The organism is Rhizobium sp. SG2393 (assembly GCF_042610495.1).
In the GTDB taxonomy this organism is placed as follows: Bacteria; Pseudomonadota; Alphaproteobacteria; order Rhizobiales; family Rhizobiaceae; genus RU20A.
In genome coordinates, this window is sequence record NZ_JBHGAP010000011.1 from 57250 (window position 1) to 170146 (window position 112897).

A 112897-nucleotide genomic window follows, 5' to 3' on the forward strand; every position below is an offset into this window, starting at 1 on the left:
GCAAGCGACATGCTCGTCGCCGCCGAGCAGCCCAACGTTTCCGGCGGCGGCATCGCACTGTCCATCGATCTCGAAGGGCGCGGCAGCGACGGGCTGATCGGCTATCGCGGTAAGCACCATACGGCGGTCGTCGATGTCGACAAGAAGGCCGGGCACGGCATCCATGATTTCTGGGAGCCGCTTTACGATCGCGGCCGGCGCGAGCTGATCCTCGACCCCGACGAGTTCTACATCCTCGTCTCGCGCGAGGCCGTCCACGTTCCCCCGCTCTATGCGGCGGAGATGACGCCCTTCGATCCGCTGGTCGGCGAGTTCCGCGTGCACTATGCCGGCTTCTTCGACCCCGGCTTCGGCCATGTCGCCGCCGGCGGCAGCGGCAGCCGCGCCGTGCTGGAAGTGCGCAGCCACGAGGTGCCCTTCATCCTCGAGCACGGCCAGATCGTCGGCCGCCTTGTCTACGAACACATGCTGGAACGGCCCCAGGGCCTCTACGGTCTGGGCCTCGGGTCGAACTATCAGGCGCAGGGCCTCAAGCTCTCCAAGCATTTCCGGGCCGAGGACAAGTAGAACAGGCGCGTGCTCCATGCGCCCGTCTTGACACCGCTCTCGCCCTGAGGGATTGTCCGCCCGCTGATGGCCATCCGGCCGCGTCGGCGGGTATGATGTAATGGTAGCCTGTCAGCTTCCCAAGCTGAACGCGCGGGTTCGATTCCCGCTACCCGCTCCAGCGTCCTTTCCGTGCTACTCCCCGGCTGCGGGCTTGTACCTAGTGACGCTCGGCAGATGCGGTGTCTTGTTCCAGACGAACGGACGTCGATACAGTTCCCCGACCGCCCGCCAGGCACAGAGCGAAATCATCAGCCAGTAAACGGGAAGCCGGAGCCAGCCGTGCCCGACCTTTCGCCGCTCGGCCGGTCCCATGGCGCTGAAGCCGAGGGAGAGCAGGGCGGCATAGCTTCCCGCCATGTTGACGAGATCGAGGACGGCCAGCAGGCGGGACATCGGCGTGCCGAGATAGGCCGGGTCGAGCCCGTAGCGAACAAGAACGAGGACGGCGAAGGCGAGCATCAGGGGATGGACCAGCGCGGAAAACAGGAGCCCCCCGATCATCAGCTGCGACGCCAGGAAGGCGCGGGCCCCCATCTCCCGCCACCAGCGGCGAGGCGCGCGTATCATCACCAGCCATGTCTGGAGCCAGCCCTTGAACCAGCGCACGCGCTGCGGCATCCAGATCGCCGGGCTCGTCGGCGCATCCTCGAAGGTCGGTCTCGTGATGACGCGGGTGCGAAAGCCGAGGCGATGCAGCCGAAGCCCGAGATCGGCGTCCTCCGTCATGTTGAACGGATCCCATCCACCGGCTGCGCGCAGGGCCTCGGTCCGGAAATGGTTCGACGTCCCGCCAAGCGGCAAGGGTAGGCCCCTCCTTGCCAGCATCGGCAGCAACTTGCGGAAAAGCCCGGCATATTCAATGGCGAAGTTGGCACTCAACCAGCTAGCATCGGCATTGGCGATGACCAGTGGAGCCTGAAGACAGGCGACATGATCGGGCGCGGCCCGGAACGTGGCGGCAGCCTCGCGCAATTGAAGAGGGTGCGGCCTGTCCTCGGCATCGTAAACGGTCAGGAATTCACCGCGCGCACCCGCCAGCGCATAGGCGAGCGCCTTCGGCTTGGTGCGCGGCAGAGCCGGCGGAACCTCGACGATCTCGTAATGCGGCTTCAGCGCCATGGCGCGCAGGGCGGACAGGGTCTCGGCATCATCGGCCTCGCACACGAGCTTGATGTCGAGACGCGAGACCGGCCAGTCGAGTTGGTCGAGCGCCGCCACCAGTTGGTTACAAACCGCAGCCTCGCGGTAAAGCGCGACCATGACGGTGTAGACCGGCAAGGCATTCCCGCAGAGCGCGGCGGGCGCGGATGGGCAGGGATCTGCCGGCAGGGACGCCGGCAAGCTGCTTTCACGGCGCCAGCCCGGAAGCGCCGAAAAACGCAACAGCAGATGGCTCAGGTAGAAGACTGACAGAACGAGATGCAGGATGATCTGGAGGTCACCCGGGACAAGCGCCAGACAGAGGATGAGGGCGGATACCAGAATGCCGAGCGCGAATCCCTGCGGCCCCGCCAGCACGATCCGGGCGCTGGAATCCCGGTCCCGATCAAAAAGCCTGCCCGTCGTCTCGCGCAGTCGCCGCTCCGCGCCTGCCTGCCAGACCGCACGACGCAGCGCCGCGGGTGTCGTGATGCCAAGGCTCGCCCGCAGGCCCGGCAAATGCTGCATCCGCGCCGCCAGCTCCCGCGCCTTTTCGAGTGTCGGCACGATGAGCGTGCGGGGCGGACGAACCGGATGGTGGCAACGCAGGATTTCCGGCCGCACGAGCTGCGTGTCGATCCATGGCGCATCATGAACGCTGCAGGCGTCGATCTCGGCGGCGAATGGCAGGTCCAGCTGCTCCGCCAGCGCCTCGTAGTACACGTTCGCGCAAATCGCGCCGCTGGCCAGAAGCTCCTGTTCGACGCTCGTGCCGTTGCGGACCGCAAGCGCCAGCATGCGCCCCAGAAGCGGCTTCCCGATGCCGAAGGTCAGGAGCACCCTGACCTCCTCCATCAGAACGGCAGGAACGGCCTCGATGGCCGGCGTCTCGTCACCGCTTCTCGCACGGCCTGTTGTCTGCGCGTCCGGACCCGTAGCCAGAGACGCGTCAACCGGGTAGTCTTCGCCCCGCATGCGTTGCCGTCACCCCCAGGGGTGCGCCCCATCTCATGTGCCCGAAATGAAGATGAGTGAAACAACCCTTGCGCGCATCCCTGAGAATTGAGTGGATTTCGAAGTTTCTTATACTCTGCATTGTGCTGGGTTGTACGGCAGCCCGTGCGGAAGCGCAAAAGCCTGTCTTTCCGCTGCTTTTCGACGCGCGCGAGCGCATCGCCAGCCCCGATCTCACCGGCCTGAAACGCCTGCGTTTTTTGACGACGGTGGATTTTCCGCCCTTCAATTTCATCGATGGTGCGGGCCGCATCTCCGGTTTCCACGTCGATCTCGCCCGCGAGATCTGCCGGGTGCTGTCGATCGAGGATCGCTGCCAGATCCAGGCCGTCCCGTTCGATGAATTGCAGTCCGCACTCGACAAGAGCGAGGGCGAGGCCGTGATCGCCGGCCTCTCGGTGCAGCCTGAGCTGCGCCAGAAATATGCCTTCTCCCGGCCCTTTATGCGCTTGCCGGCCCGTTTTGCTGTGGCGAATGGGATCACCACCTTTGCCGATCTGCGCGGCCAACCGGTTGGCGTCGTCGCCAGCACGGTGCATGAGGCGATGGCGAAGGTATTTTTTCCCGATCTCTGGATCACGCCCTTTCCCGATCGCGCAGCCCTCTTGAAGGCGCTGTCGGACGGCAGCCTGAAGGCGGCTTTCGGCGACGGCGTCCAGCTGTCATTCTGGGTGAACGGGGCACAGACAAAGGCTTGCTGCCGCCTGCTCGACGGCGCCTATTTCTCGCAGCGCTTTCTGGGCGAGGGGCTGACCGTGATGACGCGCAAGGCTGATCCGCTGCTCAACCAGGCGATCGACCATGCGCTCCTCGATCTCTCCCGCTCCGGACGCCTCGAAGAACTCTACCTGCGTTATTTCCCGAACGGGATCTACTGAGACGTTCTGCCCGTCAGCGACGGAAGCGCGCCATGGCGCTCCGCTCGATGGCCGCGCATGTCAACTTGTCGAGGCCGAGCCTGTCGCGCAGGAGCTGCAGGAAGCGGATTTCCTCGCCGCGGATGGCAAGGTCGGCAGACGCAACTTCCACGCAAACCGCATAGGCCGTATCGGCAAGCCGGGCCGGCAGCCCCTCGCGGATCAGTTCCAGCACGATGTCGAGACCTTCGGGACCGGACAGAACAAGCGTGCAATCCTGCGAAATCGCCACCAGCCGCCCGGCATCGAAGCCATCGAACACCGGCAGCGACTGGGCAAGCTGCCCGATCCGCGCCAGTTCCGCATCGCTGATTTTTGCATCGACGGCCGACATGGTCACCATCGCGTAGATCAGGGCTTCATGCGTGTCGAGATGGGCGGGCATGGCTTCAAGGTCCGTTTCAGGCCGGTGGCCGGGGTTCGCGGCGCCGGCAGTTTGAGGGGGCGAGCCCGTCGCGCCGGGGTGGCTCAGGCGGGCTGGCGCGGCATCGCGCGGCCGTTATCTGGGGAAGCGGCGGGCCTGTTGCAAGAGAGGCCGGCTGCTGCGAGCCGTGAGCCTTGCCTCGATACTGTCCTATGGCCTTGCCGTCGCGGAATCCTGCGCATCGACCGGGACGTCTGGTGTGTCGGCGAGACTGGATGTTGCAGTCATGGCTGTCGGATCGGTCAGGTCAGGTGTCGCCGTCACATCGGGAACCGGCTCGGGCAGATCGGCGGGCACCTCAGCCGGCGGCGTGCGGGCAAAGAGACCGCGACCCTCCTTGCGGGCGGCCTGCGTCAGCGCGGCGAGCGGCGAGCCGGCCGGTGCCTCGGCCCAGCCCTGTTCCGCCAGCCAGCGGGCCGGATCGTCTCCGCCGACCGTGCAGGCGGCGTCGATGGCGCCGGACCAGTCTGCGCGCGGCACGGTGCACACCAGCGCACGGGCGCGCAGATGATTGCGGAAGGCAAGCTTGGCGGCCTTGCCGCAATCCCAGCGGCGGCCCTCGGCTTCGCAGGTTCGGTCTTCCGGGACCTCGGCTATCCCGGAGAGCGTGACCTCGCGTTCGCCGAAGCGAACCCGTCCTGCAGTCAGCACGAGCGGACGCCGCAGGACGAGGCTGCGTGGCTTGGTCTTTGTCGGTTCGGTCGCCGGCTGGGCGGCGGGCAGGCGTTCCAGCGGCTGGCCCTGCACGTCAGAAGGCAGCGCGAAAATGGCGGGGTCGACGGTCCGCACCGCGGCCTGGCGCGGCTCAGTCTGCGGAAGCTCCGCCGGCTGCGCATTCGCCGGTGTCTTTTCGACCGGTGCGATGGCCGCGCCGTCGCCCGGGGCCACGACGCCGTTTCCGGCAGGTGCCGTGCCCTGCGCGGGCGTCTCCGGGAAGGCAGGGACGAGCTCGTCCTCGGGCGCAGCACCCTCTTCGCCCGGGGCATCGACACTGATATCCGGCGTCTCGAGTTGGAAATCGGCGGCCGGCTGGCTGTCGCGGCCGCGTATGGCGGCGGCACCGCCGGAAAGCACGGCAAGCCAGACGCTAAGCGCGATCAACGCGCCCAGAAAGGAAAAAAGCCGGCCCTGCATGCGCGCGCCTCCTACTGGCTTGCCCAGATGATGCGGGCAATCCAGTCGATCTCGCCCGATTCGAAGGTTCTGTTGGGGTGGTCCGGGTTCAGCGACAGCAGTTCGATGCCGCGAAGCGTCTGGCGCGCCAGCACCTTGGCCATGACCTCGCCATCGCGGGTCTTGACCACGACGCGGTCGCCACGTCGCACCTGCGCGCCGGGATCGACGATCAGAACATCTCCGTCGCGATAGAGCGGCATCATGCTGTCCCCCTGGATTTCCAGCGCGTAAACGCCAACGGTCCGGCCGGGGCCTGCGGGAAACTCCACCATGTCCCAGCCCTGACCGGCCGGAAAACCGCCATCGTCGAAGAAGCCGCCGGCGCCCGCCTGCGCAAAGCCAAGCAGGGGAATGGACCCCGGCTGCGGCGGAAAATTGCCCTCCGGCAGGCCGCCCGGCGGCCGCCCGGGGCGCAGAAGCTCCAGAAACTGCTCGATGCTGGAGCCGGTCGCATCCAGCACCTTGGCAATCGATTCCGTCGAGGGCCAGCGCTCGCGTCCGTCCGCCGATTGCCGCTTGGATTTGTTGAAGGTCGTGGGGTCGAGACCCGCGCGCCGGGCAAGGCCCGACGGCGACAGACGATGCCGCTCGGCAAGCGCGTCGAGGGCGCGCCAGATCGCATCATGTGAGAACATCATCGTTTTCCGGTCCGGGCCGGCGCGGGATGTGCGGGCGGTCGATGGTGGCGGAGGTTAAACCAGCTTGCCGTCAGAGTAAAGAGAAGGAGGAAAATAATCCTCCTTCTTGCCCCTGTTCCTTGGACCCTTCTAGGAGGAAAATCCGGAAGCCAGTGCGGAGCCGGCCAGTGTGGCCGAGAAGACGAGGAGGGCCACCGCCGCCACGCGGCGGATGACGGCCTGTCCCTGCCCGGCAAGGGCAGAGCGCTGCAGCGTATGGCCGGCCACCACCCAGAGGCCGCCAATGGCAAGCACAAGCCCGGCAAAGAGGGCCAGTCGCAGGAGTGTGGCATCGACCGCACCTGCCGGCACCAGCACAAGCCCGAAGATCAGGGCCTTGGGATTGAGCAGGGTCGTCACAAACACCATCCGCGCGGTGACACCGGTGAGCGTGTCGATCTGCTTGCCGGCAAACCAGAGGCGCGTGCCGAGAACCAGCAGCCAGACGGCCGCCACTGTCTTCATCACCAGCGCCGCGGACGGGTGGTGCCCGGCAATCAGCGGCGCCAGCAGGGCAAGCGGCGTGACGACGACAAGGTAGCCGGCAAGTTCGAAGGGCAGTAGCCCTGAAGCCTTGCGCAATGGCTGCTCCGCACCGGCCAGCGCCAGCATCGTATTGGTCGGGCCGGGCGTGGCGAGAAGCACGACCACGGAAAGAATGAAAGCAGCAAGGCTCATGGCGAATTCCATCGGGCGGCACGCGACACGGGCGATCGATCGTGCGCGATGATGTCGCTTAGCGCGAAGGAGGATGCCGCCGCCTTGCGCGAAGTCAAGCGCAGAGCCGAAAACACAAAACCGCCCGAAGGCACGTGGCCGGCGGACGGTTTCGTTTCACGTCTTCGGCCAGATGGCCGGCGCGGCAGTTCTACTCGACGAGGTCGATGGTTTCCGTCTCGCCGCCGGTGCAGGTGTAGCAGCAGTCTTCGCAGTGCTCGCCATTGTTGGGGCCGGTGCCCCAATAGGTTCCCTTGTCGCCGGAGACCCAGGCGCCGTAGCAGATCTTCTCGCCTTCATCGCAGGACAGCGGGATCTGCTTCGTCTCGCCATCGTCGAGATAGTAGACCTCGCCATTGCCCGGCCAGACATGGTTGCGGTCCTGGCTGTAGAGTTCCACTTCGAGCGCATTCGGATGACTGTTGCGCATCATGAAGGTCACTTCCGCCGCCCCCGCGGCGCCACCGGCAAAGCCGGCAAGAACGAGACCGAGCGCAATGCGCCGGCCGATTGATGCAAATGTGATTGAAGTCTTGGACATTGTCGCTCCCTCTGCGGCGCACCCCTGCGCCACGCCCGCAGTTTACATCTGTCCTCGACGCCGAAAAGCGGGAAATCGGCCTGTTTGGGCGTCCTGGCGCCCATCCGGCGATCTTCTTTGGTTGAATGCGCAGCCTGCCGTCGTGATCACGCCCGCGGTCAAAACCGCAGGTGCCCGCTCAGGAGAGGTGCTTGTAGAAGAAGGTCGTGTCGCAGGTTCTCCCGTCCGGCATCAGCGCATAATGCGGGATGACGCCCACCCGCTGCCAGCCGAGCCGTTGGTAAATCGCTTCGGCCGGTTCGCCCGTTGCGGTATCGAGCACCAGCACCGTCTTGCCACGCTCGCGCGCCACCGCCTCCGCGGCGGTCATCAGGCCTCTGCTGAGACCGAGACCGCGCGCCCGCCGATGCACCAGAAGCTTCTTGATGTCGGCGCGATGCGGTTGGTTGGGCGGCATTTTCAGGCCCACCTGAACGGTGCCGACAATCTCGCAGGCCCGCCGCGCCACGATCAGCGCCACGGCATCCTCCGCGACCGCGGCTGCGACACCCTCCCAGAAGGGCCGGGCGCCCGAGGGCGGAAAGGGCGCCATGAAGCCGACGGACGCGCCGCCCTCCACGCAATCGGAGAGGACGTCGCAAAGGTCGGGAATGGCCGCGTGCGCGGCCCCGGCGTCGAGATGTTCGATGGTGATGTCGCCGGCGGCATGGATGGCGGATGCGGTCATGAACAGTCCTCTGGCCCTAGCCCGGTTTGCGGTTCAACACGACGATGTAGCGGGCCGGTATGTCGTGCGGATTGTGGAAGACATGCGGCTCTGCCAGCCGCATGAAAAGACAGTCGCCGGGCTCCATGTCGTAGCGTATCCCGTCGGCGGTCATCTCCAGCCGCCCCTCGATCAGCCAGATGTGCTGCGTCACGCCGGCATCCGCCGGCTGCCGGTCGAAGGAGACACGGGCGCCGGGCGGAAAGATCACTTCCACCAGATCGGTGTCCGAGCCGCCGGCCTCGGTGGATACCTGTCGCCGCAGATAGCCGGTCTCGGGATCGCGCCAGACCGGCTGAGCGTCCCGACGCCGGAGCGGCGAGGCCACCGCCTCGTTCTGGAAGGAGAAAAAGCGCGAGAGTGTCGTGCCGAGCGCGCTGCAAAGCCGCGCCAGCAATTGCGCCGTCGGACTCGCCTCGCCCCGTTCGATACGCGAAATCATGGCGCGGCTGACGCCGGAGCGGGTGGCCAGCGCATCCAGCGTCATGGCGCGTGCCATGCGCATCGCTTTCAGTCGCGCGCCAATGGCGCTGTCGAGAGGGTCATCGATAAATTCCATTATCGTAGAAGATAGATCTCTTATAATGGAGTCAAGCCCCCGAATTTGGACCGGGAAAGGGCAGAGACGGGCGTGAAGGAACAAGCGCACAACCTTTGATATCGATACTGTGCACAATGCAGTGATTCGTCGGGGAGGGCGGAACGCACGCCATGAACCGCCACCTGACCAGCTACCTTCCGGTCGCAAGCATCATTCTCTCGATGGTCTTCGTCGCGCTCGGCAACGGCATGATGTTCGCCTATGTGCCTTTCGTGCTGTCCAAGACCGGTGCCCAGTCCTGGGCGGCGGGTGCCGCCATCACGGCGATTGCCTTCGGCGGGCTGGTCGGCTGCCTGATCGCCGGGCCGGTCATCCGCCGCGTCGGCCATGCCCGCGCCTTCTCCTGCTCCATGGCGCTCGTCATCATCGCCGCCGTGCTCGTGGCGGCGGGCGTCAATCCCCTTCTCTGGGTCGTGGCGCGCGGGCTTTACGGCGCGGCCGGCAACATGAACTTCATCATCACCCAGAGCTGGCTGAACCACGCCTCGGAAAATGCCTGGCGCGGCCGCATCATGTCGTTCTTCTACATGGCCTATATTCTGGGCCTCGGCTTCGGCGCCTGGTGTTTTGCGCTGGTGCCGGCGGAGGGCAATACCGCCCCCATCATCACGGTCTTCTTCACCGCGCTGGCACTCCTGCCGATCGGTCTGACGCGGCTGCCCAATCCGCCGCCGCCGGCCGGCGTTTCCATCGATTTTCCAATGGTCTGGAAGAATGCGCCCGTCGCGCTCGCAGGCGTCATGGCGGCGGGCGGCCTGTCGATGGTCGTGCAGGGCTTCACGCCGATCTATGCGGCGAGTTCCGGCGCCAGCCAGGATCAGGTGGCGCTCCTGATGTTCCTCATGCAGTTTGGCCTGCTCTTCGTGCAGTTCCCCCTCGGCATGCTCTCCGACAGTTTCGACCGGCGCCAGGTGCTGCTCGGCACGCTCGTCCTCATCCTCGTCGCCGGCATGGGCGCCTTCGGGGTATCGCTGTCGAACTTCCTGCTCCTGGCGCTCGTCTTTGCGCTGCTGGCCGGCGCCGTCGAATCGATCTACTCGATCGCCAATGCCCATGCCAACGACCGCACCGAGCCCGGCAAGTTCGTGTCGTTGACCTCGACGCTGCTGATCGCCTGGTCCGTGGCGGCAACGGTGGTGCCGCTCATGGTGACGATGCTGACACCCGTCTTCGGCCCGCAGACCTTCCTTGTTGCCGCCCTCGGCGTCGCCTTCCTCTACGCTGCCTTCATCATCCACCGCCTCCAGAAGCGGCCTGACTGACGAAACCCCTCGAAAGCCTGCATTTCCCGCTTTGCCGCGGGCGGGGGCGCTGCTATATGCGCGGCCATGAGCACCAATCCGAACCGCACGCCCCTCGACCACATCCGAAACTTCTCGATCGTCGCCCATATCGACCACGGGAAGTCGACGCTTGCCGACCGCCTCATCCAATCCACGGGCGGCCTTGCCGACCGCGAGATGAGCGAGCAGGTGCTCGACAACATGGATATCGAGCGTGAGCGCGGCATCACCATCAAGGCCCAGACGGTGCGCCTGCACTACAAGGCCAAGGATGGCGAGACCTATGTCCTGAACCTCATCGACACGCCCGGCCACGTCGACTTCGCCTACGAAGTCTCGCGCTCGCTGTCGGCCTGCGAAGGCTCTCTGCTGGTCGTCGATGCCTCGCAAGGCGTGGAAGCCCAGACGCTCGCCAACGTCTATCAGGCCATCGACAACAACCACGAGATCGTCACCGTCCTCAACAAGATCGACCTGCCGGCCGCCGAACCCGACCGCATCAAGGACCAGATCGAGGAAGTGATCGGCATCGATGCGTCCGAAGCCGTGCTGATCTCCGCCAAGACCGGCCTTGGCATTCCCGATGTGCTGGAAGCGATCGTCACGAAGCTGCCGGCGCCCAAGAGCCCGGCCGGCGAGGACGCGCCGCTGAAGGCGCTTCTCGTCGACAGCTGGTACGACACCTATCTGGGCGTCATGGTTCTCGTGCGCATCATCGATGGTGTGCTCGTCAAGGGCCAGACCATCCGCATGATGGGCACCGGCGCCAAGTACCAGATCGAGCGCGTCGGCGTTCTGACGCCGAAGATGGTCGCGAAGGATGCGCTCGGCCCGGGCGAGATCGGCTTCATCACGGCCTCCATCAAGGAAGTTGCTGACACTCGCGTCGGCGACACCATCACCGACGACCGCAAGCCGACCGCCGAGGCCCTGCCGGGCTTCAAGCCGGCCCAGCCGGTGGTGTTCTGCGGTCTCTTCCCGGTCGATGCCGCCGATTTCGAAGAGCTGCGCTCGGCCATGGGCAAGCTGCGGCTTAACGATGCCTCCTTCTCCTTCGAAATGGAAAGTTCGGCCGCCCTCGGCTTCGGCTTCCGCTGCGGCTTCCTCGGTCTACTGCATCTGGAAATCATCCAGGAGCGCCTCAGCCGCGAATTCGACCTCGACCTCATCGCCACGGCTCCCTCGGTCGTCTACCAGCTGACCATGACGGACGGGACCGAGAAGGAGCTTCACAATCCGGCCGACATGCCGGATGTCGTGAAGATCGAGGAGTTCCGCGAGCCCTGGATCAAGGCCACCATCCTGACGCCGGACGATTATCTCGGTGGCATCCTGAAGCTCTGCCAGGAGCGCCGCGGCATCCAGACCGAGCTGACCTATGTCGGCAGCCGCGCCATGCTGACCTACGAGCTGCCGCTGAACGAAGTCGTCTTCGACTTCTACGACCGCCTGAAGTCGATCTCCAAGGGCTATGCCTCCTTCGATTACAACCTCTCGGACTATCGCGAGAGCGATCTGGTCAAGCTCTCGATCCTCGTCAACAGCGAGCCGGTCGATGCCCTCTCCATGCTCGTGCACCGCTCGGCCGCCGACCGGCGTGGCCGTACCATGTGCGAGAAGCTGAAGGAACTGATCCCGCCGCACATGTTCCAGATCCCGATCCAGGCCGCCATCGGCGGCAAGGTGATCGCGCGCGAAACGGTGCGCGCGCTGCGCAAGGACGTGACCGCCAAGTGCTACGGCGGCGACGCCACCCGCAAGCGCAAGCTTCTGGAAAAGCAGAAGGAAGGCAAGAAGCGCATGCGCCAGTTCGGCAAGGTGGAGATCCCGCAGGAAGCCTTCATCGCCGCGCTCAAGATGGGCGACGAATAGGCTTTTCCGCGAAGGCCCGCTGATCTATCTTGGCTCCGGCAGTCTGTTGGAGCCAAGCCCGGAGCCACGCAAATGTCCCAGGTCTCACGAAAGCCGGCCTCGGCCGAAATCCGCCTCGACGCCAAGCTGGTGGCCGAAGCGCGCGACATGAAGCTCGACGTCGCCAAGGCCGCCGAATACGGCCTCGCGCAGGCCATCAAGGCGGAAAAGGAGCGGCTTTGGCAGATCGAAAACGCCGATGCCATCCGCGCCGCCAATGAGTACGTCGAAAAACACGGTCTGCCGCTCGCCAAATACCGGCAGTTCTGATGCGGCGATTTCAGGCCTATCGTATTGGCGATGGCGACGCCTTGGCGGTCGATCTGCAATCCAACCTGCTGAGCGGCCTCGAGACACGCGTCGTTGCGCCACTCATTCCGTCATCCGACGTGTCGAAAGTCGTGAGCCGCCTCAACCCGCGCTTCACGATCAACGGCAGGAGCTATGTGATGATGACCGAATTCCTGACATCCATTCACATGCGCGACATCGGCGAACTCGTCGCCGATCTCTCCTCCCGTGCCGACGATATCGTCGCCGCCACGGATTTCCTCTTCCAGGGTTTCTGACCTCTGCCGCTCAGTTCACCGGCTTCTCGATCTTCGCGCTGCAGGTACCCATGGCGCTCTCGAAGGGCGCATCCGTGGGCTCCAGCGCGCCGGTGTCGATCTGGATGGGGCGGAAGGGCGGGACTTCCTGGTTGGCGGGCTGCACCTGGGTCAGGCGGTAGCATCCGGTGAAGACGGCCGTCTTGCCGCCCTTCTCGGTTGCCTTGATGGCGACGGGGAGCGAAAGGTGGATGGAGCCTGCGGCACCCTCGCTTTCCACCTCGCCGGTGCGCACCACCACCTCCACCGTGTTGGCGTAGCCGGCCTTGAACTCATCCAGCTTCGGTGCCGTCTGCGGATCATAATAATTCCAGGCCCGCAGATATTCCTGACGGTTCACGGCATTGTAGAGCGATATGATGACGCGCTCGGCCGAAGACCGGTCGTCGATGAACGCGCTTCCTGGCGTTTGGGCAGAGGCAGGGGCGGTGACGAGGAGCAGGGGCAGAAGGGCAGGGATGCGTTTCAGGCAATGGCGCACGACAAGTCTCCGATGTCTGTGGGAGAACGCCAGATAGGGCAGCTGCAAGGACTGGAAAGGGTTCTACCGCGCTGTCTCCGGTCTCCACGCCTCGAACCTGTCGGCTTCGCCGGCCGTGCCTTTGACGACCTGATAGAAGCCATCGGCCCGCACAGGCTGCCATGCCCCCTTGCTCCCGTCGGGCCAGAGAATACGCATCTCGGCCGATGTCGCACCGCCCAGGCCGAAATGATGCCAGCCCGAAATCCCGCTGGCATGGCCGCCACCGACGGTCACTTCATGGCGCTGCACGGCATCGCCGCTGCGAACCTCGATCCAGGATCCCACGGCATCGCGGTTGGCTCCCTCCTGGGAAAGCCGGATCTCGATAAAGTGCCCGGCGCCGTCCGTCGCGTTGCGCCAAAGCTGCACCGGGCCGGACTGGTTGACCACCACGAGGTCGAGCAGGCCATCGAGATTGAGATCCACGAGGGCGGCGCCGCGTCCCGACAGCATGCTGGCGATGCCGGCCCTGTCGCCAGCTTCTTCGAAGGTTCCGTCGGCGCGTTGCAAAAGCAGGTTGTTGGGGTCGTTCTCCGCAAAGTCCGGCATTTTCGATACATTGCCCTTGGCAATGAAGAGATCGACGCGCCCGTCATTGTTGGCGTCGGCAAATTGCGCGTGCCAGGCGGTGCTCGGACGCACGTCGCCGCCGGTATAGGGACGATGGGCGGTCACTCCCTTCGACAGGGCAACGTCCTTGTAGACCGGCTGCTGTACGCCATCCTTTGTCATCGCGCTCAGCGTCTGCAGCTTGTTGTCGGCCATCGATGTCAGGAAATATTCCGGCAGACCGTCGCCGTTGAGGTCATGGCTCGCAATGCCCATGCCCCAGATCTTCAGCGTCTTCCAGCCTTCCTGTGCGGTGTAAAGCTGAGCCGGCTTGCCGGGCTCCACGTGCCACAACTGCTCCTGGCCACCCTTGTAGTACTCGCGGTCGTTGGACACGCGGAGGGAGGGGGTGCCCGACCGGTTCCAGTCGGTAAAGAGCATGGAGAGCGGGCAGAACGACGGCTTCAGCGGCTCTGGCGGCGCGAAACGCCGGGTGCCGTCGGCGGCAGGGCGGTGGAGCCAGTTGTCCGTGCAGGAGCCCCAGGGGTGGATGTCTTCGTAGCGGTCGATGTAGTTGCCGATGGCGATTGTCGGGAAGGTTGCCCCCTTTTCCCAGGTCGCCGCCAGCGCCGTCGACCATCCGTCGCCGCCCGCAAAGCCCCAGGCTTCGTTGGCCCGTTCGAACCGGCAGCCGCCGAGACCACGCATCACCACATTCTCGCCGGAGCGCAGCAGAACGATATCCTGCTTCCCGTCCCCATCGATATCGAGCGGATAGGCGCCCACAACCGCGCGGAGTTCGAGGCCGCTCGCGCCCTTCTGGAAAGACAGCGGACCGCCGGGTGAACTGCGGTTTATGTAGAAGGCCGCCTCGACGTCGCCGCCCGACAGCAGGAGTTCGTCAAGCCCGTCGCCGTTGCAGTCGAAGGCCGCCACGCCGCCGCCGACCATGTATTCCCACTCGCCGGTATAGGTGCTGTCGATTCCTGCCTGCCGGGTCTCATCGATAAAGCGGGGCACAAGCGGGTTGTCTCCGGCATGGGCGGGTGTAGCCAAGCCCATGAGGAGGCCAAGAAGAGGAGGAACAAGCTTGCCGCTCCGCATCCTTATGCCGCCCGCATCTTGAGGGCGGCAGCATGCGCACCGATGCAGCGGCCTTGTTCCAGCCCGCGCTCGATGGCCGAGCGGAAATGGATGCCACCGTAAAGGCGTGAGATACCGGCCTCTTCCGCTGCGGCCTTGAAGGAGACAAAGCGGCGGGGTGGGATCCCGTCGGCGGCGTGAGTCGCATCCTCGAAAACGAAGCTCTCGCCAAAGACGCGCGTCAGCACCGTCTCCGCCGCACCTGATTGCGTCGAGTGGCCGCTCGGATATTCGGGGAAGGGGGGCGTGTTCAGGATCGGCTCGAAGCTCGGGTCCATGACCTTGCGGATGTAGGTGATCGGCCTGATGAGATCATAGCGGTATTTGGCGTCCCAGCATCCGATGAAGGCGTCGGCCAGCGTGATGCCCAGCCGCGTGAGAACCTCGCAGATCGTGATGGCATCGATCCGGTCGCGATCGGCGATCTGCATCGCGATCGAGAGCCAATGCCCCGGCGGAGTGGGCGACAGCATCGGGTCGTCGGACCAGAACCGGGCGATCGCCCGCTGCTCCGGCGTCAGGCGCGCCACCGCATCGCGGACCTCCTCTGCCTCCCGGTAGAAGGCCGAACCCGGTGCCTCGCTATAGGCCGGCGGTGGCGGCAGGCCGCAGGAGGTGCCGGAGGGCATGGCGAAGGTGCGGTTGCTGCCCCAGCCCGGCAGCAGCGGCAGTTGCTGTTGCTGCACCAGATTGGTTGGCACCCAGTGCCCCGGCTCCCGCGACAGCGTGTAGGCGAGCGGGAAGCCCATATTCTCGACGACAGCGCCACCGTCTGTCATTGACCACGCGAGAATGTGGGCGGAAACGGCCTTGCCACGGGTAACGCCAGCAGCGACGCTTCCCGCGTCCGCACCCCGCGCCGCCTGTGCCGTCAGCCGCTCCGTCATCTTGCGGATCGCCCGTTGGCCGGTCGGTCCGGTGTTGGAGAAGAACTGTGCGACGGCGGTGGCAAGGGCTGCATTCAGCATGGCCGTCTCGTCGCAGGCGACGCCGGCATCGGGGACCGGCATGGCCGTCAGGCCGTTCAATTGTCCGGCAAGCGAAACAAGGCCAGGGGTCGTGCCGGCCAGAGCCTCCCAGCCCGTCACGCCGAGATAGGCAAAGGCCCGACTGGCCACGGGCGGAGAATAGGTCGGTGTGTGCCGGACCAATTCAAGAACCAGCCGGTACCAGGTCAAGATCACGTCGCGGGCCGCAAGCCGGTCGTCTGCCTGTGCGCGGACAGCCGCCATGAGATTGTCCGGCTGTCCCGCAACACCCATTCCTGCCGCAGCCGCAAGAAGGCCGCTGGCAAACTGTCGCCGGCTGAGCTTTGCCATGAAATCCTCCCCAAGATCCCGTCCGTCGATAGATCATGATCGCCGGCAGGCTTCAAGGGGTCGGATGCGTTAGCGTGGAGCTACGTTTCCCGATACGAAAAGGCCGGCAAACCGAGTAGGTCCGCCGGCCGCGTTCTGGTCTCTTGCAGCCGCTCAGGCTGCCTTGTCGGCGGCAGGATAGGGGTTGAAGCGCTCGTAGAACGTCTCGCCCTTGGCGGCCATCTCCTTCAGAAGCGGCGTCGGCTGGAAATGCGGGCCGTAGCTGGCGGCGAGCTTTTCGCACAGCGCCACGAAGGCCTTGGCCCCCATGCCGTCGATGTAGGAGAGGGTACCGCCCGTGTAGGGCGCAAAGCCGAAGCCGAGGATGGAACCGACATCGGCCTCGCGCGGATCGGTCACGATGCCCTCTTCCATGGTGCGGGCCGCTTCCAGCGCGATGGTAACGAGAAGGCGCTGCTTGATCGTCTCCACGTCGAAGGCGTCGGCCGGCTTCTGCGCGAACATCTCCTTCAGGCCCGGCCACAGGAACTTCTTGGCGGGCTTGGCGGGATATTCGTAGAAGCCCTTGCCGTTCTTGCGGCCGCGGCGGTCGAGCTCGTCCACCAGCTTGTTGATCAGCGTCAGGTGGCGCGGATCGACGGCCTTTTCGCCGAGATCGGCTACGGTGGCCTTGAGGATCTTCTGCGACAGATCGATGGCGACCTCGTCGTTCAGCGACAGCGGACCGACCGGCATGCCGGCCATCTTGGCGGCATTTTCGATCAGCGCCGGCGGCACGCCTTCGAGCAGCATGTCATAGGCTTCGTGGATGTAGCGGAAGACGCAGCGGTTGACGTAGAAACCGCGCGTGTCGTTGACGACGATCGGCGTCTTCTTGATGGCGGCGACATAGTCCAGCGCAACGGCAATCGCCTTGTCGCCGGTGTCCTTGCCGAGGATGACTTCCGTCAGCATCATCTTCTCGACGGGGGAGAAGAAGTGGATGCCGATGAAATCGACCGGGCGCCTGGAATTGCCGGCAAGGCCGGTGATCGGCAGGGTCGAGGTGTTGGAGGCGAAGATAGCGCCTTCCGGCAGCACCGCTTCCACCTTCTCGATCACGTCCTTCTTCACCTGACGATCCTCGAACACGGCCTCGACCACGAGGTTGGCGTCCTTGAGATCACCGTAGTCGGCGGACGGGGTGATGCGGGCCAGCAGCGCCTCGCCCTCTTCCTTGGTCATGCGACCCTTGCCGACGCTGTCCTTCACGAGACCTTCGGAATGGGCCTTGCCCTTGCCGGCGGCTTCGAGATCGCGGTCGATGAGGGTGACGCGGATGCCGGCGGCGGCCGTGACATAGGCGATGGACGCGCCCATGAAGCCGGCGCCGACGACGCCGACATGCTCGAACGTCGTCTTCGGCACGCCGGCCGGGCGGCGGGCGCCCTTGCCGAGTTCCTGCATGGAGATGAACAGCGAGCGGATCATCGAGAAGGCCTCGGTGGTCTGCAGGATCTGCGTGAAGTAGCGCTGCTCGATCCGGAGACCCGTATCGATCGGCACCTGAAGGCCTTCATAGACGCATTTCAGGATGGCGAGGGCGCCCGGATAGTTGCCCTGCGTCTCACGGCGCAGGATCGCGGTGGCAGCCGGCCACATCTGGGCCGCCGCCGGCGTCCAGATACCGCCGCCCGGCGCCTTGAAGCCCTTCTCGTCCCAGGGGGCGACGGGCTTCAGGCCATTCTTGATCATGGTCTTGGCGGCCTCGATCAGTTGATCGGGCTCGACGACCTCGTGAACGAGGCCCATGGCCTTGGCACGCTGCGGGGTCAGCGTCTGGCCGGTGGTCATCATCTGCAGCGCGTCCTGCGCATTCGTCAGGCGCGGCACGCGCTGGGTGCCGCCGGCACCCGGGAAGATGCCGACCTTGACCTCGGGCAGGGCGATCTTCACGCTCTTGCCGTTGGCGGCGACACGGCCGTGGCAGGCGAGCGACAGTTCGAACGCGCCGCCCATGCAGGTGCCGTTGATGGCCGAGACCCACGGCTTGCCGCAGGTCTCGATCTTGCGGAACAGCCAGGTCATCTGCCCGGCGAGGTCAAAGAGCTTCTTGGCCGCATTGTCGGGGTCGAGCGCCTTCTGTTCCTGCTGGAAGCTGAACATGCCTTTGATCATCGACAGGTCCGCACCGCCGGAAAAGGCCGACTTGCCGGAGGTGAAGACGACACCCTTGACGGCGGCATCGGCAACGATCTGGTCGGTGACGGCGTCGAGTTCGGTCAGAACCTCGGCCGTGAACACGTTCATCGACTTGTCCGGCATGTTCCAGGTCACGAGCGCAATGCCGTCTGCGTCCGTCTCGACCGTGAAATTCGTATAGGTGGTCATGGTGGGATACCTCTTCCCTTGAAATCTTCGTCCTGCGCTTCGCCGCCCGGTTCTCTTCCGTCATCCTCGCGCTTGACCCGAGGATCCATTGCCGCCTGCGGCTGGATGGTCGGGCTTGACCCGACCATGCCCGAGCCTCGGGCGCGGCGCCGTTACACCCGTTCGATGATCGTCGCCGTGCCCATGCCGGCGCCGATGCACAGCGTCACCAGCGCGGTGTTGAGATCGCGCCGTTCCAGCTCGTCCAGCACCGTGCCGAGGATCATCGCGCCGGTGGCACCCAGCGGATGGCCCATGGCGATGGCGCCGCCGGCGACGTTCATCTTGTCGTGCGGAATGTCGAAGGCCTGCATGTGGCGCAGCACGACGGCCGCAAAGGCTTCGTTCAGCTCGAAGAGGTCGATGTCGGAGAGCTTGAAGCCAGAGCGGGCCAAGAGCTTTTCGGTGACATCCACGGGACCCGTCAGCATCAGCGCCGGATCGGAGCCGATATTGGCAAACGCGCGGATACGGGCCCGCGGCTTCACGCCGAGGATGTTGCCGCCTTCCTTCGAGCCGACGAGCACGCCGGCAGCACCGTCCACGATGCCCGAGGAATTGCCGGCATGGTGGACGTAATTGATCCTCTCGATCTCCGGATGCGCCTGGATGGCGACGGCTTCAAAGCCGCCCATCTCGCCCGGCATCTGGAAGGAGGGGTTGAGCGAGGCGAGCGACTGCATGTCCGTACCCGGCCGCATGTGCTCGTCACGGTCGAGAATGGTGATGCCGTTGACGTCCTTCACCGGCACCACGGACTTGGCGAAGTGGCCCTTTTCCCAGGATTCGGCAGCGCGACGCTGGCTTTCCACCGCATAGGCATCCACGTCGTCACGGGAGAAGCCGTACTTCGTCGCGATGAGGTCGGCCGAAACACCCTGCGGCATGAAATAGCCGGGGAAGTTGACGGAGGGATCCATGTACCAGGAGCCGCCCGCCATGCCCATGCCGACGCGCGACATGCTCTCCACGCCACCGGCGATGACGAGATCGTCGGCCCCTTGTGCGATCTTGCCGGCTGCGAGGTTGATGGCGTCGAGGCCGGAGGCGCAGAAGCGCGAGATCTGGATGCCCGGTGCCTTCATCGAATAGCCGGCCTCGAAGGCGGCCGACTTCGGAATGACGGCGCCCGCTTCCATGACGGGATCGACGCAGCCCATGATGATGTCATCGACCTTGCTCGTGTCGATGCCGTTGCGATCCCGCAGTGCCGTCAGCACGCCCGCCGCCAGCCGCGGCGTCGGCACCTCGTGCAGCGCACCGTCCTTCTTGCCGCGCCCGCGGGGCGTGCGCACGTGGTCGTAGATGAAGACTTCAGTCATTGGTTTCTCTCCCTTGCCGGGTTGAATCTCGGGCGCAGCGCAGGCGCACTGAACGCCGTGTATGTCGTCGCTCCTGGGGGCCGTCATCTCCTGGCTCGCACCGCATCACACTGCCATCAGCATGCGCATTTTGCGGCCGCTCGTTCCGCGACATTCCCAGATAGCATCAGCTTCGTGACGAATGGACAAGTCTGCAAACCAAAAGACCGGCGGCGGTTCTTGCAGCGCCGCCGGCCCGTGGCCGGATCAGAAGGCTTCCGCCGCCAGCTCCATCATCGTGTCGCTGCCGGCTTCGATGCGGGCCTTGCGCAGCGTGGTTTCCGGCATCAGGCGTTCCATGAAGAACTTCGCCGTGACGAGCTTGTTGCGGTAGAAGGCTTCGCGGTCACCCGCACCGGCCGCCAGCGCGTCTTCCGCCGCCTTCGCCATCTTCGCCCACATGTAGCCGACGACGACGAGGCCGAAGAGGTGCATGTAGTCGGTGGAGCCGGCGCCGGCATTGTCGGGCTTGGCCATGGCGTTCTGCATGAACCACATGGTGGAGGCCTGCAGGTCGTTGAGACCCTTCTTCAGCGCCTTGGTGAAGCCGGAGAGCTTCTCGTTCTCGCGGTTTTCCTCGCAGAAGCCGCCGATTTCCTGGAAAAGCGCCATGACGGCGCGCCCGCCATTCATGCCGAGCTTGCGTCCCACGAGGTCCAGCGCCTGGATGCCGTTGGCGCCTTCATAGATCATGGCGATGCGCGCATCGCGCACATACTGGCTCATGCCCCATTCCTCGATATAGCCATGGCCGCCATAGACCTGCTGGGCCATCACGGCATGGTCGAAGCCCTTGTCGGTGAGAACACCCTTGAGGATCGGGGTCATCAGGCCGAGAATGTCATCGGCCGCCTGGCGCTCCTTCTCGTCGGTCGCGCGATGCGCGATATCCGACTTCAGCGCCGTCCACAGCGTGAAGGCGCGGCCGCCCTCGTTCCAGGCCTTGATGGTCAGAAGCGCGCGGCGGATATCGGGATGCACGATCAGCGGATCGGCCTTCTTCTCCGGCGCCTTGACGCCCGAGAGAGAGCGGCCCTGGATGCGCTCGCGCGCGTAGTTGGCGGCGTTCTGGTAGGCGATTTCGGAAATGGAGAGACCCTGCAGGCCCACGCCGAGGCGGGCTTCGTTCATCATCACGAACATGGCGTTGAGGCCCTTGTTCTCGGTACCGATGAGATAGCCGGTCGCGCCGTCATAGTTCATGACGCAGGTCGCGTTGCCGTGAATGCCCATCTTGTGCTCGATGGCGCCGCAGGAGACGGCATTGCGCTCGCCCGGCGTGCCGTCGTCCTTCAGCACGAATTTCGGCACGATGAAGAGGGAAATGCCCTTGGTGCCCTCAGGCGCGCCCTCGATGCGGGCCAGCACGAGGTGGATGATGTTTTCCGACATCGTGTGTTCGCCGGCCGAGATGAAGATCTTCTGGCCGGAAATCTTGTAGCTGCCATTGCCATCCGGCACGGCCTTGGTGCGCAGCAGGCCGAGGTCGGTGCCGCAATGGGGCTCGGTGAGATTCATCGTGCCGGTCCAGGTGCCCTCGACCATCTTCGGCAGATAGGCGGCCTTCTGGGCGTCGGAGCCATGCACGAGGATCGCCGCGATCGCGCCCTGCGTCAGGCCCGGATACATGGTCAGCGCCATGTTGGCCGACGACATGTATTCGCCGACGGCGGTGTGCAGCGTGTAGGGCAGGCCCTGTCCGCCAAATTCCTCCGGCACGGCAAGGCCAAGCCAGCCGCCCTGACAATAGGCGTCATAGGCTTCCTTGAAGCCCTTCGGCACGTTCACGGTCGCATCGTCGTTGCGCTTGCAACCTTCCTGGTCGCCGGAAAGATTGACCGGGAAGAGCACTTCCTCGGCAAGCTTGGCGGCTTCGCCGGCAATCGCCTCGATCATGTCGGGCGTCGCCTCGGCAAAGCCGGGAAGGTTGTTGTAGCGCTCGATGCCGAGCACGTCGTTGAGAATGAAAAGCGTATCGTCGACTGGGGCCTTGTAGATCGGCATGGGCTTTCCTCACCTAAAGCATACGGGCGTTCGGCAGGGCCGACGCCTTTTCCTCCGGCCGGCTGCGGACGGCAGTCCGGCAATCTCATCCATGATGCTACAAAACTTTGACGTTTGCGTAAACGTCAAATTTGAAATCCGTGTCAAAAATTCTTGTGAGGCGCGGGCGCTGGTGGCGCTCGAAAAGGGTTCACCCGGCGAGCCTGACACAAGCCTCGGATCAGCATGGCCTGAAATGGTTAAAAAAATTTCGAGAAGGTTAACCGATTGTTTACCACGTCTGACCAAATGTTCCCGGTCAGAGGGTTATGCCGCGCTCTGTTTGTTCTTCGCGTCGATGCGGCATCTCCGAAACCAGCCGGCCAGGGCATCCAGCCCGTTTCAGTGCCGGCAGGCGGCAGACCGTCAGACGAGGCGAAGAGACCATGAGCGGATCGCGACCCCCCTACACCCGAGGCCCCGGGCGCCCGTCCGGCGACCGCGCTTCGCTGGACCAGCTCAACCGGACGATTGACGGGCTTGAAGCCCGCCTCGAGGGCTTGATCGGCACGCCTCGTGGTGGTCGTGCGGCGCCCTCGCGCGAGGAGGTGCGTGACCCCGTCGACGAGATTCGCGAACGCCAGCGCGCGCTCGGTGCACTGCGCGACCGCACCTCGATCCGCGACACGATTGCCGCGCGTGCCGAACGGCTGCGCGAGCAGGACGAGCGCCAGCCGGCGCGCCATCAGCCCGCCGCCTACCAGGCGCAGCCGGCCTATCCGCCCCAGACCCAACCCCGGGCCGACTTTGCCGGTCGCGCCGAGCCGCGCGACCGTGTCGCGCCGGTCCCGCAGCCTGCCGTCCGCGACACGTCTGCCGCCGACATTGCCCGCGCCCTGGTCGATCTGCGCCAGGACCTGAAGCGCGACCTGACCGAAGGCCTGACGCGCGAAATGGATGCCCTGCGCGCCGAAATGCGTGCGATCCGCTCCGCCGCCGAAGGCAGCGACAGCGTCGAGGACATCAGGGGCGAGATGCAGCGTCTGGCCGAAAGCATCGGCCAGCTCGGTCGCCAGGCGAGCCCTGCCCAGGCGGATGCGCTGCGCAAGGAATTCAACGACATGCGCTCGCTGATCGACGGGCTTGCCCGCGAAGACAGCGTTCGGCGCATGGAAACCCGCTGGAGCGGCGTCGAGCAGCGCCTCAACGCCTTCGATGCCAGCCGTGACGATGAGCTGGTTGCGCTCGCCTATCGCCTCGACGAAATCAAGAGCCAGATCGAGAGCGTCGGTAACCCCAAGGTTCTCCACGCCCTCGAAGACAAGCTCGTCACCGTCGCCCACGCAATCGAGACGATCGGCCGGCAGATACAGCCCGACGATCACCACATGGCGTCGCGTTTTGCCGAACTCGACGTCCGTCTTGACGAGATCAGCCGGGCGATCATTTCCAGCGGTCGCACCGCCGGCAATGCCGACCATGCCGGTGTCACACGGCTCGAAAATCGCCTGACCGATCTTGCCCGCCATGTCGAAAGCCTCGCATCGCGCCGGGATGACGGTCTTGCCATGCGTCTCGAGGCGCTTGCCGCCCGCGTCGAGGAGATCGCCGCCGACGATACGGCAAGCCGTCTCGACGAACGCCTGCACCAGCTCTCCGTCATGATGGAGCGCTCCAGCCGCGGCGGCGACGCCGAGCTCGATCGCCACCTGCACGACATTTCCGTCAAGATCGACGCGCTGGAGCGCGGCAATCTGAATGAGCATCTGCTCGATCGCCTGGACGTGATCGCGCGCCGCATCGACGGTCTCAACGCCCCGCAGGCGGTCGATACGCGCCATGCCGACATGCGCTTCGAGCGTCTGGAAGACCAGCTCGCCACCATCGCCACCCATCTGGCCGAAACGCAGGCCGCCCCGCGCGATGATCGCGAGGCACTGCGCGGACTGGAAGCCCAGATCGCCAACCTCTCGTCGCTGATCGCAACCAACGCCGCCACGGCACCGGCAGGCGGCGCTCTGCCGGCCGAGTTCGAAACCCGCATGCATGCGCTGGAAGACTATCTGGCGACCAGCGATGAATACATCATCGAGGCTGCGCGACAGGCTGCCGAGGCGGTGATGGAAGCCTACGGCCGCAACGGAGTCGGCACGGCCCAGCAGGTCAATGCCGGCGACATCTCTGCCATCGCGGCACTTGCTGAAGACCTGCGGGCGCTGGAAGGGCTCAGCCGCTCCAGCGAGGAGCGCACGGCCCGCACCTTTGAAGTGCTGCACGAAACGCTCGTCCACATCGCAGAAAAACTGGAACGCCTGGAAGAGGGCATGGAGCGGCGCAGCCAAGAGCCTGTCGCTGCCCCGCTGTCCGCGCCGATGGCCATGTCAGCTGCCACGCCTGCCGTCGGCAGCCTCAAGCAGGCGGCCGAAGCCCAACGCGCCGAAAGCCAGCGCGGCTCTTCCATCACCCGTCTTGCGCCGGTCGTGGAGGACGACGAAACCGACCCTTTTGGCGAAGCGATCGCGGCAGCTTTGGGTGGCCGCGAGCCGCGCGCGGCTGATGGCGCGTCCGCCTCGCTGGTGGCTGCCCGCGAGGATATGCTGCGCTCGCAAGTGAAGCATCCGGCTCCCGAGGTCGTCGAAGCGGTCTTCGCTTCGGCTGCGGCCGGACGCAGGGATGCACCCGCTGCCGTGTCCGACATGGCTGCAGCACCTGTCCGGGCGGGCCATGATGATGAGATCATGCCGGCCGTTATCGACGACGCAGCTGAAGATGAGGCCGGCGCCCCCGCGCGTGGTGGCCTGCTGTCGTCGCTGACGCGCCGTTTCGCTCCCCAGCGCAAGGACAAGAAGGTGGCGGCGCCCGCGCCCGCCCGCCACGAAGTCGCACCCTCGCCATCAATCGATGCTGCAGACGCGATCGCGCCGGATATGTCGAGCGAGCTTCTCGAGCCAGGTTCCGGCCTGCCGGATGTCAAGCGCATCCTGGAGCGCGTGCGCGCCGGCCAGCGTGACGGCGCCCGGGCTGCCGACGCCGTCGAGGGCGAAAAGGGCGATTACTACATCGCCGCGGCCCGTCGTGCCGCAAAGCTTGCCGCCGAGGAAGCCGGCACAATTCGCACCGAGCAGGGCGAAAGCCGCGCCGATGCCGGCACCAAGCGGTTCAATCGTCGTCCGATCCTGCTCGCTGTCGGTGCCGTGCTGTTGGCCGTGATGGCCTTCCCGCTCGTCAACACGCTGGTGAACGGCGAAACCGCTCCGCCAGCGATCCAGGCAAGCACCGACAATCGCACCGCCGAAACCTCTGCCGCCCCGGCCGACGAGCCGCAGTCAAACGTCCGCGCCGAAGCAGAAGCCGTGGTTGCGGCAACGCCATCCGCCGTAACCCCGACGGACGAAAAGGCCGCCGAACAGCAGGCAGCCGATACGGCCACGGTCCCGGCAGACGAGGCGACCGCCGCCCTTCCGGCCGATTCCGCAGAACCGCAGGCGCAAGGAACGGTGGTCCCGGCAACGACCGTACCCACCACGACGCTGACACGACCGGCCGATTCCGCCGCCGAGCCCTCGCAGGCAGCAGGCGAACAGCCGCCTGTCGAGACACCGGCTGCCGCACCCGCCACGGTCAGCGAAGCTGCACCCGTGACGGTGCCGGACACGATCGGCCCGGCACCGCTGGTCGAAGCCGCCCGCAAGGGTGATCCGCTGGCCTATTTCGAGATCGGCGCGCGCTACACCGACGGTCGTGGCGTGACGGCGGATCTCGCCGAGGCCGCCAAGTGGTATCAGCGCGCCGCCGACGCCGGCGTCGTGCCGGCCGAATACCGCCTTGCCAACCTCTATGAAAAGGGCACCGGCGTTGCCCGCGACCTCGACAAGGCCAAGGCGCTCTACGAGGCCGCAGCCAATCGCGGCAATGCCAGCGCCATGCACAATCTCGCCGTCCTTCTTGCGACCGGCAGCGGCGGCAATCCGGACTTCAAGGCTGCCGGCGAATGGTTCCGCAAGGCGGCAGACCATGGTGTGAAGGACAGTCAGTTCAACCTGGCCATCCTTTATGCCCGCGGCAATGGCGTGCCGCAGGATCTGGAAGAAAGCTACAAGTGGTTCGCCGTCGCTGCCTCAGAGGGCGACACGGATGCCGCCCAGAAGCGGGACGAAGTGGCCACGGCCATGAAGCCCGAGCAGCTTGCCGGCGCCAAGGCGAAGGTTGAAGCCTGGAAGGTTCAGCCGCTCAACGCCGATGCCAACTCCGCCAACATTCCCGACAGCTGGACCGGTGGCGGCGTGAAGACGTCGACGATCGACATGAAGAAGGCGATCCGCAACATTCAGGCGATCCTCAACAACAACGGCTTCAAGGCCGGTACGCCGGATGGCGCGCTCGGTCCGCAGACGGTCAATGCCATCAAGGAATTCCAGAAGTCGATCGGCCAGGCGCCGACCGGCGAACTGACGGACGCACTGGTGCGTGAACTTCTGAAGCGCAACCAGGCCAAGGCTGGCTGATCGGCTGAAACGCCGGATAAGGCAGCAAAGCCAACAGGCTGCGTCACAAAATGGACACGTCGCGCGGGTGAACTTCACCCGCGCGGCTTTCGTTTGGGCGCGGCGGTTGACAGCATCCGGCTGGCGGCGCAAGACGGATCAGGCCGGTCGATCGCGGGAAAGCCCCGAGAACCCGGCCCTGCAATCACATGGACAAGAGCCTGGCGGGCTGCCCGCCACCGACGCCCGCCGGCCTTTGCGGGCTTTTGGCATATCGAGGTCCGCCCGTGACGGTGTATCTGCCCATTGCAGAATTGTCGGTGAATATCCTCGTCATTCTGGGTATGGGTGCGGCCGTCGGTTTCCTCTCCGGCATGTTCGGGGTGGGCGGCGGCTTCCTCATTACGCCGCTCCTGATCTTCTACAACATCCCGCCCGTCGTCGCCGTCGCCACCGGCGCCAATCAGGTCGTGGCCTCTTCGATCTCTGGCGCTATCACCCACTTCAGACGCGGCACCATCGACGTGAAGCTGGGAAGCGTGTTGCTGGTGGGCGGTCTCATGGGCGCTACCATCGGTGTCTGGATCTTCTCGCTGCTGCGCCGCATCGGACAGCTCGACCTCGTCATCTCGCTGCTCTACGTCGTGCTGCTCGGCGTCGTCGGGGCGCTGATGCTCACGGAAAGCCTGCGTGCCATGCGCAAGGCTTCGAAAAACCAGCCGGCGGCCCTCAGGCGGCCGGGCCAGCACAACTGGGTGCACCGGCTGCCCTTCAAGGTGCGTTTCAAGAAGTCGAAGATCTATCTCAGCATCATCCCCGTGATCGGCCTTGGCATGAGCATCGGCGTGCTGACCTCGGTCATGGGCGTGGGTGGCGGCTTCATCATGGTCCCCGCCATGATCTACCTCCTGCGCATCCCCACCAACGTCGTGGTCGGCACCTCGCTCTTCCAGATCATCTTCGTCTCCGCCTATGCCGTGATCGTGCAGGCCTCGACCAACTACACGGTCGATATCGTGCTGGCCTTCATCCTGATGGTCGCCGGTGTCATCGGTGCGCAATACGGCGTGCGGGTCGGCCAGAAGCTGCGCGGCGAGCAGCTACGCGCCCTCCTGGCGCTTCTCGTCCTCGCCGTCGGCATTCGTCTCGCCATCGATCTCGTCATTCCGCCTGCCGACATCTACTCGGTCGTCTCCACGGGGGTCGGCTACTGATGGCTTTCCCTCGCAAGCCGCTGCGCCACCTCCTTGCCGCCGTCGCGCTGCTGGCGGCCATGGCCACGCCGGTGGCGGCGCAAACGGATGGCAGCGGCGGCGCGCAGCCCTCGGGCGATTTCTCGGAGCAGCTGGAGATCGGCATCTCCACCGACGAGATTTCGATCACCTCGGATTTTCGTGGCGCCGACCTGACGATCTTCGGCGCCATCGAGGGCTTCGATGAAAAGCTCCTGGCGCAGGGCAAATACAATCTCGTCACCGTTCTGGAAGGCCCCAAGGACAATGCGACGGTGCGCAAGAAGGAGCGCGTCTTCGGCATCTGGGTCAACCGTCACTCGATGACCTTCGAACTGGTGCCGGAATCCTATTCGCTCGCCACCACGCGCGACATCAGCCAGATCGCCCCGCCGCAGGACATCGCCAACATGGGTATCGGCGTGGACCACATGCGGCTCGTGCCCACCGGCTTCGTCGGCAACGGCTCGAACCTCACCGAATTCCGCGACGCCTTCCGCCGCATCCGCGAGCAGAACGGCGTCTATCAGCGCGATCCCGGCGGCGTGCAGTTCATCTCCTCCAGCCTCTTCAAGGCCTCGATCCGCCTGCCGGCCGACGTGCCGAACGGCATCCACCTCGTGCGCGCCTACCTCTTCCGCGACGGCACCTTCGTGGCAGCAAAGGCCCTGCCGCTCCGGGTGGTGAAGACGGGTCTTGAGGAAGCCATCACCCGCGCGGCCCACGAGCAGCCCTTCTTCTACGGCCTCTTTGCGGTGTTGATCGCCGTCATCACCGGCTGGGGCGCGAGCCTTCTCTTCCGCCGCGATTGACAACGGCCCGTGTATTGACGGGTCGGCTCAAATCGACCACATCAGCGGCAAACGGAGGACATCCCGACCATGAAGCCGATTTTCGTCCAGATCCAGTGCGCCCCCGGCAAGACCTACGAGGTCGCCGACGAGATCTACAGGAAGGAGATCGTCTCGGAGATGTATTCGACCAGCGGCGACTACGACCTGCTGCTCAAGATCTACATCGCTGAAGGCGACGACATCGGCAAGTTCATCAACGACAACATCGCCACCGTCCCCGGTATCACGCGGTCACTGACGACGCTCACTTTCAACGCGTTCTGACGTTCTGACGCCGCGCGAGCGCTCCGGACGACGTCACCGCCAGCCGAGCGCCGGCGCTACATGGGTCAGGATCGCCTCGATGACATGGGCGTTGTAGGCGACGCCGAGCTGGTTGGGCACGGTTAGAAGCAGCGTATCGGCTTCCGCGATCGCCTCGTCCTTCTTCAGTTCCTCGATGAGCGCATCCGGCTCGGCCGCATAGCTGCGGCCGAAGATGGCCCGGGTGTTCTGGTCGATATAGCCGATCTGGTCGCTCTCCTTGCCGCCACGGCCGAAATACATGCGGTCCTGATCGTTGACGAGCGCGAATATGCTGCGGCTCACGGAAACGCGCGGCGTGCGTGTGTGCCCTGCCGCTGCCCAGGCCTCGCGATAGGCGCGGATCTGCCGGGCCTGCTGGATGTGGAAGGGTTCGCCCGTCTCGTCGTCCTTGAGCGTCGAGCTTTGCAGGTTCATGCCTTGCTCGGCGGCCCACACGGCCGTGCGGTTGGAGCCCGCGCCCCACCAGATGCGATCCCTGAGGCCCTCCGAATAGGGCTCCAGCCGCAGCAAGCCCGGCGGGTTCGGAAACATCGGGCGCGGATTGGGCTCGGCGAAGCCTTCGCCCTTCAGCACGTCGAGAAAGATCTCGGCATGACGGCGTCCCATCTCCGCATCGTTCATGCCCTCGGGCGGCACATGGCCGAAATAGCGCCAGCCGTCGATCACCTGCTCCGGCGATCCCCGGCTGATGCCGAGCTGCAGGCGTCCGCCGGCAATGAGATCGGCCGCACCGGCATTTTCCGCCATGTAGAGCGGGTTTTCATAGCGCATGTCGATGACGCCGGTGCCGATTTCGATGCGCTTCGTGCGCGCGCCGACAGCCGCCAGCAGCGGGAAGGGCGAGGCGAGCTGCCGGGCAAAATGGTGGACGCGGAAATAGGCGCCGTCAGCCCCCAGTTCCTCGGCCGCCACGGCAAGGTCGATCGACTGCAGCAGCACATCCGCGGCGGTGCGCGCGCCCGATTGCGGGGAGGGCGTCCAATGCCCGAAGGAGAGAAAACCGATCGACTTCATGTTGCCTCGCTTGCCGTTCGGCCGGGACGGTCTGTCGCGACCTTCCCGCCGGAATTCCGTATTACCGCTTCTTGACGAATTCGGTGCGCAGCACGAGACCCTTGATCGCATCGTGACGGCAGTCGATTTCCTCGGGGTTCTCGGTGAGACGGATCGAGCGGATCACCGTGCCCTGCTTCAGCGTCTGGTTGGCGCCCTTGACCTTGAGGTCTTTGATCAGCGTGACGCTGTCGCCATCGGAAAGCACGTTGCCGGCGCTGTCGCGCACCACCGCCGCCGCGGCGGCAGCCGCTGCCATTTCCGATGCGGGTCGCCATTCGCCCGTCACCTCGTCATAGATGTAGTCGTCGTTGTCGGCCATGAAAGCCCCCTGTTGTCCGGCGGCATCGGCGCCTGCGCCCCCAAAGCGCGCGGCCCGGCCGTCGGGCCGGGCATAAAGCATGCGATCCCGCATCGCAATGACGGGGAAGCTGCGCCTTCAGGTGCCGCCAATGCAAAACGGCCACCCCTGTTGTCCATGGGCGGCCGTCTTCGCGACAACGTGTCTCGTGAAAGGATTATGCGCGGACGTAGACATCCTCCGTCCGCACAACACGGGTGGTCCCGACCGAACCACCGATGAGAGAGGCAATGGCGCCGACAACGAGAGCCACGAAGGCGAGGACGGCACCGGTGGAGACGGCCGTTGCGGCGGTCTGGGCGGCGGCGGTCGCCTGCTGCTTGGCGGCTTCGACGGTCTGGCGATACTGCGTTTCGTACTGGGCAACCTGCTGGCGGGCCTGTTCGACCGGGATGTTCTGGGCACGAGCGAGGGCGTCGGCAGCCTGGTTGCGGGCCTGTTCGGCCTGCGCCGGATCGCCGGTCAGGACGGCCTGCACGGCCTTGACGGCGGTGTCGCGCAGCACGGCCGGGTCATTGCCGCCGCTGGTCTCGCGGATCTGCTGCTCGATGGCGGCCATCGGGTTGGTCGCTTCGGCAAGCGACGGGGCCGCGGCGGTGGCAGCCGTTGCGACCGTCGAGCCGGCGCCGGAAATGATGCCTGAGATACCGTTGAAGAGACCACCGGCCAGAGCGCCGATCGACGTCGTCAGCAGATAGAAGATCACGAGCGTCGTGACGGCCCAGGAGGTCAGGCCGTGCAGCGCGCCGGTGGAGCGCAGCGGACGGCCCGAGAGGCGGCTCGCGACATAGCCGCCGGCAAACGAGGCGACGATGCCGCTGATGACGAACCACGCGATCGTGCCCATGGAAAAGGTCGAGGCGGCCGGATTGTCCGCCGTGCCGGGATCGATCACCGCCGCGCCGATGCCGACGCCGAGCAGGTTCAGAACGAGCTGCACCGTCAGCGCAATCGCCACACCGGCGAAAACGGCGCCCCAGGAGACACGGTTGAAAGCTTCGTTGAGGGTGGGGGAGGTGCCGCGCGTCTGCACGTGCGCGTAGGTGGCGGTATCGGCCATGGGGTTCTCTCTCCTGTCTGCCGGGATGAGTTCGATCCCGGCACGTCTTGAATGCCTCGCAAAACGGGCAACAGGAGCGTTTGTTCCGCCGATTGCTAAAAAACGTCATGTCGCAGGAAGGGTCAGCCCCTGAGATTCCCGTAGCGCACGGAGTAGATCCGGTCGCGGCCGAGCAGGTGGGCGATGAGGGACGGGCGGTTGAAGAGGCCGGTCATGGCGCGGTGGTTGAGGTCGAGGCCGCCCGTCGTCACCCCGAAGGCGGGCATGAGGAGGCGCGCGCCGTCGGTGGCGAAACAGGCGCGGCGCACCGATTTTTCGCGCCGGGTGACGATTGCGGCCGGATGGAGGTGGCCCGCGATCTCGCCGGGCTGCGGGCCGGGGCCCGGCTCGTGGCGGAAGGTGAGGCCGCCATGGCAGAGGCTGTCGGCGGAGATGCCGGGCAGACCGAAGGCGCCGTCGGGATCGTGGTTGCCGGCAATCCAGATCCATTCCCGCCCGCGCGCCATGTCCGCGATCATCTCGCGGAAGGCAGGCGGCATCAGGGCGGCACCGACGCGGTCGTGGAAGGTGTCGCCGAGGCTGACGACGATCTTCGGATCATGCCGGACGATCAGCCGCGCGACGAGCGTCAGGGTCGCCAGCGTGTCGTAGGGCGGAAGCATCATGCCACGCCGGGCAAAGGCGGAGCCCTTCTCCAGATGCAGGTCGGAGACGACGAGCATGTCGAGCGCGGGCAGCAGCAGCCCGCCCATCGGATCGAGGACGGCGCGAATGCCGGCCACCTCGGTTTCCACCAGGGCGCCCGCCAGTTCCGTCTCCGTCCCGCGCGAGAGCGCCACCCTGTTCATCGTCATGCTGTCTCGTTGTCTTGTCTTCAGTCGTGGATGACGCCGAGCGCCTCCTCGATCAGGTCTTCGGCCGCTTCCGCCAGCACCGCATCCTGTGCCTCGCCGGCCACCGGCTCCTTGCCGATTTCCAGCATGATGGGCACGGCAAGCGGTGAAATCCGCTCGAGCGCCCGGTGGGTGATATGGCCCTTGATTCGTGCCAGCATATCGCCGAGACGGCCAATATCCAAAAGCCCCGTTGCCGCATCGTTGCGGGTCGCCTGCATCAGGATGTGGTTCGGCTCGTGGCTGCGCAGCACGTCGTAGATGAGGTCCGCCGAAACCGTCACCTGCCGCCCGGTCTTTTCCTGCCCCGGATGGCGCTGGTCGATCAAGCCGGCAATCACGGCGCAGTTGCGGAAGGTGCGCTTGAGAAGAAAGCTTTCATCGAGCCAGGCTTCCAGGTCGTCGCCGAGCATGTCCTCGTCGAAAAGCTGGCCGAGCGCGGGCTGGCGCAGCTTGAAGGCCCATCCCATGTCCTCCAGCGCCCAGATCGCCAGCGCATAATCGGTCGCGACGAAGCCGAGCGGCTTCAGCCCCATCCGCTCCAGCCGCCGCGTCAGCAGCATGCCGAGCGTCTGGTGCGCCAGCCGGCCCTCGAAGGCATAGGCGACCATGTAGTGGCGCTGTCCGCGCGGGAAGGTCTCGATCAGAAGCTCGTCGGCCCGCGGCAGCTGCGAAACGGCGTGCTGCAGCGACAGCCAGTCGCGCACCTGTTCCGGCAGGTGGCTGCGCCGTTCGGGATCGGCCAGCATGTCGCGCACCTGGGCCGCAAGATAGGTGGAGAGCGGAAACTTGCCGCCCGCATAGGCCGGCACCTTGGGGTCCAGCTTGAAGCCTTGCGTGACGAGGCACTCGTTTTCCCGGATGCCTTCGAAGCGCAGCACCTTGCCGGAGAAGAGGAACGTATCCCCGGGCGACAGCATCTCAGTGAAATATTCCTCGACCTTGCCGAGCGACATGCCGCCCCGCCCCACGGCGCCACGCGCATTGCGCTTCACCATGCGCACGTTCAGCATCGGGCTTTCCACGATCGTGCCGACATTCAGCCGGTATTGCTGCGCGACCTGCGGATTGGAAACCCGCCAGAGCCCGTCCTTCGTCTGGCGGATGCGCGCATAGCGCTCATAGGTCTTCAGCGCATAGCCGCCGGTCGCCACGAATTCCACCACGCGCTCGAAGGTCTCGGGCGCAAGATCGGCATAGGGCAGGGCGCTCGTCACCTCCGCAAAGAGGGCTTCCGTCGCAAACGGCGCGGCACAGGCGGAGCCGAGAACATGCTGGGCGAGTACGTCGAGCGCGCCCGCGCCGATCGGCGGCGTATCCTGCGCACCGATATAGTTGGCGTCGAGCGCCGCCTGGCATTCCATCACCTCGAAGCGGTTGGCGGGAACGAGGATGGCGCGGCTTGGCTCGTCCATGCGGTGGTTGGAGCGTCCGATGCGCTGCGCCAGCCGTGAGGCGCCCTTGGGCGCGCCGACATGGATGACGAGATCGACATCGCCCCAGTCGATGCCGAGATCGAGGGTGGAGGTGGCAACGACGGCGCGCAGGCGGTTCTCGCTCATCGCCGCCTCCACCTTGCGGCGCTGCCCGACATCCAGCGAGCCGTGATGCAGCGCGATCGGCAGATTGTCGTCGTTGATGGTCCAGAGTTCCTGGAACAATAGCTCCGCCTGGCTTCGGGTGTTGACGAAGAGCAGCGTCGTGCGGTGCTCCTTGATCGCCGCGTAGACATCCGCCATTGCATAGCGGGCTGAATGGCCGGACCAGGGCACGCGCTCCTCGGTGCCGAGAATGGTGATCACGGGCTTGGCGCCGCCGGCAACGGTAATCAGTCCGGCGTGCCTTGCCGCACCTGCCACCTGCGGCACCAGCCAGCGCTGCAGCTCCATGGGATCGGCGACCGTCGCGGAAAGCCCGATGGCGCGCATCTCCGGCGCAAGGGTCCTCAGCCGGGCAAGCCCGAGCGACAGCAGGTGCCCGCGCTTGGAGGTGACGAGCGAATGCAACTCGTCCAGCACCACATAGCGCAGATCCTTGAAGAACCGCTCCGCCTCGCCATTGGCGATCAGCAGTGCCAGCTGCTCCGGCGTCGTCAGCAGGATGTCGGGCGGGTTGAGTTTCTGGCGCTGGCGCTTGCCCTGCGGCGTATCGCCCGTGCGCCCCTCGATGGTGATCGGCAGGCCGATCTCGCTGACCGGCTTCATCAGGTTGCGCTCGATATCGACGGCCAGCGCCTTCAGCGGCGAGATGTAGAGCGTGTGGATGCCGGTAAAGGCCGTGCCCGGCTTCTTGCGGCCGCGGTGGGTAAGCGAGACGAGCGACGGAAGGAAACCCGCCAGCGTCTTGCCGGCGCCTGTGGGCGCGATCAGCAGCATGTCCTCGCCGCCGGAGACGCGCGCCAGGAGATCGAGTTGATGCGCACGCGGCTGCCAGCCCTTTTCGGCGAACCAGCCGGTGAAAGGCGCGGGAAGCAACGGCAGTCCGTCGCGGGGCGGGGGCGAATCGATGGCGTTCACGGCAAGAAGGTAGTGATGCGCGGCCAAAAAAGAAGCCGCGCCTTTCGCCGTGCCTGCCGGGCGACCGTCAGGCGAAGCGCGTTGCGGCGTAGGGCGTGGGATCCACGAACGGCGTTTCGCCCGTCATCATCTCAGCCAGCAGTCGTCCGCTGGCCGGGCCAAGCGTCAGGCCATGATGCGCATGGCCGAAATGGAACCAGAGCCCCGTGTGCCGGGCGGCTGGTCCGATCACCGGCCGCATGTCCGGCAGGCAGGGGCGCAGCCCGAGCCAGGGCGTTTGCTCCACCGGCGTGCCGAGCGGCAGAAGCTTGCGCGCTGCCGCCTCGTCGCGGCGGATCTGGATATCCTTGGCGGGGGCTGCGGGATCGGCGAATTCGATGCCCGTGGTGATGCGCAGACCCTGCCGCATCGGCGCCAGCACATAGCCGCTTTCCTCGTCCACCACCGAAAGGCGCGGCATGGCGCCATCCGTCTGCGTGTAATGGCGGTGATAGCCGCGCTTGATGCCGAGCGGGATGCGATAGCCCGCCTTGCGAAACACGAGCCCGGATTGCGGCCCCAGCGCCACCACGACCTCGCGCGCCGTGATCGTCTCACCGTCCGCGCCCGTCACCTGCCAGCCGCCGGCAATCTCGGTCAGCGTCGCGGCATCGCCCCGCGCCATCGTGCCACCGCCGGCCACGAAGAGCTCGGCATAGGCCTTCACCAGGCCTTGCGGATCGGTGACCGTTTTCGGATCCTGCCAGTGAATGGCACCGGCAATGCTGGCGATGCCGGGCCGGTAGGCGGGCTCCAGCGCGATGAAGTCCTGCGGCGTCAGGATACGGTGGGCGAGGCCATAGGGGGAAAGCCGTCCCGCCTCGGCAACGGCAGCATCAAAACGCGCCGTCGTCTTGTAGAGCGCCACCCAGCCATCGGCACGGATCAGGTGTCCGGCGCCGGCACGCGCCACCAGCCGGTCATGCTCGGGAAGACAGGCCTCCACCAGCGGCAGCATGGCGCGCGTCGCGACCTCAAGCGGGCCGGGCGCGGAGTTGCGCCAGTACTTCCAGAGGAACGAGGCCGCCTTCGGCAGAAAGAACGGATCGTAGCGCACATCCGACTGGCCGTTCAGCACATAGCGCAACAGCGCCAGGGGATCGCGCGGGAAGGAATAGGGAATGACCGACGAGCGCTCGATGAGGCCGGCATTGCCGTAGCTCGTGCCGCTGCCCGGATCGGCGCGATCGACAAGCACCACGGAGCGGCCACGGTCGAGAAGATGGAGGGCGCTCGAAACGCCGACGATGCCGGCACCGAGAACGAGAACGTCGGTTTTCATCACACTGCAGGCTTTCGTCAACGTCCTGCCCGCGGAGCATGCGGGCAGGACGCCGATCTCTCACGGATCAGTAGATATCGAAGGGGAAGTACTTCTGCGTGATCTTGGCGTAGGTGCCGTTGGCGACGATCGCGTCGATCGCCTTGTTGAAGCGTTCCTTCAGCTCGGTCTCGCCCTGGCGGATGCCGATGCCGGCTTCCGTTTCGGTGCCGGCCACATCGCCGACCATCTTGCAGCAGTCCTTGCCGTCCTTGTTCAGCCAGTCGGTCAGCACGAACTTGTCGGAGATCAGCGCATCGAGACGGCCGGCCACGAGATCGGCGACAGCCTCGTCATTGGTCGGATACTGCTTCACGTCCGCGCCGCCCTTGGCATAGACGTCGTCGGCATAGGTCGCCTGCGTCGTGCCGGCCTGAGCGCCGATCGCCTTGCCCTTCAGGTCGTCCGCCGTGGTGCCGGCCAGCGTGCTGTCCTTCGGCGCGACGACGGCGAGCGGCGTCACATAATATTTGTTGGTGAAGTCGATCTGCTTCTTGCGCTCTTCGGTGATCGACATGGAGGCGATGATCGCGTCGTATTTCTTGGCGATCAGGCCGGGGATCATCCCGTCCCACTCCTGCGCGACGATCTCGCACTTGGCCTTCATTTCGGCGCAGAGCGCGTTGGCGATATCGACGTCGAGGCCCTTCAGGCTGCCATCCGTATCGACATAGTTGAAGGGCGGGTAGGCGCCCTCGGTGGCGATCTTGATCGTGGTCTCTTGAGCCGAGGCCGTGCCGGCGGCGAGCATCGCCAGCGCAGCAAGGAGAATGGTCTTCTTCATGGTGCTGTTCCCGTTTCCGCGCCATCAGGAGGGGCGCGGCACCGACACTATCGAAGACACAGGCCAAAACAAGGCGCTTCGTCGTCACACGGGTTCGCCGTACCGGTGCCGCCGTCAGAGCGCCACGTAGCGGTCCGAGCGGTGGTTGATGGCGATGAAAAGGTTGAGCACCACGGCGCCCAGCACCGAATAGATGACGGTCGTCGGCGGCGTGATGAGGAAGGCGGCGGCCAGCACGCCCATGTCGATGGTGAGTTGCACGAGGCCGGCGCGGATGCCGAAGCGCTCCTGCATCCAGACGCCCAGAATGCCGACGCCGCCGAGGCTGGCGCGATGGCGATAGAGCGCCAGAAGGCCGTAGCCGAGCAGAAGGCCACCCGAGAGCGCGCCCCAGGCCGGGTTCATGCCGGAAATAGTGAAGAACTGCGTCTGGACATTGGAGATCACCGCTGTGAGGCCGATGGCGACGAAGGTCTTGATGGTGAAGGCGGGGCCGAGCTGGCGCCAGGAGAGGTAGAAGAACGGAACGTTCAGCAGAAAGAAGGCGAGACCGAAATTGATGCCGAGCGCATAATGCAGAAGAAAGGCGATGCCGGCCGTGCTCCCGGTCAGAAGGCCCGCGCTGGCCAGAAGGTAGAGCCCGAGCGCCGCCACAAGGCTGCCCGTGAAGATGCCCTGCACGTCTTCCACCGGCGTATGGCGCGTCGCGCTGCTGTTCCAGAAACCGAGGTTGCTCATCAATTGCGTCATGGCTGCAAATCTCCCACGGGACAGGGGCCGCGCGGGGACACCCGGCGGACGACGAGGATCTGGAAAAGGGCTGCATAAACGGTGGAAACGGTACGGGAGGAAGCCTCCCGTCATCCGCTTTCTGCAAGAAGTATCAGCGATTTATCGCTTTCCCGCAAGTAAAATACGTAAGCAATGCTGACCTAATTGAAAATCGCAAGAATGGGTCCGGCCGGCCTATTGCTGCGCAATAAACAGAATGCCGGGCACCGTCTCGGCGCCATCTTTGCGAAGGGTGGTTTTCTCCGCAGCGAGAAGGGTCAGCCCTGCCTTTTCGACAAGGCCGCTGACATAGGTCTGCGAATGCGCAAACCGGAGCGACGGCCGCAGCACGACATCGCCATCCGCACCGGCATCCTCGACCGAAAAGGCAAAAAGACCGCCAGGCCCGATGAGCCGGGTAACGATCGTAAAGACCGGATCGAGCGCCCCAAGATACATCAGCACATCGGCCGCCGCCGCGAGATCCGCGCGCCCCTCGCCGCAGCCGGCGGCAAACACGCCGCACGCCTCCGGCGCCAGCGACAGGTCCGCCTCGCCCAGCCGGTCGTAGAGCCCCTTGCCCTCAGCCTTCGCCAGCATGCCGGCCGAAAGGTCGTAGCCTTCGAGGTGATCGACATGGGCGCGCAGTTCTGCGCCGAGAAGGCCGGTGCCGCAGCCGAGATCGACGGCGCGGGCAAAGTGCCGGTTGCCGGTCGTGGCAAGCAGCAGGGATGTGAGGCTCTGCGGCACGCTGTAGCCGAGCTTCTCCACCAGCGCCGTATCGAAGCGCTCGGCATAATCGTCGAAAAGCCGGCCGACATAGGCGCTCGGCGCCTGCCGCCTGTCTGCCTCGCCGGAGAGCAGTGCGATCTTCAGTGAAGCTCCGAAAATGTCCTCCGGTACACGATCGAGCGCAGCCCGATAGGCGGCGACAGCCTCAGAAACCAGCCCCGCCTTCTCGCGATATTCGCCGAGCCGGAACCAGCCGGCCGCCCAGCCGGGCACGATCTCCAGCGCCTGCTCCATCAGCTCCGCAGCACCGGCGAAATCCGCACCTTCCGCCATCATCCGCGCATAATCGGCCCGGCGGTCGGCAAGGAGATCACCGGAGGAAAGCTGGTGGGTAGACATGGCAGGACCTGACAAGGGAAACGGATGGCCGGCATCTGACGCGATCGCGGCGGAAACGCAAGCCGGCACCGCCATTCGGGCTCAGCGTTCCCACCCTTCCGAAAACGGGAAGCGCTCCGCCCAGAGCGTCTGCAGCCGTGGCTCGGCATCCGTTCGCCGGATGGCATCCGCGAGCCCGGGCGCGACCTCATAGAACCGTCGCCGCCCCGGCGACCAGCGCGAGGCCGTCGCCACATAGAGATCGAGGATGGAAAGGCTGTCGCCGAGCAGATAGCGTCCCGGCGTGAGCCCCTTGTCCATCACTGCCCAGCAATCGGCGATCCGCTCGTAAAGCCGTGCGTTGATCGCCGCGTGTTGTGCCGTGTCGTCCGTAACGCGGGCCGGATTGTCGGTGATCCAGTACAGCGCATAGATCGCCGAGGAAACGAACGTCATCCAGCGCAGGAATTCCGCCCGGCGCGGATCGCCGGCCGGCGGCGCGAGCCCGCTGTCGGGAAAGGCATCCGAAAGCCAGATCAGGATCGCGGCACTTTCCGTCATCACCTGGCCGGATGGCAGCGCCAGCGCCGGCACCTGCCGCATCGGATTGAGGATCGACAACGCCTCGGCCTCCTCGGCCGAAGTCCACGGCGCGAAATCCTTCACCACGTAGGGAATACCCGCAAGCGCCAGTGCCGCCTCGATCGGCACCGACCCGGATCCCACGGCACCATAGACTATGAAGTGACCTGACATTTCGAACCCCGTGATCTTGTTGTGAGGGTGAGTGAAGGCCGGTATCCGCCGAAAAGCAAGCACGCTTCATAGTTTCGCCGCCTTGCCCGTGTCATCGCTCATGCTTATGTGTGGCCCTGAAGAATCGGGGCTTTGACGCGCGCGTTCCACACGCGGCGCGGACAGGAGATGATCGGCATGGCCGAAGGACTGAACAGATTTCTGGGCGACACACCCGGTCGCGTCATCATCAAGCTGATCGTGGTCTCGGTCATCGTCGGCTTCGTCATGGCCGTCTTCGGCCTGCATCCGGCCGATATCCTCTTCACGATCCGCAATTTCGTGCTGGATCTGTGGCACACCGGCTTCGCGGCGCTCGGCCGCGTCGGGGATTATCTGCTGCTCGGCGGTGCGATCGTCATCCCCGTCTTCATCGTTCTCCGTCTGCTGAGCTGGCGCCGATGAGCCGGGCTGTTGCGGCCCCGGTCCGCCCAACCGGCCTCCGCGCCGACGCGAGCCCTTCGCGCCGCCTGTTGCTCTGCGGGGCTGGCGCGCTGACGCTCGCGACCATCGCCGGCTGTGCGACAAAGCCCAAGGGCCCTCCGGCCAACGGTGCGGACCAGACGGCAACCGTGCTGCCGCTCATCAACGACCTGCGCGCCAAAAGGGGACTTTCGCCGCTCTCTTACGATCCCGCCGCCGCGAGGGCCGCCGAAGGGCAGGCGATCCGTATGGCTGAGGCCCGCAAGATGGCGCATCTCATCGGTCTGACGGACACGTTCCTCGGCCGCATGAAGGGCGCGGGCGTTGCCCTGCCGGCAGCCGAAAACATCGCGGCCGGCCAGCAGAGCCCTGAGGCCGCCTATCAGGCCTGGGTCGATTCGCCCAAGCACCTCGAAAACATGCTCGGACCCTATCGCGGCCTCGGCGTCGCGCTGGCGAGAACGGCCGATGGCCGGCCTTACTGGGCCATGGTGCTCTCGAACGCCGGCTGATCGCCAGCCGGTGTCCCCTGCTTCCCCTTCCTTCGGCTTCCCACGGGCCTGCTGCGTCTGTATGACCTTTCGAAGATGACGAAGCGGAAGGGATTGGTGCGATGGTTGCAGGCGGACAGGCAGAGGGCGCCGGGCCGTTCGAGGTCACCGACCGCCTGATCTTCTCCATCGCCGGGCCGATGACGCTTGCCTTTCTCACGACGCCGCTGCTCGGCCTCGTCGATACCGCCGTCGTCGGCCGGCTCGGCAGTGCGGAGCTGATCGCGGGCCTTGCCGTCGGGGCGGTGCTCTTCGATCTCCTCTTTTCCACCTTCAACTTCCTGCGCGCCTCCACGACCGGCCTTGTCGCCCAGGCGCTCGGCGCCGGTGACCGCCACGCCGAGCAGGCGACCTTCTGGCGCGCCTTCGTCAGCGCACTCGGTCTCGGCACGGTGATGCTTGTGCTCTCCCCGCTGCTTCTCGCCGCCGGCCTCTGGCTGATGGCGCCGGAGCCGGCCGTGGCGGAGGCGACGCGGGTCTATTTCGGCTGGCGCATCCTGTCGGCCCCGGTCGCGCTCGCCAACTACGCCATCCTCGGCTATGTGCTCGGCCGCGGCCAGGCGGGGCTTGGCCTCTTCCTGCAGATCCTCATCAATGGCATCAACATCGTCGGCTCCATCGGGCTCGGCCTTGTGGCCGGCTGGGGTGTCGCCGGTGTCGCTGCCGGCACGGTGGCCGGTGAGGCGATCGGCGCGCTCGCCGGTTTCCTCATCGTCGTCACCCGCTTCGATCGTGCCCATGCGCCCTCGCTCGCCGATCTCCTCGACCGGACGCGCCTGTCGGAGCTCTTCGCGCTCAACCGTGACATCATGATCCGCTCCTTCGTGCTGCTCGCCACCTTCACCCTGATGACGCGGATCGGTGCCGGCATGGGGGCGCTGACGCTCGCGGCCAATGCCGTGCTGATGACGCTCTTCATGGTGGCCGGCTTTGGTCTCGATGGTTTTGCCAATGCCGCCGAGCAGATCGTCGGCCGGGCCGTCGGCGCCCGATTCCGCCCCGCTTTCGATGCGGCGTTGAAGCGCATCGCGCTCTGGTCCTTCGGGCTAGCCCTGGTCATGGGCGCGGCGTTCCTCGCCTTCGGCAGCGCGCTGATCGACCTGCTGACGACGGTCGCCGATGTGCGCGCCGCAGCGCACACCTATCTGCCCTGGGTGGCGCTGACGGCCGTGACGGGCGCGCTCGCCTTCCTGATGGACGGGGTCTTCATCGGCGCCACCTGGTCGCGCGACATGCGCAACATGATGCTGCTTGCCTTCGTGGCTTTCGCCATCGCCGCCGTCGTGCTGGTGCCGCTTCTCGGCAATCACGGCCTGTGGGCCGCGCTGAATCTGTTCCTGCTGATGCGCGGCGTGCTGCTCATCGCCCGCGTGCCGGCCCGCAGTGCCGAGAGCTTCTGACGCTCAAATGGGCTGGGCGGCCCAGTGATCGACGCGGCTGTCCCTGATGTCGCGGATCGAAGAAAGCCCCTCGCGGTCGCAGAGTTCGGACAGGCCTTTCACGATCCGGCCGGGCAGCGACGGCCCCTCATAGACCATCATCGAATAGAGCTGCACCAGATCGGCGCCCGCGCGGATCTTCTCCGCCGCCGTTTCCGCCGAGCCGACCCCGCCGACGCCGATGATGACCGTTTCCGGCCCCAGCAATTGCCGCATACGGGCAAGAACCGCCGTGGAGCGCGCAAACAGCGGCTTGCCGGAAAGGCCACCGGCCTCGCCCGCATGGGTGCGATCCGAAAGACCGTCGCGCGACAGCGTCGTGTTGGAGACGATCACGCCGTCGAGGCGCTGGGCGATCACCTCCGCCGCAATGTCGTCGATCCCCTCTTCGGTAAGGTCCGGCGCGATCTTGAGGAACACCGGCACGCGCCGGCCCGTCTTCGTCGCCTCGTTATTGCGGGCGGCGAGCACGGCCTTGAGCAAGGCGCCCAGGCTCTCCCGCGCCTGCAGGTCGCGCAGACCCGGCGTGTTGGGCGAGGAGATGTTGGCGGTGAAATACCGCGCCACGGGATAGAAGAGCCGAATGCCGGCCACGTAGTCGGCGATGCGATCCGCGCTGTCCTTGTTTGCGCCGATATTGACCCCGATCAGCGCCGAGCGGTCGCAGGCCACCAGCCGCTCGAAGGCCGCCGCATGGCCCTCATTGTTGAAACCGAGACGGTTGATCACCGCCTCGTCGGCCACAAGGCGGAAGATTCGCGGCTTGTCGTTGCCCGCCTGGGCGCGCGGCGTCACGGTGCCGACTTCGGTGAAGCCGAAACCGAGCTTCAGCAGCGCCTCCGGCACCTCGGCATTCTTATCGTATCCCGCAGCCATGCCGAGCGGATTGGGAAAGGTCAGCCCGCAAAGCGTCTGCGACAGGCGCGGATCGGCGGGGGCGCTGCAGGCAGGGACGAGCCCTGTCTTCAAGGCTCGGATCGATGCGCCATGGGCCGCCTCGGGATCGAGGAGGAAGAGGCCGCCACGGGCGATGCGCTCGAAGGTTCGGATCATCACGCAAGCTCCTGGGGAAACACGTGCGCGCCATCCGCGCCGAGCGTCAAAGGCTTGACCCACACGGCGGCTGCGGGGTCGAGGCTCTGATAGAGATGCGGAAACAGTGCGCCACCGCGAGACGGCTCATAGACGAGTGCCGGGCCGAATGCGTCATCGTCGAAGGCTGCCAGCAGAAGGCCTTCCTGCCCCGCGAAATGCCGCGCTGCCGTTTCGCGCGCCTGCTCTGCGGTGGAAAAGTGAATGAACCCGTCGACGAGATCGACAGGCGCTCCGGCAAAAACACCCTTCGCCTCGGCTTCCTGCCACAGCGTTGCCGGAACGATCTTGTAGATCATCTTGCCCATGTCATCCGTCTTTGCGCGCACTATGTGTATCCTTATCGGACGCTTGCCCGATCGTGCCCTGATTGTCCACTGCCGGGCTGCGCATCGAAACCGTTTTCAACCATGAGGAAGGCCGTTGCCATGGGAAATCTCGTTGTTCGCACCGCGATCTCGGCCCTTGTCCTGAGCATCGCGCCGGCTGCCGTCGCGCAGGAAACCGGCCGCTACCAGATGCAGAAGACCGAAACGGGCGTCGCCCGCCTCGACACCCAGACCGGCGAGATGACGCTGTGCCGCGAGCAGGCCGGCGAACTTGTCTGCCGCATGGGCGCAGACGAGCGCCGCGCCTTCGAGGATGAGCTGGATCGCCTTTCGGCCCGTGTCGATGCCTTGGAAAAGAGCGCAGGCAGCGGCCCGACGGCACTGGAGCGGCGCCTGCCCAGCAATGAAGAGATTGACCAGACCATGAGCATCATGGAAAGAATGATGCGACGGTTCATGGCGATCGTGAAGGATCTGAATTCGGACGAGGTGACGCCGCAGGGCGGAAGTCTCCCGGCGCCGGACAAGACCTGATACGCCACCGTTACGCGCCAAGCCGGACCGATTGGAGGATCGTCCGGCCAAGAAGAAGCGCTTCGGGAGGGATTGGATGACGGACGGGCTCACCATCATCATTGCGGATGACCATCCGCTGTTTCGCGGCGCCATGCGCCAGGCAATATCGGGGCTGGACGGTCAGCCATCCGTGATCGAAGCGGGCGATTTCGCTGCGGCACGCCAGGCAGCGGAGGACAACCCCGGAGCGGATCTTCTGCTGCTGGACCTTACCATGCCCGGCGTCAGCGGTCTTTCCGGCCTGATTGCTCTCAGGGCAGAGTTTCCCAGCCTGCCGGTCATGATCGTCTCCGCCCATGACGAGCCCGCCACCATCGGCCGCGCGCTCGACCTCGGGGCCTCGGGCTTCCTGTCGAAATCCTCGGGCATCGATGACATCCGTGCGGGCATCGAAACCGTAATCGCCGGCAATATCTTCACGCCAAAGGGCTTCGTGCGCGGCATGGAACACGAGCCGGAGGTCGCCGATCTCCTGAAACGTCTCCAGACGCTGACGCCACAGCAGTCGCGCGTTCTGAGCATGCTCGGCGAAGGCCTGCTCAACAAGCAGATCGCCTACGAGCTCGGCGTCTCAGAAGCCACCATCAAGGCGCATGTTTCGGCCATCCTGCTGAAGCTCAACGTCGACAGCCGCACCCAGGCCGTGATCCAGCTCGGCAAGATCGGCGCGGTGGCGGCTTGAAGCCGCGCCTGCCCGCTACTCCGCCGCCGCCCTTGCGCTGATCGACAGCTGCGTCAGCCACGCCCGCAGCGCCGCCGGCTTCACCGGCTTGTTCTGCAAGGCGATGCCGTCGCGCTCGGCTGCCGCACGCACCTCCGGCGAGCGGTCCGCGGTGACCAGCAGCGCCGGCAGGCCGGCTCCGAAGGCGCTGCGGGCGGCGAAGACGGCATCGATGCCGGTGCCATCGTCGAGATGGTAATCCACGATGATCGCATCCGGCCCGGCCGGCAGCGAGAGGGTCAGCGTCGAGAGGGCAGCAAGACTTTCGGCCGTGAGAACCTCGCAGCCCCAGCCGCCCAGCAGCACGCGCATGCCGTCGAGGATCTGCGGCTCGTTGTCGATGCACAGCACCTTCAGCCCCTTCAAAGGCTCCGAGACTGGGCGGATCGGCGTTGTCTCGCGGATCGTCTGCGTGGCAGGGGCCGTCTTGACCGCGGGGATGGAGACGCGAAACAGCGTGCCGCGCCCCTGCTGCGAGCGAAGCTCCACCGGATGGTGCAGCACGCGCGCGATGCGATCCACGATCGACAGGCCAAGGCCAAGCCCGGAGGCCGTGCGCGCGCCCTCGTCGAGCCGGGCGAACTCCTTGAAGACCGTGCGGAACTTGGAGGAGGGGATGCCGATGCCGGTGTCGAAGACCTGGATGACCGCCTTGTCGCCCTGCCGCTTCACGCCCACCAGCACCCGGCCGGCAGGGGTGTATTTGATGGCGTTCGAAACAAGGTTCTGCACCAGCCGGCGCAGCAGGTTCGGGTCCGTGCGCACGCTGAGCGAACTGGGGAGAATGCTGAGTTCCAGCCCCTGCGCGCGGGCGACAGGCGCAAAATCCGTCTCGATCCGTTTCAGGAAATCATCGAGCGCCACGGTTTGCAGCCGCGGCTTCATCGCGCCCGTATCGAGGCGGGATATATCGAGCACGGCGCCGAGGATCGCCTCGACCGATTCCAGCGAGGAATCGATGTTGCGCACCAGCGCGCTGTTGTCGCTGTCGCCAAGCCGTTCCACGAGCGAGGACGAATAAAGCCGCGCCGCATTCAGCGGCTGGAGAATGTCGTGGCCGGCGGCGGCGAAGAAGCGCGTCTTGCCGATATTGGCCTCTTCGGCGGAGGCCCGCGCCTCCGCAAGCTCGGTGTTGACCCGCGTCAGTTCGGCGGTGCGCTCGGCCACGCGTTGTTCCAGCGTCTCGTTTGCCTGCTTCAGGGCCTGGTCGGCGGCCATGCGCTGGGTGATGTCGGTATAGGTGGTCACGATGCCCTTGTCGGGCATGGCATTGGTGCGCACTTCCACGATCCGCTGGCCGGCCGACAGCGTCAGCAGGAAGGGCTTGTCGAGCGTCAGGAACGTCGCGATCACAGCCTTCTCGTCGCCCGGCGAAATGTCGCCGCGCCGCGCAAGCATGGCGACGATGTCGGCGAGCGGAAAGCCGACCTGACCGGCAGCTTCTGGCAGGTCGAGAAGCTGGCGGAAACGACGGTTCCAGATGATCAGGTTGTTGGAACTGTCGAAGACGGCAATGCCCTGCTCCATCTGCGACAGCGCCGTCTGCAGCATGTCCTGATTGTATTGCAGCGCCTCCGAGGCCTGGTCGAGCAGCCAGACGGTGTCGGAGGAGGGGTCGTCCATGCGCTGCAGCACCAGCGACAGCACGAGCCTTGCCGAGGACGAACCAATGGCGCTGCCAAGCAACTGCTCGGAAAAATGAATGAGCGCCATGTCGGCTGCGCCATTGTCGTCCAGCCAGCGGCCGGACTGGCGCTCGTAGCTGTGGAATGAGCGCAGCATGCGCTCTTCGCCGAGATAGCGGGCGATGGTGGCCTTGAGGTCGCCGACAGTCACCTTGGTCTTGCGTCCGCGAAAGGCACGCTCGCTGCGTGACCGCCGGGTGATGAAGACGCCGGCCTGCAGGCGCTCCAGCGGCTTCGGCGCCCGCGTCAGCGATCCCAGCACATAGGCCGCACTGTTGGCGATCAGGCTGAGCACCGTCGCGCTCACCAGCGGGTCGAGCCCGGTCGGCTGTCCGGCAGCCGTGAAGGGAAACAGGAAATGCAGCACCTTGCCGGCGACCCAGGAATAGTCAGGGCCGCCGAGGCTCGGCAGGAAGAGCAGATAGGCCCAGACGAGAAAGCCGATCGACATGCCGAGGATCGCGCCGCGGGCATTGGCCTGTCGCCAGACGAGCCCGCCGAAGAGCGGTGGCGCCATCTGCGCCACGGCGGCAAAGGCCAGCAGGCCGATGGAGGCAAGCCCGGCCGTCATGTCGGCAGTTCGGTAATAGGCGTAACCCAGCAGGAGCACGGTAAAGATCGCACCGCGACGGATGTTGAGCAGCGTGGAGGCAAGGTTTTCCTGGCCCGCCCCGCCGCGCCGCATCAGGTTGCGACGCAAAAAGATCGGCATGACGATGTCGTTTGACACCATGATCGACAGCGCCACGGAGGCGACGATGACCATGGCGGTCGCGGCCGAAAAGCCGCCGATGAAAGTCGCGAGCGTGATCAGCGGCTCGTTCGCCGCCATCGGCAGGCGCAGCAGGTAGAGATCGACATCGCCCGAGCCGCCGAAGGTGAGAATGCCCGCCAGCGCCACCGGCAGCACGAAAAGGTTGATGCCGACGAGATAGAGCGGAAAGAGTACTGCCGCGGTCTTCAGTTCCCGCTCGTTGCGGTTCTCCACAACGGTCACGTGGAACTGGCGCGGCAGGATGATGATCGCGAAGGCGGAGAGCACGATCAGCAGCAGCCAGCGCGAGACCGGCGTCTCGTAGGTGAGCGCCGACATGGCGAGCGGGCTTTCGGCCGCCTTGCGCCAGAGATCGGCGGGACCATCGAAAATGACGAAGAGGATGTAGAGGCCGGCCGTCACCAGCGCGACGAGCTTGATGACCGATTCCATCGCGATCGCCAGAATGAGCCCGTCCTGATGCTCGGTCGCATCCGTGTGGCGCGTGCCGAAGACGATGGCAAAGCAGGCGAGGAATAGCGTGACGAGCAGCGGCAGATCCACCGCCATCATGCCCGAGCCGATGCCGTAGCCGGTCGTATCGACCATGGCCTCGACGGAGCTGGAGACCGCCTTCAGCTGCAGGGCGATATAGGGGATGGCGCCGACCAGCGAGATCAGGGCGACGATCGCGGCAACAGCGGGATTCTTGCCGTAGCGCGCGGCGATGAAGTCGGCAATCGAGGTCAGCCGCTCCGCCTTGGCCAGCCGCACGATGCGGCGGATGACCGGCAGGCCGATCGTGAACATCAGGATCGGGCCAATATAGATCGCGGTGAATTCCAGCCCGCGCTCGGCCGCCAGCCCCACGCCGCCGAAATAGGTCCAGGAGGTGCAATAGATGGCAAGGCTGAGCGCATAGACGACCGGCCGCCCCCGGCCGCTTGCCGCCGTTTCGCGGGCACGACGATCGCCATAGCTTGCCACCGCAAACAGCAGCAGCAGATAGCCGACGGCGCAGCCGAAAATCACCGACCCAGACAGCATGGGCCCTCCTTCCTCCGGAGAGACAGCATAGGCGAAAGCCTGAGGCGTGAGAATTGCCTGCCGTTACGCCTTAAGTCCAATGAATGCGAAGCGCCGGACAAGAAAAAAGGCGGCGCAGCCGGGCTGCACCGCCTTTCGTGATGGGAAAGAAGCCGCTTACTCGGATTCGGCTTCGTTGGCAGGCGCTGCGTTCAGCTGGCCATACTTGGATTCGCCAATCTTGCCGAGCAGTTCGAGCTGCGTTTCAAGGAAGTCGATATGGCCTTCCTCGTCGATCAGCAGCTCTTCGAACAGCTTCATGGAGACGTAGTCACCCGCATCATGACAGATGTCGCGGGACTTCTTGTAGGCCGTGCGGGCGTCGTATTCGCCGGCGAGATCGGCTTCCAGCACTTCCTTGACCGTCTGGCCGATACGCAGCGGCGCGACCGTCTGGAGGTTCGGGTGACCTTCGAGGAAGATGATGCGGGAGATCAGCTTGTCGGCGTGCTGCATCTCTTCGATCGACTCGGCGCGTTCCTTGGCGGCGAGCTTGGTATAGCCCCAGTCGTCGAGAAGACGGTAATGCAGCCAGTACTGGTTCACGGCACCGAGTTCGAGGAACAGGGCCTCGTTAAGCTGCTCGATGACTTTTTTGTCGCCTTTCACGGTCTGCTCTCCTTTGTTCGTCATGGAACTGTTTCAAACGGCTCATGAAATCGAAGATCTCTGCTTCCGTCGAACCACGGCGGGTAGCATGGTAATCTTCGGTTGTCCGTATAATTATGTCGATGACGTTCGGAAAACAGCCGCAGCAGCGCCCGCGCTTTTCCATGGCATGGTAGACCTTTGCCGGAACGATCAGCTGCCAGCAATCCTCGTCGAGGAGCGCGTTGATCGTGTCCACGATCTCCTGTTCGGTGATGAAGTTGCAGCTGCACACCAGCATGGCGAGGTCTTTCCCGGTCGGCCTTTGCGTTCCCCATCTATGCTAAAGCGGAGAATGGATGTCAAGATAACTGTTCGGGCAGCCAAGCCTGACGGTTCGTCCGCGATGCCATTATTTTTCACCGCTTTTGACGCGTGTTAAGGACGTTGCCGCTGACTGCGGCATGATGGCACCTGCGACAGGACGACGGGGAGGGTCGGAATGGACGACGGTGCGAAGGCGGGTACGCGCCCGCAGGGGCTGGCGGCGGTGTTTCCAGGCATGCCGGAGGTGCGGCCGGTCGGCAGCGGCGATATTCGCGCCGCGCTGGTGGCGGGATGGAGGGATTTCCGCCGCGCGCCCGCCGTCGGCCTGTTCTTCGGTGCGGCTTACGCGCTGGGCGGCCTCGTCATCGTGCTTTCGTTGACGCGCTGGCATGTCCCCTGGCTGATCTATCCCGCAGCCATCGGCTTTCCGCTGATCGGCCCGTTCATCGCCGTCGGCCTCTATGAGGTCAGCCGCAGGCTGGAAAGGGGCGAGCGGCTTGACTGGCCGGGCGTGCTCGGCGTCGTCTGGGCGCAGCGCCGGCGCGAACTCGGCTGGATGGCCTTCGTCATGCTCTTCATCTTCTGGGTCTGGATGTACCAGATCCGCCTGCTGATCGCGCTGGTTCTGGGGCGTCTGTCCTTCTCCACCCTGCCGAAATTCGTGGACATCGTGCTGACCACGCCCGAAGGCTGGGCGTTCCTGGTGCTCGGTCACATCGTCGGCGCGGTGCTGGCGCTCATTCTCTTCTCCGTCACGGTCGTTTCCGTTCCGCTGCTCATGGAACGCGACCTCGACATCGTCACCGCCATGGCAACCAGTGTGCGGGCGGTGCTGGCAAGTCCGGTGCCGATGCTCGGCTGGGGCGTCGTGGTGACGCTGATGGTGCTGGCCGGTGCTGCAAGCGCCTTCATCGGCCTTCTGGTCGTCCTGCCCGTCCTCGGCCACGCCACCTGGCACCTCTATCGCCGCATCGTGCCGGAGCGCTAGGCGCAGCACTCCGGCGCCATTAAGGCAAAAGCCAGAAACCCGCCCGGCGAAGGCAATCCCGTCTCGAAATCCGCCATGGGCTCCGCTATATGGGGGCTGACAAGGAGACCCCATGGCCCGGATAGACCAGACCGACGACTGGCGCGAAAAGCATGCACCGACTCTCGACACCTTCGAGACTTTGGCGCTGGAGGCCTATGGCCACCTCCCGGAGGAATTCCGTGCGCTGGCCAGCGATCTGATCATCGAAGTCGCCGATTTCCCCACCGACGAGGTTTTCGAGGATATGGCGCTGGAAACGCCCTTCGATCTCCTCGGCCTTTTCGAAGGCCGGGGCATCGGCGAGCGTTTCACCATGGAAACGGGGCAGTTCCCGAACCGTATCACCCTCTACCGCCGCGCCATCATCGATTACTGGGCCGAAAACGAGGAAACGCTGGGGGACATCATCACCCACGTTCTCATCCACGAGATCGGCCACCATTTCGGTCTTTCGGATGATGACATGGAGCGCATCGAGGCCAGCGTCGAACATGTGGGCCCGTCTGGCGGCTGAGGCACGCCCGGATGGTTCACCGTCATTCATGTCCGGATCACGGTCTGAATGACGGTGAAAACGCCCTCAATGCTCCGAGAGCTTCGTTTCCGGCGTGTACTCCTTGCCCGGCACGTCCTTCACCACGGCCTGGCCGCACATCATCAAGCGCGTCTCGGCATTGTAGGCGTAGGTCGGCGAGCCATGGAGTTCCCAGCCCTTGTTGAGGGCTGCCGTCACCTTGTGGCAGAAAGTGGCGTCGTCCTGGGCGGTCAGCAGGCGGTAGAGTTTCATAGTCGGGCTTTGCCTTTCCAAGGGTTGGCCGGCATCGCAACGCGTGTCGTGCCTGCGGCGCCGGCGTGGGAGATCACGTGAGCTCGCTGTGTGGCCGGCGCGCGGCAATGGCGGCGGCGCGGGCCAGCAGCCGCTCGGCCTCAACGAGATGCAGCCGCTCCACCATGCGCCCATCCACGGTGATGACGGCGCGGCCGTCATTCTCCGGTTCCGCAAAAGCGGTTGCGATCGCCTGCGCCTCGGCAAGGTCTTCCTCCGCAATGCCGAAGGCGGCATTGGCCGGCGCGATCTGCGCCGGATGGATCAGCATCTTGCCATCGAATCCCATGGCGCGGCCCTGGTCGCATTCCGCGGCCAGCCCGGCTGCATCGCGAAAATCGTTGAAGACGGCGTCGATCACATCAAGACCGGCGGCGCGCGCGGCAAGCAGGATCTGCATCAGCCAGGGCACGAAATAGATCCGGCCCGGCGCCGCCGGCACGCGGGTTTCCTTGCGCAGGTCGTTCAGCCCCGGCACGAGACAGTCGAGCCGGGAGCCGCGCGTGCGCCCGGCCTCGGCAATGCCCGCAACATTGAGCACGCCCTGCGGCGTCTCGATCATCGCCCAGAGGCGAATGTCGTCCCCATCCTCGATCTCCGACAGCAGATCGCCGGCGAGCGCGATGTCGCCGGGACCGGAAACCTTGGGCAGAAGAAAGGCGTCCGGCTTCAGCGCCGCCAGTTCCGCGATGTCGCGCCTGCCGGTGTCGCCGGAGAGAGAATTGATGCGGATAATGCGTTCGAAGGGCCGCTGCACACCGTCGGAAAGATGCGCAGCCAGCATGGCGCGCGCGGTGGCCTTTGCCTCCGGCAACACGGCGTCCTCGAGATCGTAGATCACGGCATCCATGTCGAGCGTTGTCGTCTTTGCCAGCGCACGGGCATTGTCGGCCGGCAGGCACAGCACGGAGCGGCGCAGGCGGACGGGGTGTCGCGGGGCGATTTCACCCGTGAGGGGCATGAGCGATCTCCTCAGCGCACAAGGGCTGCGCATTCCGCATGAAGTTCGGCCGGTCGCCCCTGCGATCGATGAGCGCGATCACGGATCCGCGAGCGGCCGGATTTCGGCCTTCTTGCCCGCCTTTGGCCACTTTCGCAAGGGAGTGTCGGCCTTGCAAAGAAGATGATGCGTTCCCAGATAGGGTTCGAAGGTCCGGAAGGAGGGCCTTGTTGATGAACACGATCCGTTCCGTATTTCTCACTGCCATTGCCGCTGCCATCGGGCTTGTCGCGCTGGTGTTTACCGCGTCGCTCGGCCTCATGCTTGCGGCCCTGATGTCGGTCGTCCTCGTTGGCGCCACGCTGGTGCATCGCCTGCAGCCGCGCGCCGTGCGCGCCGAAGTCCGCGCCCGTGGGAAGCAGTCTGCCCACCGCCAGCCGGTGCGCGTGTGGAATGATGGTCGGGGCACGATCATCGACATGTAGGCAGCCCGAGCCGTGCATCTGCGCGGCAGGCGGCGCCATGACACGGAAGGGCAATTTTGCCCTTCATTTCCGGGCGATTTTGCACTAGAGGGTCACGCCAGAACCGCAGTCGCAACGTAAAGGCCTGCCCCATGGACAAGTTCGTGAAGCTCACCGGCGTCGCCGCGCCCCTCCCGGTCGTCAACATCGACACGGACATGATCATCCCGAAGGACTACCTGAAGACGATCAAGCGCACCGGCCTCGGCACCGGCCTCTTCGCCGAAGCCCGCTACAAGGAAGACGGCTCGCTCAACGAAGAATTCGTGCTGAACAAGCCGGCCTACCAGAATGCCAAGATCCTCGTTGCCGGCGACAATTTCGGCTGCGGCTCCTCGCGCGAACATGCGCCGTGGGCGCTGCTCGACTTCGGCATCCGCTGCGTGATCTCCACCAGCTTCGCCGACATCTTCTACAACAACTGCTTCAAGAACGGCATCCTGCCGATCGTCGTCAGCCCCGAGAACCTCGACAAGCTGATGGACGATGCCAGCCGCGGCTCCAACGCCATCCTGACGGTCGATCTGGAAGCCCAGGAAATCACAGGTCCCGATGGCGGCAAGATCTCCTTCGAGATCGACGCCTTCAAGCGCCACTGCCTGCTGAACGGCCTCGACGACATCGGCCTGACGCTGGAGAAGGTGACGGCCATCGACAGCTTCGAAAAGTCGAACGCCGCATCGCGCCCCTGGGCCTGAGAAAAGCCATTCCATCCTGTGCAGCCGGCCCCTTGCGGGCCGGTTTGTGTTTCAGCATTTCACGAAATCCCACTTCCCTTTGTCGGTTCCTGCTTTAATTTGGCGCTTCGACGCGCGCCAACGCGCCGGTTTGCAGTCAAGGAAATGGGGACGCCATGCTCAACGAATTCAAGGCCTTTATCGCGCGCGGCAACGTGCTCGATCTCGCTGTCGGTATCATTATCGGCGGTGCCTTCACCCTCATCGTCAATTCGATGGTCAACGACATCATCATGCCCGTGATCGGCGCGATTACCGGTGGCCTCGATTTCTCGAACTTCTTCTTCGCGCTTTCCGACAAGGTGACCGCGACCTCGCTTGAGGAAGCCCGCAAGCAGGGCGCCGTCTTCGCCTACGGCAACTTCATCACGGTCGTGATCAACTTCCTGATCCTCGCCTGGATCATCTTCCTGCTGGTGAAGGCCGTGAACCGCATGCGCGCCTCGCTCGAACACCAGAAGAAGAACGAAGTCACGCCGCCCGCCCCGCCGCCGGAAGACATCCTGCTGCTGACGGAAATCCGCGACCTGCTCAAGCAGCGTCCCTGATGGCTTTCGAAAGACCCCGGTTGGCATCGCCGCCGGGGTCTTTCGCATCAATCATTTCAATCGATCCCTCAAGGAAAGGCGCGTGATCGCAGGTCAGAATCCGGCTAGAAGCACCGCACACCCGGTGACCGGAGAAGACCGCCATGACCACAAGCCCGACCGCACCCCGCGCCACCATCAGCCCGCGCGCGCTTTCCGCGCCCGAAAGCGGCATTGTCGAACTCGTCAATTACGCCCGTGGCCGTGACGGCCTCATTCCGCTCTGGGTCGGCGAGGGCGATCTGCCGACACCGGACTTCATCACCGCTGCCGCCGCGACCGCCCTTCAGGCCGGCGAGACCTTCTACACCTGGCAGCGTGGCATTCCCGGCCTGCGCGAGGCGCTGTCCCGATACTATGCCCGCCGCTTCGGACACACGCTCTCGCCCGAGCACTTCTACGTCACCGGGTCCGGCATGCAGGCGATCAAGCTTGCGATCGAGGCAATTTCATCGGCCGGCGACGACCTCGTTCTTCTGACGCCCGCCTGGCCGAATTTCGCCGCTGCCTGCGATCTCTCCGGCGTGCGCCCCGTCTCGGTCCCGCTGACCTTTGCGAACGGCGCCTGGCGTCTGGACCTCGACCGGCTGGAGGCCGCCATTACGCCGAAGACGCGCGGCCTCTTCATCAACACGCCCTCCAACCCGACCGGCTGGACAGCGACCCGCGACGATCTCGCGGCCATCCTCGACATCGCCCGGCGCCGCGGCGTGTGGATCATCGCCGACGAAATCTACGCGCTCTACTCTTATGGCGGCGCCCGCGCGCCCTCCTTCCTCGACGTGATGCAGGCCGGCGACCGCATTCTCTTCGTCAATTCCTTCTCCAAGAACTGGGCCATGACCGGCTGGCGCGTCGGCTGGGTGGTGGCACCGCCGGAAACGGGACAGGTCTTCGAAAATCTCATTCAGTATGCCACCTCCGGCGTTGCCCAGTTCATGCAGCAGGGCGCCATCGCCGCGCTCGATCACGGCGACACCTTCGTGGATGCCGGCGTTGCCCGCGCCCGCAAGGCGCGCGACATTCTTTGCGACGCGCTGATCGCCACCAACCGCGTCGAGACGCTGAAGCCCGATGGCGCGATCTACGCCTTCCTGAAGATCGACGGTGTCACGGACGCCCGACAGGCCGCCCTCGACATCGTCGACAAGACAGGGGTCGGCCTCGCGCCAGGCACGGCCTTCGGCGATGGGGGCAGCCTCTTCATGCGGGCCTGCTTCCTGCGCGATCTCGGACAGGTCGAAGAGGCGACGGGCCGGCTGGTGGACTATATCGCCCGCCGTTGACCTGTTCCGAAGGTGGTACGACGGTAACCGCAACCTTAGGAATGTCTTTACTAAAGTCGTCAAAAGCCGGACAGTTTTCGCCGGAAACGACGTCTTTAAAGGAATTCCTGAACCGAACTGCGCTTTGATGGCTCCCGAACAAACAAGGGAGCATGGCATGGCTGTTCTGGTCACAGGCGGCGCAGGCTACATCGGAAGTCATATGGTTTGGGCCCTCGTCGACCGCGGCGAGGAGGTGGTCGTTCTCGACAATCTGTCGAGCGGTTACCGCTGGGCCGTTGCGCCCGCGGCAATCTTCTACGAGGGCGACGTCGCCGACGAGATGCTGGTCGCCGACATCATCCTGGCCCATGACATCGACGTGATCGTGCATTTCGCCGGTTCCAAGGTCGTGCCGGAATCGGTTGCCGATCCGCTTGCCTATTACGACAACAACACCGGCCGGACGCGGGCGCTGCTGACGACCGCCGTGCGCGCCGGCGTACCGCACTTCGTCTTTTCGTCCACCGCCGCCGTCTACGGCACCGTCGAGGCCGGCCATCTGGTGCGCGAGACGGATCCGCTGACGCCGCAGAGCCCCTATGGCTGCTCCAAGCTGATGAGCGAACTCATCCTGCGCGACTGCGCCTACGCCTACGGGCTGAACTTCGTTGCACTGCGCTACTTCAACGTCGCCGGTGCCGATCCACTCGGCCGCACCGGCCAGTCCTCGCCGGATTTCCCGCATCTCATCAAGGCCGCCTGTCAGGCCGCACTTGGCATCCTGCCGCATGTGAGCGTGTTCGGCACCGATTACCCGACCCATGACGGTACCGGCGTGCGCGATTACATCCACGTCGCCGACCTCGTCGACGCGCATCTGAAGGCGATCGACCACCTGCGCGACGGAGGTGCGTCGCTGGTTGCCAATTGCGGCTATGGCGAAGGCTATTCCGTTCTCGACGTGCTGAACGCGGTGATGCGCGTCAACGGCCGTCGCTTCGACATTCGCTACGAAGGCCGTCGCGAGGGTGACCCTGCGGCTCTCGTGGCGGATCCGACGGTCGCTCGCGAGCGCCTGGGCTGGGAACCGCGCTACGACAATCTCGAGGAGATCGTTGAAAGCGCGCTGCGCTGGGAGCGGGCGCTGACCCGCCGCAGCACCTATGCCCGCGAAACGGCGCGTTCGCTTGCCCGCCTCCACCCCGCCTGACGCGAAGGGCCGTCTTTACCCTCCAGTTTGACAACAGTTTCGCCCGCTATCGTTGCCCTAACAGTGACGATAGCTGGGCGAACCATGGCTTGTGACGGGATCATCGACCACGACGCATGCGCCGCATCCTGCGGGGGGCGCCGATGAAGGCTGTCATTCTGGCGGGTGGACTTGGTTCGCGCCTCGCCGAGGAAACGCATCTGCGGCCGAAGCCCATGGTGGAGATCGGCGGCCGGCCGATCCTCTGGCACATCATGAAGATCTACTATGCCCATGGCATCCGTGACTTCGTGATCTGCTGCGGCTTCAAGGGCTATGTCATCAAGGAATACTTCGCAAATTACGGCCTGCACATGTCGGACATCACGTTCGATCTGGCCGAAAACCGCATGGTCTTCCACCGCCAGAGCGCCGAGAACTGGCGCGTCACGCTGGTCGATACCGGCGAGAACTCCTTGACGGGCGAACGCCTGCGCCGCGTGAAGACCTATCTGAAGGACGAGGATGCCTTCTGCTTCACCTATGGCGATGGTGTCAGCAGCGTCAATATCTCCGAGACGATCGCCTTTCACCGCAGCCACGGCAAGCTCGCGACGGTCACGGCCGTGCGCCCGCCCGCCCGCTACGGTGCCTTGCAGCTCGATGGCACACAGGTTCAGGGCTTCATCGAAAAGCCGGAAGGCGAGGGCGGCCTGATCAATGGCGGCTTCTTCGTGCTGTCGCCGAAGGTCATCGACCGCATCGACGAGACGGAAAACATGAGCTTCGAGGGCGAACCACTCTCGGGCCTCGCCGCCGATGGCGAACTCATGGCCTACACCCATCAGGGCTTCTGGCTGCCGATGGATACGCTGAGGGACAAGAATCAATTGGAAACATTGTGGCAGAGCGGCAATCCGCCGTGGAAGAGCTGGTGATCGGATGAAGCAAGAATTCTGGAGCGGCAAACGTGTGCTGCTGACCGGCCACACCGGCTTCAAGGGCAGCTGGCTCAAGCTGTGGCTGGAAGAGCTGGGCGCCGAAGTCCACGGCCTGGCACTGGCGCCGCGCACCGACCCTGCGCTGCACAGCCTGCTCGGCAACGGCCTTGAAGGCGAGGATATCATCGACATCCGTGACCGGATCGCCGTCACCAACCGCGTCGTCTCGGTCAAGCCCGACATCGTCTTCCACCTCGCGGCCCAGGCGCTGGTGCGCGCGTCCTACCGCGACCCGGTCGGAACCTATGAGGTCAATGTCAGCGGCACGGTGAACCTTCTCGATGCGTTGCGCCTGCTGCCCGACCTCAAGGCCGTGGTGGTGGTGACGACCGACAAGGTCTACCACAACCCCGAGTCCGGGCTCGCCTTCATGGAAGGCGATCCGCTCGGCGGCCATGATCCCTACAGTGCCAGCAAGGCAGCGGCGGAAATCGTCGCGGCCAGCTACCGCACATCGTTCTTCTCCGGCCGCAGCGTCGGCATTGCCACGGCCCGTGCCGGCAATGTCATTGGCGGGGGTGACTGGGCGGAAGATCGCCTGATCCCCGACGCCGTGCGCGCCTGGACACGCGGCGAGGTGCTGCAGGTGCGCCGCCCGCGCGCCGTGCGCCCCTGGCAGCATGTCCTTGAACCGCTGGGCGGCTATATCGATCTCGCCGAACGCCTGTCGGGAGCGCCGGGCGCAGCCGAAAGCTACAATTTCGGCCCCGACCATGCCGAATCCGCCTCCGTCGGCGCCGTCCTCAAGGTTGCCCGCAAGCATTTCGGCAGCGGCGAGATGGCGCTTGGCGACGGGACCGATGGCCCGCACGAGGCTGGCTATCTCGTCCTCGACTCCTCGCGCGCCAAGTCCGACCTTGGCTACCATCCTCGCTGGGGCCTCAGCGAAACGATTGCCCGAACCATGCAGTGGTACAAGGCGCTTGAGGCCGGCACCGATGCGCGGGATCTCTGCCTCGCCGACATCAGGGACTTCGCGACCGGCGCGCGCGCCGTGGCCCCGGCCCGGATGTTCGCCAGGGCCGGCTAATGTCCGGACGCTTCACCCCGCTCGAAACGCCGATCGCCGGGCTCCAGCTTCTGGAGCGCCGGCGCATCGGTGACGACCGCGGGTTCTTCTCGCGCGTCTTCTGCGTGGAAGATCTGGCGCCCTTCGGCTGGGATGGGCCGGCGGTGCAGATCAATGAAAGCCTGACCCGCATTCAGGGCACCGTGCGCGGCCTGCACTACCAGAACCCGCCCTTTGCCGAGCAGAAGCTTGTCACCTGCGTGGCCGGCCGCGTGCTGGATGTCGCCGTCGATATCCGCCGCGGCTCACCGACCTTTCTCAAAAGCTTCGCGACCGAGCTGAGCGCCGAGAATGGCCGCTCGCTGCTCGTGCCCCGCGGCTTTGCCCACGGCTTCCAGGCGCTCTCGCCGGACGCGCATCTCGTCTACGCCGTCTCCGCAGCCTACGCGGCCGACGCAGAAGCCGCGCTGCACTGCCTTGATCCTGCCATCGGCATCGCCTGGCCGTTGCCGGTCGTCAATCTCTCCCCGCGTGACAGCGGCCATGCCTTCATCACGGGGAGCTTCGAGGGCGTGGCGCTGTGACCAAGCTGTCGCGCCCGACTTTCCCTCAATGCCTTTTGCAGAGCGCCAGGGGGGCGCGCTGCCTTCGCCGCAGCCCGAAAGGGGTAGCATCATGGACCTGAAACAGCCCAGCAATGACAATGCCTTCATCTTCCAGCGCCTCGGCTGGGAGGTGGAAGCCAAGCCTGCGATCATGACGGCAACGACGCCGGCCCTGACCGACGACACCAACGCGCCCGCCGCCCCGACCATCGAGATCACCGGGGTTGCCAAGACGACAAAGGTCGATCCGGCCAAATAGACCGTCTCAGGCAAGCCAGCCTGAACCGGAGAGAGGATGAGCGCCTGCCGCCGCGCGAACGGCTGCGGGAACGAAGCTGCTTGTCCGATCAGGCGACGCGAACGATCTGCAACTGCCGGTCATCGGTCGGCAGCATGGCGACGCCGCGATAATCGGCGATCTTCGGACCCTGAGTCTCGACATGGGCGCGGTGCGCGCCGGTGATCAGCATCACATCGGCACCGGCGCTGAGGCCTGCCTGCATGCCGGCCGGGGCATCCTCGAAAACGAGGCAGTCGGACGCCGAAAAGCCGAGCCGCTCGGCGCCGAGCTGGAAGCAATCGGGATTGGGCTTGCCGCGTGCCACATCCGACGCGCCGATGATGACCTTCGGCAAGGGCAAGCCGGCGGCCTCGACACGACGCTTCGCAAGCGGCATTTCCGCCGAGGTCACGATCGCCCAGCGGTCCGAGGGCAGCGAGGAGAGGAAGTCGACCGCACCGGGCAGCGCCGTGATCCCTTCCATGTCCTCCATTTCCTCCTCGAACATCTGCCGGGCGACGGCTTCGCAGTCGGTGCCCTCCGGCGCAAAGCGGCGGATATTGTCGATCGCCCGGACGCCGTGGATGACGGAGAGAACGTAGAGCGGATCATGCCCGTAGGTCACGGCGAGCTTCGACCAGATGCGTTCGACCACCGGCAGCGAGTCAAGGATCGTGCCGTCCATGTCGAAGAGATAGGCGGCATGCGGACGGGAGAAGAACGGGGTCATGGGAGGGCCTGGTCTGGTCGGGGCGGGAACGGAGTGGCCGGAGCCACCGGATTTGTCCTGTCCTTAAACATATTCCGGGCGCCCGTGAAAGTTATTTTCAAGATTTCCTGACGATTGCCAGCTGACCAATGCGGCTCTGCGCGTCGCAGCCGCACCAGGAGTTGTAGTCAGGGTTCGTGCGCCGCTCCGCCGTCCTCGCCGAGAATAGCCTTCTCGTGATCGATGGAATGCTGGATCAACTGGCGCCAGATAGCCTGGTAGAATTCCGGTTCCAGCCCGGCGGCAGCGGCATTGCGCCCTGCATTCGCCACGACTTCCTCCACCCGCTCGGGAATGTCGGCCTTCAGCCCCTGCGGTCCCTTGATCTCGGCAGCGCGACCAATGTAGCCCCAGCGCTCGGCAAAAAGCGCCATCAGTGCGCGGTCGATCCGGTCGATCTCCGCCCGGATATCTCCCATCGTGCGGCAGTCCTGAGCCGTCTTCGCCATGCGCATATCTCACTCTGTCCGACCGCAAAGCGGCCCCGGCATCACACATAGGGTGCCGCTCATCCGGCTTCCATCCGTCCCGAGGGCTCATAACAAGGCTCGCCCGCGATGAAAAGCCGGCGAAGCGCCGCGCATGCGACGCTCGTGCCAGCAAGCCTCGCGCAACCAGACCGCGCTAATGTACGGCAAACGGAGAAGATCATGACCGCCACGCCGACGCTCACAATCTGCGTTCCCTCGCGCAATCGTCAATATACGTTCAAGGAGACGATCCGCAGTCTGGTGATCAGCCCCCGAATGGACATCCAGTTCGTCTTCGCCGACAACTCCGACGATCCCGCGATCATGGATGCGTTCATGAAGGATATTCTGGGGGATCCCAGAGTGACCTATCTGCGCTCGGCGGAGCGGGTTTACCCGATGAACGAAAATTGGGAGCGGTGCATCGACGCCGCGACGGGGGACTTCATTTGCGTCATCGGTGACGACGATTACGTCGATCCGGATGTCGCAGATGTCCTGGCAGACCTTTGCGCCAACGAGAAAGACGTGGACGTCTTCGTCTGGAACCGTCTGGCTTATAACTGGCCAGACAACAGGGACATTGCCCGGCAGGTCGCCGTACCACTGCTGACGTCAGTGGCAGAGGTTCGTCGCGAGCACCTTTTCGAGGAATTTTTCTCCTGGAAGGTGCATGGCGCCACACCCCAGTGCCCCTTCTCGATCTATCACGGCGCTGTATCGCGCCGGGTCATGCAAGCCAACAAGGCACGGTTTGGCGGCAAGCACTTTGGCCACCTGACGGTGGATTTCGAAACAAGCTGCAAGCTGCTTGTCAACGCCAAGCGCTTCTTCCACTGCCAGCGTGCCTTTTCAGTGCTCGGGGCCTGCTTCGCCAGCAATTCCGGCACTGTGGGAAAGCCAGATGAAGCAAAGCGGCGCTATGCGGCGATCATGGCCGAACTGGGCCGCAACCCGGCCGACGACCGCTACATGATAGACTTTCCCTTCCATGGCGCTCTTGGCGTTGCCGCTGCTGTGGCGCAGGTTCAGGAATGGTTCTGCGTGACTTTCGGCGTCCAAAGGCCACATGGATGGGAAGAGAATTTTGCCAAGGCCTGCGCGATCGATTGTGGTCGAGCCTCTAGCGAGTCTGCCTATAATATGATGGTGGACGCTTATAGGGAGGCCTTCAGGAAGTGGAGGGGCGGCCTCTACATGAAGTTCTTCAAGCCGAAATATAAGCCGCATAGTAAGAATGGCCATTTCTTAGGTATCAACGCTGGCTATCTCTACGTGGAGGAAACGATCGGTGGCGTGACGACGCCCGCGGATCTTTACCACCTGACATCCCAGGTGATGGTCCCCGTGTCAGAGATCACCTATGGCAAGACAAAGAGACAGGTCGCATGAAGTCTCACACGCAGGCAGAAATCGTGAGCAATGAAGACGTGCAGGAGGGCCAGAAGCTCGTCTCGATTTGCGTGCCTTCGAGAAATCGCCAGAAGTATTTTCAGCAAACGATACTGGATCTGATCGAGAATCCTCGAGATGACGTTGAGTTCATTTTTGCCGACAACTCGACCGATCCAGATATAATGAACGATTTTATGAGGGATAAGGTATCGGACCCTCGTGTCAAATACCTGCCATCGCGCGAAAAAGTGCTCGCGATGAATGACAACTGGGAGAGATGCATCGAAGCATCGACGGGAACCTGGGTTGTCTTTATCGGTGATGACGACTTTATAGATCTATCGGTCGCAGACCTCATCACTCTCATCACAAAGAATAGAGGTCCATTCGATGTGGTGGCGTGGGATCGTGTCAATTACGACTGGCCCCAAAAGCGAGACGGTGTGAAGAACATCCGCGTCTCACTCCTGGACAAAGTCGGTGAAGTGGACCGAGATCACCTCGTCACGTCAAATTTCCTCTGGAGCAACGCAATCGTTGTCCCATTCGCCCCCTTCTGCTTCTACCATGGCGCCGTTCGCCGCAGTCTTCTGAGAAAGATAAAGAAGAAATTCGGCGGAAGATATTGCGAGCACTATACGGTCGATTTTGAAAATGCCTGCAAAACCGTTCTCGTTGGACGGCGGTTCTTTTACTCTCAAAGGCCGTTCTCGGTTCTGGGGTCCTGTCCGGAGAGCAACTCCGCCAGTATCGGCACCGTTGAGCAGGTGCAAAGCCGGATCGCTGACGCCATCCGCGACATCGGTCGGGATTTCGACAGCGATCCGCATATGGCAGACTTCCCTTTCCCAAGCGCGCTCGGGGTCACCGCCGCAGTGGGCCAGGTTCAGCATTGGTTCAAGACAAAGTACAAGTTGAAGTTCGACGGGTGGGAAAAGAATTTTGCTAGGGCCTGCAGCGATTGTTGCCGGATGTCCAGGTCAGAGGAAGTTTACGAAATTTACTATGCCGGCTACCGGGAGGCATTCTCCACCTGGAAGGGAGGCGCATTTCTGAAGTATTTTGACCCAGAGATGCCCGATTATACGCCTGGAGAGAAGAAAATATTTACTGGATTGCGGGATTACGAAATATTCATATCTGATGATCTCAGGAATTTCGATACGCCAAGAGGCATGTACGATCTGATCAATCAGTTTTTATCGCCGATCGATCAGCTTTCCCTTGTCGCGCCGGTTGAGCGCCTTGCGATGGTGTTCACCGATAAGCGCGTCTAGAGCACGTCCAGCAAAAATGCGTTAGCGGTTTTGCGGCCGGACTGCGTAAAAACAAACAGATTGAGCATTTCAGATGCTCCCGTTTTCACCGGAAATACTCCAGGTGTCGTTGCCGTCGCGGCGGGATCACCTTTGTACCGCGCAAGGCGACGTCATCGACGATCCCGCATCTTCGGCCGGACCTTGATTGCCCTGCCATCGAGCCACGCAAAAAAGATCGGGCGTATGACCGGTCATCCAGCGATCACCGGACAGACGCCATTGCAGGGCGGAATTTTACAAAGGACTCAAGACGTAAGGTCGGCTGGGGTTGCCTTACGGCATGATGTTCCCCAGGGCCCGCTTGCGGTCATCCCGCAAGCGCGGCTGAAGAAGCGTCCTGGCTTGGTGGCAAGGCCAGGGTGAGCGCGCCCGAATAGTCGACATTGTAACGCTCGGCGAGCTCGCGCCAGTAACTGTCCCGCGCAAAAATCTCCAAAGCCTTGGCCGCGTGGTGAGTCGCGAGCGTCCTGTCGCCCTTTGCGGCGTAGCAACGCGCGAGGTAGAGCTGACCGAAGGCATGATCCGGATATTTGTCGCAGACGTTCTTCATGTAGTGAATTGCGACATCGTAGCGGCCGATACGCATATTGTAGTTTTCGATGAAGTTGACGCGCAACTGCGTCTCGTAAGCATATGCCTCGAGCTTCTTCGGATCCTGGCCAGGCACATTGATCACGGTCTTCGTGGCGACGAAATCGTCACTGTCGCTCGACTGGATATACCCGTTCTCGACGCAGATCTCGTAGAGCCGGCTTCCGAAAATCGGAATTGCCAGATAGACGTGGATCCAGTCGAAGCCGTTGTCGAGCAGCATTTCGAGTGTTTCCTGCCGGTGATCGTCTTCCTCTCCGGGAAGACCGGCGACGATGAAGACGTGGCTCCGTACCTCAAATTTCCGCAGGGCTTCGACAGCCGGCCGGATGAGTTTTTTCTTCAGCGGTTTCTTGATGATGTTGTTGAGGACGTGGTCGGAGCCCGACTCGACGGCCAGGGCGACCGCTGAGACCCCGGCCTTGGAAAAGAGCTCGGCGACCTCTTCATCGATCGCATAGACCGCCACCCCGTTGGGAAATTCCAGACGAACATCGAGTTCCGCGAGTGCCGCCAGCAGTCTCTTGGCGCGATCCCTGTCGTGGAAGAAGTGATCGTCCTCGACCATGAGCACGGTCATGCCGAATGCATCGCGCATTCGCCTGACATCTTCCACCACGCGCTCGATGGACATGAAGCGAACGGTACGACCATGCAGGGATGGGTTCGAGCAGAAGACACACAGGAACGGGCAGCCACGCGACGTGTGGATCGCCATTTCGCGGCGCTGTTCGTTGGCGTATCGCTTGTCGATGCTTCGGCTGTTGTAGTTGTTCAGGTCCAGGATTTCGTAGTTCAACTGGGGAATTTCATCGAGATTGTCGATGAAGTCGTGTGCGGGCACCTTGCCGCGAGCAACGCCTTCGCGCGTGATCCAGGATTTGTGATCGGACAGGACGGTTGCGCGGTCGCTGGCATCGATCAGCGCCTTTAGAGGCAGCTCACCCTCGCCCTTGCAGATCGCGTCCAGATCGGGGCATCGATCGAGCATCATCCCGTAGGCGGCTGACGGCAAGCCACCGCCGGCGATCGTCAGGATGGATTTGTCGAATCTCTTGACGGTCGCGACCAGCGACTGGATGTAGCGAAACGACGTGTTGAACAGGGCGGACACGCCGACAATGTCCGGGCCGAAAGTCTCCAGGATCCCGTGGAGTTCCTCCGCGAAGATCTGCTCGTGGTCGTCGGCTCGCCCTTCTTCGACCAACGTCTTCAGGGTGACGTTGAGGTCGACCACCTGAATGTCCACCGGCGTCTCGCAGTTGGTCTTCAGGTACGTTTCCATCGACAAGATGCCGTAGGGAATCGTAAACGCCGGAAGCACCGCATTCCGCACCTTTCCGATATAGTCGGATGCGTTGAAATAGGGTGGTACGACAAAAAGCAGTTTCGTCATCTGCAACTCCGTTGAAGACCTGACGTCATCGTCGTCGGATAGACACAGAACGTCCTGTCATCCCGTCGATCTCGACAGTCGTCGCGCACGCCGGCGGGATGCGTGCGATGTGTCGAACATGAAAACAAGTTTAAATGGCAGAGCTTGTACCAAGCTTTCTCGTGAACTGCCCCGAGTGCTTCGTGGACCGACCAATCCATGCGAGCGCGCACCCTGCCGTCGGACCACCGATCGCGGCTGTGTCAAAGAACACGCGCTGACCCCGAGAAGCCGGTCCCCTTCCGCCATCCCGCTCAGACCCGCCTAAGAAACCCATCCGGCGAGGCCGTGATCGCGATCTTGTGTTCGATCGTATGGTCGTAGTCGAACGCGAGCTTTTCGCCGTCTGCCGCCATGCGGCCTTCGTCCGAAAGGCGTTTCATGTATTCCCAGACGGCGGTCTTGGGATTGTCGCCCTTGCCCCAGGGGCGATTCGAGCACATCTCGTTCGGCAGATCCTCGACGCCGGTATCCCAGACCACGCAGTAGGAGCCCTTGGTCGTTAGGGGTGCATAGGCCTCCAGTTCGGCCAGCACATGTTCATGCGTGTGGTTGGAGTCCAGAAACAGCATGATCCGGTCATAGCCCTTGGCGATGGCCTTCACCTCATCCACGATCTCCGGCGCGACGGAAGAGCCCTGCAACAGCGTGATCTTGTGAGCAAGCGGGTGGCTCTCGATGCCGACGCGGTTGTGGGCGCGGATGTCGATGTCGATGCCGACCACCTTCCGGCGGCTGGCGCGCGGATCAAGCGTCGTGCCGGCAGCGGCCGCATCGCAGTAGTCGAGCATGGCGAGCATCGAGGCACTCATGATCAGTGAGCCGCCATGGGCAATGCCCGTTTCGATCACGAGATCGGGCCGGCAGCTCCAGATCAGTTCCTGGATGGCATAGGTATCCTGCGGCACCTGGATGATGGGACGTCCAAGCCAGGTGAAGTTCTGCGCATATTCGTGGCGGATCGACTCCCGCACCCAGATGTTGGAAAGCCCGAGAAAATCGCGGTCCTCGCCGATGCCCTTGATGTTGCGCGCGACGCGCTTGCGGAAATCCTCGACGGGATCCATGGCAGTTCCTTTCACGTTCGGGGTCAGTCGACCCAGCAATAGAGCACGGTTTCCATCAGTTGCGGAGAATGGTGGCGAAGCGCCAGGCGGTACTCCGGCACCAGCGATCGGATATAGCCCGCAAGAGCCGGAATATCGGACGGGTAGTGGTAGACGCAGATGGCGAGCTTCGGCCGATGGCTCCGGATCGTCTCGGCGGCGCCTTCCAGCAGCGCCATTTCCATGCCCTCGACATCCGCCTTGAGGAAGGTGATGCGCTCGCCGTGCAAATACGCATCCAGGCTGACGATGGAGACATCGGTGTCGCCCCCATGCCCGGCATCGGAGAGGGAAAGAGACTGCAAAAGCCCGCTGGCACTGCCCGCAGCCGTGACGAAGCTGCGGTTGCCAAGGCCGCTTGAGATCAGTTTGATCTGCTCTTCGCCGAGGGCCCATTCGCGCGTCAGCCGGTCGCAACGGGACGAGAGGGCTGCAAACTGGCGGGCGCCCGGCTCGAAGCCGTGGATGCGGTCAAAGACGCCGGCATTGGCCCAGATGAAGCGCTCGATACTGTCGCCCACATAGGCGCCGGCATCGACATAGACCTCGCGCGCCGCGCCCGCAAAGGCCGGCAGGCAGAAATACTGGTCGCGCTCGACCACGAGGTGACACGGCCGCGCCTCGCCGGAGAGCATGGCCAGAAGAACCGCGCGCAGCGTCTCGCGTGAACGATCGTCGTCCAGAAGATTGTGGATCTCGACGAAATCCGCGAGATGGGTGGCCGCATACCAGGCATCGAGCGACGCATGGGCGACGCCGGTCCCCTCGAGCACGCGCGAGACCTGCGGCACGGCATGGCGTGCCGTGATGAAGATGAAGTCGGCCGTCTCGGCTGTGATCGCCGCCGGACTGCTGACCGGGATACCGTGAAACAATGTCCCGTGCCGGGCCGTGTTGCCGTCATAGCAGGCGACCGGCTCGATACCGCGAGCGCGCAGGAAGTCCACGGCCCAACTGCCTAGAAAGCCGGTGCCATAGAGCGCGATGCGCCGGTCGGCCGAAAGAAGGTCGGGACGGATCGGCTCAAGGATCTGGACGGCGCGATCCGTCAGAGCGGCGATATCCGGAATGCTCATGCACGGGCCTCCCGCGGCAGCGCATAGACCACGGCCCCTGTCCCGCACCAGCCATGCAGCCGGAACAGGAAGCGATAGTCCTCAAGCGCGGTCATCATCAGCCGGGCGGTGCGGTAAAGCCCGTCCGCATCGTGGTAGACGGTTGCCGCGATGATCGGGCGGTGGTGGCGGATGGTGGCGAGGCCGCCGAGCAGGGCGTCGTGCTCTGCGCCTTCCAGATGCAGCTTGAGAAAACCGGGGGCGGGGTCGAGATCGGCGCAGAGTGCGTCGATCGTCGTGGTCATGAGGCTCTCGCTGCCGGTCTCCGACAGCTGCGACGCATAGCCGAGGCCGGTGTGAAAGTGCCGCTGCCGCGCGATGGCATCCACGGCGGCATCCTTGATCCGGATGCGCGCTGCGATCCCGGCAGGAAGGCGCGATGCGTAGGTTTCAAGCGCAGCGCGGTTCGTGGCATCAGGCTCGACGGCGAGGATGCCGCCGAAGGCTGGTGGCATCTCAACGGTGCCGGCCCCGATCGCGGCAAGATAGGCTTCGACCACGCTGCCATGATGGGCGCCGAGATCCACGAAAGTCTTCGCGGGATCAAGAGCGGCGCGCACGTCGGGGATGAAGAAGCGCGCGCAGGATGGCATCGGCGCGCCCGCGAAGTTCCATTCCGCCCGGAGCCGCCGCCAGGCGATGAATTGCAGGTGATGGGCGCGCGAGATGTCGTCATCCCAGCCATCCAGGGCATCACCCATCGCGTCGAGATCAGCGCTGTCGAAGGCCCCTGCGAACCAGCCGTTCGACAGGGGATGGCGGTGGCGAAAGCTTTCGGCGAGATCGTAGAAAGGCACCACCCGGCGCCAGCCATCCGCCATCAGCTGCGCTTCCAGCGGCACGAAGGGCACGGTGGAGATGCTGACGGCGAGCAGGGCCTCGGCCTTGATCGTGGCAGGCACGGCCTCGGGGGTCATCAGGGTGACGCCTGCCCAGGCGGGGTCGTCCTTCAGCAAATCGGCGTTGCGATCGACGACCAGTGCAAAATCGAGCCCGACGACACGCAGGTGATCCCGGGCGAGCCGCCCGAGGTTGCCGGCCCCGTAGAGCACCACCGGACGATCGGCTGCCTCGGCCGCGAAGGCCGGCGCTTCCGCAGCAATGTCGTTGAGAAGGAGACGGGCTGAGGCGGCATCGGGCAGCTGGGAGAAATGTCGTTCCGCATGCGCCCGGGTCGCCCCGCGCGCTTCGGCCGGAGCGGACGGCTGTTTGTCGTGTGGCAGGGCGCTGATGGCGGCGGCGCGTGTCATCTCGGTTCCGTCTGCGCCCGCGGGTCGGAAAAAGGGGCGGCGCGCCCTTGTCTCGGCTCGACCCGCCGCAGCGACGCGACAGGCGGAAAACCATGTGACACGGCATCGACACGTGCCTAGGCTCGCGCTCATCGATACCTGAACCGATTCGCGATCCGCCCATGCGCGCCACGTCTTGCCCACCTAATCGCCCCGAGCTTTCCCGGACCTTGTCATGACACACGTTCTCGTCACCGGTGCCACCGGTTTCGTCGGCCGCCAGGTGGTCAAGGCGCTGCTGGCCGACGGTCACAGGGTTTCCGCCACGTGCCGCCCCGGCGCACAGCAGAAGCTGGGTCCGCTTGGCGAGAAGGTTTCGCTGGTCCCGTGCCCGGATCTCTTTCGCGCAAGCGAGGCGTGGTGGGCGGAGCAACTGGCGGGCGTCGATGCCGTCATCCATGCCGCCTGGTCTGTCGAGCCGGGCAAGTATCTGGATTCTCCGGAAAATCTCGCCTGCGTCGAGGGTTCGCTGCGCCTGGCGCGCGCGGCGGTGGCGGCCGGTGTCGGGCATGTCATCGGCGTCGGCACCTGCTTCGAATACCGCCTGCCGTCAGACCATCTGACGGTCGATGCCCCGCTTTTCCCCCAGACCCTGTACGCAGCGTCTAAACTGTCTGTTTACCATCTGCTGGAACACTATCTGTCGAAACAGGATACCCGCTTTTCCTGGTGTCGGCTTTTCTATCTCTTCGGGGAGGGCGAGCATCCGGCGCGGCTGGTGCCCTATGTCAGAGGCAGGCTCGCAGCCGGCGAGACGGCGAAACTTTCTGCCGGCACGCAGATCCGCGACTTCCTCGACGTCGCAAAAGCCGGGGCGATGATCGCCGACGTGGTGAAAACTGGTCAGCCTGGCGCAATCAACATCTGTTCAGGTCGGCCGACAACGATCCGTGCGCTCGTCGAAGGGATCGCCGACGAATATGGCAGGCGGGACCTGCTGGAATTCGGAACGGCGGCCATCCACCCCTCCGATCCTGCTGCCGTCGTTGGTGTCTGCAATGCCATCGCACCGGAACGCGTGCGGGAGACCTCTGATGAAAGCCCAGCTGAAGCCGCGCATCAATCTGGAAGACCGCACGGCGCTTGAAACGGTCATTCCCCTCGACACACCCTTCATCGTGTTCGTCGATCCTGCGAGCTCCTGTAATTTCAAGTGCACCTTCTGCCCCACCGGTCACCGTGACATGATCGCCGAGACTGGCCGTTATCAGGGCGCGATGAAGTACGACGTCTTCACGAAGGTGGTGGACGATCTCGGCGAATTCGGAAAGCCGATCAAGGTGCTGCGCCTCTACAAGGATGGCGAGCCCTTCGTCAACAAGCGCTTCGCCGACATGGTGCGTTACGCCAAGTCGAAGGACTACATCGAATATATCGACACCACGACCAACGGCACCTTCCTGACGCCCGACCGCATCGGTCCGGTGCTCGAAGCCGGCATCGACAAGATCAACATCTCGGTCGATGGCATGACGGTCGAGCAGTACATGCAGTTCACCGGCTTCAAGTTCGACTTCCCCACATTCATCGAGAATGTGAAGTGGATCTACGAGAACAAGGGTGACACCGAAATCTCCATCAAGATCCCCGGCGAGCTGATCACCGAAGACCAGAAGAAGGAGTTCTTCGACACGTTCGGCGATTACTGCGACCGCATCTTCATCGAGAATTTCGCCCCCTGCTGGCCGGAATTCGACATCGAGAAGCACACGGGCGTGAAGATCACCAAGGGCATCTACCAGCAGGATATCGGCGAGACCGACACCTGCCCCTACATCTTCTACGGCTATTCCGTGAATGCCGACGGCCTCGTCTCCTCCTGCTTCCTCGACTGGGGCCGCAAGCTGATCATCGGCGACGCGCGCACCCATTCGATGAGGGAGATCTGGAACTCCGACAAGATGAACGCGCTGCGCCTCCAGCATCTGGAAGGCCGCCGCTGCGAAAACCAGACCTGCGGCAATTGCGGCCAGCTGACCCACTGCCTGCCCGACAACATCGACGCACACCGTCCGATGCTGCTCGAAAAGTTCAAGCAGATCGTCAAGCCGGATCCGTCCGTGCGCGCTCCCGGCGGCACGCGCATTCCGTCCCCCATCGCGGCGGAATGAAGATCCTTCACATCGCTGCGCATCTCGGCGGCGGGGTCGGCAAGGCCCATGCCGAGATCACCGCCTGTGACCGCGGCGACATCCGCCGCCACTTCGCCCTTCTGGAAGAGCCCCGCGACCGACGCTTCGCCGATGCCATCATTGCCGCCGGCGCGACGATAGAGATCATCTCCGACCCCGCCAGGCTGGTCGTGCTTGCTGCCGACGCCGACATCGTGCAGGTGGAATGGTGGAACCACCCCCGCCTCTATGCGGCCCTGTGCGTCGCCGCACTCCCCCCCGCCCGCATCGTCTTCTGGTGCCATATCTCCGGCCTCTTCGCACCCTTCCTGCCGTCGGGGCTGAAGGCTGTCGGCAATGCTTTCGTCGCCACCTCGTCCTGTTCGCTGCCGGAAGGCGAGACGCCGCGCTGCAAGGCGATCGGTTCCGGTTTCGGCTTTGCCGTTGCGCCGGATGCGGAGCCGGCCGTGCAGCGCAATCCGCGCGCCGTCGGCTATCTCGGCACGGTCGACTTCGCCAAGATGCATCCCGGCATCTTTGACGCCATTGATGCAGCCGCGCCCGTTTCCGGGGCGTTCAGCGTGACATTCCATGGTGGCTTCACACCGGACAACGCCGTCGCCAGAGCGGCCGCCGCGATGCGCAATTCCGATCGCGTCCGGCTTGCCGGCCATGCCCCAGACCCACGTGCCGCGCTCGAGGGCCTTGGCATATTCCTTTATCTGCTGGACCCCTGCCATTACGGCACGGCAGAAAATGCGCTGGTGGAAGCCATGTCGCTCGGCATCGTTCCGATCGTGCTGGACAATCCCTGCGAACGGGCCATCGTCGAGCATGGTGTGACGGGCTTCGTGGAGCCGGATATTGCCGCTGCCGCACGTCGTCTGGCATGGGCCCTTGATCATCCGGATGCCCTTTCTGCCACTGGCCATGCGGCCATGCGGGCAATGGACAGGACGCGCCGCCCGGCCCATTCGGCCGATGCCTTTGCAAGGCTCTACGATCGGGTTCTGTGCGAGGCGCCCGGCCTGGTCGATTTTCCCGCCCTGCTCGGCAGTGGACCGGTCGAATGGTTCCTGTCGACCCAGGCGCCGCACCGCGATGGCTGGCCGACCTTGCTCGCCACAAAGCCATGGGCAAGCACCAGCACGGAGAGCAAGGGCAGCCTTTCACATTTTCGGGGCGTCTTCCCGGATGATCCGGACCTCGCCCGCCTGTAGTCCCGGAAAAAAAAGAAACCGCCACGGATCCTGCCCTATCCGCGGCGGTCTAGGCGAGAGACGAGCGCTTGCTCGTCTCAGGCTGCGGCAGTCACGCCGCCACAGATCAGGCCGACCGGCGCGAGCATTGCGCGCGCCACGCGGAAGAATTCCGTTGCCGTCTGGGCGCCGCCCAGAAAGCGTTCGACGAACAGCACGTTGTCCTTCAGGCCACGCCGCAGATCCAGCGGCTGCGGGCCGCGGAAATCCGGCCGGAACAAGTGCTCAAGAGCGCCGCCGTTGAACCGCTGCAACGATTCGAAATAGGCGTTGCCCTTCGCGATGAAGGCCTCGCGCTCCGTTTCGAGAATGCAGTCGATCATGCAGGCCCGCACAAAGGCATCGCCGACCTGCCAGGGACTGCCGAGTTCGCGAAGAACATGGAACTGCGTTTCGGCAACGGCCCCGGTGATGCCAAGGCCCGAATGGAAAAGGAAATACGTGTCGGCGGTCGGCATCACCGGCGTGTAGGGGCGCGCGTTGATCGCAGACAGGGGACGGTCGCAGAAGGCAAGGTTTTCGGCAAACAGCAGAACCTTTCCAGCCCACTCATATTGCGGAACGGGCGTCTGCCATTCATCCGTCGTCGGCAGCAAGAGAACGCCATCCAGGAGCGTGCGACGCACGGCGCTATGGTAGAGGCCGAACGGCATCTTCGGCACGTTGAGGCTGTTTTCCCAGTGGAAGAACGCCTTCAGCATATGGGTCTTGTCGAAGGTGTGGATCTGATAGTTGGCGGGGATCGCAATCGAACTCGTCTTGCCGGGGACCGCCGTCGGATCGATCTGGAACGCGTTCCAGCCCAGCGCATCGACGTTCGAGTGAAAGGAGTCGATATAGGAAACCATCTGGTGCAGATCGGGCTCGATGGCATCGCCGGGCCGGATGAGCGAGATCCATTCCCCTTCCGTGGCAGACAGCGTCGCGTGCCACAGCATGCGCCGATGCGCCGCCTCGGTGGACACGAGCTTGACCCGGCTGTCGCCCGCGGCGAGCTCCTGCAACGGGACGGGCATTTCGACGCCTGCCATCGCCCCGACGACCACTTCCAGGCTTGCTTTCGGATCGGCAATCAGCAGCGCGATGTCGCCGGTCGGATCCTCTCCGGCCTCGAGTGGAATGGCGATCGAAAGTGTGGGCATGTTGGCTCCATGGATCGCCAGCGGCTTCCCGGGCGATCGCCCGCATGCGCTCTGGCCGACAGTCGGACACCGGGCACGGCGCGTCGCAAGGTGGGGACGCGCCGGCGCCTCGGCATAGGGATGCCGCCTGCGGAAAGCGGCCTGCTATATGCACCAACCCGGCAATTCTCCGGATCCATGTGCGACACTCCCGCCTCATGCGGAAGGGAATATGGGCATGCCGGCGAAAAAGTCTGGTGTCGAAGGAGGGTGCGGTCCTGTCTTCGCCGCCATCCTTGTTCCACCGGCATGTGCTGACCTTCTATGAGAACAAGCTTGAGCGAAGCTGAAATGGCACGTGCCTGCTGCGTGCTTGCCGGTCTTGCGGCTGCATCGGCGGGGAAAGGTCGGCTTGCCTAAAATTGCACCCAACATCTTCAATGGCGGGCAACAGGATGCCGCTAGTGTCTTCCCGTGACCGGAGGAAGCGCCGTGGCCGCCAGGCGGCCAGCCAGCGTTCCGGCCCGGCCTTGCCTGTCGTCGCCATCCGGCGACATCGATGATCATGTCCCGACTGGCCGCCCGGCGCCCTGCGCCGAGCGGCCTCTTTTTTGCCGTCACCGTCAGTTGCCGGATACGGAAACACCCCGGAGGGGGATCCGGGGTGCTCAAGGCATGGCTCAGTGGGGGCCGGAGCCGATGCCGACGGACCGCCTGGAGTGAGCGGTCCGCTCCGTAAGGCGACGCGGCTTAGCGCGAGAGGCCCGGGTAGTAGTCGCCGTTTTCAACGGGGCTCTGCGGCGCAGCGCCACGCACCACCGAGCCGGTGGAAACGTTGTCGACGGAATTGCGCGATGCGCCGGCATAGTAGGTGCCGTCGCCGCCATTGTTGACGCGGGCGGCCGTACCGGCCGTCGATGCAGCGCGACCCTGGAAGAGCGGGGTGGCCGATGCGCCATTGTAGTATTCGCCCTCTGCAAAGGCGGAGGAGGCGGAGCCGAAGGCAACGGCAGCAACGAGAAGGGTTGCAAGGGTCTTGGTCATGGTCTTTTCCTTTTGTTGTGTGCGCCCGGTTTGAGGGCGCCTTGGCCGGTCGCGTGTCGTTCAGCACCGCGCCGGCAGGTGGCTCGGCCCGACGGCCGAAGAGAAGCAGCGACACACGTCACGCGCTGCTCCGGGAGTGGGTAGCTTCGCCCTGACGAGACGTCAGGACAGGCCGCTCAGCGCGACAGGCCGGGATAGTAATCGCCGTTCTCGACGGGCGACTGCGGAGCAGCACCCTTCACGATCGAGCCCGTCGAAACCGCATCGACAGCATTGCGCGACGCGCCGGCATAATAGGTGCCATCACCGCCATTGTTGACAGCGGCAGCCGTACCGGCTGTCGACGCCGCACGGCCCTGGAAGAGCGGCATGGAGGAGGCACCGTCATAATAGCTGCCGCCGGCAAAGGCGGAGGACGCGGAGCCGAGTGCAACAGCGGCAACGACGGCGAGGGAAGCGAGTGTCTTGGTCATGGTCATGGTCCTTGTGTGATAAGCGGCGCGAGGCGCAACGCTGGAGGGTTCAGTGGCGGATCGAATCGGGGTCGGGTCGACCGCGCGTTAGGGTGTGGACGGGTCGATGGCTGCAGAGGCAGCGGAAAGACCAGCGCCGGAAGAGGCCGAAGACGAGGCTCGCAATGTCAGCACGCTGCCCGTCTCCATGTCATCGGTGAGCATGGCCTGCGCGGCGGCGGACTGGTTGGCGCCGTTTCCGGCAATCGCGGTCCAGGCAGCGGCAAAGCCGCCCTCGTGCTGTTCCGCTGCTGCGGCCGAAAATGTCAGGGCAGTCAGAAAGGCGATGGACAACGAAGTCCCCATCGCGGACGCGAGCGTCCTCGTCATGGCAGTATTCCTTGGAAAGTTCGGGTTCAGTGAGCCGGGCCCCGCGGGGCCCGGCACGCCGGCGGCACAGTCGCCGGCCTGTTGGCCTGGCCGATTATTCGGCGTCGACGCCCTGGTAGTAGTCACCCTTGTTGACGGGTGCCTGCGGTGCCTTGCCCTTCACGATGGAGCCCGTGGCGACAGTATCGACGGGATCGCGCGAGACACCCTGATAGTAGGTGCCGTCGCCACCATTGTTGGCAGCCAGCGTTGCGCCGGAGCCGGCCTTGGCCTGGCCCTGGAAGATCGGCGTATCGGAAGCGCCCGAGTAATAGTCGCCACTTGCGAAGGCGGCGGATGCACCGGTGATGACCGAGGTGGTCAGGACGAGGGCGGCGAGAGCGGCATTGATGGTCTTGGACATGATCAAATCTCCATTATGTGGGGTTCAGGTGCGCCTTCGACGGCGCGTGCAATAAGGAACCCGGCGCGGACGCGAACGCCCTCGTCATTCCGGGAACCGGCTTGGATGGTGTTGAGGGGCCAGGCTCGCTGGGGGCCTGGCCCGGCTTCTGCGCGATTACTCGACGCTGACGCCCTGGTAATAGTCGCCCTTGTTGAAGACCGGCTGGATAGAGTTGCTCTTCTTGATCGAGCCGGTTGCCATGGTGTCGACGTGACCGTGGGCGACACCCTTGTAGTAGGCGCCGTCACCGCCTTCGATCCCGGCAAGACGGGCGCCGACCTTGGCGCCGGTGTCGGCCTGAGCCTGAGCCTTGACGATCGGGGTTTCGGAAACGCCCGGGTAGTAGTCGCCGCTTGCAAAGGCGGCGGATGCACCGGTGACGACCGAGGTGGTCAGAACGAGGGCGGCGAGAGCGGCATTGATAGTCTTGGACATGATAGAATCTCCATTGTTTCCGGTTCATTTGCTTGCGACCGGGGCGATCACGAAGGCGTCACGTGCCAGTCCTTCTGGCGGCGCCATTCGTCGGTCGGAGCGGCCGGGCCGAAGCCGGAGAACCATGCGTCTTACACCTTTGGGCGCATGATGGTCCGGACCGAAGGGGATGCACCGGCCGCCCTGTCTGCCCTCCTTGGGGGAGGCTGGCGGTCTGTCCTGAAATGCAGTCCTTCGTCTTTCGACACGTCGTACAAGAGTGTTTCGTGCTCTTGTGAGAATAGATATGGTCCCTCAATATGCGGGTGAGAAGTATGTATTGTTGGAAACCACTGTCAACAAATGTTGAACAGTGGAAAGCGCTCGAATCCCTTTTGGCCGATGCCTTAATCGGTGCGACGCGCAGCGTAGGGAACGCTGAACATAATAAAATTAGAGGATCCTGAATTATCAGGAAAACGTGGAGTTTGAGCGAACCATGCGGTTCGAATTGCGATCGGAAGAGGGGTGGGCGAAGCACGCGGCGCGCGCGTTAACGATTGCGGCAGGAGACTGAAATTGGGAAATTTCAAGATCTTCACGAAGGTGTGAACCGCTCGGTTCGATCTCAAAGTGCCGTTTTCGCCCTCGGATTTTGTGGCGAAAAAGTGGCGATCCATCGCTGTCGCTGCCACGTAGAATCGTCTGACGGAGCGCAGAGAGAATAGCTGGCGCCGGATTGCCCGGAGGTCCGGGAGAGAAAGAAGGACCATTCCCATGCCACGCGGCGTCGCCAGGCAGAACCTGCCGGAAAAGATCTGCCCGACCTGCGGGCGTCCCTTCGTCTGGCGCAAGAAATGGGAGCGCGACTGGGACAGCGTCACCTATTGTTCAGAGCGCTGCCGCCGGGAAAAGCGAAGCGCAACGGTGAGCGCTCCAGCGCCGTCGCCGCGCGCTCCGCGATGATTCCGAGCGGATTGCCGACCATTTTGCCGGCCTGGGAGACCAAAGCGGGCGAATCGCGCCCTCGCAGCGGCCTTTGAATTGACTTCCGCCACCGTGAATGGTTCTGTGCCGCGCCTGTGACGGCTGCTTTGCTGCGGCCGGCGAAGACGCGCGACCTTCAGCCGTGTCTCCCGACGAAACGACCAGTCTGCCGCCCCGCATACGCGCCGCGGCAGAGCAAGGATGCAACAACGTGAAGAGCCGCACGAGGCGAAGAGGGGACGTGAGCCCGGCGGAATACCGCCGGCGGCTTGGCCCCGTGCTTGCCATGGCCGTGGCCCTCTTCGCGCTGCAGTTCGCCGCCCTCTCCGGTTTCGATCCGTCTGCCGCCCGCGCGGCCCGTGCCTCCGGCTCCATCACGCCGGAAGGCGGCGAGACAGCGCTGGCACGACAGGTGCTGCGGGCGACCCTTGCCGCCGACGCCCATGCCCTTGGCGAGAGAGCCGACGGCAAGACGCTGTCCGGCGGCCCCTTGCCGTTTATCCTTCCCGATCTTCCTTCGCTGGGCCTGCCTCGTCTCGTCGACAGCGACCGCTGCGCAGGCACAATCTCCCTAGCCGGAGCTCCTTGCGCCAGCCATTACCGCGTTCGCGCGCCCCCGGCCGCCAAGGCCTGATCCCTTCGCGGGACAGACTGTCTGTCCTTTCATGATCCTGCAATCGCCCGCGCGTGGAGCACGCTCCGCCCGGGCCCAAGGTTTTATCCATGCGCACAAATCGCTGGGCCTTGCTGGCCTATATTCTGGTGACCCTGTTCGGGATCGCCGCCGCGCTGCCGAACGTTCTGCCTGCCTCCATGCAGCAGTCGATCGGTCGCTACCTTCCCGCATCCCAGGTCACGCTCGGCCTCGACCTTCGCGGCGGTTCGCACCTCGTTCTGGAAGTCGATGCCGCCGGCCTTCGAAAGGCGCGTCTCGACACGCTGATGGACGATGCCCGCCGTATCCTGCGCGAGCAGCGCCTGTCCGGCGCCACCGTGCGCCTTGCCGGCGACCAGGTGAACGTGCAACTGGCAACGCCGGAGGACCGCACCAACGTCCTGCCGCGTTTCCAGGAACTCGCAGCCCCCACGGGCGGCACGCTCGGCTTCGGCGGCGGCCAGTCCGACATCGCCATTGGCGGCGATGGCCAGACCATCACCATCGGCCTCACGGAAGCCGGTCTTGCCGACCGCATGACCAAGGCCGTCGAGCAGAGCCTTGAAATCATCCGCCAGCGCGTTGACCAGGTCGGCGTGGCCGAACCGCTCATCCAGCGCGTCGGCTCCGACCGCATTCTCGTGCAGCTGCCGGGCCTTCAGGACCCGACGCGCCTGCGCCAGCTTCTCGGCTCCACCGCGCAGATGAGCTTCCACATGGTGGATCCGGCCACCGATCCGAACACGACCACCCCGCCGCGCGGCGTGGACATCCTGCCCGGCCAGAATGACGGCCGCAAATATGCGGTCGAATCGCGCGTCGCGATTTCCGGCGAGCGTCTGGCCGATGCCAAGGCCGGTTTCGACCAGCGCACCAACGAGCCGATCGTCTCCTTCACCTTCGATAGCCTCGGCGCCCGCCAGTTCGCCGATATCACCCGCGACAATGTCGGCCGCCCCTTCGCCATCGTTCTTGACGGCAAGGTGCTGACCGCGCCCGTCATCCGCGAGCCGATCATCGGCGGCCAGGGCCAAATCAGCGGCAACTTCACGGCGCAGGAAGCCACGGTTCTTTCCGCCCTGCTGCGCTCCGGCGCGCTGCCGGCGCCGCTGACCATCATCGAGGAGCGTTCGGTCGGTCCCAACCTCGGTTCGGACTCGATTCAGATGGGTCTTTACACCGGTGCCGCCGGCCTTCTTGCCGTCGTCACCATGATGGTCGTGCTCTACGGCGCCTGGGGCTGGATCGCCAATTTCGGCCTCGTGCTGCACACCATCTTCACAATCGCAGTGCTTGGCCTTCTGGGCTCGACGCTGACGCTGCCCGGCATCGCCGGCATCATTCTCGGCATCGGCATGGCGGTGGATGCCAACATCCTCATCAATGCCCGTATCCGCGAAGAAACCGCTGCCGGCGCCGGCGCCATGAAGGCGCTCGACCTCGGCTTCAACAAGGCCTTCGCCACCATCGTCGATGGCAACGTGACGACGCTCGTCGGCACCATCCTGCTCTTCATGTTCGGCACGGGCCCGGTTCGCGGCTTCGCCATCACCATGATGATCGGCATCGTGATCTCGATGTTCACCTCGATCACCATCGTGCGCATGATGATGCATGAGGTCGTCGCCCGCCGGAAGATGAAGAAGATCGAGATCCACTCGCTCTTCGGCAAGGTGCCGCAGCTGCCGCAGTTCTCCTTCATGCGCGGCCGCTTCATCGCCATCGGCATGTCGGCTTTCCTGTCGATCTCCTCGGTCATCCTGTTCTTCACGCCGGGCCTCAACTACGGCATCGACTTCGTGGGCGGTATCCAGGTGGAGGCGACCTCGAAGCAGCCGATCGATCTTGCGCCGCTTCGCAAGGGGCTCGAGGAGCTGAACTACGGCGAAGTCGCGCTGCAGGAGTTTGGCCAGGGCACGTCGGTCCTGATCCGCGTGCAGCGCCAGCCGGGCGGTGAACAGGAGCAGACAACGGCACTGAACGCGATCCGCGATCGTGTGCAGCAGCTTGTGCCCGACGCCACCTTCGAGCGCACGGAAGTCGTGGGCCCGACCATCTCGACGGAACTGGCCCGCTCCGGCTTCCTCGCCGTCGGCCTCGCCATGCTCGCCATCCTGATCTACATCTGGTGGCGCTTCGAATGGCACTTCGCGATCGGGGCCATCGTCACGCTCATCCTGGACATTACCAAGATGATCGGCTTCTTCGCGCTGTTCCAGATCGACTTCAACCTGACGGCCATTGCCGCCCTGCTGACGCTGATCGGCTACTCCGTCAACGACAAGGTGGTCGTCTATGACCGCATGCGCGAGAACCTGCGCAAGTACAAGACCATGCCCTTCAGCCAGCTGATCGACATGTCGATCAACCAGGTGGTGATGCGGTGCATCTTCACCTCGGTCGCGGTCTTCCTGTCGCTGGTGCCCATGGCCATCTGGGGCGGTGATCCGGTCAAGCCCTTTGCCTGGCCCATGGTCTTCGGCGTCATCGTCGCCACGACCTCGTCGATCTACATCGGCGGACCGATTCTGCTCTTCCTCAGCCGCTGGTGGAAGGACCGCGAGGTGACCCGCACGGGCGAGGCAAAGGCGGAAGCCTGATTTCCGTCGCATTGATCGCAGACAAGGAGGGCCGCGGAATTTTCCGCGGCCCTCTTGATTTGGGGGTATGACCTTCCCAGTTATGGCCCGGATCGAAACAGGCCGTTTCTGATTTCGGTCGAATGGCAGGAAAAACGAAATTATTTTTCGTAAACCTGTCATGGTAGTTGAGTATAGAGATAGAAAATTCTATCTTGGCTTCATGGTTCCAAGCAGGAATCATGGCCTTCAAAGCGAGCTAGAGGAGAGTGGCATGTCCGGTTCCGCCTGCATCAACGCTATCCGCGGTTCGATCTCCCGTTGTCGTGTGACGGGCAAACGCGTGGTTGCATCGGCTTCCTGCCGAATGTGACCGAAAGATCTACGTTTCCGACATCACGAAGACTTTGAAGCCTGCATGGCGACCCCATGCAGCGGGAGTATGCGCATGAGCAAGCAAGTTATCGAATTCAACGGTGAACCCGTCGGCGTCGTCGTCCCGGACCACGACCGCCTGAAGTTCCTGGCCGTCAAGTACCACGTGTGGGCGCTCGACGCGCAGCGCTTTTCGAGCGTGGAAGAGGCGCAGGCCGCCATTCGCGGCCTCTTTGCCGGCCCGCCGGTCCGCGCCAACCCCACTCAGGCTGGTCTCGCGGCGTAAGTCGCCTGATGGCGAAGAGAGCCTGCCTTGATCCTTGGCCGGTGCATCCGCGCCGGCCCGCGACCCGGGCCAGTCAACCGGTCAACGACCGGCAGGCGGAAAGCGACAAGCGCGCATCCCCGAATCTGACCGTAGGCGGCCCCTTGGACAGCATACGGCGTTGATCTGATGCGCGAAGGGGTTTAGCAGGGTGCCAATCACAAGGCAGACGCCGAGGACTGGCCCATGGCACCGAGACCCCTGACATCGCAAACGTCGGACGAGACCCGCGCACGGGCCTCCGTAACGCGAAGCCTCACCGCCACCGTCGATGGGGTCGTGGCGCTGAAGGCTGCCTTCGAGACGGATCTCGCCCTGTCGCGCAGCATCGTCGACGCCGTGGCGTTGATCGCCGCCGGACGTGGCCGCGTCGTCGTCTCCGGTGTCGGCAAGAGCGGCCACATCGGCCGCAAGATCGCCGCCACGCTCGCCTCGACCGGAACGTCGGCCTATTTCGTCCATCCCACCGAAGCCAGCCACGGCGATCTCGGCATGGTCACTTCGGACGATATCCTGCTTCTGCTGTCCTGGTCTGGCGAAACGGCGGAACTCGCCAATATGCTGACCTATGCCAAGCGTTTCCGCGTGCCGATCATCTCGCTGACATCGGGTGCCGAAAGCGTTCTCGCGCGCAATTCCGATGTGCCCGTCGTGCTGCCCAAGGTGGTCGAGGCCTGTCCGCATGGGCTGGCACCTACCACCTCCGCGCTGCTTCAGCTCGCCGTCGGTGACGCGATTGCCATCGCCCTTCTCGAGGGACGCGGTTTCTCGGCCGAGGATTTCAAGGTCTTCCATCCCGGCGGCAAGCTCGGCGCGCAACTGATGCTGGTCGGCGAACTCGCCCATTCCGGCGAGGCCATGCCGCTTTTGCCGCTCGGCACACAGATGAGCGAAGCCCTGATCGTCATGACCTCCAAAGGCTTCGGCGTAGCGGGCGTGACCGACGGCGACGGAAAGCTCATCGGCGTCATCACCGATGGCGACCTGCGCCGCCACATGTCGCCCGCCCTCATGCAGACGCCTGTCGATGCCGTCATGTCGCGCCACCCGCGCACCGCGCCCGCCCGCATGCTGGCAAGTGCTGCGCTGAAGGCGATGCAGGACCAGAAGGTCACGGTGCTCTTCGTGATCGATGAGGCCGGTATCCCGACCGGCGTGCTGCACATCCACGACCTGCTGCGCGCCGGCGTGATCTGACGTCCGTCAGCTAAGCCCTTGGGGCCACGCCCGCTTGACGGGCTTGCGGCGCGGCGCGGGATCCACATAGGCGCCGGGCTCGTTCACGTCGCGCGCATCGAGCCGCGCCGCGATCGCCTCCGCACCCGCCCGTGCACCCTCCAGCGAATAGAAGTTCCCGCGCACCTGGATCGTCGCCGCCATCAGCCGCAGAAAGGCCGATAGCAGAACCGGATCAGGCTGGTGCGGCTCTGCCCAGAAAACGTCCAGCGGCCGCTGGTCCGAGAGCCCCTCGACATCGAAGACCGCCGATCCCAGAACCTTGACCGGCACGGCCTGCTGGTAGGCATGCAGCCCAACGGTCGAATTGACCGTCACCACGCCCTGGCTGCGGCCGAGGAGCAGCGCCAGATCACCGCCGTCGAGATAGAGGATGCGGTGGGAAATCCCGAGCGCCTCGGCGCGGGCCTTCGCATAGGCTTCCCAGTCGATAAGGTCGTTGTCGAGCGGATGAACCTTGATGACCAGCGTGGTATCGGCCGGCGCATGGGCAGCGAAGGAAGACAGGATCTCGTCGATCGCCTGCTTCTGGCTGTGATAGGGCGAATGTGCCCGCAGCTGGAAATCCGTCTCCAGTTGCAGCGGATAGACGAAGAACGGGCGCTCGCTTTCCAGCAACCGGTCGATCCGCGCTTGCGCGGTCGCCGCGCGCCGCTTTCCTGTCGCCAGCCTGCGGATCCACCCCACGTATTCCGCCAGCGGATGGAAGATCGCATGGCGGCGATAATGCGGATAGAGGAACCAGAGGAAGACATTCGGCAGGTTGTAGACGAGATCGAGCCCGGCATCGGCCACGAAGGTCTGGCTGTAGCGCCGCGTCCAGTCCGGCTCCGGCAGGCCCTCGGCGGCGGCAAGGATCTGCGCGGGGTCGCGCGGAAAGCGGGAGTTGGATGACATGCCCTCCCGCTCGATCGTGATCCAGTCGGGTCTCAGATAGCCCATCTCGACCACGGAAATCCTGACGCCGTTGCGCCGTGCCGCCGCGCAGGCGGCCTGATGATAGGGCCGCTCCTCGCCGAGCAGGATCAGCTCGTCCACGCGGTTCAAAAGCATGAAGCGCTCGACGAAACCCGGCCAGTTGGCTGCGGTGCCGCGATAGGCGGTCGCCCCGCCATGGCGCCAGAAGATTTGATCGCCGGCATTCAGGTTGATCCGCAGGCACCGGTGGCCGCGTTTTTCCAGCGCGCGCGCGATGTAGACGAAGAGCAGCGAGGACGGTCCTTCCAGAAACAGGAAGGTGCGGGCGGCCGGCGGTGTTTCGGTGCGTGGCGCTTCGCTCACCCTCAGCTCAGCCTTTCCTTGTTGAGGCCGGCATGGTTGAGCAGCACGCGCACCAGATTGGCCGGGTCCTCGTTCTTCGGGAAGGTCGGGGCATGCTGCGCCTTGCGCGCTGCCGACAGCGGCACGATGAAATAGTCCGTGCGCGGATCGGGGAAGGGGTCGGCGAAGGATTTGAGAAGCGGCGCATGATCGCCATAAAAGAGCAGCCAGACCGGCCGGTCGAGGTGGTTCAGCCCGTCGAGCAGCTTGGCGAGGGCCCGGTCGGATTGCTGCAGCAGTTCCAGGTAGATCTCGACCGGATCGGTCATGCCGGGAACGCGATCAGGCTCCCAGGGGCCGTGATTGGCCATGCTGGCAACGAAAACAAGGCCGGGTTGATCCTCCGGCACTTCCTCGCAGATGCCCAGCACCTTTTCGGTCAGCTTGTCATCGTTGACATAGGGGCCGTCGCGGCCGGGATCGTGGTCGAAACTGTCGAGCATCGACATGTGGTCGAAGCCAAGCTGCGGCATGGCCTTGTGGCGCAGGAAGAAGGTGCGGTCATAGGGATGCACGAAATGCGTCTTCCACCCGGCAGCCCGCATTTTGCCCGGCCAGACGACATCGGCATAATGGCTGGCGCGAAGATAGGGGTAGCTGGCATCCACATGGATGTCATCCGGCTGCAGGCCGCTCAACACGGCAAATTCCGTGCGCAGCGTATAGCCGCCCTCGAAGACGCTGTTCAGCCGTCCCCATTGCACGGCGCGCTGCTTCATCCGGTCGATGGTCGGCAGCGCCAGGCCCGGCACGTCGAAATGGCGCATGTCGATGAAGGACTCCGACTGCCAGACGACGACGACCGGGGCCTTGTCGGTGGTGTACTGATCGATGAGATCCTGGAAGGCGGCAAGAATGCGGTTCGACATCTCCGCCACGATCTTCTCGCGCCGCACGCCGAGCCAGATCAGGAAGTTGAAGATGACCGAACAGAAGGTGCCGAACCTGACCGTGATCAGCCGCGGCTCGATGACCGGCATGAAGCGCTGCACCGTGGCGGCGATCGGCGCATTGATGGGCGCGAAGAACAGCAGAAACCAGGTGACGTTGGCGATCAGCCACATCACGAAGATCCAGAAGAGGTGATTGTGTTCCGGCAGCACATGCGGCTCGAACCACATATAGAGGCCCGAAACACCGAACACATAGGAGAAGGAGACGATCCAGAAGACGATGTTGAGCTTGGAGGCGTAGAAGATCGTCTTGTACTTGAAGACGTCGGCCACGAGCGCGATGTCGGAGAAGACCAGCGGCTCGCGGATGAACTGGAACTTGGCGCGCGAGATCGCCATGAAAATGATGAAGAAGCTCATCGTCCCCGCACCCGCATAGAGCGGCCGCCAGGAAATCGCGAAGAAGCCGGCAAAGACCAGCGCAATGATCGGCAGGCGTACCGCCACGTCGAAGACGTAGTTCTTCCAGGTCATGCCCTGCCGCTTGGCGCGCCGCACCCGCTTCGGCACGGCGAAACGGTCCATGAACACCGAAACGATGAAACTGAGCGTGAAGGTCCCGAGCGTTAGCAGGACAGGATAGTCATGAAGGCGCAAGGGGATCAACGCAAAAACATCCGTCTGCTGGCGGCCTGCCATCGGCCGCGCTCTGCCTCATTTCGTGCGGGACCGGGGTGGTGACCCCCTCGCACGATGCCGTTCTCTTCCCGTCTCGTGCTTTAGGCGCAAACAGGCCGCACGACAAGATGGCGTCCCGTCTTCCACCGGCCTGTTTGCCCGTCGCGCGGCGTCAGGCGCGGCCCCGGCCTTTCCTGAGGGCAGCGATCTGCCGGTCGAAGACGGCATGGATGAGCGGGGAGACGAGCGGTCCGAAGCGCGCCAGCGCCCAGAGCGTGGGCGTGAAGAAGGTCTCGAAGCGGCCGGCATCGATCGCGGCCACGATGCCGCGCGCGACCACCTCGGCCGATACGGGCTTGACCTTGCCCATGATGACTTGCGCCTCCGGTGGGCGGCTGTCCAGTTCGCGCGCCAGCTGCGGCGTCTGCGTGTCCGGCGGATAGCAGATGGAAACGCGGATGCCGTCCGCCTTCACCTCGCTGCGCAGCGCTCCGGCATAGCCGCGCAGCGCATGTTTGGAGGCGCAATAGCCCGCATAGCCGTGAATGCCGATGAGCGCCGCCCCGGAGGAGACGAGCATGATGCTGCCGCCGCCGGCCTGCCGCAGGACGGGAAGAACGGCGCGCACCGCATTGGCGGTTCCGGTGAGGTTGACGGCGATCTGGCGGTCAAAAAGGTCGGCCGGCTGCCCGTCGAAGGCGCCGGGCTCGACAATGCCGGCGGACGAAACGAGGATGGTGCAGGGGCCGAAGCGCGCCACGGCACGCGAGACAGCCGCCTCCAGAGCCGCGCGATCGGCCACGTCGGCCGCCTCCGCCGCCGTGCCCTCGCTTCCGAGCGATTGGCGTGCCTCTTCCAGAAGATCCATGCTGCGGGCGATCAGCGTCACGCGCGCCCCGCGTGCGCGATAGAGGCGGGCGACGGCAAGGCCGATGCCGCTCGATCCGCCCGTGACGATCACATGCGGCCTGCCGGAATGCGCCATCGGACCGTCTTTCTCAGCGGCTTGCGAGCAGCTTCATCATTTGCTCGACATCGACCGAGCCGAGGCCGAAATTCCGGTCTGTCAGTGCCTTGAGCTTTTCCGCCGTCAGACGCACGGTCTCGCGGATCTGTGCATCCGTGTGCTCGCTGGTGATGAAGAAGCGCAGGCGGGCCAGACCCTCCGGCACGGCCGGGTGGATGATCGGCAGCGCATTGACACCGGCAGCCAGCAGCTCGTTGGAAAGCTGGACGGCGCGCAGCGAATCCCCCACCAGCACAGGCACGACGGAGTAGCCGACGCTGAGGCCGGTATCGAGCCCGGCTTCCTGCGCAAGCTTCAGGAAGAGTTCGCCATTGTGACGCAGCCGCGCCGTGCGCTCCGGCTCGCGCGCCACGATCTCGAGGCTCGCAATGGCGGATGCGGCAAGCGCCGGGGCAAGACCGACCGAATAGACGAAGCCGCCGGCCTGCGCCTTCAGCACCGCCGCCAGCGCCTCGCTGCCGGCCACATAGCCGCCGCAGCTGCAGGTCGTCTTCGACAGCGTGCCCATCCAGATATCGACCTGCTTGGGATCGATGTCGAAATGCTCGAACGTGCCACGCCCGCGCTTGCCGAGCACGCCCAGCGAATGCGCTTCGTCCACCATCAGCCAGAAGCCATATTCGGCCTTCAGCTTCAGGATCGCCGGCAGGTTGGCGACGTCGCCATCCATGGAATAGATGCCCTCTACGATGACGAGGATGCGGCGATAGTCACCCGAAACGGTGCGCAGCACGTGTTCAAGGTCGGCTGCGTCATTGTGCTTGAACAACCGACGTGTCGCGCCCGACAGCTTTATGCCCGATAGCGCGCTGTTGTGGATGAACTCGTCATGCACGATGAGGTCTTGCGGCCCCATCAGGCAGCTGATCGCCGCGACATTCGTGAGGTAGCCGCTGACGAAGCTGACGGCGGCATCCACGCCGTAGAACCGCGCGATGGCTTCCTCGAGCTGCTGGTGAACCGGCCGCTCCCCCGCCACCAGCCGGCTGGCAGAGGCGGAAATCCCGAAGGTCTTGATCGTCTCTGCCGCCTTTTCCAGCACCTTCGGGTGACGGTTGAGGCCGAGATAGTCGTAGGAGGCGAAGTTGATGAGCTCGCGCCCGTCGATGATGGTCGTCGCACCCGCAGCCGTCTGGTGGGCGCGGTAGAAGGGATTGGCAATTCCCATCTGCTCGCTCACCAGCTTCTGCGTCATCACCTGCTTGTATTCCGGCAGATCCTCGAAACGGGCCTGCTGCCGGCGCACCGGCGGCGGCAGCTCGCGTTCGGCACGCGCCGCGCGATTGCGCTCGGAGGACTGGTGCGTGTTGCGCATCCGGTCCAGCAGGCTCTCTTTTACGCTGCTCTTCATCTTGCGGGCCGAGTCTGTCGTGTCGCGATCGCTCATTGCTTCAACGCCTTCTCCGGTTCGCCGGCCGTGGCCACATGTCGCTGGGCCAGTTCCGCCACCAGCTTGTGATCGCCGGCATCGGCCTCCTCGTCGCCGCCCTGGTCGCGCTTGCTGACCTTTTCATAGAGCTTTCGGGCGACATCGCCGACCGTGGTCGTATCGGCAACGCCTGACAGCGGCATGTCGAAACCGGTGTTCTGCTGGAAGCTCATGCCGAGTTCGACGGCCATGAGACTGTCGAGCCCGATTTCCTTCAGCACCTTGTTGCGCGAGATCGTGTCCTTGGAGACACGCAGGATCGCGGCGATCTCGCTTGCCACCACGTCGAACAGAACCTGTTCGGCATCCTGCGCCGACTTGCCCTCGATCATCGCGACGAGGTCCATCGTCGCGCCATCGCCGCCGCCGGCATGCTGGTCGGCGCTGCGCAGAACGATCTCGAAGAGCGCCTGGCGTGCCACCGGAAGGTTGCGGGCGGCCTGCCAGTCGATCTCGGAGATCATGACGGTTGCGGCATCCACCGTGCCTGGATCGGCCTCGATATAGGCCTCGACCTGATCGAGCGCGACCTGCGCCTTGAGCGCCGTCTTGCCGATACGCTTGGACAGGAGGTCGTTCACGTCGGTGTTCTGCGCGAGATAGCCGGTATCGGCAATCGCGCCGAAGCCCACGGCAAGACCTGCAAGCCCGGCCGCGCGCCGCGCCCGGGCCAGACCTTCGAGATAGCCGTTCGCCGCCACATAGTTGGACTGGCCGGGATTGCCGACAAGCGTCGTGGCCGAGGAGAACATCAGGAAGAGGTCGAGATCGTCGCCACGTGTCAGCGCATCCACGATGCCGGCACCCTCAGCCTTGACCGCGATGACCGGATGGTTGCGTTCGCGCGAGAGATTGCTGATCAGTGCGTCATCCAGCACCATGGCGGCATGCACGATGCCCTTGATCGGGGCCTCGGCGCGCAGCGTTGCCAGAAGCTCGGTCGCCGCTTCCCGGTTCGTGACGTCGCAGGCATGGACCGAAGCGGTGACGCCCAGCTTCTGCCAACGCGCGATGGCCGCCTTCGTCTCGGCATCCGCTACGCCGCGGCGCGAGCAGAGTGCGATGCGTCGCGCACCCTTTTCCACCAGCCAGTTGGCGGCAACCAGGCCGAAGCCGCCGATGCCGCCGATGACGAGATGCACGCCCTCGCCGGAAAGCTTCATGCGGCGCACCGACATGCTCGCCACCTCGTCGCGGCCGGCCACCGGCGGGAGCACGACGATCTTGCCGATATGCCCTGCATTCTGCATCAGGCGGAAGGCGTTGCCGATCTCGTCGTGATCGAAGGCGCGGAAGGGAAGGGGCGACAGGCGACCTTCCTCGAACAGCGCACCGATCTCGGTGAAGATCCGCCGGGTCAGCGCCGGCTGGTTGACGAGCAACTGGTCAGCATCGATGCCGAAATAGCTGATGTTGCGGCGGAACGGCCGAAGGCCGATCTTGCTGTCGCCGTAATAGTCGCGCTTGCCAAGTTCCAGGAACCGGCCGAAGGGCTTCACCAGTTGGAGGCTCAGTTCCATCGCATCGGCAAAGAGCGAGTTGAGAACGAGGTCCACGCCTGCACCATTCGTCACGCGGCGCACATCTTCCACGAAGGCCAGCGTGCGGCTGTCGAACACATGGTCGACGCCGAGCATGGTGAGGAAGCGGCGCTTCTCCTGCGTGCCGGCGGTGGCGATGATTTTCGCGCCCTTAAGCTTGGCGATCTGGATTGCCGCGAGGCCGACGCCACCCGCCGCGCCATGGATGAGGATCGTTTCGCCCGCCTGCATACGGCCGAGTTCCACCATGGCGTAATAGGCCGTCAGGAAGGCGACGGGAACGCTTGCTGCCGCGACCGGATCGAGACCCGACGGGAGCCGTGCGACCCCTGCGCGCGAGACGACGGCATGGGTGGAGAAGGCATCCGAGGCAATCGCCATGACGGCGTCGCCCACGGCAAGATCGCTCACGCCTTCGCCGACGGCGACAACATGGCCGGAAAGCTCCATGCCGATTGTGGCCCCTGCAAAGCCGTCTTCCAGCGCTTCTTCCGGCAGCAGGCCCATGGCCCACATCACGTCGCGGAAATTAAGGCCGGCAGCGGCCACCTTGACGACGATCTCGCCGGCGCCCGCCTTCGGAATGTCGGTCTCTTCCCAGGCGATGCTGCCCACCTGCGAGGACACGCGCTGGCGGATGGTGGCGGCCTCGAAAGCATGCGTCATGCCGCTCGTTGCGCCCACGGGGCCCGGAACGGCGCGCACTTCGCCCAGCCGTCCGCTTGCGGGATCCACGACCCATTCCCGGTTGCCCGCATCCGCAGACGCCAGACGCAGGGCCGCCTTGACGGCGCTTGCCTCGGCCCCATCGGCATCAACGAGATGGAGGTCGATCAGGTCGTATTCGTTCTGCACAACGCGGCCGAACACCCAAAGGCCCGCATTGACGGGGCTTGTGGTCCGCGTGCCGGTGACAGGGGCGCCACCAGGCGCGAAGACGACCAGGCGCGGACGCTGCGCAGCAGCCGGTTCGCTCGCACCGAAGTGGTCGCGCACGGCCTCCGCGAAAGCGCTGAGATGCAGCACGCGATCCTCGAGGATTGATGCGGCCTTTGCATCCTCAGCCTTGACGGCGGGGGACAGATAGAGGGCGCGCACCACACGGCCGCGCAGCGCCCGGATCGCCTTGCCGATCTCGGCCTTGTCGGCGGCAAGATCGCCCTTGAGGCTCGCGGTCACCACATGACCATCCGGCTTGGCCGGCCTGGCGCCGGCGGGCACCAGCAGGATCGTTTCGGCGTCCTCGACGTCGACGTCTTCCGCAGCCTTGCCTGCAAGGCTGCCAATGGCCGTCTCGATGCCGATCAGCGCGCCTGTCGCAACCTCGATCTCATCGACGCGGGCTTCCGCGACGCCGAGATCTTCAAAGAGCTTCTGCCACTGGCTGGCAGAGGCGACCTTGCCGATCGGGAACTCCGACGCCTGGCTGCGGGCAAACCAGCCCTCGCTCATGCCGAACACGAAGTCGGCGAAGATGCCGGGGCCACCCACGGCTGCGATCAGCTTGCGTTCGTGGGCTGCCTCGCCGCGGAAGGCGGCGCGCAGCGCGGCATTGTCCTCGATCAGCATCTGCAGGCTGTCGGATGCGCTGAAGGCGAGGTCGAAGACGGGGAGGGCAGCAAGGCTGTCCTTTGCCAGAACCGTGACATGCGCGGAGGTCTCGAACGTCAGTTCAAGGTTACGCTGAGGGTTCTCGCGTGGCTCGAAAATGGCGAGCGTTGCGCCATGACGGCCGGCGAGATCAGCAACCTTGCGGCTGAAGCTCGGCGACACCGTCCCGAGTTCGAGAAGGCGCAGAGCCGCACCCGGCGCGGCCTTGAGCGCGCGTTCGATGGCAGCGAGCACCGTTTCGGCGCGCTGGCGGGCAGCGGCGGAGTGTACGGACTGATGATCGGCGGTCGCCTCCGAGATGAACGGCTTGCGGGCAGGGGCCTCGGCCTCCTGCCGCTGGCCTGCCTGCTCGATGCGGGCGAGCGCCTCGACATAGGCATTGTTCACCAGCACCGCCTCGACAGCCCGGTCCGAACGGTCGGCATAAAGCTCGGTCAGGATTTCGCCGACGGCCGGCAGAGAGAACTCCGGCTCAATCGTCACCGTGCCGTTTTGGTTCTGGCAGAGACCCGCGTCTTCGAGGATCAGCAGGCAGTTCTCAAGGAAGCAGCGGAATTCGAAATCGCCGCCGATTTTCCGCGTTTCGATCGTCCGGCCGCCGCGCGCGAGCTTCAGTGCGATCTCGTGGCAGGCGCGATAGATCGCGGCATTGATGAGCAGAGAGGTCTCGTCGATACCCGTTTCTGCCGGTGTTGCCAGCAGGTTATCCGTAAGCGTAGGACGACGATCTGGCGCCGCGAAGACGGCAAGGCTCGGCACCGTCTCGTAGTGGAAGGCGAGTTCCCGCAGTCCCTTGTGCTGACGCAGATAGGTGCGGCGGAACCGGCAATCCTCGAAGGCTGCGATCAGCTCGCCCGACTTCGAATAGAAGTGGAACTTCGCCTTGATGGAATTGCCGCTGACGCGTTCGATTTCCACCAGCGCCTTCTTCACGGGTACGCCCGGTGCGATGAAGCGGATACTGCCGAAGCGTACGGGAATATAGGGTGCGCCACCCCGTTCGCCCGAGAACCGGTCAAACAGCGCCACGAGCCCGTGGAACGTCGCATCCACCGACATCGGGTTGAGGTCGTAGACCGCCATGGGATGGCCGGGCGCGGCGGCGTCCTTGAGTTCCACCTCGACGAAGCGCTCACCGTAAGCTGTTGCTTTCGCAAGAAGCTGGAAGCGAGGACCGTAATCGAGGCCGAACTGACGCGCCGTGTGATAGGCCTTTTCCGGTGTCACCGACGCCGTCTTCGGGCCACGGTCGGCGGGCAGCGCGAACGGAGCAGCCGCAAAGGGCACGGGCTTGCGGCTGCGCGCGACCGCATGCACCGCCCAGTCGTCTTCCGTCAGCCGCTCGCGCGAGCGGATCTCGATGTCGCCTGTCTCGGGCGAGACGACGGTCGACAACTCCATGATACGCCCCTCGATCAGTTCGAGCGGACGCGCGATCTCGAGATTGACGATCTCCGCACTGTCGGTTCCGTGGAAGCGGCGGGCCGCCTGCAGCGCGATNCGATCAGTTCGAGCGGACGCGCGATCTCGAGATTGACGATCTCCGCACTGTCGGTTCCGTGGAAGCGGCGGGCCGCCTGCAGCGCGATCTCGATGAAGCCGCTGCCCGGCAGGATGGCCTTGCCGTCCACAACGTGCTCGGCAAGGTCGGGGAAGAGATGGGCATCGATATGGTTCTTCCAGACCGACCCGTTCGGATCGACCCGCCAGCCGGCAAGCGTGTAGACGTGGTGGCCGCCGCGGCCGAAAATATCGCTGGAGTCTGTGGTCGATGCCGGCCGCAGGTCGGCAGGTTCGAAAGGAAGACCGGGCAGGCTGACGGCTGCATTGCGTCGGCCAAACACGCGTGTTGTCTCGACGGCTGCGCCATGGGCAACGGCGCGCGCCATGGAACGCGATACGGGATCGTGACCCTTTTCAGATGCATCGCGCAGAAGTGTCGGAATGACGGTGCCGGGTGCCGATGACTGCTTCACCGTTTCCTTGAGGTAGGACGACAGGATCGCGCGGGGCGACATTTCCAAAAACAGCGAACAGCCGAGTGCGATCGCGGCTTCGGTCGCCTGCTGGAAGCGCACGGGCTCGCGCACGTTGCGCCACCAGTAGCCGGCATCCAGCTGATCCCCGTCCATACGGGCGCCCGTGACTGTCGAAAGATAGGCAATATCGCTCGTGCGCGGCGCGATATCCGGCAGATCCGAAAGGAACGCCTCCTTCGCCTGGTCGATGATCGGGTGGTGGAAGGGGTAGTTGATGTCGAGGACCTGGGCCGGGATCTTCGCCTTGCGCGCCTGCTCGCGATAGGCGTGGACCTGATCGACCGGACCGGAGATGGTCACGGAATTATGCGCATTCGTGGCTGCAATGCAGATCGCGTCGAAACCGCGCGCATCGGCAAAGGCACGGGCCTGCTCCTCGCCGAGCATGACGGCGGCCATGGTGCCCTGGCCGGCCAGCATGTCCTGGTGCAGCGAGCGCTTGGCGACAATCGCGACGGCATCGACAAGCGTCAACGCGCCGCCCGCATAGGCAGCGGCAATCTCGCCGACGGAATGGCCGAAGACGGCCGTTGGCTTGATGCCCATTGCCACGAGCGAATCCGACAGCGCAGCCTGAACGGCAAACAGCAGCGGCTGGGCAATCTTGGTGTCCGACAGCTTCTTGTCGAGGTCCGGGTCCGTCAGCACCTCGACAAGGTCGAGGTCGGAATGGAAGCGGAAGAGCGCTGCAATCGAGGTAAAGCTCTGGCGGAAGTGCAGGTTTTCCCGGAACGCATCGACACCCATGCCGGCAAACTGGGAGCCGTTGCCGGAAAACACGAAAGCGACCCGCGCGTCGCGCACCACGGCTTCACCGGTCTCGCCGATGTCGGAGGCCGGCTTTTCCAGATGGCGCGCAATGGCGCGGACGATGTCCTCCGCATTCTCAGCGCGCGCCACGAAACGATGACGCATCTGCGTCCGGTTGGCGCCGGATGCCGAAACGATGGAGCGCACATCCTGACGCGAGGCACGCGCAAACCGCCCCTTGTAGTCTTCAAGCAAGGCTTCCAGCGCGCTCGCGGTGTGGGCGCTGGCGAGGAAAACATGGCTGGTCCCGGCGGTCAGGCTCTTGTCCTCGACCGCCTGCTCCGGGTCGGAAATGACCACATGCGCGTTCGCGCCGCCAAAGCCGAAGGAGTTGATGCCGGCAAGCCGCGCCCGCTTGCCCTTCAGAAGCTCGATCGGGTTGGCCGTCACGCGCACGTTCAGCCCTTCGAAGTCGATGTTCTCGTTCGGCGTTTCGAAGTGCAGCGAAGCCGGCAGATAGTTGCTTTCCAGCGCCATCTGCGCCTTCAGCATGCCGAACAGACCGGATGCCGGTTCCGTATGGCCGATATTGGACTTGATGGACCCGATCGGCACCGGCGCATTGCGCGGTTTGCCGATGACGGTCCCGATCGACCAGACCTCGGCCGGGTCGCCGACCTTCGTCCCCGTTCCGTGTCCTTCAACGAAGGCGACCTGGTTCGGGTCGATGCCGTTGCCTTCATAGATCGCCCGCAGCAGGTTTGCCTGGGCTTCCCGCGATGGCAGCGAAATACCGTTGGTCCGCCCGGCAGAATTGACGCCGGACGCCACGATACGGCCATAGCTCCGGTCGCGTTCGCGGCGGGCGCGATCTGTCCGGCGCAGGACGAAGACGACCGCCCCTTCGGCGCGGACGTAGCCGGCACCGTCATTGTCATAGGCGCGGCAGAGGCCTTCCGGCGACAGCATGCGGGCCTGCGCAAAGCCGACGAAGGGCAGGGGATGGGCGAGGATGTTGACGCCGCCGACGATGGCCGTGTCGATTTCGCCGGAATTCAACGCACGGTAGGCCTGGTCAAGCGCGACCAGCGAAGACGAACAGGCCGTATCGACCGTCATGCTCGGGCCGCTGAGCCCGAAGATGTGCGAAATGCGGTTCGAGACGATCGACAGCGTGTTGCCGGTCATGAAGTAAGGGCCGGCTGCCGCGGGATCCTCGACCGTCAGGTTGGCATGGTCGAGGCTGGAGGCGCCGATATAGACGCCGACATTCTCGCCGTGCAGGGAGGATACCGACATGTTGGCGTCTTCCAGCGCCCGCCACGCAACCTGGAGCAGCACGCGCTGCTGCGGGTCCATATACATGGCCTCGCGCTGCGACATGCCGAATGCGCCGGCATCGAAGGCATAGATACTGTCGAGCACGCCGGCGCGGAACGTGTATGTCTTGCCGGCAACGCCCATGTCCGGGTGCCAGAAGCGGGCCTTTTCCCACCGGTCGGCAGGCACCTCGGTGACGGCGCACTCACCCCTGCGTAGCAAGCCGAAAAGTTCGGCTGGCGTTTGGGCTCCGGGGGCGACGCAGGCGCGTCCGATAATCTCAACCGTCATATTCCGCAAAAAACCTTCGGCAAATGTGTCTGTGTGCGTACGCAGGCATCGGTCATGCACGCTGGATCGAACATGTGGATGGCGCGTTCCCATCCCCGGACCGCACCAAACAGTTAGCTTGCTATTAACTGATCTCCCCTAGCTTGCAAAGTCAGGTGAGAGAATACCCGAATGATGCTCCTGCCCGAGCATTATGCGGGCAATAGGCGTTCACATATGAATACAGTGTGAAATCCGCTCATCCGCTATTGTCATTTTGGCACAGGCGATGAATTTGAAGGATGGCGCCGGCTGGTGTCTTGTTGTATCGGCGTTATTGTGCTTTTCAGGTCGCGGGCAGAAGCGTCCCAAAAGCATGCGGCAGTCACGGCGCTTCGGCGGTCCGGTTGCCGAATTCGGAGTACAGTCTTTGATCCGTTACGGTGCGATTGCAATCTGTCTGGCGCTTGCGAGTTGTAAGGCAGTCCCCGGAGAAGGTCCGCTTGCGAGCGATATTATCTCCGATGCCGGCCGCTCCGGCAGCGAAATCGGCCGGCGCGATGCGACCGTTTTCGACATTGTCGATGTCGATGGCTACAGCGCACGTCTGGTGTCCAATTACGTTTCGACCGCGCTCAGCCGCCGCTTTGGCGTGGGCGGCGGCGTCGGCGCCGTTACCATCGGCGTGGGCGATCAGTTGAAGGTCAGCATTTTCGAGGCCGGCAGCGACGGCCTTTTCTCCACCACCGAATCCAAGCAGACGTCGATTGACATCGTCGTCCAGCCGGATGGCATGGCCGCGATCCCCTATGTCGGCTCCGTCCGCTTCGCCGGCCGCACGCTGGAGCAGGCCCGCCAGGCCATCCTCAAGGCGCTCGTCAACAAGGCCGTCGAGCCTGACGTCATCGTCACCAGCGTCGGCACCACCTCGCGCAACGTGACCGTCTCCGGCGCCGTCGGAAAGCCATCCATGGTGCCGCTGAACCTGATCGCCGAATCGATCATGGACGTCATCGCGCGCGCCGGCGGCCCCGTGGCCCCGCCCTACGAATCCTACGTGACGCTGACGCGTGCCAACAAGACGAGCACGGTTCTTCTGAAGACCCTGCTCGACTCCCCGCGCGAAAACATCAACGTCCGCCCGGGTGACCAGATCTTCGTCGTCCGCGATCCCCGCACCTTCACCATCCTCGGCGCCGTCAAGGGCAATCAGCGCGTTCCCTTCGGCGCGAACGACCTGAACCTGCTGGAAGCCGTGGCGCTGGCCGGCGGCGGCAACGATGCCTCCGTCGATGCCCAGGGCTATTTCGTCTTCCGCTACGAGGAGGCTGATATCGTCGAGGCCCTGCTCGGCCCGCAGAAGTTCAGCAACCTCGTCAACAAGGGCCTGAAGCCGGATGCGGAAGGACGCTACCCGATCGTCTACCGCTTCGACATGTCGCGCCCCGACAGCCTGATCGTCGGCCAGACCTTCCCGGTCAAGAACCGCGACGTGATCTACGCCTCGCGCCATCCGTCGGTGGATATCTCCAAATTCATGGACTTCGTCGCCCGCCCGATCGGCGCGGCTTCCTCGGTGCGCAACATCACCAACAACTGATCGGCATCCGATCGCACCCTTTGAAAACCCCGCCAGCAACAGCCGGCGGGGTTTTTTGTTGCCGTCCTTTGCCGGCGACGCGACTGCGCCTGCTCCTTCGGAATCCGGCAAAGAAAAACCCCGCTTCTTGCGACGCGGGGTTCATCGGTCTGCGTGGATGGTGCGGACGGCCGCCGCTCAGTCCTAGTCCTCGGCGTCCATCTCCATCGTCGCCGGCGCATCGCGCTCCAGCCCGATGATCGAGCGCTTGCCGACATGGTTGGCAGGTCCGACCATGCCTTCCTGCTCCATGCGCTCCACGAGCGATGCAGCGCGATTGTAGCCGATCTGCAGGCGGCGCTGGATGTAGGAGGTCGAGCACTTCCGGTCGCGCAGCACCAGCTTCACGGCCTTCTCGTAGAGATCGTCCGCATCGCCTTCGCCCAGCGCGCCCTTGTCGAACACGGCGGTGTCTTCGGGCTCCTCGACCTCGCTGTCCTCCTCGTCCTCGGTCACGGTGCTGAGATAGTCGGGACGGCCCTGCAGCTTCAGATGCGCAACGACCCGCTCGACTTCTTCATCCGAGACAAAGGGCCCGTGCACGCGCGAAATCCGCCCGCCACCCATCATGTGCAGCATGTCGCCCTGGCCAAGCAGGTGCTCCGCGCCCTGTTCGCCGAGGATGGTGCGGCTGTCGATCTTCGACGTTACCTGGAAGGAGATGCGGGTCGGGAAGTTTGCCTTGATCGTGCCGGTGATGACATCGACCGAGGGGCGCTGCGTTGCCATGATCAGGTGAATGCCGGCGGCACGCGCCATCTGCGCCAGACGCTGGATGGCGCCTTCGATCTCCTTGCCGGCCACCATCATCAGGTCGGCCATCTCGTCGACGATGACGACGATGTAGGGCAGCGGCGACAGGTCGAGTTCCTGCTCCTCGAAGACAGGCTCGCCGGTGGAACGGTCAAACCCGGTCTGCACGTTCGCAAGGATCGTTTCGCCACGGGCACGGGCATTGGCCGTGCGTTGGTTATAGCCGTCGATGTTGCGCACGCCGAGACGCGACATCTTGCGATAGCGCTCCTCCATCTCCCGCACGGCCCATTTCAGCGCCATCACGGCCTTCTTGGGATCGGTCACGACCGGGGTTAGCAGATGCGGAATACCGTCATAGATCGACAGTTCCAGCATCTTCGGATCGACCATGATCAGCCGGCATTCCTCCGGCTTCAGCCGGTAAAGGAGCGAAAGGATCATCGTGTTGATGGCGACCGACTTGCCCGAGCCGGTCGTGCCGGCGACCAGCAGATGCGGCATTTTCGCAAGTTCCGCGATGACGGGTTCGCCGCCGATCGTCTTGCCGAGGCAGAGCGCCAGCCGCGCGCGGCTTTCCGAATAGGCCTCCGATTCCACCAGCTCGCGGAAATAGACGGTCTCGCGAACCGGGTTCGGCAGTTCGATGCCGATGACATTCCGGCCGGGTACGACCGCAACGCGCGCCGAAAGGGCCGACATGGAGCGGGCGATATCATCGGAAAGGCCGATGACGCGCGAGGACTTGACCCCCGGTGCCGGCTCGAACTCATAGAGCGTCACGACCGGGCCGGGACGCACGTCGATGATCTCGCCCCGCACGCCGAAATCCTCCAGCACGCTTTCCAGCAGCCCGGCGCTCTGTTCCAGAGCCTCCTGCGTCATGGTCATCGTCTCGCGCTCGGGTGCATCGTTCAGCAGGTCGAGCGAGGGCATTTCATAATCGCCGCCACTCGCCAGCGGCGCCGGCATCATGGTCAGCGGTCGTGCGGAAACCGTGCGGGTGCGTGTCGGTGCCGGAGCGGGTGCAGGCGTTGGCTCGGCCTCGACATGGGCATCGATGCCTGTCTCAGCGATGGGCGCAGGTGCCTCCATCGGCACCGATGGCATATCCGCCGCGATGTCGGCCACGCTTTCCGACGCCAGGGTTTCACAAGCCGGCTCGGTGACGGAGGAGACGGCCGCGGCCGGTACTGCGACATTCGCTGCCGCCGCTGCCAGGGCTGCCTCGAGCGCCGAGATGGCGGCACTCGGACGGCGCAGATCAATGGCGCGATAAAGCGTTTCGATCGGCGGCTGGATACGGATCGGCCGGGACCATGCCGTCTGGGCCGGCTGCACGGGTGCCGCTGCGACGGGAGCCGTCGCCACAATCGGAGCCATCGCCAAGGGCGGGTGTACCATCACACGCGGCGCCGTTGCCATGGTCTGGCCGAGCGGTCCCGAGACGGCAGCCGGGGCAGGGGCGGACGTATCCCCCGCTCCGAAAAGCGAAAGATCCACATCCTCGGCAATTGCCGTCCAGAAAATCGAATCCGGCAAGGCATTGAGAATGGGGGCAGCAACGACGGGCGCGCCGGGCGAGTGCTGCTCCACACCCGTACCAGCCGCAAGCCCATCCGCCACCACGACCGGGGCCGCCGCAATCTGCGTGACAACGGCCGGCTCCTGCGCCTGTGTCGCCTGCGCCGCGAGACGGCCAACCACGCTGCCTCGCCCACCGCTGATCGTCCCGCTGCTGACGGATGCCTTCTCGACCACCGGCGTCACGAGCGCGACAGGAGGCGCCTGCGGCGGCGTCAGCCCCAGGGCATCGGCGGCCTCGCGATGCCGCAACGTTCCAGCCACTTCGCGCCGCAACTTTGCCAGAAGCGACATGGCATCGCCCTGCCAAACAACCGGCTGCGTGACCGGCGGCAAGGCCTGCAAGCCGGTTTCGATAGACGTGTCAGAGGGCACGGCGGCCGCAGGCTGCGCGGTGGGGATCATCAAGGCATCGGCCTGGCTCTGCTGGACGGTCGGCGCTAGCGCGGACGTTAATTCCGGCACCGCGACCATCGGAACTGCATCCGACAACACCACCTCGCCTTCGCCCTCACCACCCTTGCGCGGAATGGCATTTTCAGGCGTGCGGGTGAAGCGGACATTTGGCCGGATGATGAAAGCCCGCTGCCAATCCGGCAGATCGGTCAACTCGCCAGCCCCCTTCAACGTCCCCCCATCGCCCCGGCTCCCTTGCTGTTCGGCCGATTTTTTCAGGCTGGCTTGGACCGGGGCAGGGCGGATCTGACGCATGGGACGCTTACTCTCAACTACATGTCGAACGTTGCCTTTTTCAATAAAAAAGAAAGGTTAATACCGGCTTGACGGGGGTGCCGAAAATGCTTCAGCCCGGCGGTCCCGCGGCAAAGAACACATCAACGACGTTTCAAGAAAAGGATTTGCAAACAATATCTTGAAGGGATTTCAATCGCAGAACTCCGCTTGTGGGCGTTCGTTGCCGCTCGGCGTCCGTGTTATCGCCTCACCGAAGCCGCGCATAGGCATCCTTCAGCCGTTCGCGATAGGCTGCGCTGGAAAATGCTTCAGCGCGGATCCGGCCCGCGGCCACCAGGTCTGCGCGCAATGTCGGTTCCGTCGCGATCCGTTTCAATCCTTCGCGAATCGAGGCGACGTCATAGGGATCGACCAGCACCGCTGCATCACCGGCGATTTCCTTCATCGCACCTTGGTTGCTGGTCAGCAGCGGCGTCTCGCAAAGCATCGCCTCGACCAGGGGCAGCCCGAATCCCTCGTAGATCGACGGAAATGTAACCGCGAGAGCTCCCCGTGTCAGGCGCACGAGCTGCGCGCGTGTTACGTAGGGCAGGCGCAGAATGCGCAGAGGCCCGCCGGGATTGGCCAGATGGGCATGGTAGGCGCGAAGCTCATTCTCGATCAGCCACCCGTCCTTGCCCGCGACCACGAGCGGGATGTCGAGTCCGGAGGACAGATGCGCCTCGATTAGCCGCCCGACATTCTTTTTGGGCTCGACTGCGCCGTAAAACAGCAGGAAGCGGCCCATCTCCAGCCCGAAGTCGGCAGCAAGCGTGACCGCGACATGGTCCATGCCCTCGCCAAGCAGGTCGTCTGGGATATCCACATCCTGATAGGTGTTGACGACCCGCCCATCCGCAATGTCGAACAACGCATGGATGTCCGCCTTTGACTGCTCCGACACTGTCACGATCAGATCCGCCGTCTGCGTGATCTTGCGGATCATGGCGTAATAGGCCCGCTTGTTGTCAAGTGTGGTCTCCGGCAGCTTCAGCGGCACGAGGTCATGCAGCGTGTAGATGTTGGCGGCGCCGCTTAGGAGCGCCGGCAGCGGATAGGTCCAGTGGGCCACGTCCGCCTGCATAACGTTGCGGATGGATTGAAACCTGTCCCATGTCAGAGGCAAGGACGGCCGGTCGAACACATAGGGAGCGCGCCAGTACTGCGATACGCCATCCAGACGGTAACGGCTCTCGCTATCGTAGAGCACATTATGCCCAGCTTTCGTCGGCACGGCGTCCGAGACAAGTTTCGCGAGGCGCTCTGCATAACGGACAGTGGCAGGCCGCTTCTTGAACCAGGGTGTCGGGCCTGCAGCGCGGTCACCATAAAGAAGGTGCACGTCAAGGTCGAGGGCCGCCAGGTTTCGGCACAAAGAGCGCGCATAAGTCGCAACGCCTGTCCCTTGCGACAGCGCAAGATTTTTACCGTCGATGACCACACGCCATCGGTCTGAGACTGAGTTCTTGTCGCGTATCATGCGCACATTCAATCCTTGTCGTGGGGCCACCATCAGTGCCCCGCCATGTCCTCGATTGAGCGCAACGCGAGTGCCACGTGCTCGTCCCACGAAAATTCGGGAAGCAACGATGCAGTCGGCGATCGCTGCATCGACATGGTCATCTGCACCGCCTGCAGCAGGCCCTCGCCATCATGGATACCGACGAAGGTCGCTGCGTCCCCCAGCACCTCCCGATGTGCTGGAATGTCCGAGGCGATGACGGGAACACCGAGCCTTGCAGCTTCTACGGGAGGAAGGCCGAAACCCTCGGTGACGGATACTGTGATCAGGCCGGATGAGCTTCGCATCAGAGCGTGAAGCTCGCTGTCACGAAGACCCGAAACTTCAATGACATGGTTTGCCAGATCACGGCTGCGATCAAGCGTGGACGTAACGGTTTCGCATTCCCAGCCGCGACGCCCCACAAGCACGAGGCGTGGCGCTTTCTGCGGTCCGAGGCGCTCGATCAGCGCACGCCATACCGTCAGAAGATGTGATATGTTCTTGCGCCCCTCGATTGTGCCAACGTGAACAAAAAAAGGTAGGGTGGCGCCCAGATCCGGGACGATCGGCTTGTCGTCGGTCCCGATCGTGTTCGCCAGCGGCACGACCCTATGGGGGGCCAGTTGTCTTCCCTCTGCGTAATGTTGCAGCGAGGCAAGGGTGAACGATGAATTGAGCAGAATTCCCTTGCCGTACCGCATGATCGTCTCGATCCGCCGCTGATGCCGTTCTGCGGCATGCGGAGAGCAGAATTCCGGAAACTCGATCGGGATCAGGTCATGGACGAAGAAGACCGGCAGGATATTTGATGCCTCAAGCCATGTGAAACAGCGCGGCTCGTCGAGCTGCAGATGGGACACATGGAGGTATACCGACGGCATGCCGTCGCGCATGAGGGCGTTGAAGCGTTGCCGTCCCTTTATGAAAGCTTTTGCAACACTCCAGACGCTGTCTGAGACAGGCGCCTCGCTCTTATTCAGGCTTAGCGGCGATGAGCGTTTTGTCGGGAGGGGCTCGGAGAGCACCCTGAGCAGCTCTGCAAAGGTATCGCCCGGCGCAAGCCTTGCACGTTCCTGATGCGTGCGTTCGATACCGGCGAAAAGATCCGCCATGTCGTCTGCCGGCAGCACACCGCGTCCGTAGGGCGTATTTGCCAAAAAGAATACGTCCTGTGTCGTCCGGTGAGCAAGAAGATATCGGATATAGGCGTGTTCCACGCGGTCTATGCCGGTCGGCGTCGACTTTTTGGAGTGGACCAGTGTCCGCGTTACATCGAGGAGTATCCGCATAGCTCTATGCAATATCTACAGGGCAGAACGGAGACAACCTGCAATTTTCATCTTGAGAGATTCGCAGGCGAAACCGCAAGACTACGCTGCCGCTGATGTCTCTGCTGCCGTTAGAGGGCACCGGATCCGAGGGGGGTCATTCTGAGGCTCTGGATGGTCAGCGTACCCTCGATAGCGCCGACATAGACAAATGTCCGGACTTCAAAGGGTGCCTGCGATGACGCTATGTCGAATTCGAGTTCTGCTTGAAACGTACCCTCCCGCGGCATGCGCGTCTTGGCAAAAGCGAGAACGGAATCGCCGCTGTAGATGTCCATCGCAAACTCGTTCCCAGAGTAGTTGTCGCGGACATTGAAACGAAGTTCCGCGCGCCAGCGCCCGATGGGAAGATGCATGTAGGGACCGAACGTCAGAATTCGGCTCGGCCCGAGAAGCTCGATCGTCCCCTCCAGATGCGGGTGAGGTGGTTCTGCCCGGATCAGCATCTCGGTCGGAATGTCTATCGATGCAGGCCGCCTGCCGTCCATCAGCGGCCCATAGCTCTCTTCAAGCCGTTTGGCCAAGGAAAGCTCGTGCGGAAGAAGGATCGCCCGTGAGTGATAGATGTCCTCACCCTTCTCGACGGTCGGTCCCTGCGCATCGATCACCGTCGTCGTGCTATTTTCCGCAGAGACCTGCCGACATGCTGTCTGCAACTGATCGTCATCGATCGAAAGGCCGAGCATCAGCATGAGGCGCGTCGCGACCGCGTGGACCGTGTCATGCTCGGCAATCGGAAGGCGCGCGGTGCCTGGACTCGACGCGACAGGGCTAATTGCGCTGACCTGACGTGTCACGTCGCGCACGGCGCCGATAAAATTTGCGCCGATCATGTGCATGGAATGGCAGGCGAGTGATGCAAAATCCTGGCTCACGAGGAGGATGGAAAGCCGGTTCCGAATAATCGAAGCGGAGATTTCTTCAGACGGACAGTTGGTCACCAGTACCATAACGTGAGACTTACGCTCCCTCAGCGCCGTACGGAGCGTCTCGATGTCATTTGCAGTGACGAAGTCCACAAGTCCATGAATACGCTCAAGCAGCGCTAGTAGCAACTTTGCTACGAACAGAAGGTTTGGCGACAGCGGGCCGGCACAGATGAAGACCATCGCCAGGATTCACAGTGCCGAATAGATCTGGATCGCGAACTCCAGATCGTCAAAGACGCGACTGCGGCCGGCTTTCAGGACGACAGCGCGGTCGCAGTAGGATCGAATAATTCCGATATCGTGACTGATCAGGATCATCGCGCAATGCTTGCGCTTCTCGAAGAGCGCCTCGTGGCTCTTTCGCTGAAAGCGCTGGTCGCCAACGGAGATGACTTCATCAATCAGAAAACAGTCAAAATCGATCGCGAGCGTCAAGGCGAAGGCAAGGCGGGCGCGCATGCCCGACGAATATGATTTGACGGGCGACATCAAATGCTTGCCAAGTTCGGCAAAGTCATCGACGCGCTCAATGGTCTCGCGGATCGGCTGTCCATAGAGCCGGGCGATGAACCGGATGTTGTCCAGTCCGGTCATGGTTGGCTCGAAGCCGCCGCCAAAGGCGATCGGCCAGGACATTGACATACCCCGATAGATGAAGCCGCTCGTTGGCCTCTCGACGCCGCCGACCAACTTCACCAAAGTCGACTTGCCGGCCCCGTTCCTGCCGAGGATCGCGACCTTCTCACCGGCCTTCACATCGAAGGAAATACCTTTGAGGACGTGTGCCGTCCCAGTCGGCGTGTGGTAGTCCTTCACCAAGTTGCGGACCGCAATCGAGTTCTTTCGAATAGGTGCATTCGATGCTTCGAAATCAGCAGTAATTGTCTGGACGGCGGACATCATGTCGCTCAGCCTTCTTCCATAGCGAGTTCCCAAGCAGTCTTCACCGTCCAATAGGAGCAGAAGCAGAGAATGAGGGTCAGCAGAACATTGAGGAAGGGCTTGAAGTGATCGGCAACATCGGGAATGCCGGGTGCAACGACCTCGTCGATGTAGAGCTGCTTCTTCGAAGCATCGAGCTCCGCTTTGCTCAGCGTGGCGAAGGCGTTGACAAGAACCTTTTCGGCAATCTCCTTACGAATGAAGATTTCGGAGTAGGCCTCCATCTTTTCCGTCAACGAATTGTCGTCGCCGCTTAACCGCGCCCGAAAGGTGTCGAGCTGGTCACGGAGTGCATCTCGCCGAAGTTGCAGCTCCTTCACACGTGGATTGTTCGGAGAACCTTGGAGAAGTTGTGAGAGCTGCGCGTCGGCCGTGCTCAGCTCAGACATGAGGCCGGTGATGATGTCGCTGTTCATCTTCATCTCGACGTCGGGTGTCAGCAGGCGGCTCTGATTACGGAAATCCGTGATTTCCTTCTGGATTTGTGCGAGCTTCGACTGAGCTTCCAGGACATTCTGGCGGGCGAGGCGTACGGCATCCTGCTTGGCCGTTTCACCCAGCGCATTGATGAGCGCGTCAGCACCATCGAGGAGACGGGCAGCGATCCTCTGAGCATCTGCCGGCGTGAAACCTTCGGTCTCCAAAGACACAATGCCCGTCGTAGGCGAATACTCAACATCGTAGAAGCTCTGGAAATGCTTGTAGAGCTCGTCGAATGTGGACCCGTTCATCCAACTCGGAAAGCGTGATCCGAAATCGACATCGTTGCTTGAAAAGATCGCACTGAGCATGCCGTCCCGATCAAGGAACTTTACGGCGTCGCGTGATTCCAGATAGGTGACGACGGCGTAGCTGGCTTCATCCGATCGCGTGAGGCCACCCTCCCCGATAAGGGCGGCAACGCCGGTATTGGCTTTGTTCTCTCGGACGATAAAGGAAACCTCGGATACAAACCGGGGCGATGCGATGATGAAATTGTAGATCCCAGCACTGAGCACAGGAAGCAGGACGAAGAAGGCCAGGGCTTTTGAGGGGATCCACCGCGAGGTTTTTCGCTCGCCTTGATGTGCGACGGTCACGAATTCGTCGGGGTCTACCGGGACGAGTTGTCCCTGCGAGCCGATCTGTTTGAGGACGAGCGTTTCGTCCTTCTGGCGTTCTTGCTGGTCTGTGGCCATGGTTTGGTGTCGTCCCGCCGTGATGGCCTTAGGAAATCTCGATGTGTCGCTGTGTTCGTTTGACCAAGGTCCATGCAATCGCGTTGTTTACGAGTGCCCAGGTCACGACGTACCAACCATTCCACGACGTTGCAACGGACGGGCCAAAGTAGCCCGCCCTGAACATCTCATTGCAATGGACGAGGGGAGACAGAAGAACAATCTTCTGCGCCGTCTCGGGAAGCCAAGCGACCATGAAAAACGAACCCGTCGCCGGAATTGCCAGATATAGCATCGGTTGCACGAAGCGCTCGGCCGTCTCGGATATCTGACAGATGCACGCCACGATCATCCCGAAACCAGAAATGCCGAAGCAGAACAAGAACCATGCGCTCAGCAGCAAAGAATAATCGTAAATCGGATCAAAGTAACCAAGCAGGCGCATCGGGACATAGGCGACGAAGAACGCGATTAGCACCCCGATCGTCTCGAGCAAGCCACGCGCAATTATGGTATCAACGGGACGCACAGTACGATGAAAGAGGAGTCCCGCATTTGCGCGGAAACAATTTACGTAACTGCCAATGATGTGGCGAAAGAGAGTTAGCGTCGAATAACCGGTGAGCACCAAGGGCATGATCTTAACGCCATGCTTCTGCTCGCCGTAGAGGAGTGTCCACATCCCCATAACGCCGATTGTCAGAATGAGCGGCTCGCCGACCAGCCACATGAACCCGATATTTCCGTGCCCGAAGCGGACCATCAACTCCCGCACTAGCAGCGCATTGATGGTGCGTGCCTTCTGTCTCAGCTTCTGGGTAGCCGTATCGCGTCCGATCGCATACATGGGAAAGCGCTCTAGTGCAGGTTCAGGTGTTCTCGGCTGCCCGAGACGAGGAGATACAGCATGATGGCACTTGAGAGCGTCAGCAGGCCGACGGTGAAGACGTTGTGGAAACGGTAGGGGCGCGTCGCCTTGTCCGGCAGATGCGGCGAGACGATTGTCTGCAGGTAGATCTGCTTGCGCAGCGCTTCTTCCCGCGCTTGGTTGACGGCGTTCACGGAAGCCTCGTAGGCACGGTTGGCAAGTTCTCGCTCGAATACCAGTTGCTCGTATTTTCCGATCTTTGACGCCAACGATCCGTCGTTGCCGACCAGCTTGCCTTCGGCCGCGGCCAGTTGCTCTCTCAACGTTTCGACCCTCAGCTTCTGGGCCGAAATACCGGGGCTGTCTGAAGCGGCTCGCATCATCTGGTCCAGCTTGATTTGCTCCTCGATCGTCTGCGTATACAGCTTGCCGATCACGTCGGAACTCATCTGAGCTTCGTTCGCAGGATCGACCAGCAACTCGCTGTTGCGGTAGAGCGTGAGCGTCCGCTCACTCTGTGCCAGGCGCGCCTCTGAAAACTGCAACGCATTCTCCGACAGCTTTAGCGCGTCGGCACGTGCCCGCGCGTTCATGTCGTTGACACGTGTTTCACCGAGAGCAAGCAGGGTGTCGGCAATATTCTTCGCATCGTCGGCGCGATAAGCTGAAACTCGCAGAGTTGAGACGCCCGATTCCGCGTTACGCTCTACCTCTATCTGGTCAAGGTAGTAGTTGAAGAGACTTTCCGTCGTGTTTCCGTAGAGGAAGGAGTGGAACCGCGTCAAAAAATCGCTTTCCGGCCGACTGTACACTTCGCGGAGGTCAATCTTCTGCTGCAACGAGCCGAGCGCATCACGAGACTTGAGATAGTTTTCAATCGCATAGGAATCGTCATTCGATCGCGAAATGCCAAAGGTCCTCAGAAGCATGGAGAGGCCACCGACCTGCGTCGAGTTGACGCCTTTCACGACGAACTGGGCCTCGGACACAAACCGATCCGCCGAGATCAGGTTATAGACGAGCGACAGCGTTGTCGGCACCACGAATACGATCAGGAAGATCACCCGCGCATAATGACGCGACATCAATTCTTTAATGGATTCCTTCCGCGAACCGGAGCCTGGTATCTCGCTTATGTTGGAAACGGCCATCTGCGACTCAATGGTCATGTTTGTAAGCATTCCCTCAATAGCGTGATGACCGTCCCGGCCCTTCCGACAAAGTTCGTGAACCTTAAGAAGCTCATATCAGGGTCAGGGCGACCAACAGAACTTACACCATAGCGCGCAGCGCGGCAATTCGGGCCCCTTTTGCCCGACATCCGCTTCACTGTTCATGTTGGCTCATGTTGATGAACGTCACAGACCTTCTCGAAACCAGAAGCCAAGCAAAGGCGGCAACAATGAGACCTCTACCCCTCAAGCCGACTTCAACGCACGCTTCCGCAGCAGGTCGCGCAGCGGCTTGAGGCGTCGATCGTAGTCGATCTGCTCCAGAAACGCACCCCAGAGATCGTTTCGCCCCGCTGGATGGGTGAAAAGCGCCAGGCACACGATTGCGTCCTGTTCCGAAATATCGTTGCCTTCACGCAAGCTTAGGTTCAGAGATATCGCCGCGGTGCGCTTTTCAACCGTGAAGCAATACCATGCGAAGCCATCGTCCACAGCAAGTCGGTTCACGGGAAGCTCTCGCTCATCCGAAGCGACACTGCTGTCAACGACGGTCAAGGCCGTTCGCCCCGCACTGCGGCAGAGGATTCTGAAAGCGTGGTGAGATCCTTCTGGTGCGCTGATCTGCAGCATGAGACCGAGTCTGCCTCCCTCCAATCGGGGTGACAGTTCTTCATCGGAAGGACAAATGGTTGCATGGGTCGCACGGATCTGGGTGCCCGCCTGGCCACTCTCGTCCTTGACAATCCAGGCAAACGACCCCGCTGACAATGGCTTCACGCTCACTCCGCGTCGAGTTTCTTCCGGCTCTGCCACCGCGTCGACCATGGTGCTCGGCATTGGGACGATCAGGTCCTCGAGGCCCTTTGGCTCTGGAACGCGGCGCTGAAGTCGATCGATCTGTCGTCTGGCATCGAGGAAGGTCGGGTCGACCGCCAGTGCCCAGGTGAAGGCGGAAACGCTGTCCGCATAGGCGCCCGATGCCTCCAGAGCCTCTCCGAGATAGAAGAAACCGGCAGCCGTGATCCGCAGCGATAGGCCGGCCCTATAGGCCTTCGCTGCGTGGCCATGTTCGCCTAGTCGTCTGTAGGCGTGTCCGAGATGTAGAAACGGGTCCGGTGACGCCGATTGCCGGGCCGCAGCAGCATAGGCTGCGGTAGCAGGGAGGAAGAGATCGCGGTCACGAAATGCATGCCCGATGCGAAGGCACAGAGATTCCACGACATCCGCAGCGACCGGATGAAAACCGCAGCCACCTGGAAAGACGTCAGTCCGCCCGGGTTCCAGGATGAAGGTTCGCTTTTCTATAATGATGTGTCGTTCGATGAGATCGCGGAGAAGCTGTTCGGCACCGGGATGACCGGCCCGGTGCGTCAGTACGCTACCACAGGCATAGACGGCATTGGTGTAGTAGCCATGCTCCACGAGCAGCGACGCAAGCTGTATGTAGGTCTCTTCGCTCTCCAGCCTCGCAACTGCGCAGATCGTCGCCTCCGCATCCCCGTGCAGATCCTCCGGCAACAATGGGAAAACAAGGTCGCGCAGTTCTGCGGCAACGGCCGCATGTTCGGCCGTAGCGGATGCCAGGCCAAGTCTGCTGGCCTGCTCGAAGGCGAGTATCGCGCCTTTGAGGTCGCGCAGGGCGCGCAATCCCTCTCCAAGGTAGAAGAATGCCTCGGCACGCTCCGGCTGGATGGTAATTGCCTTGCGATAGATATCGACTGCAGCCCGCGGCCGGCCACCATGACGGTAGGCATGACCCAGATGGAAATAGTTATCCGGAGAAGCGACGGCCTCGGCTGCGACGCGGTAGGCGTCAACTGCACTCTCCCATGCACCGCAATCGCGGAACGCGTGCCCCAGTCTGAGGCCGATATGTTCCATCCAGGATGCCGTGATGCGCGTATAGCCATGGCTGGCAGGCAGAAGGCTGTCGTGCGTTCCTTGGAAGCGGAATTCGATTTCCTTCAGCCGGACCGCCTGAACGAACGCGTCGAGCGCAGCTTTCGCCGGTGAAAAATCTGAGTCAAGGGATAATGCGCAGCCAAGGCTCAGACCCGCCTCCTCGTAGCGCCCGGTCGACAGAAGTGCGCTGCAGAGCCGGACGTAGCCCTCAGCTGTCTCTGATTGGCTGAGTTCGATCAGCTCGTCTCTCACTGTGGGGTTCAATGACTCGAGGCTGCTTCCGTCGCAGGCCGTCACCAGCGCAACAACGCGGCGTGACAAGACTTGGGCTTCCTCCATCGCCTCTGTGAGCCCGGCAGCGGCGGCAAGCCTGTAGGACACGATCGCACTCTTCCAGTCTCCACGCTCCTCCAGAACAGTCGCGTGTTTCCGATGCTGCTCCGCGCTGGCGGATGCGTCGTTCCGCATTTCCAATCCCACTCGTCTTCTGCGCGGAAAGAGCATCATCTCGTTGCCTCAGGTCTGATTGTGCGCGAAAACTAGCCCCATATACCGACAAGACTATTCAAACTCGATACGTTCGATGCCGAGGCTGACCGCTGTGTTGATACCCGTCTCGCGTGCTAGGCTGGTCGTTTGAAGCCGAAGCGATAGGGACGTGTCGGCCAGCGAGGCCGGCAAGTCCACGGCGATCGTCGTGCTACCTGCTGCAAGCTGAAAAATGCCCGCGATCTCGCCATTGCACGACAAAACGAGTGTCTGTTCGCGCATGTCGCCAGGCAACGTCAGGTGCAAGTTCGCTCGCCTGTAGAGCGGCCTTTGAACGCCGAAATTCATATGAAGTTCTAGGCTTCCCCCCTTGACCCAAGCCGCGCGTTCGGTGACCAAGACGTCGCCTTTCAGGACATGCGCCGGAAGCGAGTGCAGATCCATGCGGGCGTTCCGCAACATGGGTGCCGATGCGCCGTCTTTGTCAGTGGTCGTCAAAGGTGCTGGACGCACATTTGCGTCTTCGGTGATGACGCCCTCAATCGGCACCTTCAAGCTCGAAAGTACCAATGGTGCGGCCGACACCAGGAACTGTCGGTAATAATCGAGGCCACTGTAATAGGCAGTGAAAAGCGATCGGGAGTAACGATCAATGTCGAAGCCGTCGATGCCGGTTGGCCGTGGCGTGTTGTCGATGAAGTCGAGCACCGTGGGAATGCTTTCGAGCCATAACTCATACCCGGCCACGACCGTCAGATAGGCAATGTCGGCCATCTCCTTGATCTGATCCCTTTCAAACTGGAGAGGATTCTTTGTCGTTTCTGAAAAGAGAATACCGTTCAGCCAGTTTGAAACATATTCATTGTGCGTTGGGCAATCATTGGCAATGACCACCATTCCTCGCGCCATAGCCTCGAGAAATGCCATGCCGATGCCTTCGGTAAGCCGGGGCGCGATAAAAATGTTGCACTCCGCGAGCGCCTGCCGATAAGCCGTGGGATCCTCACCCCAGCGCGTGATGGTCAACTCATAATCGTCGCGACCCGGCAAGACGTGTTGAGGTCCGAGGTCCTCGACCCTGTCGGGCGCGTGATGAATATGGATGCGCTCGCATTTGTCGCCAACCAGTGTCTCGACGAGGCCAAGGGTGATGCCGTGGTCTGGGCGCCGAAGCCAGAGGAAGGCTTTCAACGGTCCGCTGAGATCGGCACGGTTCTGCGGCGCGACGGGCGGGCGGAAGTATCGCAGGGGCTTTGACTGCCCACCGGTCATACGCACCCGATGATGCAGCGAGAGTGAAAAATTGAGGTAGGACGCATGTCGGCCAAATATCCAGTGCAGGTCTGGCATCAGTTCGGATCCGTCATACATGGGTATAATGACGGTCGGGATGCCGAGGATCGTGAAGATGGATGCAAGGTAATCCATCTGCCACACGACGACGATATCGTAAATCTTGGCTGTTTCTATAAGATTTTCGGGATAGCTTAATTCAGGCTCTAAGTAGAATACTGTAACATCGAATCGTGTTGAAAGGATTTCGGTGAAAAAATTACTTGAGCGGGTTAGCTTGTGAGCCGCATGATCGACGAAAAGAAGTTTTTTCATGGGCGCTTCATCCAGAATTGATAGGACGCGATATTGTCTCTGATATATCGGAAACGTGCCTGTGCGGCCTGCATTTCCAGGGTCTTGCGATCCTGCATGGCCATGTCCAATGCGGCCTTTACCATCGCTTCGGGGGACGCAACGACCTGCCCGAGGCCGTAGTAGCGAACCAGTTCCGCAAATGCTGTTCCTTCATACGTAATGGCAGGACGTCCGTAGGCCGTTGCCTCCATCAGCACCGCCGATCCGCGGAACTCATAGATGTCGGCAGCATAGGGGAGAAGAACCGCATGGCTTCGACGGAATGTTTCAACCATATCCTCGGCATCGATTGCTGCCGGCTGAAGCTCGACGCCCGGAATCGCGTATATCTGCATCAATGTGTTCATGTGATGCTTGAGGTCGCGGTCCGGCAGGATTTGCGTGACGAACTGGATTGAGAGGTCGCCACATCCCCGCCTGATTCCCCGGAAGATCTGCGCCAGTTCGAGGAAGCCCTTGTCGAAACGAGCCGAACCCGGGCAGTAGAACGTGAAGGGAATGTCCGCGCGCATCGGCATGGCGTCCGCTTCGTCGGGATATCCCGTCACGGCGACGGTGACGCCCAGCTCAATCGCGAGATAGTCTGCATAGCGCGGCGTCTCTGCGCTGACCCTGACCGCGATACCATGGTCCATCGCGGCCCTGACGCGGCTCAGAAGCTCCGCCGTCGGCTTTCGATAGGTAATCGTGGCATTTTCCATGACGCCGATGAAGCGCAGGAGAAGACGCGGACGAGCATGGAGCTCCAGCTCGCCAAGCGCGTTCAGCATCCCGACAACGCCATAGAAGTCAAGATGTGGAAAGAGAATGTCGTCGTCCGGGCCGACCTGAAAGGACTGCAAGAGGCGCCGGGCATCATCGGTCGCAAGGCGCTCGAAATCGTCCGGGTAAAATGCGTCGTCTGAGGAGGCGCCAGGTGCCGGAGCGCCGCGGGTGTCGACGGAGGGAAAATATCGAGCATAGTAGAAGTTGTAGAATGCGGTGAAACTCTCTCGCTTGACGACGGAGTGATCCAGAAGGTTGCTACACAACGGAATGATGTCGCTGTACTGATCGCGAAACGCTCGCGTGAAATAGCGCAGTGCCGTGACATTGTGGCCGAATGCCTGAACGCAGGCAGGATCACAGACGAACAAACGCATCTTCTTCTCCGGGTAAGGTAGGCGTGTCGATCGTGCATCCACGACACCGGTACGGCAGAACGACTGCCGTACCGGATTATCCAGGTAAGGATGATATTGTCAGGCAGCCGACTTGTTGCCTGCGCTGTTCGAACGGATCTGCGCTTCGATCCAGGCATAGGTCTTTTCGAGACCGGCGCGCAGCGTGGCGCCGGGCGCCCAGCCGAGCTTTTCCTCGATCAGGCGGTTGTCCGAGTTGCGGCCGCGCACGCCCGTCGGGCCGGGAATGTGGTTCTTGTGGATCTTCTTGCCGGCAATGTCGGCAACGATGTCCACGAGCTGGTTGATCGTGACCATCTCTTCCGAACCGATGTTGACCGGGCCTTCGAAATTCGACCGCGTCAGGCGGATCGTACCTTCGATGCACTCGTCGATGAAGAGGAAGGAGCGCGTCTGGGCGCCGTCACCCCAGATCTCGATCTCGCCATTGTTGGCAGCCAGCGCCACCTTGCGGCAAATCGCGGCCGGAGCCTTTTCCTTGCCACCCTGC

At 63.7% G+C, this 112897-nt stretch carries 96 protein-coding genes, 1 tRNA gene and 1 pseudogene (1 of these 98 cut by a window edge); 38 read left to right on the forward strand and 60 right to left on the reverse strand.

The features are described from left to right. Together ACED18_RS18380 and ACED18_RS18385 are read left to right on the forward strand one after the other, a co-directional pair. On the forward strand, positions 1-567 hold the 3' portion of the coding sequence (locus tag ACED18_RS18380) for a 2'-deoxycytidine 5'-triphosphate deaminase (RefSeq protein WP_377294981.1). 537 nt of this gene lie to the left of the window's left edge; only the last 567 of its 1104 coding nucleotides appear in the window; the start codon falls outside the window, past its left edge; its stop codon occupies positions 565-567. Positions 568-653: 86 nt separating this feature from the next. Then, a tRNA-Gly gene (locus ACED18_RS18385) sits at positions 654-727 on the forward strand. Positions 728-741: 14 nt separating this feature from the next. Here ACED18_RS18385 and ACED18_RS18390 read toward each other — a convergent pair. Beyond that, positions 742-2589 (reverse strand): glycosyltransferase family 2 protein, encoded by a 1848-nt coding sequence (locus tag ACED18_RS18390; RefSeq protein ID WP_377294983.1) that lies wholly within the window; start codon positions 2587-2589, stop codon positions 742-744. Between the two features lie 221 nt (positions 2590-2810). Here ACED18_RS18390 and ACED18_RS18395 point away from each other — a divergent pair, with 221 nt between their 5' ends. After that, complete coding sequence (locus ACED18_RS18395) at positions 2811-3641, forward strand: transporter substrate-binding domain-containing protein (RefSeq protein WP_377295157.1); 831 nt, start codon at positions 2811-2813, stop codon at positions 3639-3641. A gap of 13 nt (positions 3642-3654) precedes the next feature. On the opposite strand, the gene ACED18_RS18400 is transcribed toward ACED18_RS18395, so the two are convergent. From ACED18_RS18400 to ACED18_RS18430, 7 genes are all read right to left on the reverse strand, one after another. Beyond that, positions 3655-4065 (reverse strand): tellurite resistance TerB family protein, encoded by a 411-nt coding sequence (locus ACED18_RS18400; protein ID WP_377294985.1) that lies wholly within the window; start codon positions 4063-4065, stop codon positions 3655-3657. Between the two features lie 189 nt (positions 4066-4254). Further along, complete coding sequence (locus ACED18_RS18405) at positions 4255-5238, reverse strand: hypothetical protein (RefSeq protein WP_377294987.1); 984 nt, start codon at positions 5236-5238, stop codon at positions 4255-4257. Positions 5239-5249: 11 nt separating this feature from the next. Further along, on the reverse strand, positions 5250-5915 hold the full coding sequence (locus tag ACED18_RS18410) for a S24 family peptidase (RefSeq protein WP_377294989.1): 666 nt from the start codon (positions 5913-5915) through the stop codon (positions 5250-5252). Positions 5916-6047: 132 nt separating this feature from the next. Then, a complete protein-coding gene (locus ACED18_RS18415) occupies positions 6048-6635 on the reverse strand; it encodes a LysE family translocator (protein ID WP_377294991.1) in 588 nt (195 codons plus the stop codon). Between the two features lie 190 nt (positions 6636-6825). Further along, positions 6826-7215, reverse strand: a complete 390-nt coding sequence (locus ACED18_RS18420; RefSeq protein WP_377294992.1) for a hypothetical protein — start codon at positions 7213-7215, stop codon at positions 6826-6828. 178 nt (positions 7216-7393) lie between these two features. Beyond that, complete coding sequence (locus tag ACED18_RS18425) at positions 7394-7942, reverse strand: GNAT family N-acetyltransferase (RefSeq protein WP_377294994.1); 549 nt, start codon at positions 7940-7942, stop codon at positions 7394-7396. A 16-nt stretch (positions 7943-7958) separates the two neighbouring features. After that, on the reverse strand, positions 7959-8540 hold the full coding sequence (locus tag ACED18_RS18430) for a helix-turn-helix domain-containing protein (RefSeq protein WP_377294996.1): 582 nt from the start codon (positions 8538-8540) through the stop codon (positions 7959-7961). A gap of 152 nt (positions 8541-8692) precedes the next feature. Between ACED18_RS18430 and ACED18_RS18435 the strand changes: the two genes are divergently transcribed. The 4 genes from ACED18_RS18435 (at position 8693) to ACED18_RS18450 (ending at position 12345) form a co-directional block, all read left to right on the forward strand. Next, the gene (locus ACED18_RS18435) at positions 8693-9844 is read left to right on the forward strand and encodes an MFS transporter (protein WP_377294998.1); all 1152 of its coding nucleotides are present in this window, start codon (positions 8693-8695) and stop codon (positions 9842-9844) included. A 66-nt stretch (positions 9845-9910) separates the two neighbouring features. Further along, complete coding sequence (gene lepA, locus ACED18_RS18440) at positions 9911-11737, forward strand: translation elongation factor 4 (RefSeq protein WP_377295000.1); 1827 nt, start codon at positions 9911-9913, stop codon at positions 11735-11737. 72 nt (positions 11738-11809) lie between these two features. Next, positions 11810-12046 (forward strand): type II toxin-antitoxin system CcdA family antitoxin, encoded by a 237-nt coding sequence (locus ACED18_RS18445; protein WP_377295002.1) that lies wholly within the window; start codon positions 11810-11812, stop codon positions 12044-12046. Continuing rightward, positions 12046-12345 carry a CcdB family protein gene (locus ACED18_RS18450; RefSeq protein ID WP_377295004.1) on the forward strand — a complete coding sequence of 100 codons (300 nt, stop codon included), beginning with the start codon at positions 12046-12048 and terminating at the stop codon, positions 12343-12345. Before ACED18_RS18445 ends, ACED18_RS18450 begins: the two co-directional genes overlap by 1 nt. A 10-nt stretch (positions 12346-12355) precedes the next feature. Here ACED18_RS18450 and ACED18_RS18455 read toward each other — a convergent pair whose 3' ends face one another. The 6 genes from ACED18_RS18455 to ACED18_RS18480 all read right to left on the reverse strand — a co-directional run bounded on the left by ACED18_RS18455 (position 12356) and on the right by ACED18_RS18480 (position 21692). Further along, positions 12356-12865, reverse strand: coding sequence for a hypothetical protein (locus ACED18_RS18455; protein ID WP_377295006.1), 510 nt, complete (start codon positions 12863-12865; stop codon positions 12356-12358). 63 nt (positions 12866-12928) lie between these two features. Then, entirely contained in the window at positions 12929-14476 is a 1548-nt protein-coding gene (locus tag ACED18_RS18460) for a CRTAC1 family protein (protein WP_377295008.1), read from the reverse strand. An 86-nt stretch (positions 14477-14562) separates the two neighbouring features. Continuing rightward, positions 14563-15918 (reverse strand): vanadium-dependent haloperoxidase, encoded by a 1356-nt coding sequence (locus ACED18_RS18465; RefSeq protein WP_377295010.1) that lies wholly within the window; start codon positions 15916-15918, stop codon positions 14563-14565. Positions 15919-16071: 153 nt separating this feature from the next. Next, positions 16072-18288: an FAD-dependent oxidoreductase gene (locus tag ACED18_RS18470; protein ID WP_377295012.1), complete on the reverse strand. Its 2217-nt coding sequence runs from the start codon at positions 18286-18288 to the stop codon at positions 16072-16074. Positions 18289-18440: 152 nt separating this feature from the next. After that, the gene (locus ACED18_RS18475; RefSeq protein ID WP_377295014.1) at positions 18441-19649 is read right to left on the reverse strand and encodes an acetyl-CoA C-acetyltransferase; all 1209 of its coding nucleotides are present in this window, start codon (positions 19647-19649) and stop codon (positions 18441-18443) included. 246 nt (positions 19650-19895) lie between these two features. Continuing rightward, a complete protein-coding gene (locus ACED18_RS18480) occupies positions 19896-21692 on the reverse strand; it encodes an acyl-CoA dehydrogenase C-terminal domain-containing protein (protein WP_377295016.1) in 1797 nt (598 codons plus the stop codon). 425 nt (positions 21693-22117) lie between these two features. Between ACED18_RS18480 and ACED18_RS18485 the strand changes: the two genes are divergently transcribed. The 4 genes from ACED18_RS18485 (at position 22118) to ACED18_RS18500 (ending at position 28505) form a co-directional block, all read left to right on the forward strand. Further along, positions 22118-26176 (forward strand): peptidoglycan-binding protein, encoded by a 4059-nt coding sequence (locus ACED18_RS18485; protein ID WP_377295018.1) that lies wholly within the window; start codon positions 22118-22120, stop codon positions 26174-26176. Between the two features lie 266 nt (positions 26177-26442). Continuing rightward, positions 26443-27369: a sulfite exporter TauE/SafE family protein gene (locus ACED18_RS18490; protein ID WP_377295020.1), complete on the forward strand. Its 927-nt coding sequence runs from the start codon at positions 26443-26445 to the stop codon at positions 27367-27369. A gap of 20 nt (positions 27370-27389) precedes the next feature. Next, positions 27390-28199, forward strand: a complete 810-nt coding sequence (locus ACED18_RS18495; protein ID WP_377295158.1) for a TIGR02186 family protein — start codon at positions 27390-27392, stop codon at positions 28197-28199. Between the two features lie 69 nt (positions 28200-28268). Then, positions 28269-28505: an Lrp/AsnC ligand binding domain-containing protein gene (locus ACED18_RS18500; RefSeq protein WP_377295022.1), complete on the forward strand. Its 237-nt coding sequence runs from the start codon at positions 28269-28271 to the stop codon at positions 28503-28505. A gap of 33 nt (positions 28506-28538) precedes the next feature. Here the strand turns inward: ACED18_RS18500 and ACED18_RS18505 are convergent, their stop codons facing one another. The 10 genes from ACED18_RS18505 to ACED18_RS18550 form a co-directional block, all read right to left on the reverse strand. Further along, complete coding sequence (locus ACED18_RS18505; protein ID WP_377295024.1) at positions 28539-29561, reverse strand: LLM class flavin-dependent oxidoreductase; 1023 nt, start codon at positions 29559-29561, stop codon at positions 28539-28541. 61 nt (positions 29562-29622) lie between these two features. After that, positions 29623-29922, reverse strand: coding sequence for an alkylphosphonate utilization protein (locus tag ACED18_RS18510; protein ID WP_377295026.1), 300 nt, complete (start codon positions 29920-29922; stop codon positions 29623-29625). 196 nt (positions 29923-30118) lie between these two features. Then, complete coding sequence (locus ACED18_RS18515; protein ID WP_377295028.1) at positions 30119-31021, reverse strand: PhnA-like protein; 903 nt, start codon at positions 31019-31021, stop codon at positions 30119-30121. Between the two features lie 122 nt (positions 31022-31143). Next, positions 31144-31869: a ligase-associated DNA damage response endonuclease PdeM gene (pdeM, locus tag ACED18_RS18520; protein WP_377295160.1), complete on the reverse strand. Its 726-nt coding sequence runs from the start codon at positions 31867-31869 to the stop codon at positions 31144-31146. A 26-nt stretch (positions 31870-31895) separates the two neighbouring features. Then, the gene (locus tag ACED18_RS18525) at positions 31896-34430 is read right to left on the reverse strand and encodes a ligase-associated DNA damage response DEXH box helicase (protein WP_377295162.1); all 2535 of its coding nucleotides are present in this window, start codon (positions 34428-34430) and stop codon (positions 31896-31898) included. A 67-nt stretch (positions 34431-34497) separates the two neighbouring features. Further along, a complete protein-coding gene (locus ACED18_RS18530; protein WP_377295030.1) occupies positions 34498-35751 on the reverse strand; it encodes an NAD(P)/FAD-dependent oxidoreductase in 1254 nt (417 codons plus the stop codon). Between the two features lie 67 nt (positions 35752-35818). Beyond that, a complete protein-coding gene (locus tag ACED18_RS18535) occupies positions 35819-36574 on the reverse strand; it encodes an ABC transporter substrate-binding protein (RefSeq protein WP_377295032.1) in 756 nt (251 codons plus the stop codon). Between the two features lie 114 nt (positions 36575-36688). Beyond that, the gene (locus ACED18_RS18540; RefSeq protein ID WP_377295034.1) at positions 36689-37324 is read right to left on the reverse strand and encodes a YitT family protein; all 636 of its coding nucleotides are present in this window, start codon (positions 37322-37324) and stop codon (positions 36689-36691) included. Between the two features lie 216 nt (positions 37325-37540). Continuing rightward, a complete protein-coding gene (locus ACED18_RS18545; protein WP_377295036.1) occupies positions 37541-38476 on the reverse strand; it encodes a methyltransferase domain-containing protein in 936 nt (311 codons plus the stop codon). An 81-nt stretch (positions 38477-38557) separates the two neighbouring features. Then, positions 38558-39211 carry a glutathione S-transferase family protein gene (locus tag ACED18_RS18550; RefSeq protein WP_377295038.1) on the reverse strand — a complete coding sequence of 218 codons (654 nt, stop codon included), beginning with the start codon at positions 39209-39211 and terminating at the stop codon, positions 38558-38560. Positions 39212-39388: 177 nt separating this feature from the next. Here ACED18_RS18550 and ACED18_RS18555 point away from each other — a divergent pair, with 177 nt between their 5' ends. The 3 genes from ACED18_RS18555 to ACED18_RS18565 all read left to right on the forward strand — a co-directional run bounded on the left by ACED18_RS18555 (position 39389) and on the right by ACED18_RS18565 (position 41624). Next, positions 39389-39655, forward strand: coding sequence for a DUF6460 domain-containing protein (locus ACED18_RS18555; RefSeq protein ID WP_377295040.1), 267 nt, complete (start codon positions 39389-39391; stop codon positions 39653-39655). After that, positions 39652-40185, forward strand: a complete 534-nt coding sequence (locus tag ACED18_RS18560) for a CAP domain-containing protein (RefSeq protein ID WP_377295042.1) — start codon at positions 39652-39654, stop codon at positions 40183-40185. Before ACED18_RS18555 ends, ACED18_RS18560 begins: the two co-directional genes overlap by 4 nt. Positions 40186-40286: 101 nt before the next feature. Continuing rightward, on the forward strand, positions 40287-41624 hold the full coding sequence (locus ACED18_RS18565) for an MATE family efflux transporter (protein ID WP_377295044.1): 1338 nt from the start codon (positions 40287-40289) through the stop codon (positions 41622-41624). Between the two features lie 3 nt (positions 41625-41627). Here the strand turns inward: ACED18_RS18565 and ACED18_RS18570 are convergent, their stop codons facing one another. Both ACED18_RS18570 and ACED18_RS18575 read right to left on the reverse strand, forming a co-directional pair. After that, complete coding sequence (locus ACED18_RS18570; protein WP_377295046.1) at positions 41628-42716, reverse strand: quinone-dependent dihydroorotate dehydrogenase; 1089 nt, start codon at positions 42714-42716, stop codon at positions 41628-41630. Beyond that, the gene (locus tag ACED18_RS18575) at positions 42716-43063 is read right to left on the reverse strand and encodes a DUF952 domain-containing protein (protein WP_377295164.1); all 348 of its coding nucleotides are present in this window, start codon (positions 43061-43063) and stop codon (positions 42716-42718) included. Before ACED18_RS18575 ends, ACED18_RS18570 begins: the two co-directional genes overlap by 1 nt. Positions 43064-43183: 120 nt before the next feature. On the opposite strand from ACED18_RS18575, the gene ACED18_RS18580 reads away from it, so the two are divergent. Continuing rightward, positions 43184-43618, forward strand: a complete 435-nt coding sequence (locus ACED18_RS18580; RefSeq protein WP_377295048.1) for a hypothetical protein — start codon at positions 43184-43186, stop codon at positions 43616-43618. Positions 43619-43694: 76 nt separating this feature from the next. Continuing rightward, a complete protein-coding gene (locus tag ACED18_RS18585; protein WP_377295050.1) occupies positions 43695-44342 on the forward strand; it encodes a response regulator in 648 nt (215 codons plus the stop codon). A gap of 15 nt (positions 44343-44357) precedes the next feature. Here ACED18_RS18585 and ACED18_RS18590 read toward each other — a convergent pair whose 3' ends face one another. The 3 genes from ACED18_RS18590 to ACED18_RS18600 all read right to left on the reverse strand — a co-directional run bounded on the left by ACED18_RS18590 (position 44358) and on the right by ACED18_RS18600 (position 48795). Then, positions 44358-47867, reverse strand: coding sequence for a NahK/ErcS family hybrid sensor histidine kinase/response regulator (locus tag ACED18_RS18590; RefSeq protein WP_377295052.1), 3510 nt, complete (start codon positions 47865-47867; stop codon positions 44358-44360). A 156-nt stretch (positions 47868-48023) separates the two neighbouring features. Then, a complete protein-coding gene (bfr, locus tag ACED18_RS18595; RefSeq protein WP_377295055.1) occupies positions 48024-48515 on the reverse strand; it encodes a bacterioferritin in 492 nt (163 codons plus the stop codon). Further along, positions 48481-48795 carry a (2Fe-2S)-binding protein gene (locus ACED18_RS18600; protein WP_377295057.1) on the reverse strand — a complete coding sequence of 105 codons (315 nt, stop codon included), beginning with the start codon at positions 48793-48795 and terminating at the stop codon, positions 48481-48483. The genes bfr and ACED18_RS18600 overlap by 35 nt, the downstream gene beginning before the upstream one ends. 261 nt (positions 48796-49056) lie before the next feature. Between ACED18_RS18600 and ACED18_RS18605 the strand changes: the two genes are divergently transcribed. Continuing rightward, a complete protein-coding gene (locus tag ACED18_RS18605; protein WP_377295166.1) occupies positions 49057-49809 on the forward strand; it encodes a DUF2189 domain-containing protein in 753 nt (250 codons plus the stop codon). Positions 49810-49921: 112 nt separating this feature from the next. Then, entirely contained in the window at positions 49922-50365 is a 444-nt protein-coding gene (locus ACED18_RS18610) for a metallopeptidase family protein (protein ID WP_377295059.1), read from the forward strand. Between the two features lie 66 nt (positions 50366-50431). Here ACED18_RS18610 and ACED18_RS18615 read toward each other — a convergent pair whose 3' ends face one another. Beyond that, positions 50432-50638, reverse strand: a complete 207-nt coding sequence (locus tag ACED18_RS18615; protein WP_377295061.1) for a DUF1737 domain-containing protein — start codon at positions 50636-50638, stop codon at positions 50432-50434. 73 nt (positions 50639-50711) lie between these two features. Next, a complete protein-coding gene (locus ACED18_RS18620; protein ID WP_377295063.1) occupies positions 50712-51638 on the reverse strand; it encodes an HpcH/HpaI aldolase/citrate lyase family protein in 927 nt (308 codons plus the stop codon). Between the two features lie 212 nt (positions 51639-51850). Between ACED18_RS18620 and ACED18_RS18625 the strand changes: the two genes are divergently transcribed. The 9 genes from ACED18_RS18625 (at position 51851) to ACED18_RS18665 (ending at position 58796) form a co-directional block, all read left to right on the forward strand. Then, a complete protein-coding gene (locus ACED18_RS18625) occupies positions 51851-52102 on the forward strand; it encodes a hypothetical protein (protein WP_377295065.1) in 252 nt (83 codons plus the stop codon). 131 nt (positions 52103-52233) lie between these two features. Beyond that, positions 52234-52839, forward strand: a complete 606-nt coding sequence (leuD, locus tag ACED18_RS18630) for a 3-isopropylmalate dehydratase small subunit (RefSeq protein WP_377295067.1) — start codon at positions 52234-52236, stop codon at positions 52837-52839. 155 nt (positions 52840-52994) lie between these two features. After that, positions 52995-53426 (forward strand): large conductance mechanosensitive channel protein MscL, encoded by a 432-nt coding sequence (gene mscL, locus ACED18_RS18635; RefSeq protein WP_377295069.1) that lies wholly within the window; start codon positions 52995-52997, stop codon positions 53424-53426. 143 nt (positions 53427-53569) lie between these two features. Continuing rightward, positions 53570-54751, forward strand: a complete 1182-nt coding sequence (locus ACED18_RS18640) for a pyridoxal phosphate-dependent aminotransferase (protein WP_377295071.1) — start codon at positions 53570-53572, stop codon at positions 54749-54751. Positions 54752-54908: 157 nt separating this feature from the next. Continuing rightward, entirely contained in the window at positions 54909-55943 is a 1035-nt protein-coding gene (gene galE / locus ACED18_RS18645; RefSeq protein WP_377295073.1) for a UDP-glucose 4-epimerase GalE, read from the forward strand. 143 nt (positions 55944-56086) lie between these two features. After that, positions 56087-56860 carry a glucose-1-phosphate cytidylyltransferase gene (gene rfbF, locus ACED18_RS18650; protein WP_377295075.1) on the forward strand — a complete coding sequence of 258 codons (774 nt, stop codon included), beginning with the start codon at positions 56087-56089 and terminating at the stop codon, positions 56858-56860. Between the two features lie 4 nt (positions 56861-56864). Continuing rightward, entirely contained in the window at positions 56865-57953 is a 1089-nt protein-coding gene (gene rfbG / locus ACED18_RS18655; protein ID WP_377295077.1) for a CDP-glucose 4,6-dehydratase, read from the forward strand. Beyond that, a complete protein-coding gene (locus ACED18_RS18660) occupies positions 57953-58516 on the forward strand; it encodes a dTDP-4-dehydrorhamnose 3,5-epimerase family protein (RefSeq protein ID WP_377295079.1) in 564 nt (187 codons plus the stop codon). The genes rfbG and ACED18_RS18660 overlap by 1 nt, the downstream gene beginning before the upstream one ends. A 91-nt stretch (positions 58517-58607) precedes the next feature. Then, on the forward strand, positions 58608-58796 hold the full coding sequence (locus tag ACED18_RS18665; RefSeq protein ID WP_377295081.1) for a hypothetical protein: 189 nt from the start codon (positions 58608-58610) through the stop codon (positions 58794-58796). Between the two features lie 88 nt (positions 58797-58884). Here ACED18_RS18665 and ACED18_RS18670 read toward each other — a convergent pair whose 3' ends face one another. Then, positions 58885-59547 carry an HAD-IA family hydrolase gene (locus tag ACED18_RS18670; RefSeq protein WP_377295083.1) on the reverse strand — a complete coding sequence of 221 codons (663 nt, stop codon included), beginning with the start codon at positions 59545-59547 and terminating at the stop codon, positions 58885-58887. Between the two features lie 167 nt (positions 59548-59714). Then, positions 59715-60035, reverse strand: a complete 321-nt coding sequence (locus tag ACED18_RS18675) for a chorismate mutase family protein (protein WP_377295085.1) — start codon at positions 60033-60035, stop codon at positions 59715-59717. Between the two features lie 201 nt (positions 60036-60236). Between ACED18_RS18675 and ACED18_RS18680 the strand changes: the two genes are divergently transcribed. Together ACED18_RS18680 and ACED18_RS18685 are read left to right on the forward strand one after the other, a co-directional pair. Beyond that, on the forward strand, positions 60237-61448 hold the full coding sequence (locus tag ACED18_RS18680) for a glycosyltransferase family 2 protein (protein WP_377295087.1): 1212 nt from the start codon (positions 60237-60239) through the stop codon (positions 61446-61448). Further along, positions 61445-62728 carry a glycosyltransferase family 2 protein gene (locus ACED18_RS18685; protein ID WP_377295089.1) on the forward strand — a complete coding sequence of 428 codons (1284 nt, stop codon included), beginning with the start codon at positions 61445-61447 and terminating at the stop codon, positions 62726-62728. Before ACED18_RS18680 ends, ACED18_RS18685 begins: the two co-directional genes overlap by 4 nt. A gap of 349 nt (positions 62729-63077) precedes the next feature. On the opposite strand, the gene ACED18_RS18690 is transcribed toward ACED18_RS18685, so the two are convergent. The 4 genes from ACED18_RS18690 to ACED18_RS18705 form a co-directional block, all read right to left on the reverse strand. After that, positions 63078-64757, reverse strand: a complete 1680-nt coding sequence (locus tag ACED18_RS18690) for a radical SAM protein (protein WP_377295091.1) — start codon at positions 64755-64757, stop codon at positions 63078-63080. 293 nt (positions 64758-65050) lie between these two features. Next, positions 65051-65863: a cephalosporin hydroxylase family protein gene (locus ACED18_RS18695; RefSeq protein ID WP_377295093.1), complete on the reverse strand. Its 813-nt coding sequence runs from the start codon at positions 65861-65863 to the stop codon at positions 65051-65053. 23 nt (positions 65864-65886) lie between these two features. Beyond that, the gene (locus ACED18_RS18700; protein WP_377295095.1) at positions 65887-66978 is read right to left on the reverse strand and encodes an FkbM family methyltransferase; all 1092 of its coding nucleotides are present in this window, start codon (positions 66976-66978) and stop codon (positions 65887-65889) included. Beyond that, positions 66975-68267: an FkbM family methyltransferase gene (locus ACED18_RS18705; RefSeq protein WP_377295097.1), complete on the reverse strand. Its 1293-nt coding sequence runs from the start codon at positions 68265-68267 to the stop codon at positions 66975-66977. The genes ACED18_RS18700 and ACED18_RS18705 overlap by 4 nt, the downstream gene beginning before the upstream one ends. Positions 68268-68481: 214 nt before the next feature. Between ACED18_RS18705 and ACED18_RS18710 the strand changes: the two genes are divergently transcribed. From ACED18_RS18710 to ACED18_RS18720, 3 genes are read left to right on the forward strand one after another with little or no spacing between them, the layout of a single operon-like run. Beyond that, a complete protein-coding gene (locus ACED18_RS18710; RefSeq protein ID WP_377295099.1) occupies positions 68482-69393 on the forward strand; it encodes an NAD-dependent epimerase/dehydratase family protein in 912 nt (303 codons plus the stop codon). Next, complete coding sequence (locus ACED18_RS18715) at positions 69341-70417, forward strand: radical SAM protein (protein ID WP_377295101.1); 1077 nt, start codon at positions 69341-69343, stop codon at positions 70415-70417. Before ACED18_RS18710 ends, ACED18_RS18715 begins: the two co-directional genes overlap by 53 nt. After that, on the forward strand, positions 70414-71637 hold the full coding sequence (locus tag ACED18_RS18720) for a glycosyltransferase (protein WP_377295103.1): 1224 nt from the start codon (positions 70414-70416) through the stop codon (positions 71635-71637). Before ACED18_RS18715 ends, ACED18_RS18720 begins: the two co-directional genes overlap by 4 nt. A gap of 77 nt (positions 71638-71714) precedes the next feature. Here the strand turns inward: ACED18_RS18720 and ACED18_RS18725 are convergent, their stop codons facing one another. From ACED18_RS18725 to ACED18_RS18750, 6 genes are all read right to left on the reverse strand, one after another. Next, positions 71715-72818 carry a hypothetical protein gene (locus ACED18_RS18725; RefSeq protein WP_377295105.1) on the reverse strand — a complete coding sequence of 368 codons (1104 nt, stop codon included), beginning with the start codon at positions 72816-72818 and terminating at the stop codon, positions 71715-71717. Positions 72819-73547: 729 nt separating this feature from the next. Further along, the gene (locus ACED18_RS18730; RefSeq protein WP_377295107.1) at positions 73548-73841 is read right to left on the reverse strand and encodes a hypothetical protein; all 294 of its coding nucleotides are present in this window, start codon (positions 73839-73841) and stop codon (positions 73548-73550) included. A gap of 176 nt (positions 73842-74017) precedes the next feature. Then, positions 74018-74314 carry a hypothetical protein gene (locus tag ACED18_RS18735; protein WP_377295109.1) on the reverse strand — a complete coding sequence of 99 codons (297 nt, stop codon included), beginning with the start codon at positions 74312-74314 and terminating at the stop codon, positions 74018-74020. A gap of 87 nt (positions 74315-74401) precedes the next feature. Next, on the reverse strand, positions 74402-74683 hold the full coding sequence (locus ACED18_RS18740; RefSeq protein ID WP_377295111.1) for a hypothetical protein: 282 nt from the start codon (positions 74681-74683) through the stop codon (positions 74402-74404). Between the two features lie 94 nt (positions 74684-74777). Further along, positions 74778-75086, reverse strand: coding sequence for a hypothetical protein (locus ACED18_RS18745; RefSeq protein ID WP_377295113.1), 309 nt, complete (start codon positions 75084-75086; stop codon positions 74778-74780). 156 nt (positions 75087-75242) lie between these two features. After that, positions 75243-75563, reverse strand: coding sequence for a hypothetical protein (locus ACED18_RS18750; protein WP_377295115.1), 321 nt, complete (start codon positions 75561-75563; stop codon positions 75243-75245). Between the two features lie 756 nt (positions 75564-76319). Between ACED18_RS18750 and ACED18_RS18755 the strand changes: the two genes are divergently transcribed. The 5 genes from ACED18_RS18755 (at position 76320) to ACED18_RS18775 (ending at position 81660) form a co-directional block, all read left to right on the forward strand. Then, entirely contained in the window at positions 76320-76508 is a 189-nt protein-coding gene (locus ACED18_RS18755; protein WP_377295117.1) for a DUF2256 domain-containing protein, read from the forward strand. 262 nt (positions 76509-76770) lie between these two features. Then, on the forward strand, positions 76771-77163 hold the full coding sequence (locus tag ACED18_RS18760; RefSeq protein ID WP_377295119.1) for a hypothetical protein: 393 nt from the start codon (positions 76771-76773) through the stop codon (positions 77161-77163). An 89-nt stretch (positions 77164-77252) separates the two neighbouring features. Further along, positions 77253-79784 (forward strand): protein translocase subunit SecD, encoded by a 2532-nt coding sequence (gene secD / locus ACED18_RS18765; protein WP_377295121.1) that lies wholly within the window; start codon positions 77253-77255, stop codon positions 79782-79784. Between the two features lie 427 nt (positions 79785-80211). Then, positions 80212-80424, forward strand: a complete 213-nt coding sequence (locus ACED18_RS18770; protein WP_377295123.1) for a hypothetical protein — start codon at positions 80212-80214, stop codon at positions 80422-80424. A gap of 225 nt (positions 80425-80649) precedes the next feature. Next, a complete protein-coding gene (locus ACED18_RS18775; protein ID WP_377295125.1) occupies positions 80650-81660 on the forward strand; it encodes an SIS domain-containing protein in 1011 nt (336 codons plus the stop codon). A 6-nt stretch (positions 81661-81666) separates the two neighbouring features. Here the strand turns inward: ACED18_RS18775 and ACED18_RS18780 are convergent, their stop codons facing one another. The 5 genes and pseudogenes from ACED18_RS18780 to ACED18_RS18800 form a co-directional block, all read right to left on the reverse strand. Beyond that, positions 81667-82980 carry a capsule biosynthesis protein gene (locus ACED18_RS18780; protein WP_377295127.1) on the reverse strand — a complete coding sequence of 438 codons (1314 nt, stop codon included), beginning with the start codon at positions 82978-82980 and terminating at the stop codon, positions 81667-81669. 2 nt (positions 82981-82982) lie between these two features. Next, on the reverse strand, positions 82983-84611 hold the full coding sequence (locus ACED18_RS18785) for an LTA synthase family protein (protein WP_377295129.1): 1629 nt from the start codon (positions 84609-84611) through the stop codon (positions 82983-82985). A gap of 151 nt (positions 84612-84762) precedes the next feature. After that, positions 84763-85575, reverse strand: a complete 813-nt coding sequence (locus ACED18_RS18790; RefSeq protein ID WP_377295131.1) for an SDR family oxidoreductase — start codon at positions 85573-85575, stop codon at positions 84763-84765. A 13-nt stretch (positions 85576-85588) separates the two neighbouring features. Beyond that, the gene (locus tag ACED18_RS18795) at positions 85589-87004 is read right to left on the reverse strand and encodes an aminotransferase class I/II-fold pyridoxal phosphate-dependent enzyme (protein ID WP_377295133.1); all 1416 of its coding nucleotides are present in this window, start codon (positions 87002-87004) and stop codon (positions 85589-85591) included. After that, positions 87001-94598: pseudogene (locus tag ACED18_RS18800) on the reverse strand (SDR family NAD(P)-dependent oxidoreductase). The gene ACED18_RS18795 and the pseudogene ACED18_RS18800 overlap by 4 nt, the downstream one beginning before the upstream one ends. Before the next feature lie 409 nt (positions 94599-95007). Between ACED18_RS18800 and ACED18_RS18805 the strand changes: the two are divergent. After that, positions 95008-96177 (forward strand): polysaccharide biosynthesis/export family protein, encoded by a 1170-nt coding sequence (locus ACED18_RS18805; RefSeq protein ID WP_377295135.1) that lies wholly within the window; start codon positions 95008-95010, stop codon positions 96175-96177. 183 nt (positions 96178-96360) lie between these two features. On the opposite strand, the gene ACED18_RS18810 is transcribed toward ACED18_RS18805, so the two are convergent. The 12 genes from ACED18_RS18810 to ACED18_RS18865 all read right to left on the reverse strand — a co-directional run. Continuing rightward, complete coding sequence (locus ACED18_RS18810) at positions 96361-99027, reverse strand: DNA translocase FtsK (protein WP_377295168.1); 2667 nt, start codon at positions 99025-99027, stop codon at positions 96361-96363. A gap of 466 nt (positions 99028-99493) precedes the next feature. Further along, a complete protein-coding gene (locus ACED18_RS18815; protein ID WP_377295137.1) occupies positions 99494-100765 on the reverse strand; it encodes a glycosyltransferase family 4 protein in 1272 nt (423 codons plus the stop codon). Positions 100766-100797: 32 nt separating this feature from the next. After that, positions 100798-102006, reverse strand: a complete 1209-nt coding sequence (locus ACED18_RS18820) for a glycosyltransferase family 4 protein (RefSeq protein ID WP_377295139.1) — start codon at positions 102004-102006, stop codon at positions 100798-100800. 182 nt (positions 102007-102188) lie between these two features. Beyond that, on the reverse strand, positions 102189-103226 hold the full coding sequence (locus tag ACED18_RS18825) for a hypothetical protein (protein WP_377295141.1): 1038 nt from the start codon (positions 103224-103226) through the stop codon (positions 102189-102191). Positions 103227-103235: 9 nt separating this feature from the next. Further along, positions 103236-103949 carry an ABC transporter ATP-binding protein gene (locus tag ACED18_RS18830; protein ID WP_377295143.1) on the reverse strand — a complete coding sequence of 238 codons (714 nt, stop codon included), beginning with the start codon at positions 103947-103949 and terminating at the stop codon, positions 103236-103238. Positions 103950-103954: 5 nt separating this feature from the next. Next, on the reverse strand, positions 103955-105166 hold the full coding sequence (locus ACED18_RS18835; RefSeq protein WP_377295145.1) for a hypothetical protein: 1212 nt from the start codon (positions 105164-105166) through the stop codon (positions 103955-103957). Between the two features lie 28 nt (positions 105167-105194). After that, positions 105195-105992, reverse strand: a complete 798-nt coding sequence (locus ACED18_RS18840; RefSeq protein ID WP_377295147.1) for an ABC transporter permease — start codon at positions 105990-105992, stop codon at positions 105195-105197. Positions 105993-106003: 11 nt separating this feature from the next. Continuing rightward, positions 106004-107182 (reverse strand): hypothetical protein, encoded by a 1179-nt coding sequence (locus ACED18_RS18845; RefSeq protein WP_377295149.1) that lies wholly within the window; start codon positions 107180-107182, stop codon positions 106004-106006. A 249-nt stretch (positions 107183-107431) separates the two neighbouring features. Then, positions 107432-109594 (reverse strand): hypothetical protein, encoded by a 2163-nt coding sequence (locus tag ACED18_RS18850; protein WP_377295151.1) that lies wholly within the window; start codon positions 109592-109594, stop codon positions 107432-107434. A gap of 54 nt (positions 109595-109648) precedes the next feature. Next, positions 109649-111184 carry a glycosyltransferase gene (locus ACED18_RS18855; protein WP_377295153.1) on the reverse strand — a complete coding sequence of 512 codons (1536 nt, stop codon included), beginning with the start codon at positions 111182-111184 and terminating at the stop codon, positions 109649-109651. Then, positions 111181-112368, reverse strand: a complete 1188-nt coding sequence (locus ACED18_RS18860; RefSeq protein WP_377295155.1) for a hypothetical protein — start codon at positions 112366-112368, stop codon at positions 111181-111183. Before ACED18_RS18860 ends, ACED18_RS18855 begins: the two co-directional genes overlap by 4 nt. A gap of 99 nt (positions 112369-112467) precedes the next feature. Next, on the reverse strand, positions 112468-112897 hold a 430-nt coding region (locus tag ACED18_RS18865), incomplete at its 5' end, for an NAD-dependent epimerase/dehydratase family protein (protein WP_377290945.1).

Bases quoted from the DNA above. Each gene is read 5' to 3' on its own strand.
- ACED18_RS18600 (WP_377295057.1), bottom strand. From the start codon at position 48,795: ATGCTGGTGTGCAGCTGCAACTTCATCACCGAACAGGAGATCGTGGAC.
- ACED18_RS18665 (WP_377295081.1), top strand. From the start codon at position 58,608: ATGGACCTGAAACAGCCCAGCAATGACAATGCCTTCATCTTCCAGCGC.
- ACED18_RS18475 (WP_377295014.1), bottom strand. From the start codon at position 19,649: ATGACTGAAGTCTTCATCTACGACCACGTGCGCACGCCCCGCGGGCGC.
- rfbG (WP_377295077.1), top strand. From the start codon at position 56,865: ATGAAGCAAGAATTCTGGAGCGGCAAACGTGTGCTGCTGACCGGCCAC.
- ACED18_RS18710 (WP_377295099.1), top strand. From the start codon at position 68,482: ATGACACACGTTCTCGTCACCGGTGCCACCGGTTTCGTCGGCCGCCAG.
- ACED18_RS18730 (WP_377295107.1), bottom strand. From the start codon at position 73,841: ATGACCAAGACCCTTGCAACCCTTCTCGTTGCTGCCGTTGCCTTCGGC.
- ACED18_RS18405 (WP_377294987.1), bottom strand. From the start codon at position 5,238: ATGCAGGGCCGGCTTTTTTCCTTTCTGGGCGCGTTGATCGCGCTTAGC.
- ACED18_RS18510 (WP_377295026.1), bottom strand. From the start codon at position 29,922: ATGGCCGACAACGACGACTACATCTATGACGAGGTGACGGGCGAATGG.
- ACED18_RS18485 (WP_377295018.1), top strand. From the start codon at position 22,118: ATGAGCGGATCGCGACCCCCCTACACCCGAGGCCCCGGGCGCCCGTCC.
- ACED18_RS18450 (WP_377295004.1), top strand. From the start codon at position 12,046: ATGCGGCGATTTCAGGCCTATCGTATTGGCGATGGCGACGCCTTGGCG.
- ACED18_RS18540 (WP_377295034.1), bottom strand. From the start codon at position 37,324: ATGACGCAATTGATGAGCAACCTCGGTTTCTGGAACAGCAGCGCGACG.
- ACED18_RS18855 (WP_377295153.1), bottom strand. From the start codon at position 111,184: ATGAAAAAACTTCTTTTCGTCGATCATGCGGCTCACAAGCTAACCCGC.
- ACED18_RS18430 (WP_377294996.1), bottom strand. From the start codon at position 8,540: ATGGAATTTATCGATGACCCTCTCGACAGCGCCATTGGCGCGCGACTG.
- pdeM (WP_377295160.1), bottom strand. From the start codon at position 31,869: ATGAACAGGGTGGCGCTCTCGCGCGGGACGGAGACGGAACTGGCGGGC.
- ACED18_RS18795 (WP_377295133.1), bottom strand. From the start codon at position 87,004: ATGAGCGATCGCGACACGACAGACTCGGCCCGCAAGATGAAGAGCAGC.
- ACED18_RS18690 (WP_377295091.1), bottom strand. From the start codon at position 64,757: ATGACGAAACTGCTTTTTGTCGTACCACCCTATTTCAACGCATCCGAC.
- ACED18_RS18670 (WP_377295083.1), bottom strand. From the start codon at position 59,547: ATGACCCCGTTCTTCTCCCGTCCGCATGCCGCCTATCTCTTCGACATG.
- ACED18_RS18410 (WP_377294989.1), bottom strand. From the start codon at position 5,915: ATGTTCTCACATGATGCGATCTGGCGCGCCCTCGACGCGCTTGCCGAG.
- ACED18_RS18745 (WP_377295113.1), bottom strand. From the start codon at position 75,086: ATGTCCAAGACCATCAATGCCGCTCTCGCCGCCCTCGTCCTGACCACC.
- ACED18_RS18785 (WP_377295129.1), bottom strand. From the start codon at position 84,611: ATGGCAGGCCGCCAGCAGACGGATGTTTTTGCGTTGATCCCCTTGCGC.
- ACED18_RS18790 (WP_377295131.1), bottom strand. From the start codon at position 85,575: ATGGCGCATTCCGGCAGGCCGCATGTGATCGTCACGGGCGGATCGAGC.
- leuD (WP_377295067.1), top strand. From the start codon at position 52,234: ATGGACAAGTTCGTGAAGCTCACCGGCGTCGCCGCGCCCCTCCCGGTC.
- ACED18_RS18695 (WP_377295093.1), bottom strand. From the start codon at position 65,863: ATGGATCCCGTCGAGGATTTCCGCAAGCGCGTCGCGCGCAACATCAAG.
- ACED18_RS18550 (WP_377295038.1), bottom strand. From the start codon at position 39,211: ATGTCAGGTCACTTCATAGTCTATGGTGCCGTGGGATCCGGGTCGGTG.
- ACED18_RS18420 (WP_377294992.1), bottom strand. From the start codon at position 7,215: ATGTCCAAGACTTCAATCACATTTGCATCAATCGGCCGGCGCATTGCG.
- ACED18_RS18700 (WP_377295095.1), bottom strand. From the start codon at position 66,978: ATGAGCATTCCGGATATCGCCGCTCTGACGGATCGCGCCGTCCAGATC.
- ACED18_RS18840 (WP_377295147.1), bottom strand. From the start codon at position 105,992: ATGTATGCGATCGGACGCGATACGGCTACCCAGAAGCTGAGACAGAAG.
- ACED18_RS18435 (WP_377294998.1), top strand. From the start codon at position 8,693: ATGAACCGCCACCTGACCAGCTACCTTCCGGTCGCAAGCATCATTCTC.
- ACED18_RS18565 (WP_377295044.1), top strand. From the start codon at position 40,287: ATGGTTGCAGGCGGACAGGCAGAGGGCGCCGGGCCGTTCGAGGTCACC.
- ACED18_RS18500 (WP_377295022.1), top strand. From the start codon at position 28,269: ATGAAGCCGATTTTCGTCCAGATCCAGTGCGCCCCCGGCAAGACCTAC.
- ACED18_RS18860 (WP_377295155.1), bottom strand. From the start codon at position 112,368: ATGCGTTTGTTCGTCTGTGATCCTGCCTGCGTTCAGGCATTCGGCCAC.
- ACED18_RS18515 (WP_377295028.1), bottom strand. From the start codon at position 31,021: ATGGCCGATACCGCCACCTACGCGCACGTGCAGACGCGCGGCACCTCC.
- ACED18_RS18685 (WP_377295089.1), top strand. From the start codon at position 61,445: ATGAAGTCTCACACGCAGGCAGAAATCGTGAGCAATGAAGACGTGCAG.
- ACED18_RS18720 (WP_377295103.1), top strand. From the start codon at position 70,414: ATGAAGATCCTTCACATCGCTGCGCATCTCGGCGGCGGGGTCGGCAAG.
- ACED18_RS18570 (WP_377295046.1), bottom strand. From the start codon at position 42,716: ATGATCCGAACCTTCGAGCGCATCGCCCGTGGCGGCCTCTTCCTCCTC.
- ACED18_RS18590 (WP_377295052.1), bottom strand. From the start codon at position 47,867: ATGCTGTCTGGGTCGGTGATTTTCGGCTGCGCCGTCGGCTATCTGCTG.
- ACED18_RS18810 (WP_377295168.1), bottom strand. From the start codon at position 99,027: ATGGTCGCGGTGCCGGAATTAACGTCCGCGCTAGCGCCGACCGTCCAG.
- ACED18_RS18725 (WP_377295105.1), bottom strand. From the start codon at position 72,818: ATGCCCACACTTTCGATCGCCATTCCACTCGAGGCCGGAGAGGATCCG.
- ACED18_RS18750 (WP_377295115.1), bottom strand. From the start codon at position 75,563: ATGTCCAAGACTATCAATGCCGCTCTCGCCGCCCTCGTTCTGACCACC.
- ACED18_RS18705 (WP_377295097.1), bottom strand. From the start codon at position 68,267: ATGACACGCGCCGCCGCCATCAGCGCCCTGCCACACGACAAACAGCCG.
- ACED18_RS18660 (WP_377295079.1), top strand. From the start codon at position 57,953: ATGTCCGGACGCTTCACCCCGCTCGAAACGCCGATCGCCGGGCTCCAG.
- ACED18_RS18615 (WP_377295061.1), bottom strand. From the start codon at position 50,638: ATGAAACTCTACCGCCTGCTGACCGCCCAGGACGACGCCACTTTCTGC.
- ACED18_RS18470 (WP_377295012.1), bottom strand. From the start codon at position 18,288: ATGACCACCTATACGAATTTCACGGTCGAGACGGACGCAGACGGCATT.
- ACED18_RS18830 (WP_377295143.1), bottom strand. From the start codon at position 103,949: ATGATGTCCGCCGTCCAGACAATTACTGCTGATTTCGAAGCATCGAAT.
- ACED18_RS18555 (WP_377295040.1), top strand. From the start codon at position 39,389: ATGGCCGAAGGACTGAACAGATTTCTGGGCGACACACCCGGTCGCGTC.
- ACED18_RS18715 (WP_377295101.1), top strand. From the start codon at position 69,341: ATGAAAGCCCAGCTGAAGCCGCGCATCAATCTGGAAGACCGCACGGCG.
- rfbF (WP_377295075.1), top strand. From the start codon at position 56,087: ATGAAGGCTGTCATTCTGGCGGGTGGACTTGGTTCGCGCCTCGCCGAG.
- ACED18_RS18835 (WP_377295145.1), bottom strand. From the start codon at position 105,166: ATGGCCACAGACCAGCAAGAACGCCAGAAGGACGAAACGCTCGTCCTC.
- lepA (WP_377295000.1), top strand. From the start codon at position 9,911: ATGAGCACCAATCCGAACCGCACGCCCCTCGACCACATCCGAAACTTC.
- ACED18_RS18850 (WP_377295151.1), bottom strand. From the start codon at position 109,594: ATGATGCTCTTTCCGCGCAGAAGACGAGTGGGATTGGAAATGCGGAAC.
- ACED18_RS18815 (WP_377295137.1), bottom strand. From the start codon at position 100,765: ATGATACGCGACAAGAACTCAGTCTCAGACCGATGGCGTGTGGTCATC.
- ACED18_RS18505 (WP_377295024.1), bottom strand. From the start codon at position 29,561: ATGAAGTCGATCGGTTTTCTCTCCTTCGGGCATTGGACGCCCTCCCCG.
- ACED18_RS18415 (WP_377294991.1), bottom strand. From the start codon at position 6,635: ATGAGCCTTGCTGCTTTCATTCTTTCCGTGGTCGTGCTTCTCGCCACG.
- ACED18_RS18755 (WP_377295117.1), top strand. From the start codon at position 76,320: ATGCCACGCGGCGTCGCCAGGCAGAACCTGCCGGAAAAGATCTGCCCG.
- ACED18_RS18735 (WP_377295109.1), bottom strand. From the start codon at position 74,314: ATGACCAAGACACTCGCTTCCCTCGCCGTCGTTGCCGCTGTTGCACTC.
- mscL (WP_377295069.1), top strand. From the start codon at position 52,995: ATGCTCAACGAATTCAAGGCCTTTATCGCGCGCGGCAACGTGCTCGAT.
- ACED18_RS18445 (WP_377295002.1), top strand. From the start codon at position 11,810: ATGTCCCAGGTCTCACGAAAGCCGGCCTCGGCCGAAATCCGCCTCGAC.
- ACED18_RS18400 (WP_377294985.1), bottom strand. From the start codon at position 4,065: ATGCCCGCCCATCTCGACACGCATGAAGCCCTGATCTACGCGATGGTG.
- ACED18_RS18675 (WP_377295085.1), bottom strand. From the start codon at position 60,035: ATGGCGAAGACGGCTCAGGACTGCCGCACGATGGGAGATATCCGGGCG.
- ACED18_RS18425 (WP_377294994.1), bottom strand. From the start codon at position 7,942: ATGACCGCATCCGCCATCCATGCCGCCGGCGACATCACCATCGAACAT.
- ACED18_RS18575 (WP_377295164.1), bottom strand. From the start codon at position 43,063: ATGGGCAAGATGATCTACAAGATCGTTCCGGCAACGCTGTGGCAGGAA.
- ACED18_RS18680 (WP_377295087.1), top strand. From the start codon at position 60,237: ATGACCGCCACGCCGACGCTCACAATCTGCGTTCCCTCGCGCAATCGT.
- ACED18_RS18625 (WP_377295065.1), top strand. From the start codon at position 51,851: ATGAACACGATCCGTTCCGTATTTCTCACTGCCATTGCCGCTGCCATC.
- ACED18_RS18585 (WP_377295050.1), top strand. From the start codon at position 43,695: ATGACGGACGGGCTCACCATCATCATTGCGGATGACCATCCGCTGTTT.
- ACED18_RS18580 (WP_377295048.1), top strand. From the start codon at position 43,184: ATGGGAAATCTCGTTGTTCGCACCGCGATCTCGGCCCTTGTCCTGAGC.
- ACED18_RS18845 (WP_377295149.1), bottom strand. From the start codon at position 107,182: ATGACCATTGAGTCGCAGATGGCCGTTTCCAACATAAGCGAGATACCA.
- ACED18_RS18545 (WP_377295036.1), bottom strand. From the start codon at position 38,476: ATGTCTACCCACCAGCTTTCCTCCGGTGATCTCCTTGCCGACCGCCGG.
- galE (WP_377295073.1), top strand. From the start codon at position 54,909: ATGGCTGTTCTGGTCACAGGCGGCGCAGGCTACATCGGAAGTCATATG.
- ACED18_RS18465 (WP_377295010.1), bottom strand. From the start codon at position 15,918: ATGGCAAAGCTCAGCCGGCGACAGTTTGCCAGCGGCCTTCTTGCGGCT.
- ACED18_RS18605 (WP_377295166.1), top strand. From the start codon at position 49,057: ATGCCGGAGGTGCGGCCGGTCGGCAGCGGCGATATTCGCGCCGCGCTG.
- ACED18_RS18740 (WP_377295111.1), bottom strand. From the start codon at position 74,683: ATGACGAGGACGCTCGCGTCCGCGATGGGGACTTCGTTGTCCATCGCC.
- ACED18_RS18530 (WP_377295030.1), bottom strand. From the start codon at position 35,751: ATGAAAACCGACGTTCTCGTTCTCGGTGCCGGCATCGTCGGCGTTTCG.
- ACED18_RS18480 (WP_377295016.1), bottom strand. From the start codon at position 21,692: ATGCCGATCTACAAGGCCCCAGTCGACGATACGCTTTTCATTCTCAAC.
- ACED18_RS18610 (WP_377295059.1), top strand. From the start codon at position 49,922: ATGGCCCGGATAGACCAGACCGACGACTGGCGCGAAAAGCATGCACCG.
- ACED18_RS18775 (WP_377295125.1), top strand. From the start codon at position 80,650: ATGGCACCGAGACCCCTGACATCGCAAACGTCGGACGAGACCCGCGCA.
- ACED18_RS18620 (WP_377295063.1), bottom strand. From the start codon at position 51,638: ATGCCCCTCACGGGTGAAATCGCCCCGCGACACCCCGTCCGCCTGCGC.
- secD (WP_377295121.1), top strand. From the start codon at position 77,253: ATGCGCACAAATCGCTGGGCCTTGCTGGCCTATATTCTGGTGACCCTG.
- ACED18_RS18640 (WP_377295071.1), top strand. From the start codon at position 53,570: ATGACCACAAGCCCGACCGCACCCCGCGCCACCATCAGCCCGCGCGCG.
- ACED18_RS18560 (WP_377295042.1), top strand. From the start codon at position 39,652: ATGAGCCGGGCTGTTGCGGCCCCGGTCCGCCCAACCGGCCTCCGCGCC.
- ACED18_RS18535 (WP_377295032.1), bottom strand. From the start codon at position 36,574: ATGAAGAAGACCATTCTCCTTGCTGCGCTGGCGATGCTCGCCGCCGGC.
- ACED18_RS18825 (WP_377295141.1), bottom strand. From the start codon at position 103,226: ATGGTCTTCATCTGTGCCGGCCCGCTGTCGCCAAACCTTCTGTTCGTA.
- ACED18_RS18770 (WP_377295123.1), top strand. From the start codon at position 80,212: ATGAGCAAGCAAGTTATCGAATTCAACGGTGAACCCGTCGGCGTCGTC.